This is a genomic window from Aeromonas sp. S41-2 (genome assembly GCF_027705845.1).
Lineage (GTDB): Bacteria > Pseudomonadota > Gammaproteobacteria > Enterobacterales > Aeromonadaceae > Aeromonas > Aeromonas hydrophila.
In genome coordinates this window covers 460,794-574,328 of record NZ_JAPDCG010000003.1, presented here as the reverse complement: position 1 = coordinate 574,328, position 113,535 = coordinate 460,794, and the positions used below count along the sequence as shown (strand labels likewise).

General features: G+C 59.7%; 101 protein-coding genes, 6 tRNA genes, 2 other RNA genes and 2 pseudogenes (2 of these 111 running past the window's edge). 54 read left to right on the top strand and 57 right to left on the bottom strand.

The window, feature by feature from the left end; translation table 11 throughout:
* The 6 genes from tig to ppiD form a co-directional block, all read left to right on the top strand.
* Positions 1–471 carry the 3' end of a trigger factor gene (gene tig, locus OKC44_RS10535; RefSeq protein WP_016350912.1) on the top strand. The gene continues 840 nt to the left of window position 1, outside the view, so only the last 471 of its 1,311 coding nucleotides appear in the window; its start codon lies off the left edge, out of view; it ends in the stop codon at positions 469–471.
* A gap of 86 nt (positions 472–557) precedes the next feature.
* A complete protein-coding gene (gene clpP / locus OKC44_RS10530; RefSeq protein ID WP_005301526.1) occupies positions 558–1,181 on the top strand; it encodes an ATP-dependent Clp endopeptidase proteolytic subunit ClpP in 624 nt (207 codons plus the stop codon).
* A gap of 146 nt (positions 1,182–1,327) precedes the next feature.
* The gene (gene clpX, locus OKC44_RS10525) at positions 1,328–2,602 is read left to right on the top strand and encodes an ATP-dependent protease ATP-binding subunit ClpX (protein ID WP_005301524.1); all 1,275 of its coding nucleotides are present in this window, start codon (positions 1,328–1,330) and stop codon (positions 2,600–2,602) included.
* Positions 2,603–2,743: 141 nt separating this feature from the next.
* Positions 2,744–5,098 carry an endopeptidase La gene (gene lon / locus OKC44_RS10520; RefSeq protein ID WP_011705882.1) on the top strand — a complete coding sequence of 785 codons (2,355 nt, stop codon included), beginning with the start codon at positions 2,744–2,746 and terminating at the stop codon, positions 5,096–5,098.
* A gap of 240 nt (positions 5,099–5,338) precedes the next feature.
* Complete coding sequence (gene hupB, locus OKC44_RS10515; protein ID WP_005315375.1) at positions 5,339–5,611, top strand: nucleoid-associated protein HU-beta; 273 nt, start codon at positions 5,339–5,341, stop codon at positions 5,609–5,611.
* Positions 5,612–5,762: 151 nt separating this feature from the next.
* A complete protein-coding gene (gene ppiD / locus OKC44_RS10510; protein WP_270812700.1) occupies positions 5,763–7,676 on the top strand; it encodes a peptidylprolyl isomerase in 1,914 nt (637 codons plus the stop codon).
* A gap of 227 nt (positions 7,677–7,903) precedes the next feature.
* Here the strand turns inward: ppiD and OKC44_RS10505 are convergent, their stop codons facing one another.
* The 5 genes from OKC44_RS10505 to OKC44_RS10485 all read right to left on the bottom strand — a co-directional run bounded on the left by OKC44_RS10505 (position 7,904) and on the right by OKC44_RS10485 (position 14,221).
* Complete coding sequence (locus tag OKC44_RS10505; protein ID WP_011705884.1) at positions 7,904–9,496, bottom strand: ABC-F family ATPase; 1,593 nt, start codon at positions 9,494–9,496, stop codon at positions 7,904–7,906.
* 235 nt (positions 9,497–9,731) lie between these two features.
* A complete protein-coding gene (locus OKC44_RS10500) occupies positions 9,732–11,387 on the bottom strand; it encodes a cation acetate symporter (protein WP_270812699.1) in 1,656 nt (551 codons plus the stop codon).
* Complete coding sequence (locus OKC44_RS10495; protein WP_073350521.1) at positions 11,384–11,695, bottom strand: DUF485 domain-containing protein; 312 nt, start codon at positions 11,693–11,695, stop codon at positions 11,384–11,386. Before OKC44_RS10495 ends, OKC44_RS10500 begins: the two co-directional genes overlap by 4 nt.
* Before the next feature lie 109 nt (positions 11,696–11,804).
* Positions 11,805–12,431, bottom strand: coding sequence for a 3'-5' exonuclease (locus tag OKC44_RS10490; RefSeq protein WP_270812698.1), 627 nt, complete (start codon positions 12,429–12,431; stop codon positions 11,805–11,807).
* A gap of 2 nt (positions 12,432–12,433) precedes the next feature.
* Positions 12,434–14,221: a putative nucleotidyltransferase substrate binding domain-containing protein gene (locus OKC44_RS10485; protein ID WP_270812697.1), complete on the bottom strand. Its 1,788-nt coding sequence runs from the start codon at positions 14,219–14,221 to the stop codon at positions 12,434–12,436.
* Positions 14,222–14,396: 175 nt separating this feature from the next.
* Between OKC44_RS10485 and OKC44_RS10480 the strand changes: the two genes are divergently transcribed.
* Entirely contained in the window at positions 14,397–15,203 is an 807-nt protein-coding gene (locus OKC44_RS10480; RefSeq protein WP_017779666.1) for a crotonase/enoyl-CoA hydratase family protein, read from the top strand.
* An 83-nt stretch (positions 15,204–15,286) separates the two neighbouring features.
* Here the strand turns inward: OKC44_RS10480 and OKC44_RS22155 are convergent, their stop codons facing one another.
* The gene (locus tag OKC44_RS22155) at positions 15,287–15,397 is read right to left on the bottom strand and encodes a hypothetical protein (protein ID WP_333563248.1); all 111 of its coding nucleotides are present in this window, start codon (positions 15,395–15,397) and stop codon (positions 15,287–15,289) included.
* A 220-nt stretch (positions 15,398–15,617) separates the two neighbouring features.
* Between OKC44_RS22155 and OKC44_RS10470 the strand changes: the two are divergent.
* Positions 15,618–15,868: pseudogene (locus tag OKC44_RS10470) on the top strand (ogr/Delta-like zinc finger family protein).
* A gap of 148 nt (positions 15,869–16,016) precedes the next feature.
* Here the strand turns inward: OKC44_RS10470 and OKC44_RS10465 are convergent.
* Positions 16,017–16,841, bottom strand: a complete 825-nt coding sequence (locus OKC44_RS10465) for a hypothetical protein (RefSeq protein ID WP_270812693.1) — start codon at positions 16,839–16,841, stop codon at positions 16,017–16,019.
* Between the two features lie 4 nt (positions 16,842–16,845).
* Positions 16,846–16,945, bottom strand: a tRNA-OTHER gene (locus tag OKC44_RS10460).
* Between the two features lie 661 nt (positions 16,946–17,606).
* Here OKC44_RS10460 and OKC44_RS10455 point away from each other — a divergent pair.
* Positions 17,607–18,290, top strand: a complete 684-nt coding sequence (locus OKC44_RS10455) for an HNH endonuclease signature motif containing protein (RefSeq protein WP_270812691.1) — start codon at positions 17,607–17,609, stop codon at positions 18,288–18,290.
* 516 nt (positions 18,291–18,806) lie between these two features.
* Here OKC44_RS10455 and OKC44_RS10445 read toward each other — a convergent pair.
* Positions 18,807–19,702 (bottom strand): annotated as a pseudogene (locus tag OKC44_RS10445) (replication endonuclease); the annotation flags it as partial.
* Positions 19,703–19,800: 98 nt separating this feature from the next.
* Positions 19,801–21,300 carry an alanine/glycine:cation symporter family protein gene (locus OKC44_RS10440; protein WP_011705934.1) on the bottom strand — a complete coding sequence of 500 codons (1,500 nt, stop codon included), beginning with the start codon at positions 21,298–21,300 and terminating at the stop codon, positions 19,801–19,803.
* 314 nt (positions 21,301–21,614) lie between these two features.
* On the opposite strand from OKC44_RS10440, the gene OKC44_RS10435 reads away from it, so the two are divergent.
* Together OKC44_RS10435 and OKC44_RS10430 are read left to right on the top strand one after the other, a co-directional pair.
* A complete protein-coding gene (locus tag OKC44_RS10435; RefSeq protein WP_270812688.1) occupies positions 21,615–22,052 on the top strand; it encodes a GNAT family N-acetyltransferase in 438 nt (145 codons plus the stop codon).
* 18 nt (positions 22,053–22,070) lie between these two features.
* The gene (locus OKC44_RS10430; RefSeq protein ID WP_270812686.1) at positions 22,071–22,880 is read left to right on the top strand and encodes a zinc-dependent peptidase; all 810 of its coding nucleotides are present in this window, start codon (positions 22,071–22,073) and stop codon (positions 22,878–22,880) included.
* An 82-nt stretch (positions 22,881–22,962) separates the two neighbouring features.
* On the opposite strand, the gene OKC44_RS10425 is transcribed toward OKC44_RS10430, so the two are convergent.
* The 9 genes from OKC44_RS10425 to OKC44_RS10385 all read right to left on the bottom strand — a co-directional run bounded on the left by OKC44_RS10425 (position 22,963) and on the right by OKC44_RS10385 (position 35,052).
* Positions 22,963–23,559 carry an acetate uptake transporter gene (locus tag OKC44_RS10425; RefSeq protein ID WP_011705937.1) on the bottom strand — a complete coding sequence of 199 codons (597 nt, stop codon included), beginning with the start codon at positions 23,557–23,559 and terminating at the stop codon, positions 22,963–22,965.
* 688 nt (positions 23,560–24,247) lie between these two features.
* Positions 24,248–27,148, bottom strand: coding sequence for a DUF748 domain-containing protein (locus OKC44_RS10420; RefSeq protein ID WP_270812685.1), 2,901 nt, complete (start codon positions 27,146–27,148; stop codon positions 24,248–24,250).
* A gap of 48 nt (positions 27,149–27,196) precedes the next feature.
* Entirely contained in the window at positions 27,197–27,958 is a 762-nt protein-coding gene (locus tag OKC44_RS10415; protein ID WP_226031617.1) for a substrate-binding periplasmic protein, read from the bottom strand.
* Positions 27,959–27,995: 37 nt separating this feature from the next.
* Positions 27,996–28,418: a MerR family transcriptional regulator gene (locus OKC44_RS10410; protein ID WP_016350898.1), complete on the bottom strand. Its 423-nt coding sequence runs from the start codon at positions 28,416–28,418 to the stop codon at positions 27,996–27,998.
* An 11-nt stretch (positions 28,419–28,429) separates the two neighbouring features.
* A complete protein-coding gene (locus OKC44_RS10405) occupies positions 28,430–29,386 on the bottom strand; it encodes a hydroxymethylglutaryl-CoA lyase (RefSeq protein ID WP_270812684.1) in 957 nt (318 codons plus the stop codon).
* A complete protein-coding gene (locus OKC44_RS10400) occupies positions 29,383–31,347 on the bottom strand; it encodes an acetyl/propionyl/methylcrotonyl-CoA carboxylase subunit alpha (protein WP_270812682.1) in 1,965 nt (654 codons plus the stop codon). The genes OKC44_RS10405 and OKC44_RS10400 overlap by 4 nt, the downstream gene beginning before the upstream one ends.
* Positions 31,348–31,456: 109 nt before the next feature.
* On the bottom strand, positions 31,457–32,296 hold the full coding sequence (locus OKC44_RS10395; protein ID WP_270812680.1) for an enoyl-CoA hydratase-related protein: 840 nt from the start codon (positions 32,294–32,296) through the stop codon (positions 31,457–31,459).
* Positions 32,297–32,305: 9 nt separating this feature from the next.
* Positions 32,306–33,907 (bottom strand): carboxyl transferase domain-containing protein, encoded by a 1,602-nt coding sequence (locus OKC44_RS10390; protein ID WP_270812678.1) that lies wholly within the window; start codon positions 33,905–33,907, stop codon positions 32,306–32,308.
* Positions 33,904–35,052, bottom strand: a complete 1,149-nt coding sequence (locus tag OKC44_RS10385) for an isovaleryl-CoA dehydrogenase (RefSeq protein WP_270812676.1) — start codon at positions 35,050–35,052, stop codon at positions 33,904–33,906. Before OKC44_RS10385 ends, OKC44_RS10390 begins: the two co-directional genes overlap by 4 nt.
* 245 nt (positions 35,053–35,297) lie before the next feature.
* Between OKC44_RS10385 and OKC44_RS10380 the strand changes: the two genes are divergently transcribed.
* The 11 genes from OKC44_RS10380 to OKC44_RS10330 all read left to right on the top strand — a co-directional run bounded on the left by OKC44_RS10380 (position 35,298) and on the right by OKC44_RS10330 (position 46,967).
* Complete coding sequence (locus OKC44_RS10380) at positions 35,298–36,809, top strand: CoA-acylating methylmalonate-semialdehyde dehydrogenase (protein ID WP_029302904.1); 1,512 nt, start codon at positions 35,298–35,300, stop codon at positions 36,807–36,809.
* A gap of 65 nt (positions 36,810–36,874) precedes the next feature.
* Positions 36,875–38,032: an acyl-CoA dehydrogenase family protein gene (locus OKC44_RS10375; protein WP_241872302.1), complete on the top strand. Its 1,158-nt coding sequence runs from the start codon at positions 36,875–36,877 to the stop codon at positions 38,030–38,032.
* A gap of 138 nt (positions 38,033–38,170) precedes the next feature.
* Positions 38,171–38,983, top strand: coding sequence for an enoyl-CoA hydratase (locus tag OKC44_RS10370; protein ID WP_011705948.1), 813 nt, complete (start codon positions 38,171–38,173; stop codon positions 38,981–38,983).
* Between the two features lie 59 nt (positions 38,984–39,042).
* Positions 39,043–40,149, top strand: a complete 1,107-nt coding sequence (locus tag OKC44_RS10365) for an enoyl-CoA hydratase/isomerase family protein (protein WP_270812671.1) — start codon at positions 39,043–39,045, stop codon at positions 40,147–40,149.
* A gap of 27 nt (positions 40,150–40,176) precedes the next feature.
* Complete coding sequence (gene mmsB / locus OKC44_RS10360) at positions 40,177–41,097, top strand: 3-hydroxyisobutyrate dehydrogenase (RefSeq protein ID WP_270812669.1); 921 nt, start codon at positions 40,177–40,179, stop codon at positions 41,095–41,097.
* A 71-nt stretch (positions 41,098–41,168) separates the two neighbouring features.
* Complete coding sequence (locus OKC44_RS10355; protein ID WP_270812667.1) at positions 41,169–41,930, top strand: SDR family oxidoreductase; 762 nt, start codon at positions 41,169–41,171, stop codon at positions 41,928–41,930.
* A gap of 389 nt (positions 41,931–42,319) precedes the next feature.
* Complete coding sequence (arcD, locus tag OKC44_RS10350; protein ID WP_065477310.1) at positions 42,320–43,756, top strand: arginine-ornithine antiporter; 1,437 nt, start codon at positions 42,320–42,322, stop codon at positions 43,754–43,756.
* Positions 43,757–43,845: 89 nt separating this feature from the next.
* Entirely contained in the window at positions 43,846–44,634 is a 789-nt protein-coding gene (locus OKC44_RS10345; protein ID WP_043161742.1) for a sulfite exporter TauE/SafE family protein, read from the top strand.
* Positions 44,635–44,736: 102 nt separating this feature from the next.
* An RNA gene (gene ffs / locus OKC44_RS10340) (signal recognition particle sRNA small type) lies at positions 44,737–44,833 on the top strand.
* A gap of 84 nt (positions 44,834–44,917) precedes the next feature.
* A complete protein-coding gene (locus tag OKC44_RS10335; protein ID WP_139735070.1) occupies positions 44,918–46,036 on the top strand; it encodes a site-specific integrase in 1,119 nt (372 codons plus the stop codon).
* Positions 46,037–46,124: 88 nt separating this feature from the next.
* On the top strand, positions 46,125–46,967 hold the full coding sequence (locus tag OKC44_RS10330) for an OST-HTH/LOTUS domain-containing protein (protein WP_119197683.1): 843 nt from the start codon (positions 46,125–46,127) through the stop codon (positions 46,965–46,967).
* Between the two features lie 159 nt (positions 46,968–47,126).
* Here the strand turns inward: OKC44_RS10330 and OKC44_RS10325 are convergent, their stop codons facing one another.
* Positions 47,127–49,742 (bottom strand): phage/plasmid primase, P4 family, encoded by a 2,616-nt coding sequence (locus OKC44_RS10325; RefSeq protein ID WP_119197682.1) that lies wholly within the window; start codon positions 49,740–49,742, stop codon positions 47,127–47,129.
* A gap of 815 nt (positions 49,743–50,557) precedes the next feature.
* Between OKC44_RS10325 and OKC44_RS10320 the strand changes: the two genes are divergently transcribed.
* From OKC44_RS10320 to OKC44_RS10300, 5 genes are all read left to right on the top strand, one after another.
* A complete protein-coding gene (locus tag OKC44_RS10320) occupies positions 50,558–52,534 on the top strand; it encodes an HsdM family class I SAM-dependent methyltransferase (protein WP_119197681.1) in 1,977 nt (658 codons plus the stop codon).
* On the top strand, positions 52,531–53,952 hold the full coding sequence (locus OKC44_RS10315; protein WP_119197680.1) for a restriction endonuclease subunit S: 1,422 nt from the start codon (positions 52,531–52,533) through the stop codon (positions 53,950–53,952). The genes OKC44_RS10320 and OKC44_RS10315 overlap by 4 nt, the downstream gene beginning before the upstream one ends.
* Positions 53,949–55,214 (top strand): PDDEXK-like family protein, encoded by a 1,266-nt coding sequence (locus OKC44_RS10310; protein ID WP_266140819.1) that lies wholly within the window; start codon positions 53,949–53,951, stop codon positions 55,212–55,214. The genes OKC44_RS10315 and OKC44_RS10310 overlap by 4 nt, the downstream gene beginning before the upstream one ends.
* Positions 55,215–55,433: 219 nt before the next feature.
* Entirely contained in the window at positions 55,434–56,003 is a 570-nt protein-coding gene (locus tag OKC44_RS10305; RefSeq protein ID WP_141116490.1) for a hypothetical protein, read from the top strand.
* Between the two features lie 41 nt (positions 56,004–56,044).
* Positions 56,045–59,218, top strand: coding sequence for a type I restriction endonuclease subunit R (locus tag OKC44_RS10300; protein WP_119197678.1), 3,174 nt, complete (start codon positions 56,045–56,047; stop codon positions 59,216–59,218).
* Between the two features lie 256 nt (positions 59,219–59,474).
* On the opposite strand, the gene OKC44_RS10295 is transcribed toward OKC44_RS10300, so the two are convergent.
* A complete protein-coding gene (locus OKC44_RS10295) occupies positions 59,475–59,816 on the bottom strand; it encodes a hypothetical protein (RefSeq protein WP_141116491.1) in 342 nt (113 codons plus the stop codon).
* A 272-nt stretch (positions 59,817–60,088) separates the two neighbouring features.
* Here OKC44_RS10295 and radC point away from each other — a divergent pair, with 272 nt between their 5' ends.
* The 5 genes from radC to OKC44_RS10270 all read left to right on the top strand — a co-directional run bounded on the left by radC (position 60,089) and on the right by OKC44_RS10270 (position 63,156).
* A complete protein-coding gene (radC, locus tag OKC44_RS10290; protein ID WP_073350485.1) occupies positions 60,089–60,556 on the top strand; it encodes a RadC family protein in 468 nt (155 codons plus the stop codon).
* A complete protein-coding gene (locus OKC44_RS10285; RefSeq protein WP_119197676.1) occupies positions 60,553–60,921 on the top strand; it encodes a DUF2787 family protein in 369 nt (122 codons plus the stop codon). The genes radC and OKC44_RS10285 overlap by 4 nt, the downstream gene beginning before the upstream one ends.
* A gap of 5 nt (positions 60,922–60,926) precedes the next feature.
* On the top strand, positions 60,927–61,067 hold the full coding sequence (locus OKC44_RS10280) for a hypothetical protein (protein WP_164470740.1): 141 nt from the start codon (positions 60,927–60,929) through the stop codon (positions 61,065–61,067).
* Between the two features lie 716 nt (positions 61,068–61,783).
* A complete protein-coding gene (locus OKC44_RS10275) occupies positions 61,784–62,335 on the top strand; it encodes a recombinase family protein (RefSeq protein ID WP_016350879.1) in 552 nt (183 codons plus the stop codon).
* A 26-nt stretch (positions 62,336–62,361) separates the two neighbouring features.
* Positions 62,362–63,156, top strand: a complete 795-nt coding sequence (locus OKC44_RS10270; RefSeq protein WP_085735050.1) for a hypothetical protein — start codon at positions 62,362–62,364, stop codon at positions 63,154–63,156.
* Between the two features lie 278 nt (positions 63,157–63,434).
* Here OKC44_RS10270 and OKC44_RS10265 read toward each other — a convergent pair whose 3' ends face one another.
* Entirely contained in the window at positions 63,435–63,617 is a 183-nt protein-coding gene (locus OKC44_RS10265) for a hypothetical protein (protein ID WP_021230269.1), read from the bottom strand.
* Positions 63,618–63,886: 269 nt separating this feature from the next.
* On the opposite strand from OKC44_RS10265, the gene ffs (OKC44_RS10260) reads away from it, so the two are divergent.
* An RNA gene (ffs, locus tag OKC44_RS10260) (signal recognition particle sRNA small type) lies at positions 63,887–63,980 on the top strand.
* A gap of 643 nt (positions 63,981–64,623) precedes the next feature.
* On the opposite strand, the gene OKC44_RS10255 is transcribed toward ffs (OKC44_RS10260), so the two are convergent.
* On the bottom strand, positions 64,624–65,550 hold the full coding sequence (locus tag OKC44_RS10255; protein ID WP_162498726.1) for a LysR family transcriptional regulator: 927 nt from the start codon (positions 65,548–65,550) through the stop codon (positions 64,624–64,626).
* Between the two features lie 233 nt (positions 65,551–65,783).
* Here OKC44_RS10255 and OKC44_RS10250 point away from each other — a divergent pair, with 233 nt between their 5' ends.
* Both OKC44_RS10250 and OKC44_RS10245 read left to right on the top strand, forming a co-directional pair.
* A complete protein-coding gene (locus tag OKC44_RS10250) occupies positions 65,784–66,623 on the top strand; it encodes an EAL domain-containing protein (RefSeq protein ID WP_270812650.1) in 840 nt (279 codons plus the stop codon).
* A gap of 92 nt (positions 66,624–66,715) precedes the next feature.
* Positions 66,716–68,227, top strand: coding sequence for a cyclic diguanylate phosphodiesterase (locus OKC44_RS10245; RefSeq protein WP_270812648.1), 1,512 nt, complete (start codon positions 66,716–66,718; stop codon positions 68,225–68,227).
* 4 nt (positions 68,228–68,231) lie between these two features.
* Here the strand turns inward: OKC44_RS10245 and OKC44_RS10240 are convergent, their stop codons facing one another.
* Positions 68,232–69,107: a LysR family transcriptional regulator gene (locus OKC44_RS10240; RefSeq protein WP_270812646.1), complete on the bottom strand. Its 876-nt coding sequence runs from the start codon at positions 69,105–69,107 to the stop codon at positions 68,232–68,234.
* Positions 69,108–69,264: 157 nt separating this feature from the next.
* Here OKC44_RS10240 and OKC44_RS10235 point away from each other — a divergent pair, with 157 nt between their 5' ends.
* Positions 69,265–70,698, top strand: a complete 1,434-nt coding sequence (locus OKC44_RS10235; RefSeq protein ID WP_270812643.1) for a glycoside hydrolase family 1 protein — start codon at positions 69,265–69,267, stop codon at positions 70,696–70,698.
* Positions 70,699–70,811: 113 nt separating this feature from the next.
* On the opposite strand, the gene OKC44_RS10230 is transcribed toward OKC44_RS10235, so the two are convergent.
* Entirely contained in the window at positions 70,812–72,734 is a 1,923-nt protein-coding gene (locus tag OKC44_RS10230) for a putative bifunctional diguanylate cyclase/phosphodiesterase (protein ID WP_270812641.1), read from the bottom strand.
* Between the two features lie 2 nt (positions 72,735–72,736).
* Positions 72,737–73,222, bottom strand: a complete 486-nt coding sequence (locus OKC44_RS10225) for a molybdopterin-dependent oxidoreductase (protein ID WP_024945295.1) — start codon at positions 73,220–73,222, stop codon at positions 72,737–72,739.
* Positions 73,223–73,524: 302 nt separating this feature from the next.
* On the opposite strand from OKC44_RS10225, the gene OKC44_RS10220 reads away from it, so the two are divergent.
* Positions 73,525–74,814 (top strand): HD-GYP domain-containing protein, encoded by a 1,290-nt coding sequence (locus OKC44_RS10220; RefSeq protein WP_270812639.1) that lies wholly within the window; start codon positions 73,525–73,527, stop codon positions 74,812–74,814.
* A gap of 46 nt (positions 74,815–74,860) precedes the next feature.
* Here the strand turns inward: OKC44_RS10220 and OKC44_RS10215 are convergent, their stop codons facing one another.
* The gene (locus OKC44_RS10215; RefSeq protein WP_270812637.1) at positions 74,861–75,616 is read right to left on the bottom strand and encodes an SDR family NAD(P)-dependent oxidoreductase; all 756 of its coding nucleotides are present in this window, start codon (positions 75,614–75,616) and stop codon (positions 74,861–74,863) included.
* 126 nt (positions 75,617–75,742) lie between these two features.
* On the opposite strand from OKC44_RS10215, the gene OKC44_RS10210 reads away from it, so the two are divergent.
* The 3 genes from OKC44_RS10210 to OKC44_RS10200 all read left to right on the top strand — a co-directional run bounded on the left by OKC44_RS10210 (position 75,743) and on the right by OKC44_RS10200 (position 78,729).
* A complete protein-coding gene (locus OKC44_RS10210; protein WP_333563247.1) occupies positions 75,743–76,696 on the top strand; it encodes a LysR family transcriptional regulator in 954 nt (317 codons plus the stop codon).
* Between the two features lie 164 nt (positions 76,697–76,860).
* On the top strand, positions 76,861–77,706 hold the full coding sequence (gene nfo / locus OKC44_RS10205) for a deoxyribonuclease IV (protein ID WP_139390511.1): 846 nt from the start codon (positions 76,861–76,863) through the stop codon (positions 77,704–77,706).
* Between the two features lie 33 nt (positions 77,707–77,739).
* Positions 77,740–78,729: a Gfo/Idh/MocA family protein gene (locus OKC44_RS10200; RefSeq protein WP_270812632.1), complete on the top strand. Its 990-nt coding sequence runs from the start codon at positions 77,740–77,742 to the stop codon at positions 78,727–78,729.
* Between the two features lie 118 nt (positions 78,730–78,847).
* On the opposite strand, the gene OKC44_RS10195 is transcribed toward OKC44_RS10200, so the two are convergent.
* Positions 78,848–79,756 carry a LysR substrate-binding domain-containing protein gene (locus OKC44_RS10195; protein ID WP_101614901.1) on the bottom strand — a complete coding sequence of 303 codons (909 nt, stop codon included), beginning with the start codon at positions 79,754–79,756 and terminating at the stop codon, positions 78,848–78,850.
* A 99-nt stretch (positions 79,757–79,855) separates the two neighbouring features.
* Here OKC44_RS10195 and OKC44_RS10190 point away from each other — a divergent pair, with 99 nt between their 5' ends.
* The 4 genes from OKC44_RS10190 (at position 79,856) to OKC44_RS10175 (ending at position 84,266) form a co-directional block, all read left to right on the top strand.
* Positions 79,856–80,839, top strand: coding sequence for a TDT family transporter (locus tag OKC44_RS10190; RefSeq protein WP_060389245.1), 984 nt, complete (start codon positions 79,856–79,858; stop codon positions 80,837–80,839).
* A gap of 267 nt (positions 80,840–81,106) precedes the next feature.
* Positions 81,107–82,096 (top strand): lauroyl-Kdo(2)-lipid IV(A) myristoyltransferase, encoded by a 990-nt coding sequence (gene lpxM / locus OKC44_RS10185; RefSeq protein ID WP_011705968.1) that lies wholly within the window; start codon positions 81,107–81,109, stop codon positions 82,094–82,096.
* 172 nt (positions 82,097–82,268) lie between these two features.
* Positions 82,269–83,264, top strand: coding sequence for an LpxL/LpxP family acyltransferase (locus OKC44_RS10180; RefSeq protein ID WP_270812630.1), 996 nt, complete (start codon positions 82,269–82,271; stop codon positions 83,262–83,264).
* Positions 83,265–83,405: 141 nt separating this feature from the next.
* On the top strand, positions 83,406–84,266 hold the full coding sequence (locus OKC44_RS10175) for a PA4780 family RIO1-like protein kinase (protein WP_016350856.1): 861 nt from the start codon (positions 83,406–83,408) through the stop codon (positions 84,264–84,266).
* A 52-nt stretch (positions 84,267–84,318) separates the two neighbouring features.
* On the opposite strand, the gene OKC44_RS10170 is transcribed toward OKC44_RS10175, so the two are convergent.
* From OKC44_RS10170 to OKC44_RS10160, 3 genes are all read right to left on the bottom strand, one after another.
* Positions 84,319–84,852: a GNAT family N-acetyltransferase gene (locus OKC44_RS10170; protein ID WP_270812628.1), complete on the bottom strand. Its 534-nt coding sequence runs from the start codon at positions 84,850–84,852 to the stop codon at positions 84,319–84,321.
* A complete protein-coding gene (locus OKC44_RS10165) occupies positions 84,852–86,090 on the bottom strand; it encodes a GGDEF domain-containing protein (RefSeq protein ID WP_270812627.1) in 1,239 nt (412 codons plus the stop codon). Before OKC44_RS10165 ends, OKC44_RS10170 begins: the two co-directional genes overlap by 1 nt.
* Positions 86,091–86,298: 208 nt before the next feature.
* The gene (locus tag OKC44_RS10160; RefSeq protein ID WP_270812626.1) at positions 86,299–86,793 is read right to left on the bottom strand and encodes a prolyl-tRNA synthetase associated domain-containing protein; all 495 of its coding nucleotides are present in this window, start codon (positions 86,791–86,793) and stop codon (positions 86,299–86,301) included.
* A 211-nt stretch (positions 86,794–87,004) separates the two neighbouring features.
* Between OKC44_RS10160 and OKC44_RS10155 the strand changes: the two genes are divergently transcribed.
* Positions 87,005–89,434 (top strand): DNA polymerase II, encoded by a 2,430-nt coding sequence (locus OKC44_RS10155; RefSeq protein ID WP_270812625.1) that lies wholly within the window; start codon positions 87,005–87,007, stop codon positions 89,432–89,434.
* A 134-nt stretch (positions 89,435–89,568) separates the two neighbouring features.
* Here OKC44_RS10155 and OKC44_RS10150 read toward each other — a convergent pair.
* The 7 genes from OKC44_RS10150 to OKC44_RS10120 form a co-directional block, all read right to left on the bottom strand.
* Positions 89,569–89,645 (bottom strand) — tRNA-Val (locus tag OKC44_RS10150).
* 37 nt (positions 89,646–89,682) lie between these two features.
* Positions 89,683–89,759, bottom strand: a tRNA-Val gene (locus tag OKC44_RS10145).
* Between the two features lie 27 nt (positions 89,760–89,786).
* Positions 89,787–89,863: transfer RNA gene (locus OKC44_RS10140), tRNA-Val, on the bottom strand.
* Positions 89,864–89,880: 17 nt separating this feature from the next.
* A tRNA-Val gene (locus OKC44_RS10135) sits at positions 89,881–89,957 on the bottom strand.
* A 12-nt stretch (positions 89,958–89,969) separates the two neighbouring features.
* Positions 89,970–90,046, bottom strand: a tRNA-Val gene (locus OKC44_RS10130).
* 160 nt (positions 90,047–90,206) lie between these two features.
* The gene (locus OKC44_RS10125) at positions 90,207–91,586 is read right to left on the bottom strand and encodes an MATE family efflux transporter (RefSeq protein ID WP_139392196.1); all 1,380 of its coding nucleotides are present in this window, start codon (positions 91,584–91,586) and stop codon (positions 90,207–90,209) included.
* A gap of 146 nt (positions 91,587–91,732) precedes the next feature.
* Positions 91,733–91,939 carry a YaeP family protein gene (locus tag OKC44_RS10120; protein WP_005301307.1) on the bottom strand — a complete coding sequence of 69 codons (207 nt, stop codon included), beginning with the start codon at positions 91,937–91,939 and terminating at the stop codon, positions 91,733–91,735.
* Positions 91,940–92,069: 130 nt separating this feature from the next.
* On the opposite strand from OKC44_RS10120, the gene OKC44_RS10115 reads away from it, so the two are divergent.
* On the top strand, positions 92,070–92,687 hold the full coding sequence (locus OKC44_RS10115; RefSeq protein ID WP_270812621.1) for a riboflavin synthase subunit alpha: 618 nt from the start codon (positions 92,070–92,072) through the stop codon (positions 92,685–92,687).
* A gap of 89 nt (positions 92,688–92,776) precedes the next feature.
* Here OKC44_RS10115 and OKC44_RS10110 read toward each other — a convergent pair whose 3' ends face one another.
* From OKC44_RS10110 to OKC44_RS10095, 4 genes are all read right to left on the bottom strand, one after another.
* Positions 92,777–92,980: a CPXCG motif-containing cysteine-rich protein gene (locus tag OKC44_RS10110; protein ID WP_005301298.1), complete on the bottom strand. Its 204-nt coding sequence runs from the start codon at positions 92,978–92,980 to the stop codon at positions 92,777–92,779.
* A 138-nt stretch (positions 92,981–93,118) separates the two neighbouring features.
* On the bottom strand, positions 93,119–93,778 hold the full coding sequence (gene hxpB, locus OKC44_RS10105; RefSeq protein WP_270812619.1) for a hexitol phosphatase HxpB: 660 nt from the start codon (positions 93,776–93,778) through the stop codon (positions 93,119–93,121).
* A 128-nt stretch (positions 93,779–93,906) separates the two neighbouring features.
* Entirely contained in the window at positions 93,907–95,085 is a 1,179-nt protein-coding gene (gene purT / locus OKC44_RS10100; RefSeq protein ID WP_219312531.1) for a formate-dependent phosphoribosylglycinamide formyltransferase, read from the bottom strand.
* Between the two features lie 85 nt (positions 95,086–95,170).
* A complete protein-coding gene (locus OKC44_RS10095; RefSeq protein WP_270812615.1) occupies positions 95,171–96,061 on the bottom strand; it encodes a DMT family transporter in 891 nt (296 codons plus the stop codon).
* A gap of 225 nt (positions 96,062–96,286) precedes the next feature.
* On the opposite strand from OKC44_RS10095, the gene OKC44_RS10090 reads away from it, so the two are divergent.
* Positions 96,287–96,874 carry an FMN-dependent NADH-azoreductase gene (locus tag OKC44_RS10090; protein ID WP_270812614.1) on the top strand — a complete coding sequence of 196 codons (588 nt, stop codon included), beginning with the start codon at positions 96,287–96,289 and terminating at the stop codon, positions 96,872–96,874.
* A 96-nt stretch (positions 96,875–96,970) separates the two neighbouring features.
* On the opposite strand, the gene OKC44_RS10085 is transcribed toward OKC44_RS10090, so the two are convergent.
* From OKC44_RS10085 to OKC44_RS10070, 4 genes are all read right to left on the bottom strand, one after another.
* A complete protein-coding gene (locus tag OKC44_RS10085; RefSeq protein ID WP_017408281.1) occupies positions 96,971–97,150 on the bottom strand; it encodes a hypothetical protein in 180 nt (59 codons plus the stop codon).
* Between the two features lie 163 nt (positions 97,151–97,313).
* Positions 97,314–97,502 carry a DUF4250 domain-containing protein gene (locus OKC44_RS10080; RefSeq protein WP_016350843.1) on the bottom strand — a complete coding sequence of 63 codons (189 nt, stop codon included), beginning with the start codon at positions 97,500–97,502 and terminating at the stop codon, positions 97,314–97,316.
* On the bottom strand, positions 97,499–97,969 hold the full coding sequence (locus OKC44_RS10075) for a MarR family winged helix-turn-helix transcriptional regulator (RefSeq protein ID WP_016350842.1): 471 nt from the start codon (positions 97,967–97,969) through the stop codon (positions 97,499–97,501). The genes OKC44_RS10080 and OKC44_RS10075 overlap by 4 nt, the downstream gene beginning before the upstream one ends.
* 168 nt (positions 97,970–98,137) lie before the next feature.
* On the bottom strand, positions 98,138–99,352 hold the full coding sequence (locus tag OKC44_RS10070) for a UPF0149 family protein (RefSeq protein ID WP_270812612.1): 1,215 nt from the start codon (positions 99,350–99,352) through the stop codon (positions 98,138–98,140).
* A gap of 212 nt (positions 99,353–99,564) precedes the next feature.
* Between OKC44_RS10070 and OKC44_RS10065 the strand changes: the two genes are divergently transcribed.
* The gene (locus tag OKC44_RS10065; protein WP_039214397.1) at positions 99,565–100,437 is read left to right on the top strand and encodes a CvfB family protein; all 873 of its coding nucleotides are present in this window, start codon (positions 99,565–99,567) and stop codon (positions 100,435–100,437) included.
* Positions 100,438–100,749 (top strand): DUF1289 domain-containing protein, encoded by a 312-nt coding sequence (locus OKC44_RS10060; protein ID WP_270812608.1) that lies wholly within the window; start codon positions 100,438–100,440, stop codon positions 100,747–100,749.
* A 41-nt stretch (positions 100,750–100,790) separates the two neighbouring features.
* On the opposite strand, the gene OKC44_RS10055 is transcribed toward OKC44_RS10060, so the two are convergent.
* Complete coding sequence (locus OKC44_RS10055; protein ID WP_270812606.1) at positions 100,791–101,114, bottom strand: HI1450 family dsDNA-mimic protein; 324 nt, start codon at positions 101,112–101,114, stop codon at positions 100,791–100,793.
* Between the two features lie 145 nt (positions 101,115–101,259).
* Between OKC44_RS10055 and OKC44_RS10050 the strand changes: the two genes are divergently transcribed.
* Positions 101,260–101,394 (top strand): hypothetical protein, encoded by a 135-nt coding sequence (locus tag OKC44_RS10050; RefSeq protein WP_270812604.1) that lies wholly within the window; start codon positions 101,260–101,262, stop codon positions 101,392–101,394.
* Positions 101,395–101,412: 18 nt separating this feature from the next.
* Here the strand turns inward: OKC44_RS10050 and mtgA are convergent, their stop codons facing one another.
* The 5 genes from mtgA to minC all read right to left on the bottom strand — a co-directional run bounded on the left by mtgA (position 101,413) and on the right by minC (position 104,523).
* On the bottom strand, positions 101,413–102,120 hold the full coding sequence (gene mtgA / locus OKC44_RS10045) for a monofunctional biosynthetic peptidoglycan transglycosylase (protein WP_270812747.1): 708 nt from the start codon (positions 102,118–102,120) through the stop codon (positions 101,413–101,415).
* 59 nt (positions 102,121–102,179) lie between these two features.
* Positions 102,180–102,506, bottom strand: a complete 327-nt coding sequence (locus OKC44_RS10040; protein WP_016350836.1) for an HI1450 family dsDNA-mimic protein — start codon at positions 102,504–102,506, stop codon at positions 102,180–102,182.
* Between the two features lie 188 nt (positions 102,507–102,694).
* Positions 102,695–102,961 carry a cell division topological specificity factor MinE gene (minE, locus tag OKC44_RS10035; protein ID WP_011705991.1) on the bottom strand — a complete coding sequence of 89 codons (267 nt, stop codon included), beginning with the start codon at positions 102,959–102,961 and terminating at the stop codon, positions 102,695–102,697.
* Positions 102,962–102,963: 2 nt separating this feature from the next.
* Complete coding sequence (gene minD / locus OKC44_RS10030) at positions 102,964–103,776, bottom strand: septum site-determining protein MinD (RefSeq protein WP_011705992.1); 813 nt, start codon at positions 103,774–103,776, stop codon at positions 102,964–102,966.
* Positions 103,777–103,794: 18 nt separating this feature from the next.
* Positions 103,795–104,523: a septum site-determining protein MinC gene (gene minC, locus OKC44_RS10025; RefSeq protein WP_139705392.1), complete on the bottom strand. Its 729-nt coding sequence runs from the start codon at positions 104,521–104,523 to the stop codon at positions 103,795–103,797.
* 107 nt (positions 104,524–104,630) lie between these two features.
* Between minC and OKC44_RS10020 the strand changes: the two genes are divergently transcribed.
* Positions 104,631–104,912 (top strand): YcgL domain-containing protein, encoded by a 282-nt coding sequence (locus OKC44_RS10020; RefSeq protein WP_045789686.1) that lies wholly within the window; start codon positions 104,631–104,633, stop codon positions 104,910–104,912.
* Positions 104,909–105,868, top strand: coding sequence for a lytic murein transglycosylase (locus tag OKC44_RS10015; protein WP_045789687.1), 960 nt, complete (start codon positions 104,909–104,911; stop codon positions 105,866–105,868). The genes OKC44_RS10020 and OKC44_RS10015 overlap by 4 nt, the downstream gene beginning before the upstream one ends.
* A gap of 161 nt (positions 105,869–106,029) precedes the next feature.
* Here the strand turns inward: OKC44_RS10015 and OKC44_RS10010 are convergent, their stop codons facing one another.
* From OKC44_RS10010 to ppnP, 3 genes are all read right to left on the bottom strand, one after another.
* Positions 106,030–107,400, bottom strand: coding sequence for an L-serine ammonia-lyase (locus OKC44_RS10010; RefSeq protein ID WP_011705996.1), 1,371 nt, complete (start codon positions 107,398–107,400; stop codon positions 106,030–106,032).
* 276 nt (positions 107,401–107,676) lie between these two features.
* Positions 107,677–109,059 (bottom strand): L-serine ammonia-lyase, encoded by a 1,383-nt coding sequence (locus OKC44_RS10005; protein WP_244089825.1) that lies wholly within the window; start codon positions 109,057–109,059, stop codon positions 107,677–107,679.
* A gap of 203 nt (positions 109,060–109,262) precedes the next feature.
* A complete protein-coding gene (ppnP, locus tag OKC44_RS10000) occupies positions 109,263–109,547 on the bottom strand; it encodes a pyrimidine/purine nucleoside phosphorylase (RefSeq protein WP_010633884.1) in 285 nt (94 codons plus the stop codon).
* A 269-nt stretch (positions 109,548–109,816) separates the two neighbouring features.
* Between ppnP and OKC44_RS09995 the strand changes: the two genes are divergently transcribed.
* Entirely contained in the window at positions 109,817–111,055 is a 1,239-nt protein-coding gene (locus OKC44_RS09995) for a dicarboxylate/amino acid:cation symporter (protein ID WP_270812591.1), read from the top strand.
* A 60-nt stretch (positions 111,056–111,115) separates the two neighbouring features.
* On the opposite strand, the gene OKC44_RS09990 is transcribed toward OKC44_RS09995, so the two are convergent.
* Positions 111,116–111,511 (bottom strand): MerR family transcriptional regulator, encoded by a 396-nt coding sequence (locus tag OKC44_RS09990; protein ID WP_016350830.1) that lies wholly within the window; start codon positions 111,509–111,511, stop codon positions 111,116–111,118.
* Between the two features lie 121 nt (positions 111,512–111,632).
* Between OKC44_RS09990 and OKC44_RS09985 the strand changes: the two genes are divergently transcribed.
* Positions 111,633–112,796: a thiolase family protein gene (locus OKC44_RS09985; RefSeq protein WP_168754745.1), complete on the top strand. Its 1,164-nt coding sequence runs from the start codon at positions 111,633–111,635 to the stop codon at positions 112,794–112,796.
* On the opposite strand, the gene OKC44_RS09980 is transcribed toward OKC44_RS09985, so the two are convergent.
* Positions 112,793–113,535 carry the 3' portion of an EAL and HDOD domain-containing protein gene (locus tag OKC44_RS09980; protein WP_024945326.1) on the bottom strand. Its footprint extends 481 nt past the window's final position, so the window shows 743 of its 1,224 coding nt (coding positions 482–1,224); its start codon lies beyond the right edge, outside the window — the gene reads right to left on this strand; the stop codon is at positions 112,793–112,795. The genes OKC44_RS09985 and OKC44_RS09980 overlap by 4 nt on opposite strands.

Below are 113,535 nucleotides of genomic sequence, written 5' to 3'. Positions count from 1 at the left end.
GCCCTGAAAAACAGCGTGAAAGAGCAGGTGCTGAACGGTCTGGTTGAAGCCAACCAGATCGATCTGCCGAAGGCTGCCGTTGCTCAGGAAATCGATGCCCTGCGTCAGCAGGCTCTGCAGCGTTTCGGCGGCTTCCAGGGCGGCAACGCTCCTGAACTGCCGGCCGAGCTGTTCCAGGGTCAGGCCGAGCGTCGCGTACGCGTAGGTCTGCTGCTGGGCGACGTGATCCGTACCAACGAGATCAAGGCTGATGAAGCGCGCGTCAACAGCATCATCGAATCCATGGCCACTGCCTACGAAGATCCGAAGGAAGTGATCGAGTACTACCAGAAGAACGAACAGATGCTGAACGGCGTTCGCAACCTGGCAGTTGAAGATCAAGCCATCGACCTGATCCTGTCCAAGGCCCAGGTGACCGAGAAGGAAGTTGCATTTGACGAAGTGATCAACAAGTCCGGTGCCGCTGCCTAAGAACATTTGACTTAAGGTCAAGACTGTTAAGTATAATGGCTCGTGTGATCTCCACTCGGGCCATTTTATTTTAGGGACAATGCCTTATGTACAAGAACTATAACGATGTGACTGAATCCCCACGCAATGCGCTCATCCCGATGGTGGTAGAGCAAACCGCGAAAGGGGAGCGTTCCTACGACATCTATTCTCGTCTGCTGAAGGAGCGGGTGATCTTCCTGACCGGTCAGGTTGAAGATCACATGGCGAATCTGGTGGTGGCTCAGCTGCTGTTCCTGGAATCTGAAAATCCGGATCAGGACATCAGCATCTACATCAACTCTCCGGGTGGGGCCGTCACGGCCGGTATGTCCATTTATGACACCATGCAGTTCATCAAGCCGGACGTCAGCACGGTGTGCATGGGGCAGGCCTGCTCCATGGGTGCCTTCCTGCTGGCCGGTGGTGCCAAGGGCAAGCGTTTCTGCCTGCCCAATGCCCGCGTGATGATCCACCAGCCGCTGGGCGGTTTCCAGGGCCAGGCATCTGATATCCAGATCCATGCCCAGGAGATCCTGAAGATCAAGAATACCCTGAACGAGCGTCTGGCCTTCCATACTGGTCAGGACATGGCCACCATCGAGCGTGACACCGACCGTGACAACTTCATGTCGGCCGAGCAGGCCGTGGCCTATGGTCTGGTTGACGGTGTCCTGAGCCGCCGCGGCTGAGCCACGAGCTAGCCCGAACCATCGTCGAGGGCATCATCTGGTTTGATGATGCCCTCAATCGGCAGATCAGGCATGGGCAGGGTGTTCCGGACTGTTGTAAACTCAACAGGACAATCCATCCTCTATTGATAAAACGAGGTTGCTGAATGACAGAAAAACGCAAGGGTGAGGGTGATAAGCTGCTCTACTGCTCTTTTTGCGGCAAAAGCCAGCATGAAGTGCGCAAGCTGATCGCTGGCCCTTCCGTCTACATATGTGATGAGTGTGTCGAGCTGTGCAACGACATCATCCGCGAAGAGATCCGCGAGATCTCGCCCAAGCGCGATGGTAGCGAGCTGCCGACCCCTCATGAAATCCGCGCTCATCTGGATGACTATGTGATCGGGCAGGAGTACGCCAAGAAGGTGCTGGCGGTAGCCGTCTACAACCACTACAAGCGGCTGCGCAGCGGCAGCGAGTCCGGTGGTGTGGAGCTGGGCAAATCCAACATCCTGCTGATCGGTCCGACCGGCAGCGGCAAGACCCTGCTGGCTGAAACCCTGGCGCGCCTGCTGGACGTTCCCTTCACCATGGCCGACGCCACCACCCTGACCGAAGCCGGTTATGTGGGCGAGGACGTGGAGAACATCATCCAGAAGCTGCTGCAAAAGTGCGACTACGACGTAGAGAAGGCCCAGCGTGGCATCGTCTACATCGACGAGATCGACAAGATCTCCCGCAAGTCGGACAACCCCTCCATCACCCGCGACGTGTCCGGGGAAGGGGTGCAGCAGGCCCTGCTCAAGCTGATCGAAGGAACCATCGCTTCCGTGCCGCCGCAAGGTGGTCGCAAGCACCCGCAGCAGGAGTTCTTGCAGGTTGATACCTCCAAGATCCTGTTCATCTGCGGTGGCGCCTTTGCCGGTCTGGACAAGGTGATCGAGCAGCGCTCCGTCAAGGGCACCGGCATCGGCTTTGGTGCCGAGGTCAAGTCCAAGAGCGCCAAGGCGACCTTGAGCGAGAGCTTTGCCAAGGTGGAGCCGGAAGATCTGATCAAGTACGGTTTGATCCCCGAGTTCATCGGCCGTCTGCCGGTGGTGGCGACCCTGACCGAACTGGACGAGGCTGCCCTCATCCAGATCCTGAAAGAGCCGAAGAACGCGCTGACCAAGCAGTATGCCGCGCTGTTCGATCTGGAAGGGGTGGAGCTGGAGTTCCGTGACGACGCGTTGAACGCCATCGCCCGCAAGGCGATGGAGCGTAAAACCGGCGCCCGCGGCCTGCGTTCCATCGTGGAAGCCGTGTTGCTCGATACCATGTATGACCTGCCGTCGCTGGACGGTGTCAGCAAGGTGGTGATCGACGAAACCGTGATCAAGGGGGACTCCGCTCCCTTGATGATCTACGAAAATCCCGAGACCCAGGCCGCCGCATCAGAGTAAATGTCTGATTTTTAATCAAATGAAAGGGGCTTTTTGCCCCTTTCATGCTTTTTGCGGTTTCGGCGATTGAATCTCATCTAAGCGCCCCCATATACTCAGCCAAGCGCTTTGCCAACGGTATAACAAGCCGAGAGGACATATATGAACCTAGAGCGTTCAGAACGCATCGAGATTCCCGTCCTGCCTCTTCGTGACGTGGTGGTTTACCCCCACATGGTCATTCCACTCTTTGTGGGGCGGGAAAAATCCATTCGCTGTCTGGAAGCGGCCATGGAGCAGGACAAGAAAGTTCTGCTGGTGGCCCAGAAGGATGCGTCAACCGATGAGCCGACGGTGGAAGAGATCTTCTCCGTCGGGACAGTGGCCAATATTCTACAGATGCTCAAGCTGCCCGATGGCACCGTCAAGGTGCTGGTGGAAGGGGGCCAGCGTGCCCGTCTTGAGCGGATGATCGACGACCGGGACTTCTTCGTTGGCGAGGCGCAGTACATCGCCTCCAAGGCGATTGAAGAGAAGGACCAGGATGTGCTGGTGCGCTCCGCCATCGGTCAGTTCGAAGGCTATATCAAGCTCAACAAGAAGATCCCACCCGAGGTGCTCACCTCGATTTCGGCGATCGACGATGCGGCGCGCCTGGCCGATACCATGGCCGCTCACATGCCGCTCAAGCTCGAAGACAAGCAGAAGGTGCTGGAAATCGCCTCCGTGTCCGAGCGCATCGAGTTTCTGATGGCCATGATGGAGTCGGAGATTGACCTGCTGCAGGTCGAGAAACGCATCCGCTCCCGGGTCAAGAAGCAGATGGAGAAGAGCCAGCGCGAGTACTATCTCAACGAGCAGATGAAGGCCATCCAGAAAGAGCTGGGTGAGCTGGAAGACAGTCCGGATGAGTTCGAAGCCCTCAATCGCAAGATTGAAGAGGCCGGCATGCCGGAAGATGCCCGTGAGAAGGCGCAGGCCGAGCTCGCCAAGCTGAAGATGATGTCGCCCATGTCGGCCGAGGCCACCGTGGTGCGCAGCTACGTCGACTGGATGGTGCAGGTGCCGTGGAAGGCGCGCTCCAAGGTCAAGAAAGACCTGGGCAAGGCGCAAGAGGTGCTGGATGCCGATCATTATGGCCTGGAGAAGGTCAAAGATCGCATTCTCGAGTATCTGGCGGTGCAGGCGCGCGTCAACAAGCTCAAGGGTCCGATCCTCTGTCTGGTAGGGCCTCCCGGGGTGGGCAAGACCTCGCTAGGTCAGTCCATCGCCAAGGCCACCGGTCGCAAATATGTGCGCATGGCGCTCGGTGGGGTGCGTGACGAAGCGGAGATCCGCGGTCACCGCCGTACCTATATCGGTTCCATGCCTGGCAAGCTCATCCAGAAGATGGCAAAAGTCGGGGTGAAGAACCCGCTGTTCCTGCTCGATGAAATCGACAAGATGAGCTCGGACATGCGTGGTGATCCCGCCTCAGCCCTGCTGGAAGTGCTGGATCCCGAACAGAACAACAGCTTCAACGATCACTATCTGGAAGTGGATTATGACCTGTCGGACGTAATGTTCGTGGCCACCTCCAACTCCATGAACATCCCGGGTCCGCTGCTGGACCGGATGGAAGTGATCCGCCTCTCCGGTTACACCGAAGATGAGAAGCTCAACATCGCCAAGCAGCATCTGGTCTCCAAGCAGATCCAGCGCAACGGCCTGAAAGAGTCCGAGATCACCATCGAGGATTCCGCTCTGGTCGGGGTGATCCGCTACTACACCCGCGAGGCGGGGGTACGTAGCCTGGAGCGCGAGATCTCCAAGATTTGTCGCAAGGCGGTCAAGCGTATCCTGCTGGACAAGAGCATCAAGCATGTTCAGGTCAATCAGGCCAACCTCAAGGAGTTCCTCGGGGTGCAGCGCTTTGACTACGGCAAGGCCACCGACCAGAACCAGGTGGGTCAGGTGTGTGGTCTGGCGTGGACCGAAGTGGGGGGCGATCTGCTCACCATCGAGACCACCAACATGCCGGGCAAGGGCAAGCTCACCTACACAGGTTCCCTGGGTGACGTGATGCAGGAGTCCATCCAGGCTGCCATGACGGTAGTTCGGGCCCGTGCCGAGAAGCTGCGCATCAATGCCGACTTCTACGAGAAGCGCGATATCCACGTGCACGTACCGGAAGGGGCGACCCCGAAAGACGGTCCGAGCGCCGGTATCGCCATGTGTACCGCCCTGGTCTCCAGCTTGACCGGTAATCCGGTTCGTGCTGATGTGGCCATGACGGGGGAGATCACCCTGCGCGGCGAAGTGCTGCCGATTGGCGGCCTCAAAGAGAAGCTGCTGGCCGCCCATCGCGGTGGCATCAAGCGGGTGCTGATCCCGAAAGAGAACGAGCGTGACCTCGAGGAGATCCCGGACAACGTCAAACAAGACCTTGAAATCTATCCGGTTCGCTGGATTGACGAGGTGCTGGAACTGGCGTTGCAGGACAATCCGCAAGGGTTTGAGCGCGTTTCTGTCGTATAAATGTTGATGCGCCGCAAATTTGGCGCATTCGGGGGGTGGTTAAGGCTTGCATGCGCCGGATAACGGAAGTAGCCTTGACCACCGATCGGGTACTCATGATGAGTCGCAATGCGTGATGTGGCGCGGGTTTGCGCTAGATTGTCACTTGCAACTGATCAGGAGGCTTGCTATAAAACCTCCACTTGTTGTGGCCAGGGAAATCGGCGCCGCAGCGATGTTCGATAAAAGGGGAATATAAGAGTGAATAAATCTCAACTGATTGACAAGATTGCAGACGGTGCTGATATCTCCAAAGCCGCTGCTGGCCGTGCGCTGGATGCTTTCATTGACGCCGTGGGTGAAGCCCTGAAAGAGGGTGACCAGGTTGCTCTGGTAGGTTTCGGTACTTTCGCCGTGCGCGAGCGTGCTGCCCGTTCTGGCCGTAACCCGCAAACTGGCGCGACCATCGAAATCGCCGCTGGTAAAGTTCCTGCCTTCAAAGCCGGTAAGGCCCTGAAAGACGCTGTCAACTAAGCCGGGCGCTGATATCACATCGGCCACCGTCCTTGGTCACAGACCAGACAAGTGAGAGGGCTCTCCCTCATACTGATTGACCAAGGCGCATCGCAATCGGTGCGCCTTTTCATTATTTACGCCCATCGAGTTCGGGAGCATAAGTACAAACATGATGTTGGATAAACTACGCGAAGGGGCGCAGGGCAAGGTAGCCAAGGTTATCTTGGGCCTGATCATCCTCTCCTTTGCCTTGGCCGGTGTAGGTAGCTACCTCAACGGCCCGGCTCGTACCGCCCCCGCCACCGTCAACGGCAATGACATCAGCTCCGCTGCGCTGGAAAATGCCTATCGCAACGAGCGGGCCCGCATGGAATCCCAAATGGGGGAGTCTTTCAGCCAGTTGGCCGCCAATCCTGACTACATGAAGCAGTTCCGCCGTGGCGTGCTGGACCGTCTGATCGATCAGGCCCTGTTCGACAGCAAGGCCCGTGAACTGGGTCTGCGCGTCAGCGATGAGCAGATCAAGCAGGCCATCGTCGCCATGCCCGAGTTTGCCGAAGATGGCAAGTTCAACAACGATCGCTATCTGCAGCTGATCCGCCGTGCCGGCATGACCCCGGAGATGTTCCGTGACTCCTTGCGCCAGGACATGGTTCGCCAGCAACTGATGGGCGCCCTGCTGGGCACCGAATTTGCACTCAAGGGTGAAGCCGAGCAACTGGATAAGCTCTACAACCAGACTCGCGATCTGCGTCTGGTGCGCCTGGCCGCATCTGCCTACCTAGGGGACGTGAAAGTCTCCGATGAAGAGGTGGAGCAGTACTACAAGGCCAACAGCAGCCACTTCATGAATGACGAGCAGGTCAAGGTTGACTACCTGCTGCTGGACGCTGCCACCCTTGGCAAAGACGTCAAGGTGAGCGAGCAGGATGCCCAGGATTACTACGATCAGCACCAGGATCTGTTCCAGCGTGCCGAGCGTCGTCATGTGGCTCATATCCTGATCCCGTTCGGCAAGGACGAGAAAGCCGCCGAGCAGAAGGCCGAGGCCGTGCTGGCCAAAGCCAAGGCCGGTGACGATTTCGCCGCGCTGGCCAAGGCCGACTCTTCCGATACCTTCTCCGCCAAAAAAGGCGGTGAGCTGGATTGGTTCGAGAAAGGGGTGATGGATCCGGCGTTTGAGAAGGCCGCGTTTGCACTGACCAAGGCCGGCGATCTCTCCACCGTGGTGAAGAGCCCGTTCGGTTTCCACGTCATCAAGCTGCTGGGGGTTGAACCGGCCCAGACCAAGCCGTTTGCCGATGTGAAAGCAGAGACCATCAGCCGTCTGCAGGCAGACAAGGCCAAGGAGCTGTTCTTTGCCGAGCAGCAGAAGATGGCCGACAGCAGCTTCGAGAACCCGGATTCACTGGACTTGACCGCCGACACCATGGGTCTGAAGGTGCAGTCCACCGGTTACTTCAGCCAGGCTGATGCACCGGCACCGCTCAACGATCCCAAGGCACTCTCCGCCGCCTTCTCCGAGCAGCTGCGCGATGACAACACCAACTCCGACGTGATCGAGCTGGCGGATGGCAAGGCGCTGGTCATGCACATCACCGGTCACCAGCCGAAAGCGGCCAAACCGCTGGCGGAGATCAAGGAGCAGGTGATTGCAGCCATCAAGCACGACAAGGCCAGTGAAGTGGCCCGTGGCAAGGCGCAGGGTCTGCTGGACAAGCTCAAGGCTGGCGAGAATATCCAGGCCGAGCTGACCGCGCTGGGTCTGAAGGTGGAGAATCATGACGGGGTAGCCCGCTTCGCTCAGGATCTGGATCAGAACCTGGTGGCGCAAGCCTTCCGCATGCCTCATCCGATCGACGGCAAGCCTAGCGTCGAGCTGGTGACCGAAGCCAATGGCGACCGCGTGGTGGTGGCCCTGGACAAGGTGACTGTCGCCAAGGAGCCGTCTGGCATGGCCAAGCTGCTGCAAGGCCAGCTGGGTCAGGGCAAGGCTCAGGTGAGCTACAAGTCTCTCATCGACGAGCTGCGCAAGTCTGCCAAGATCGAGTACTTCACCGACGTGGAAGCCACGGTCGAATAAATCGAACCGACTTCAATCGATGTGAAAACGGCCCCTTGATGGGGCCGTTTCTTTTTCTGCAAGGCGCTGTTCGGTCTCCTTTCTGGCGGGATGACAATCCAGTCCTGGCAGGGGGAAGGGGATATGACGCACGGGATGATCCGCATCGTTCGGCAGATATCACTGGCATAAAAAAACCGGCACTCAGGTGCCGGTTTTCATTGACGGGATGTGCGGGCAGGAGGGGGTTACACCACACCCTGGGTGCGCAGGTAATCCTCGTAGGTGCCACCGAAGTCGCGGATGCCATCTTCAGTCAGCTCCAGGATGCGGGTCGCCAGGGAGGAGACGAACTCACGGTCGTGGGAGACGAAGATCAGGGTGCCCTTGTACATCTCCAGCGCCAGGTTCAAGGATTCGATGGATTCCATGTCCAGGTGGTTGGTCGGCTCATCCATGATCAGGATGTTGGGGCGCTGCATCATCAGCTTGCCGAACAGCATGCGGCCCTGCTCACCACCGGACAGCACCTTGACCGGCTTCTTGATGTCGTCCTGGGAGAACAGCAGACGGCCCAGTACGGAGCGTACCGCCTGTTCGTCTTCGTTCTCCTGTTTCCACTGGGCCATCCAGTCGAACACGTTGAGATCGGTGTCGAAGTCTTCGGCGTGATCCTGGGCGTAGTAACCGATCTGGGCGTTTTCGGACCACTTGATGGTACCGGTGTCCGGTGCCAGCGCGCCCACCAGGGTTTTGATCAGGGTGGATTTACCGATACCGTTGGTACCCAGAATGGCGACCTTCTCGCCCACTTCCAGCATCATGTTGAGGCCCTTGAACAGCGGAGCCTCGCCATAGCCTTTGGATACGCCTTCGATCTCCAGGATGTTGCGGTAGAGCTTCTTCTCCTGCTCGAAGCGGATGAAGGGGTTTTGCCGGCTGGAGACCTTCACTTCCTCAATCTTGATCTTGTCGATCTGTTTGAGGCGGGAGGTGGCCTGGCTGGACTTGGAGGCGTTGGCGCTGAAACGCGAGACGAAGGATTGCAGATCGGCGATCTGGGCCTTCTTCTTGGCGTTGTCGGCCAGCAGGCGCTCACGGGCCTGGGTGGCGGCCGTCATGTACTCGTCGTAGTTGCCCGGGTAGACGCGCAGCTCGCCGTAGTCCAGATCCGCCATGTGGGTGCAGACGGAGTTCAGGAAGTGACGGTCGTGAGAGATGATGATCATGGTGCTCTCGCGATCGTTGAGCACCTGTTCCAGCCAGCGAATGGTGTTGATGTCCAGGTTGTTGGTCGGTTCGTCCAAGAGCAGGATGTCGGGGTTGGAGAACAGCGCCTGTGCCAGCAGCACCCGCAGTTTCCAGCCCGGGGCCACTTCGCTCATCGGGCCGTTGTGCTGCTCGATGGGAATGCCGGCACCCAGCAGCAGCTCGCCTGCGCGGGATTCGGCGGTATAGCCGTCATACTCGGCGACCAGGCCTTCCAGCTCGGCGGCCTTCATGTAGTCGTCGTCGGTCGCTTCCAGGTTGGCGTAGATGGCATCGCGCTCGGCGATGGCGGCCCACAGCTCGGTGTGACCCATCATGACCACGTCCAGTACGCGCATCTCTTCGTAGGCGAACTGATCTTGACGCAGCTTACCGATACGTTCGTTGACGTCCAGGCTCACATTACCGCCAGTGGGCTCCAGATCGCCGCCGAGGATCTTCATAAAGGTGGACTTGCCACAGCCGTTGGCACCGATAAGGCCGTAGCGGTTGCCGCCGCCAAACTTGACGCTGATGTTCTCAAACAGCGGCTTGGCGCCGAACTGCATGGTGATGTTATTGCTTGAAAGCACTGGAATGTCCCGGTTGATCTGTCAAATGGCGCGCATTATGGCACAGATCCCCCGAAAGTTTTAGCAAGAACTGTGATCCGGGCCTATTGCAGGGGGGATACAGAGGGTGGTGCTGTGTGCTCGCGTACCCTGGCGGCCATGGACGCGTTGATCGGATTGCAACGGGCGCTGACCACTGCCTGTCGGCATGAAAAAAGCCGGCCCGGGGGCCGGCTTGCAACCGTCAATCGAAGGTTCAGTGGGCGCTGGCGCTGGCTGCCCCCAGTCCGGTCTGGGAGCGAACGAACTGCGGGAAGAACTTGGCGTGCTCGTCGAGCGCATTTTGTGACTTGTCGGTGACCGAGAACAGCCAGATCCCGACGAAGGCCACCGCCATGGAGAAGAGGGCAGGGTACTCGTAGGGGAAGATGGCCTGGGCATGGCCCAGCACCTTCACCCACACGGTCGGGCCCAGGATCATCAGGCTGACCGCGCTCACCAGCCCCAGCCAGCCGCCGTAGACGGCGCCGCGGGTGGTCAGGCGAGACCAGAACATGGAGAGGAACAGCACCGGGAAGTTACAGCTGGCGGCGATGGAGAAGGCGAGCCCCACCATGAAGGCGATGTTCTGCTTCTCGAACAGGATGCCGAGACCAATGGCGACCACTCCCAGCACCACAGTGGTGTACTTGGAGACGCGCAGCTCGTCGGCTTCGTTGGCCTTGCCCTTCTTGATGACGCTGGCATAGAGATCGTGGGACACCGCCGAGGCACCGGCCAGGGTCAGCCCGGCCACCACCGCCAGGATGGTGGCAAACGCCACGGCGGAGATGAAGCCGAGGAACAGGCTGCCGCCCACCGCATCGGCCAGGTGGATGGCGGCCATGTTGGTGCCGCCCAGCAGGGCGCCGGTGGCGTCCTTGAAGTCCGGGTTGGTGCTGACCAGCAGGATGGCGCCAAAGCCGATGATGAAGGTCAGGATGTAGAAGTAACCGATAAAGCCGGTGGCATAGAACACGCTCTTGCGCGCTTCCTTGGCGTCACTCACGGTGAAGAAGCGCATCAGGATGTGGGGCAGGCCGGCAGTACCGAACATCAGGGCCAGACCCAGCGAGATGGCGGAGATGGGATCGGCGACCAGACCGCCCGGGCTCATGATGGCGATGCCCTTCTCGTGCACTTTGACCGCTTCACTGAACAGGGTGCCGATGTCGAAGTTGACCGACTTCATCACCATGATGGCCATGAAGCTGGCACCGGAGAGCAGCATCACCGCCTTGATGATCTGCACCCAGGTGGTGGCCAGCATGCCGCCGAACAGCACGTAGAGCACCATCAGAATGCCGACCAGCACCACGGCCACATGGTATTGCAGGCCGAACAGCAGCTCGATCAGCTTGCCGGCGCCCACCATCTGGGCGATCAGGTAGAGGGCGACCACCACCAGCGAGCCGCTGGCGGAGAGGGTGCGCACCTCGGTCTGCTTGAGGCGGTAGGAGGCCACGTCGGCAAAGGTGTACTTGCCGAGGTTGCGCAGCCGCTCCGCGATCAGGAACAGGATGATGGGCCAGCCCACCAGAAAGCCGATGGAGTAGATGAGGCCATCGTAGCCGGAGGTGTAGACCAGGGCGGAGATGCCGAGGAAAGAGGCGGCGGACATGTAGTCACCGGCGATGGCCAGACCGTTCTGGAAGCCGGTGATGCGCCCGCCGGCCGCATAGTAGTCGGAGGCCGAACGGTTGCGCTTGGAGGCCCAGTAGGTGATGAACAGGGTGGCCGCCACGAAGATCACGAACATCACGATGGCCGAGATATTGAGCGGTTGGCGATGCACCTCGCCGGTCAGCGCATCGGCTGCCAACAGGGGGAAGGAGGCCAGCGTGGCCAGCAACAGCAGAGACTTGCCTTTCATGATTGGGCTCCCTTGAGGATCTTCTGGTTCAGTTCGTCAAACTCGCCGTTGGCCCGAAACACATAGATGCCGGTCAACACGAAGGAGGAAACTATGAGGCCGACTCCGACCGGGATGCCGCGGGTAATGGTGGACCCTTCGCTCAAGGGGGTGCCCAGCCAGCCGGGAGCGAAGGCGATGAGCATGATGAAGGCCAGATAGAGCCCCAGCATCAGGATGGAGAGGGACCAGGCAAAGCGCTGGCGCTTGGCGACCAGCTCCTGGAAGTTGGGATCTTGCTGGATCCGAAGATACGGTTGCTGTTCCATTGCAGTGCTCCATGACATTGAGTGTCGGCGGTGAATGAAGGGAGGTCCCTACCGAGCAGCAGGGCTGCTCATGTAAGCAAAATGTGAATCAAATGTTATTTGTGGACAATTAGACTTTGGGATAAGCCAGTGACCCGCCCCGGGTGAGGCGCAAGAAGATGAGGGCGGCAGTGATGGCGTCACTCAGGGCGTCGTGGGCGGGCAGGGCCGGCAGGCCCAGGTGGCTGCTGATGGTGGCCAGATGCAGATCGATGGCGGCATCGGGATAGCGGCGATAGAGGTGATCGTGGTAGAGCCGGCTCACCTCTATCCCGCGCTGCGCCAGGGTCAGCCCCCAGCATCGCTGGCAGGCGAGATTGAGGATCCGCAGGTCGTAGGAGATGTGATACCCCACCAGTTCGCGCGGGCCGATAAAGGTGAGCAGCAGGCGCAGCGCGGCCTCCAGCGTCATGCCCTGTTGCAGATCCTGATGGCGTAGACCGTGGATCACCACCGAATGTTCGCTCAGGCTGGCCGGCGCTTGCACCCGGATGGACAGTGCCTCGCCGGTCAGCACCCGGTTGCCCTGGATGCGCACCGCGCCGATGGCGACGATCTCGGCCTGGGCGGGATCCAGGCTGGTGGTCTCGAAGTCGAGGGCCACCCACTCGTCGGCGGGTGGATCGGCATAGAGCGGGGTAAACGCCGGATCTTGAACGCGGCGACCATGCCAATGGCGGCGCAGGCGGCTCAACATGGCTACTGCCTCAGACGAAAGTGCAAGGTGAGCCACTGCTGGAACTTCTTCACCTGATGCAGCGCCTGGCGCAGCAGATCCCGCTCGCCGTGGCTGAGGTCATTGACTTGTACCCGGCTCTCCCCCTCCTTGAGCTGGCTGCGCAGCCGCAAGCGGACGAACAACCGGAACGCCTCTGCCAGATTGTCGCCAAAACCGGTACTGAGCCGCCCAGCCGTCACCAGCGCTTCGATCCGTGCCAGGGTAGAGGTCTCCAGAATGGCGGCTTCCAGCGCCAGCATGCGAATGCCGTGTACCAGCGGGAAGAGGCCGCCACGTTTCAGATCCAGCCCCTCCGGTGCCCGCTCCAGACGGCCAAACAGGGTGAGCGGCGCATGAAACGCCACCGCCGGTCGCACCATCTCCGCCAGCAGATCTCGCCGCTCGGCCAGCTGCTCGCGCAACTTGCGGGCGAGAGGGGGAAGCAGGGCACGATCGCCAGCGATGGGGTGGGCGTCGGCCAGGGTGGCGAGCCAGAGCAAGTCTGCTTCACTGGCCTCGACGCAGGCCCGCTCGATCTCCTGCTGCCAGAGCGCCAGGGGCTTGACCCAGGCCGGATTGTTGACCATCACCCGGCCGGGGCAGGGCGGGTAACCGAGCCGGGCCAGCAGATCGCTGAAGGCGGCCAGGTCGGCCTGCTGGGTCGGCCAGTGCAGGTCGGCGGGCAGGATCAGGGCATTGTCCTGATCGGTTTTGAGGATCTGCTCGCCGCGCCCCTCCGAGCCCAGCATCAGCAGGCAGACCTTCTCCTGCACTGCGGGCGGGATCACCAGTGCAAAGGCCTTGGCGATCAGCTGCTCGTTGATGGTGGCGATGAGCTTCATCAAAAAGGCGGTATGGATCCCCTGGCCGAACAGGGAGCGGGTCAGCTGTTGCTGTTCCCGGGCCACTGCCTCCAGCGCCGGCAGGGTGTCGGCGCGGGCGATGCGCAGGGTCAGCACATGGGAGTGGGTGGAGAAGAGGCCGAGCACCTGGGTCAGGTGCAGGATCCCCGCGACGGCCTGCCCCTGCCAGACCACCAGCCGCTTGATGCGATGACGGGTCATCAGCAGCAGGGCGTCGAACAGATAGCTGTCCAGTGGCAGGCCGATGAGCGGGGTCGGATCCAGCACCGCCAGCGGCGTCGTCAGCGGCAGTCCCTTGAGCGTCAGGGCGTGCAGCAGGGTCTTGCGGGTCGCCAGACTCAGGCTGCCATCCGTGGCCGGGTAGAGCAGGCAGTCGGTGCCCTTGGCCACCATGGCTTCGGTGGCGGCCAAGAGCGACAGGCGGCTGTCGACGATGAGTGCCGGCTGCAGATGGCCGGGCTCGATGCGGGTCAGGATGAACTCCGCCAGATTCTTCTGCCCCAGCTGGGCGCGCTGCTCCTGCTGCTGTTGCCGCTGTGCCAGGCTGGCGGTGAAGTAGCGGGCGAAGGCGGGGTTGCCCTCGCACAGCTCGATGAAGGTGGCTCTGGGGATCAGCTGGCAGAGCAGATCTTCCAGCGCACTGAACTGGTGGCGGCAGTGGCCGTCGAACTGGGCGCGCACATCGAACAGGTCCCCCTCGCCATAGTCGCCAAACTGATGATGGGGGCTCGACTCCTCCACCGCCCCCTTAAGGACGAGATAGAGGCCAGGGGGGGCATCGCCTGCCTTGAGCACTGGCTGGCCGGCGCGAAAGTAGCAGATGGAGAGGTGCTGCTCGAGCCGTTGACGTTCCTCTTCGGTCAGGCAGTCAAACGGCGGGCGGGCAAAGTTGAACAGACTGGTCATGGCAATCCTTGGCCGGTGGGTCAAGCCAGTCTGACAAAGCAGCGCCTGGCCAGCCAGCCGACTTTAGTCGCACGCGCCGCAGCAGTGGGAAACCGGGCTCCTCGCTGTACCTGGCGATAACACTCTGATAACGTGGTGGTATGACCAGTACGAACTCAGGAGAGGACAGGGGAAAATGGAAAAACCAAGGGTCAAATGCGAGATCCGGGACGGCATCGCCGAGGTGATGCTGGCGCGGGGCGACAAGCTCAATGCGCTGGACAGGGCCATGTTCAGCGCCATCGACGGGGTACTCGAGCAGCTGCGCCAGCACAAGGGGTTGCGGGCGGTGATCCTGCACGGGGAGGGGCGGGCCTTTTGTGCCGGGCTGGATGTGAAATCCATGCTCAAGCAGCCGGTGGCGGCGCTCGAGATTTTAAAACGCGAGGCCGATGAAGCCACCAACCTGGCCCAGCGGGTGGCTTATGGCTGGCATCAGTTGCCGGTGCCGGTGATCGCCGTGACCCAGGGGGTCTGCTTTGGCGGCGGGTTGCAGATTGCGCTCGGCGCCGACTTTCGGTTCAGCACCCCCGATTGCCGCTTCTCGGTGATGGAGATCAAGTGGGGCATCATCCCCGACATGAGTGGCAGCGTCACCATGCGCAACCTGATGGGAGTGGATACCGCCATGGAGCTGGCCATGAGCGGACGCGAGCTGCCGGCGCCGGAGGCCAAGTCCCTCGGGCTGGTGAGCCGGGTCTGCGACGATCCGCTGGCCCAGGCGCGGGAGTTCGCGAGAACCCTCATCACCAAGTCGCCGGACGCGCTGGCGGGGATCAAGCAGCTCTACAACCAGGCCTGGGCCCGCAGCGACGAGGCGATGCTCAAAGAAGAGACCCGGCTGCAAAAGCAGATCCTGGGACGCCCCAACCAGTGGCGCGCCACCCTCAACAGCCTGTTTCGCTGGCGTCTGCCGTTCGGGCCGCGCCGCAATGCGCTCTGACAGGCAGGGATAAACAAGAAATGGTATCGATCTGGTGCCAAGGCCATTGAGGGCCCCCAGCATCTGGTCGAACCGTTCTGGTTTCATTTCCTTATCCTCGGGTTGGGCTCATCGGTGACGCCGAGGCCCAGCAGGTAGGTGCGCTCCAGATCGGCGAATTGCTCGATCGGCTCGATGGAGCAGAACTGATACAGGCCGCTCTGGTTGTAGTAAATGAGATCCCGATTCGGGCAGAGGATGGCGAACAGCTTCTACTTGCCACCGGCCTCTTCGGTCTTGAGCGCTTGCACGGGATGCCGTCGCAGGACCAGCGATTGTGATTGGGCCAGATGACGGCGGTGTAATCGGTCGTATCGCAGGCCTCAGTGTTTGCTGTGGCAAGACAGGCTGTTGATTTGGATAGCAAAGGGGGCTATGCGGGTTTATTGCAAAGTGTGTGGCCAGCGGGCCGCATTACCAAGACCAACCGACTGAGCGATGATGTCTCGGATCTCTACTGTCAGTGCACCGACGCCGAGTGTGGCCACAGCTGGGTGGCCACCTTGTCGTTCGCCCACACCCTAAGCCCCTCGGCCAAGACTACGAACCAGCTGGTGCTGAGCTTGATGGGGTCGCTCACGCCAGAGGGGCGGCAGTTGGTTCTGAAAGGACTGGGGGCGCAATAGCGCCCCCAGTCCTTTTTCTTATCTCGAATGATAGAAAACAGCTAAACTAGCCTACAGATTGCCCGACGGCACCCACTTCCATCATTTTTTCGCCTTCTACGTGTGCTGAGCTACTTGGCTGAATGTTTTCAGCACCCAAACAGGTGATTTATCGTTTTAGATTCGAGCAGCGCTCAATTAATGCTTCATCTATGTCAACGATTCCATAATTGTTTGCGAGCCAAATTCTTACAAATCTTTGGCGTTTTTCAGGAGTTAAAGAATTATATTTTATGTAAAAAGAATTACTTTTTTCTTTGTTATCTATTTCGTCTTGTACTAAACGTAGACAAAGAACATCTATATCTATGGCTTTTATAACGGCAGAATCAACTTGCTCTACAAAATGGTGAGCCGCATTAATCAGTGATGCGGCTTCTTTGAAGGTTAAGCCATCACCTTTTTCTGCTTTGTCAGCAAGGTTGTCAATGATTAAACCTCTGTAGCATTCAGCTATTTTATCTTTGTTATCTATTAATGTTTTTCTCGTCTCTACACGAAGAGTATTCTCTGCTAACACATGAATGACATTATTTCGCCAAGTAATTAGAATATCTAGGAGGGCGAATAAGCATGGTTCTACCTGATAATGTGAAGCAACGGCTATGACTTTCTTTTGAACAGACCTGTTGGCTGCATCTAATTCTGACTCTAGTCGTGTATTACTAAGATAATTAGGTTTGCGATATAGAAGCGAAATATACATGTCTATCGCATCTACGGCTGAACCAAGAATTGATTGAAGGGCAAATATTTTAGTTCGTTGTATAGATGATTTTTTGTTTTTTGGATTCCATGCAGCGTGTAGTTCTGGTGGGGCAGAAGTGATGTTACTGGAGTCGAGATGATGCAATCCAACTAACGCCGTGACTAAGTAGTGATTTGCTTGACCAAAATAAGATTTAAAACGGGTTCGTGCGGGAGTTTGTTTCATTTTTTGGAGCACCAGGCAAGACTCGAACTTGCGTCTTTCCATTTAAAGAGGATCAATAAAAGACCCTTGTGAAGTGGAACATCTTTCCATAAGACGACAGGCGCTAGTATTTCTGTCAAAACTTATCTTTCTTGGAGAATATACTAAAAAGCACAACATTGTCGATAGGTTCTGTGGATATTTTTTTGAATGAAAAATAACCTGCCTGTTGTGGTTAAACTAAGGCTTTGATTTAAAAAATAATCTTATATCATGGTTTGGCGTTTGGTTCAAGTTTATGGGGGCTGCATACGTTTGCATAAAAAATATGGCAGGGCCGAGCGGTCACAAGGCTATCGTTTCAGTACGGTTAATAGTTTAGATAAGAGGTGCCGTACATGTCGAAAAAGGGGTCGTGTCACATTATACGTAGCCGTAGTTGCTCCCATCATCATCTCGGATGAGCGCAATCAACTAGTTAACTCAACCAGAAATTTACTTGGTAGATAAATTTTGGCTGACTGAGATGAATGTTGTTTGATACAATGCCAGCTCCAAAAGAGGCTCTTCTCGCAGCTTATTTAATGGTTGTTCTCTCTTACTCTTGGTTTTAAGGAGCTACGTTGGAACTAAAACGTCATGCGGTATCCATCTGGTTTAGATTAAATGTAGGGTAGGTAGGAAATTGTATTTTAATAATTTTATTTAGATGGAAACATAATAAAAAGTTATGTTGTTGTGCGTACTGAAATATTATAACTATTTTGAAGTTGTTATGAGGTTAAAATGGTTGATAAACGTTATTCCTCTGAACGTCCTCGCATCAATGCTGAACTAGAGCGGGAAGTGAAGACTCGAGCTGGCCATCGTTGTGAGGTAAGAAATTGCAATGAGCATACATATTTAGAAATGCATCATATAGATCAAAATCGTGAAAATAATAAAATAGAGAATTTAATTTTGTTGTGCCGGAAGCATCATGCTATGGCACATGCCGACAAAATTGATAGGAAGTCACTGAAAATATATATTTCAGGCTCTACATCTTTTTCTGTGCCAGTGAACACTCTTGACATGCGTGCATATGAAATAATTTCTCAAGAATTCTTGAAGAGAAATCTTTTTAATAATTTGCGTAGCAATGAATTTACAGGGCTGCTGTCAAATGAGTTTATTGATTCAATCCATGATGTTATACACATATGGAATGACCCATTCTCAAGTTTCAATGATCTTACACTAAATGAAATTAGTCTTCGACTAAAGGATGCGTGCTGGAATTTGTCAAGAGCTATTTCGAAGGAGACGTACCGCGGTAGGTATGGTGGTGATCACTTTGAAATCCCAAAAGAATATGATGAAGACCGTTATTATAACGTTGTCTCGGTACTCACAGCAGCAGCAAAAAGCGTGTGCGATGAATATACGCGATTGCTTAGAGCTGCTGCGGTTGCAGGAATTGATTGCTAATATTTTGGTGTTTATAAATTCACTCCCTCCTCAACTTGCTGCAGGTAAGACATCATCTGGTTAAGTGCAGGTTTGTTTGGTGGCGCCCGAGTTGGCACGTTCGGTTGGGCTATCCGGCTCTACACAGAAGGGCTGCAGGCTGCAGGTGACGACATTGCGAATTGTGCCACTCTGTTCGATAACCACTGGGTGAGTCCTTCCGCAACACGGTGCTAACCCACTGGTCGGCCATCAACGGAATGCACCTATACCGTGGGGCGGTTGGTTTTGGTCTGATACGGAGTCGGCTCCTCGGGCGCGATGGCCGGCAGGGTCAGTTGCGTGGGGCGAGGTGGTGCGGCGCAGGATGGTGCAGGCCACGTGCTGCTGTTTGCCCTTAAGCAGCTCCAACCATTGGTTGATTTCTTTGGCTGGCCAGCGCTGCTGCAGGATGCAGGTTATTATCCAGGCTGCGGTATTCCTCGCAGCTTACGCTTTGTTTGTTGTTCATACCCACCCCTCGCTGCAGTCGCTCTGTTATTGCATCCACTCTGGGGTGTCCAGTACCTCCAGCACCCGCCACATTTCTGACTGATAGGGCTCCGGCAGCATCTCGATCCAGTGGTGCGCCCCAGCGTGGCCTTGCGCCTGGTAAACCTTGCCGCACAGTTCAACCAGCATCGGCCAGTCCTGATCCTCTTCAGGTACCGCGTATTCATCTGGCTGGTCCTGCTCGGCAGGCTGATCGGCCCTTTCCTGTTGCCACTCCTGCATCAGCCTTGCCTCGTCATCGCTAGGGCGACCGTGGCGGCTGGATTGCAGTTGGTCATTCTCTAGCCAGAGGGTGAAACCGTCCGCCGTGACGCTGGCGCCTGAGTGCAGACGCCCGATAGAGAAGGGCGATAACCCCCACTGCTCTGCCATCAACTGATCCGCGAAAGCCGCTGGATTCGGCCGCGTACAGTTATTGTCAGAGCTCCAAGGTGCCGGGCGGTCGCCCGTCTGAACCCCAACCCCCCTCGCTGCAGCCTCGGCGGCTTTCCTGGCTTCATGGGTGCCGGCGGGCACAATTTCCCACCCTTGCAGGCGGGTCTTGATGCCCAGGCGAGCGGAGGTAATGCCCATCAGGCGCTTGATATCTTCGCCATGGCTGTTGGCCTGCTCCTCGATGAGGTGGGCCAGCTTGATGGGGTGTTTGGCACGGGGCGCCAGTGCGCCGCCCATGGCGTGCAGGTAGCAGCGAAAAATGCCGTTATCAGCGGCAAAGCGGGCCGCCTCAAAGCGCGGGTCTTGCAGCACTGGCTTGGGCGGGCCAACCAGATCGGCATGCTTTTGGCGTTGCTGATGCGGCGCAGCCGCGCCATACCCCGACTGAGGCCCCCGAACTGTTGGAAGGTGCGAATGCCCCACCAACTGGCCCAAGCCACGGCATGGGTTGAGCATAATATATTGATTTAAATTATTTTTATTTATTTTGAAAAAATAAAAATGGCAGCCGAGGCTGCCATTTTTGTTGGGGAGTGGTGCGCGATCAGGAGATCTTGCGATCCTGGTCCGGTTCGAAGGGGTGACCGGATTTCTCCTGCTCCAGGTTGTCTTCGGAGCGGTGGCCGGCCCAGTAGTCGGCGTTCTTGATGCCGAGTTTCTCCGGGTGGAACACCGGATCCAGCCCCTTGGCTTGTTGCGCTTCATAGTCGCGCAGGCAGGCAAAGGCGGTCTTTTGCAGCAGCAGGATGGCGATGATGTTGAGCCAGGCCATCAGCCCGACGCCGATGTCACCCATGCCCCAGGCGAGCTCGGCGGTTTTCACTGTGCCATAGACGGTGGAGGCCATCAGGGTCAATTTCAGTACGAAGGTCAGCCAGGGACGGTTCACCTTGCGGTTGATGTAGGCGATGTTGGTCTCGGCGATGTAGTAGTAGGCGACGATGGTGGTGAACGCGAAGAAGAACAGCGCGATGGCCACGAACATGCTGCCAAAGCCAGGCATCATGCTCTCCATGGCGGTCTGCACGTAGCCCGGGCCCGCTGCCACGCCAGCAATGCCGGTGTAGAGGGCGGCACCATCCGGACCCTGCACGTTGTAGAGGCCGGTGATGAGCAGCATAAAGCCGGTGGCGGAGCAGACGAACAGGGTGTCGATGTAGACCGAGAACGCTTGCACCAGGCCCTGTTTGGCCGGGTGACTTACTGCGGCGGCGGAGGAGGCGTGCGGCCCGGTACCCTGACCCGCTTCGTTGGAGTAGACCCCGCGCTTGACCCCCCACATGATGGCCAGACCCAGAATGGCGCCGAAGCCGGCATCAAAGCCGAAGGCACTCTTCCAGATCAGCAGGATCACGCCGGGCAGGGCGTGGATGTTGAGGGCGATGATGACGCAGGCGACGATGATGTAACCGAGCGCCATGAAGGGCACCACGGTACTGGCGAAGTTGGCGATGCGCTTGACGCCGCCGAAGATGATGAAGCCGAGCAGCAGCGCCAGACCGGCGGCAGTGACGTTCGGATCGATATCAAACGCGGTTTGCAGGCTGGCGCCGATGGAGTTGGCCTGCACCCCCGGCAGCAATACGCCGCAGGCAAAGATGGTGGCGATGGCGAACGTCCAGGCGTACCACTTCATGCCGAGCCCTTTCTCAATGTAGAAGGCCGGGCCGCCGCGGTATTCGCCGTTGATCTTCTCCTTGTAGACCTGGCCCAGGGTGGACTCCACGAAGGCGGAGCTGGAGCCGAGGAAGGCCACCATCCACATCCAGAACATGGCACCCGGGCCGCCAAAGGTGATGGCGGTGGCGACCCCGGCGATGTTGCCGGTACCCACCCGGCCGGCCAGGGTCATGGCCAGCGCCTGGAAGGAGGAGACCCCCGCATCCGTGCTCTTGCCATCAAACATCAGCCGGATCATCTCCTTGATGTGACGCAGTTGCAGGAAGCGGCTGCGCAGGGAGAAGTAGAGGCCTACCCCCAGACACAGATAGATGAGCGCCGGGCTCCAAATAACACCATTGATGGCATTGACGATCTCATTCATGTACAACAACTCCTTTGTTGTGCTGTCTTGTTGGCGGGGTCTGTGCCCCGCTCCCTCAAATAGGTGGTGACCCTGGGGTCACTCGTTATGGTGTGGGACGGGTCGGTGGATGTTTCCACTGGCCAGTCCGCGGGTTTTAACATATCGATTTGTGTTGGGGCTTCCCAGCGAAATATGTTGTTATCTTGTTAATTTGTGAATTGACATTAACAAATGGCCGGTGCAACTGGACAGAATGCGGTGCCGGCCCGGTATCATCTCCTCTTTCGTCGGTGCTCTGCGGCGGGAGAGGGAGAGCAAAATCAAGGCCAAGGATGAAGATGGAGCAAGAAATCGCGATGATCCGCCCGGCGTGTGCCGAGGATACGGCCGCCATGGCCGACCTGTTTGGCCAGCTGGGTTACCCGGTCAGCTCGCAGATGCTGGGCGAGCGCTGGCTGGCGCAAGATCCGGCCCGCGAGGTGCTGGTGGCCTGCCTGGGGGACGCGATAGCGGGCGTGCTGGTGTGGCACTGGCTGAGCCCGCTGCACGTTGCACCAGCGTGGGGCCTGATCTCGGCGCTGGTTGTCGATGAGGGTGCAAGGGGACGCGGCGTCGGCACCGCCCTGCTGGTGGCGGCAGAGGAGCGGGCACGAGCGCAGGGTTGCTGCCAGCTGGAGCTTTCCAGCAGCCTCAAGCGGGAGGGGGCCCATCGCTTCTATCTGGCGCAGGGGTATGTCGAGCGTCCGAAACGGTTTGTGAAAACAGTCTGATCAGCAAGAGGAGTCTGCGTGTTCTGGTCCCGCTTACGAAGTGTGTTTGGTGGTGCGTCCCGGCAAGATGACAATGGGCCTGGCGCGCTGGAGTGGCAGCAGGCCCTGGCCGCGGTGCCCATTTTGCAGGGCTTTTCCCGGGAGGAGGAGCAGACCCTGATCGGGTTGGCGCAGCAGCTGCTGGCCCGCAAGACCCTGACCCAGCTCGGGGTGTCACTCACTCCCCGTCAGCAGGCGGTGCTGGCGTTGCAGGCGGCGCTGCCCATTCTGCACCTGGGGCTCGACTGGTATCGGGGCTTTCACGAGATCATCCTGATCCCCGAGCCGGTGGTGCGCCGACAACAGGTGCAGGACGAGTTCGGGCTGGTGAGCGAGGTTGAAGAGGAGAATGCCGGCGAATCCTGGCCGCAGGGGCCGCTGGTGCTGGCCTGGAGCGAGCTGCAGCAGGACGGGGACTGGGACGGCTTCAATCTGGTGATCCACGAGCTGACCCACAAGCTCGACATGCTGGGAGGGGAGGCCGACGGGGCGCCGCCGCTGCCGGCGGGCATGGAGCCACGCCAGTGGAGCGGTGCGCTGCAGGCGGCATTCGATGCCATGCAGGGGCAGCTGGAGCGTCACGAGCCTACTGCCATCGATCCTTACGCCGCCTCGCACCCGGCTGAATTTTTTGCGGTGTGCAGCGAGTGCTTTTTCACCGATCCGCTGCGCCTGCGCGACACCTATCCGGCGGTGTACCAGCAGTTCACCCGCTTCTTCGACCAGCAACCGGCCGCGCGTTTTCCGGCCACCCGGCTGCTGGCGGGGGAGCCCGAGTATCACGGCTAGCCGGGCGATCCTGGCAAATCGCGCCCAACAAAAAGGCACCCCGCGGGGTGCCTTTTTCGTGACAGCTGTGTCGGCCGGGTGCTTAGGCAGCGGCTTTGAGCTGAACGGCGGCGGCTTTCTTGTGATCGCCGATCGGCATCACGGTACGGCCGAACTGCTCGTTGATCACGGTGGCCATGGCCAGGTAGATGGCGCTGGCGCCACAGATGATGCCTTCGAAACCGGCGATGGTGCCGATCAGGGTGCTGCCGGTGAAGTCACGGGCAGCCAGCAGGAAGAACAGCACGGTCAGGGAGGCGAACACGAACTGCTTCACGCGCGGGTAGTTGACGGTCCCGATCAGCATGAACAGGGTGAACATGCCCCACATCAGCAGGTACCAGCCCATGTAGGCGTGCGGGGTGGCTTCGGCCAGACCCATGGTCGGCATCACCAGCAGGAACACCAGGCTCCACCAGAAGGTGCCGTAGGAGATGAAGGCAGTCACACCGAAGGTGTTGCCGCGCTTGTACTCCATGATACCGGCGATGATCTGGGCCAGACCGCCATAGCACAGGCCCATGGCCAGGATCATGGCGCTGATGGGGAAGAAACCTGCGTTATGGATGTTCAGCAGAATGGTGGTCATACCGAAACCCATCAGACCCAGAGGGGCAGGGTTGGCCAATTTTTCGCTCACGTGGCGTTCTCCAAAAATAGAGGTGGGGGTTGATAAAAGACGCGCGATTTTAGGCAGGCTCTTGGCGCTGGGCAAGGGGGGGAATGGTCGAAACGGTAAAAAAATAACGGGATTTTTTACCCAACTGACCATTCGTGCGATCCAGGTAGATGGCAGGTGAATGAATGGTACGGACAAGGTTGATAAATTGTATTGAGCAGCACGATTCTGAAAGTTTCATACAATTCGGGCGGATGGGCTGAGCAGTGCCGTCAACGGGATGCCCATTGCCAAGCCCGAGTACGTTTGAGGATAAAAAATGCCCTCATATGCCATCAGACAAGAGGTGTTTATTGCTTGGTTAAGGCAAACGGCCAAGCTGTCTGCTCGCAGCATCGACAAGGTTGAGCAGGGGCCTTTGTGTCGGACTTGTTAGGCGCCGGACTGGTTCGCTGAGGGGGTTGAGGAGCGAAACGACCGAAGGCTAGGGGGCTGAGTGAGAAAATCCTGGCCGATAAGTGGCTGTGTCATCGCACGCAGGCGTGGCCGTGCGGTAGTTGAATTGCTGATAGCCATTGGCTGGCTGCAGCAAGGGTAAAGCAAGGCTGCGGCGAGGAATGCATGTGGCAGCGGCTACAAGGAGGAGACGAGCGTGCCACGTGCAGGATGAGAGGGATGGCATCCCCCTCATCCTGCTGAGGTCAGCGGCTCAATCGTCCAGAGTCAGCACCACCTTGGCCTCCTTGTCGGCCTCCTTGACCTGGCTGTCCAGCACGAACAGCCGCTCCGGCGCGATCCCCTGGCGGTCCACCAGAAACTCCTTGGTGTTCTGGGCGCGGCGCATGGCCAGATTGCGCAGGGACTTGGCGGTGATGAGCTGCTGATCCCGCAGCAGAAGAACCGCCTGGGCGCGCAGGGCCGGGCTCTCTTCATCGAGCTTCAGCCGATCGGCCAGATCCCCGAGATCTTCGTTGAAACGGGCCTCATAAGCTTGTGCCAGCGCCGATTGCATGGCGGGGTCCTGATCCAGCAGCTCGAGGTCCACCGGGCCGCCGGTGATCTTGGCCAGCACTCGCTCGAGCTTCTGGCGCTGCAGGATGGGGCGCTCCTCGTTGAAGTTGACCTTGCCGCGGATATTCATGCTGAGCTTGGGCCTGTCCTTGAGGGCTTGCGCCAGTTTGGCCAGTTTCTCCTGCTGGGTGGGGGTGAGATCCGGCTCCCCGGGCAGGAAGGGCAGCTCATCGAGATCCTCGCTGCCGCCCGCCAGGGAGGCGAGCAGCGAGAAGGGGGAGGTGACCGCCTTGCGCAGGGTGTTGCCGAGCACGTCCCAGAAGATGTTGCCGAGGCTGAAGTCCGGCTGATCCAGATTGCCCTTCACCTTCAGGTTCATCTGGATGACGCCGTTGGCATCGCTCAGCAGGGCGACCGCCAGCCCCAGCGGCAGATCCTTGGCCTGTTCGCTTTTGACCTTTTCCCCCAGCTGCAGCTTCTTGATGGTGATGTCGTTGTCCCCCTCCAGCCGGTTGCCCTGTAACTGGTAGTTGAGCTTCATGGAGAGCTGGCCCTTGTCGATGGCATAGCCGGCGTAGGTGCTGGAGTAGGGGGTGAAGGTGGTGAGCTCCAGATTGTTGAAGGTGACGGCCACGTCCAGCACCGGCTGCTCGATCAGCAGGTTGGTGCCGCCGCGGATGGTCACCGGGGCGTAGCGATCCACCTTGCCGTTGAAGGCCAGCTCGGAGCGCTGGCCGGGGATGTTGCTGATGTGGCGGCTCTGGCCGCTGAGGGCCGCGATGTCCACCACAAATTCCGGGCTCAGGCTGCGATCGGCAAAGCGCAGATTGCCCTGCTCGGTGCGGACCTGGGCGATGCTGACGCGGGGGGCCGGATCGCTGCTGGCGGGTTTGGCCGTTGCGGGTTGCGGCAGCAGCAGTTGCTGCACGTTGGTGACCCTGTCCTCGTTGATCTCGATGCGGGCGAAGGGTTTGCGCAGCAGGATGTCGTCTATCTTCACCTGCTGGCTGATGCCGTCATAGTGCAGGCCGCTCAGCTGCAACTGCTCAATTTGCAGCAGGCGCTGGTTGTCGGCCCGATCCAGCACGTTGAGCCGTTCGATATCGAGCCCGCCGCTCAGCTCCAGCTTGCTCAATGTCCCCTTGGCATCGGTGGCCAGCGCCAGCTTGGTGCGACTGGCAAGCTGGCCGTCGCGCACGCTGATGCGCAGCAGATCCTGCAGATAGGGTTGGGCCCAGCTGAGCGGCAGGCCCTGTTGCTTGATCTCGCCGTTGAGGCTGAAGGGGGTGAGGGCGAGGTCGCCGTCAAAGTCCAGTTTCGCCTGGTTGTTGAGCGCCCCGCTCAAGGTGAGCGGGGCGCTCTGTCCGCTCTGGCTGCCCAGCGGACCCAGCGCCAGCGTCAGGGCGGAGAGATCGCGCAGTAGCGGTTTCCCGCTGCTCGATTCGGTCAGCTTGAGCTGGCCCTGTTCGATGCGAGTCTGCTTGAGGCTCCAGCGCCAGGGTTTGCCCGGCGCCGCCGGTTTGGCGGCTTTACTGGTGTTGACCGGCGGCTGGGGGATCAGCAGGGTCGCCAGATCCAGCTGCTGGTTGGCATCGAGCACCGCGCTGACGGCCGGTGCCTTGAGCTCCAGCCGGTCGATCTGCAGCGCCTGCTTGTTGCCGTCGAGCGCGATGCCGGTCAGCGCCAGCTGCTTGAAGCGGGCAAATTCGCCGCCCTTGCGACGCTGGAGCTGCCAGTCATTGAGGGTCAACTTGCCCTTGGATAGTTGCCAGCTCAGCCCCTGCTTGCCCTCGACTATCTGGTAGGCCAGCTCGGCGTTGGCCTCGCCCTTGGCCAGCTTGACGTCGAGATAAGGGGCCCAGAGCGGGGCGAAGGGGGCGAGCGCCAGCTTGCCGAGGCTGATCTTACCCTTGCCGGCGCCGCTCATGATGTCGAGCTCACCGCTTGCCTTGAGCGGGCTCTGCTGGTTGAGGGTGGCGGCGAGCACAAAGGGGTTGGCGCGACCAGGGGCGGTGGAGAAGGTCGGCAGTTGCAGGTCGAGCTCGCTCAGGGTCAGGCTGGGCACCCAGCCGGGGCTGCTCTGCTTGCGGCTGTCTTGATAGGCGATGTGACCCTGCTCTGCCGCCAGTTGGTTGATCTGCACCAGCAAGGGGGCGCTGCTGTCGGTGGTCGCGGCGTCACTTGGCGCGAGCAGGCTGGCTAGCGCTTCGGTCAGGTTGAAGCGGACGGTTTTGCCTTGATCCGCCAGTCGCACCAGGTTGACGGTTGGTTTGACGAGACGAGCCTCGCCGAGGATCAGGGCGCGCTGGCGCCAGCTTTCCCCTAGCAAGGGGATGAGCTGCAGGCGTTCAAAAGCGACGAGGGGCTGCTGCTGGTCATCGAACAGGGTGGTGGGGCCGATGGCGAGGGAGGGGTGGCGCAGGCCGACGTCGATCTCCCCCAGGTTCAGGTGCAGGCCGTAGTGTTTGGCCAGCCAGCTCGGCAGGTGGCGCTGGGTCAGCGTGGGGGCTTGCCATAACAGAATAAGCAGGGAGAGCAGCAGGGCGGCGCAGAGGTAGAGGGCGTAGCGCAGCAGACGGGCACGCAGAGGCTTGGGCATGAGGGTCTCCAATTGATGCGCATAGGGTAACAAACTTTCAGGGCATGATCATGGTGCCACTTGATGCTGTACGCCGTACTTTGTCCAAAGGCTTGCCAATTGCCCGCTCTCTTTCAGCCGGGCCAGCCACTGTTCCAGCTGCTGTACCGAGATCCCGGCGTCCGGGCTGAGCAGGGCTCGCAGCTCATACTGCTGATCCCACCGGTTGGAGCGCAGCAGCTGGCTTGCCTGCTCGGGGTACTCCTTGTCGAACTGGTTGAGGTAGGAGAGGTTGAGGATGGCCACCTCGCCGCGCCCCTTGAACAGCCCCTGCAGGGCGCTGATGTTGTCCTTGACCAGGGTGATATTGAAGCGCTGCTTCAGGGTGCTCGCGGTGGCGTCGAAATCGGCGATGCCGTAGTGATAGCCGCTGACCCCGATCAGCTGGCGTTGCGCCAGGTTGTCAAAGAAGGATTGATCCCGCCCCGGTGCCTTGAGGGCGACGTAGCGCTCGCCACCCAGCAGCAGCGGACGGCTGATGCGCACCTGATCGGCATTCCAGTCCCAGCGGATATCCTCGAACAACATCAGCGAGAAGCGGCCGAGGGCCAGCGCCTTGTAGCGGTGGGGGGCCGAGGTGGGCACGAACACGAAGTGCACATCCTGCTGGATGTCGTTGAGCAGGGCGATGAGATCCAGGGTCAGCCCGCGATAGTGGCCGCTGTCGTCCTTGACGACGAAGGGGGCATAGGGGTAGCCACCGACCCGGATCAGCGGGTGGCCCCATGCCGTACAGCAGAGCAGCAGCAACAACCAGCACCAGCGTTTCATGGGGTATTCCAGCAGGCAGAGTTGATCCCAGATTCGGTTAATCTGCGCTGGTTTTCAAGCTGTTAAGGGAATTAACACAGCGCTGCTCGGCCGCCTCCAGCTCGGCCATCACCATCTGGATATCCTCCAGCTGCTGGCGCAGGGAGTGACGCTTGGCCTCGATGAGCTGGATCATGGAGTTGAGCTGGGTCTTGCTGGAGCGATCGGTGTCATACATGTCGAACAGCTCGCGGATCTCCGCCAAGCTGAAGCCGAGGCGCTTGCCGCGCAGGGTCAGCTTGAGCCGGATCTTGTCCTTGTGGCTGTAGATGCGGGTCTGCCCCTCCCGGGTCGGGGTGATGAGCCCCTCGTCCTCGTAGTAGCGGATGGTGCGCGGCGTGATGTCGAACTCGTGGGCCAGCTCGGAGATGCTGTAGGTCACCTCCTTGCCGGCGAGCCCGTGGGCGAGGGTATTGGACATGGCGGGGCTCCTTATTGCGGGGATGGCTGGCACAGCCGGGTGCGCAGCCGCTCGGCATTGGCGTGCAGGGCCCGGCCGACCCGCGAGCCGTTGGGGCGGCCGAGCTGCTCGCTGACCCACTGGCCGGTGGCGGCCAACTGGTCGAGATCGACGCCGGTGCTCATGCCAAGGCCGTGCAGCAGGTAGACCACCTCCTCCGAGGCGACGTTGCCGGAGGCGCCGGGGGCATAGGGACAGCCGCCGAGCCCGGCCACCGAGCTGTCGATGGTGCGGATGCCGCGCTCCAGCGCCGGCAGCAGGTTGGCCAGCCCCTGGCCATAGGTGTCGTGAAAATGGACCGCGAGCCGGCCGGCCGGGATCTCGTGCAGCACCGCATCCAGCATGGGGGCCACCGTGCCCGGGGTGCCGACGCCGATGGTGTCGCCGAGGGATATCTCGTGGCAACCCAGATCCAGCAGCCGCTCGGCCATGGCGGCGACCCGCTTGGGCCGGGTCGGGCCATCGAACGGGCAGGCGATGACGGTGGAGAGGTAGCCGCGCACCTTGATGCCGAGGCTGCGCGCCTCCTGCACCAGCGGGGCGAAGCGCACCAGCGACTCCTCCACGCTGATGCCGATGTTGGCCCGGGTAAAGCCGTCGGAGCAGGCGGTGAAGAGGCCTATCTCGTCGGCGCAGGCGGCAATGGCGGCCTGCAGACCCTGCAGATTGGGCACCAGGGCGCCATAGCGGGTCGGCCCCCTGCGCGGCAGGGCGTTGAACAGTGCGGCGGAATCCGCCATCTGCGGCACCTTCCTGGGTGACACGAAGGCGCCCACCTCGATGCGCTGCAGCCCGCATTCGGCCAGGCGGGCGATGAGCTCCAGCCGCTGCACCAGTGAGAGGGTGGCGGCCTCATTTTGCAGGCCGTCCCGCGGCCCCATCTCCACCAGGCTGACCTTGTCGTCCCGGCTCTCCTGTGCTCGGCTCATGAGCGCTCCTCCTGCGCGGTATGCTGCTCGGCAAAGCGCACCAGCAGGGCGCCCTGACTCACCTGTTCGCCCTGGCGGCACTGCAGTGCCTCGATCACTCCATCCCGGTCGGCCTTGAGGACGTGCTCCATCTTCATCGCCTCCAGCACCAGCAGGGGCTGCCCCTTGCTGACCGGCTGGCCGGCCTCGACCTGCAACGCCACGACGATGCCGTGCATGGGGGCCAGGATGCCGGGAGCGTCGCCTGCCTCGTGATCATGGTGCAGCTGATGATGCTGATCATCAGCCGAAAAGCGGATGCGCCTGCCCGCCAGTTGCAGCAGATAGTCGCCCTCGCCGAGGGCGTGCAGCGGGTAGCGCTGCCAGCTGTCGGCCTGCTGCAGGCGGATCTGATCCGCCCCGAGCTCGAACGGGATCTGCTCGCCCTGCCAGAGCAGGCTGCCGGCCCGCTCGGCAAGGGTCAGCACTCGGGCCTCCTCGCCGATGCGCACCGCTGCGCTAAAGCTGCGGGTGGGGCCCAGCCGAAAGCCTGCGGCCTGCTGCCAGGGGGAGGCGCCGCGCTCGCGACTGGCGAGCCAGAGGGTGGCGAGCGGCCAGGCGAGCGCTGGGACGGGCAGGGTATCGGTGGGAATGGGCCACTGGGTGTGGTGGCCCATGGCCAATACTTCTGGCTCTTCGCACAGGCGCAGCAAGAGCGGGCCGTTGTGCACCAAGGGGCCGAGTTCCAGCGCCGCCAGCGCGTCGGCCAGGCTGGCAAAGGCTTCGCTGCGGCTCGGTGCGTGGGCGATCAGCTTGGCGATCATGGGGTCGTAATAGGGGCTCACCGCATCGCCGGCACTGACGCCGGTGTCGATGCGCACGCCAGCCGGCCAGTGGAGCCATTGGATGGGGCCGCTGGCGGGCAGAAAACCGGCGGCCACGTCCTCGGCGTAGAGGCGCGCCTCCACCGCGTGGCCGCGCAGCACCACTTCCTCCTGGGTGAGCGGCAGCGGCTTGCCTTCGGCCACCGCCAGCTGCCAGGCCACCAGATCCTGGCCGGTGACGGCCTCGGTGACCGGGTGCTCCACCTGCAGCCGGGTGTTCATTTCCATGAAGAAGAACTCCTCCCCGCACAGCAGAAACTCGATGGTGCCGGCTCCCCGATATGTGATGGCCCGGGCAGCGGCGACGGCGGCCTCGCCCATGGCGCGGCGCAGCGCCGGTGTAATGTCGGGGGCGGGGGCCTCCTCGATCACCTTCTGGTGACGGCGCTGCAACGAACAGTCCCGGTCCCCCAGATAGATGGCGTTGCCGAGGGTATCGGCAAACACCTGTACCTCCACGTGGCGGGCGCGGGCGAGATAGCGCTCCAGCAGCACGTGGTCGTCACCGAAGGCAGAACTTGCCTCCCGCTTGACCGCCGTCAGGGCGTCGTCAAAGTCGGCCAGCTGATCGACCCGTCGCATCCCCTTGCCACCGCCGCCACTGGCCGCCTTGATAAGGAGCGGGAAGCCCACCAGGCTTGCCTGATCGCGCAAAAAGCCGGGGTGCTGATCCGCGCCGTGATAACCGGGCAGCACCGGTACGCCGGCTGCCTGCATCAGCGCCTTGGCGCCCGACTTGTCGCCCATGGCGAGAATGGCGGCGCCGCTTGGGCCGATGAAGCGCACACCACGCTGCTCGCAGGCGGTGGCAAAGTCGCTGTTTTCGGACAGAAAACCGTAGCCCGGGTGGATGGCGTCGGCGTTGGCCTGCTGGGCGATGCGCAGCACCTTGCCGGTGTCGAGGTAGCTCTCCCGGGCGGGGGCAGGCCCCAGATGCCAGGCTTCGTCGGCTTCTCGCACATGCATGGCGCGGGCGTCAGCGTCCGAGTAGAGGGCGATGGTGTGAATGCCGAGGCGCCGGGCGGTCTTGATGATGCGTACGGCGATTTCGCCGCGATTGGCGATCAGCAGGCGCTTAATTGGAGTGTGATGGGTCATGCTGGCTCCCTGTTGTTCAAGGCGCACAAGTGCGAAGCGTGTTGATCCACACTCCCGTTATCTTGACCACAGTTGGCGATCAGCAGGCGCTTGATGGGGTGGTATTGAGTCATGCTTCGTCCTTGAAACGGGGGCGCCAGGCGGGAGGTCGTTTATCGAAGAAGGCTTGCATCCCCTCCTGGGCTTCTAGACCGACCCGTACCCGGGCGATGGTCTCGACAGTTTTCTCTTCGTGCAGGCTGGCGCTGTGGCTCTCGAGGGCGGCCAGCAGCCGCTTGGTCTCTTTCATCGCTTCCGGGCCGTTGCGGCACAGGCGCAGGGCCTGCGCGCGTCCTTCGGCCAGCAGCTGATCCGGTGGGCAGCGCCGGTGCGCCACGTTGAGGCGGCAGGCGGTCACCGCATCGAACGGTTCGGCGCAGAGCATCAGGGCACGGGCCTGGCGCATCCCCATGGCGCGCACCACGTAGGGGCTGATCACCGCGGGCACCAGCCCGAGGCTCACCTCGGAGAGGCAGAAGCGGGCGTCATCGGCGGCCAGCACCAGATCGCAGGCACAGATGAGGCCCAGTGCTCCACCGTAGGCGGCGCCCTGTACCAGCGCCACCGTGGGAAAGGGGAGCTCGTCCAGGGTTTGCATCAGCCGGGCCAGCACCCGGGCGTCTTCCCGGTTGTGCTCGAAATCGGCATGGGCCAGGTTGCGCATCCAGTTGAGGTCGGCGCCGGCGCAAAAATACTTGCCTTCGGCCCGCAGCAGCAAGGCGTGGGGGCGATCGGCGAGGGCCTGGCCGTGGGTGTGGGCCAGCTCGTCGAGGCAGTCGAGCAGCCCCAGCATCAGGTCGGCGTCAAAGGCGTTGTGGCGGGCCGGGCGGTCGAGCACCAGCTCGGCCAGCGGGCCGTGTCGCTCCAGCCGAAAACCGGGCTGGAGAGCGTGACTGAGTGGATCGGACATGTGAACTCCTTACATCCGGAAGATGCCGTACTGTTCCGGGCCGGTCTCGGCCCCCTGACAGGCCGCCAGCGCCAGCGCCAGCACGGTGCGACTCTGGGCCGGGTCGATGACGCCGTCATCCCACAGGCGAGCGCTGGCGTAGTAGGGGTGACCCTGACGCTCATACTGCTCGATCACCGGGGCGCGGATGGCGACCGCCTCCTGCTCGCTCAGGCTCTTGCCCTCGGCCGCCAGCTTGTCCCGGCGCACCTGCACCAGCACCCCGGCTGCCTGCTCGCCGCCCATGACGGAGATGCGGCTGTTGGGCCAGCTGAACAGAAAATCGGGTTCATAGGCGCGGCCGCACATGCCGTAGTTGCCGGCACCGAAGCTGCCGCCGACGATCAGGGTGATCTTGGGGACCCGGCTGCAGGCCACGGCGGTGACCAGCTTGGCGCCGTGCTTGGCGATCCCTTCGCGCTCGGCTTGGCTTCCCACCATAAAGCCGGTGATGTTCTGCAAAAAGATCAGCGGGATGGCGCGCCGGTTGCAAAGCTGGATGAAGTGGGCCCCTTTCTGGGCGCTGTCGCTGTGCAGCACGCCATTGTTGGCGAGGATCCCCACCGGCATGCCGCAGATCCGGGCAAAGCCGGTCACCAGGGTGGTGCCGAACAGCGCCTTGAATTCGTCAAAGTCCGAGCCATCCACCAGTCGGGCGATCAGCTCCCGTGCGTCATAGGGGCGCTTGAGGCTGGTGCCCACCAGGCCGTAGAGATCCTCTATGGGGTAGCAGGGGGGCTCATAGCCGGGGCTGGTCTCTACCGGCTCGTTGCCCAGGTGGGTCACCAGTGTGCGGGCGATGGCCAGTGCGTGGCCATCGTCGCGGGCCATGTGATCCGCCACCCCGGAGTGGGCGCAGTGCACCTCGGCGCCGCCCAGCGCTTCGGCGTTGATCTCCTCGCCGGTGGCGGCCTTGACCAGTGGTGGGCCGGCCAGAAAGATGGTGGCCTGCTCCCTGACCATGATCGACTCGTCCGCCATGGCGGGCACATAGGCGCCACCGGCGGTGCAGAGGCCCATCACCACCGCCAGCTGGGGGATGTTCTGGGCCGACATGCGGGACTGGTTGTAGAAGATGCGGCCAAAGTGATCCCGGTCGGGGAACACCTCGTCCTGCATCGGCAGGAAGGCACCGCCGGAATCCACCAGATAGAGGCAGGGGAGGCGCAGCCGCTCGGCGATGGCCTGGGCGCGCAGGTGCTTTTTCACCGTGAGCGGGTAGTAGGTGCCGCCCTTCACGGTGGCATCATTCACCACCAGCATGCACAGGCGCCCAGAGACCCGGCCGATGCCGGTGATGATGCCGGCGGCGGGCACCGGCTCGTCATAGACCTGCCAGCCGGCCAGCGCCGAGAGCTCGAGAAAGGGGGAACCCGGGTCCAGCAACTGGTTGATGCGCTCGCGGGGCAGCAGCTTGCCACGGGCCTGATGGCGGGCGTTGTTGGCAGCGCCGCCGCCCAAGGCTATCTCCTCCAGGCGGGCATTGAGATCGTCGACCAGGGCCTGCATGGCGGCCCGATTGGCCTCATAGTCGGGGCTGGCGGTGTCGAGGCGGGAGTGGATCCTGCTCATGCATTATCTCCCATCAGCTCGCGGCCGATGAGCCAGCGGCGGATCTCCGAGGTGCCTGCGCCGATCTCGTAGAGCTTGGCGTCCCGCAGCAGGCGGCCGGTGGGGTATTCGTTGATGTAGCCGTTGCCGCCGAGCAGCTGGATGGCATCGAGCGCCATCTGGGTGGCATTTTCGGCGGCAAACAGGATGGCGGCGGCGCAATCCTTGCGGCTGGTGCGGCCCTGATCGCAGGCGCTCGCCACCGAGTAGACCAGTGCCCGGCTGCTGGCGAGGCGGGTATACATGTCGGCGAGCTTGCCCTGCACCAGCTGGAACTCGCCGATGGCTTGTCCAAACTGCTTGCGCTCGCGCACATAGGGCAGCACCACGTCCATGCAGGCCTGCATGATGCCAAGGGGGCCCGCCGCCAGCACCACCCGCTCGTAATCCAGGCCGCTCATCAGCACCTTGACCCCGCCGTGCAAGGGGCCCAGCAGGTTCGCTTGCGGCACCCGGCAGTTGTCAAACACCAGCTCGCAGGTGCTGGAGCCGCGCATGCCGAGCTTGTCGAGCTTCTGGGCGGTGGAAAAACCAGGAGTCCCCGCCTCGACGATAAAGGCAGAAATCCCTTTGGGGCCGGCGGCGGCATCGGTCTTGGCATAGATGACGAAGGTGTCGGCATCCGGACCGTTGGTGATCCACATCTTGTTGCCATTGAGCACGAAGTGATCCCCCTCGTGCAGCGCGGTCAGGCGCATGCTCACCACGTCGGAGCCGGCGCCCGGCTCGCTCATGGCCAGCGCCCCCACATGCTCGCCGCTCACCAGCTGCGGCAGGTAGCGCGCTTTCTGCTCCGCCGTGCCGTGGCGGTGGATCTGATTGATGCAGAGGTTGGAGTGGGCGCCGTAGGAGAGGCCGACCGAGGCGCTGGCGCGGCTCACCTGCTCCATCACCAGCACGTGGGCCAGATAGCCGAGGTTCACCCCGTCATACTCCTCCGCCACCGTGATGCCGTGCAGACCCAGCTCCCCCATGCGGGGCCAGAGATCGCGGGGGAAGACATTGCTCTGATCGATGTCGCCAGCCCGCGGCGCGATCACTTTCTGGCAGAAGGCCTCGACCTGCTCGGTCAGGGCGCACAGGGTCTCGTCCATCACTGCATGCATCCTTGCTCTCCTCATATGAAGGGGATGACAGCTTGGCGGCCGAGCTGAAACAGGGGGCCAAACTGGTCAGTCCATTTGCGATTTAAGTTTACGTTAGCGTAAACGTAAATTGATTGTTAGTCTAAGGTAAATTTGTTGCGCCATGACGGCAAGGGCGATTGCCCGGTCGTGATGGCCCCCGTCACAGGAGTGCCCATGGTCCGTCCGCAAACGGCCCATGATGTGCCAGCAAGGAGAGAGTGCCCATGAACAACCATCAGACCCGGTTTGGCGACGTGCCACTGCACATCGGCGGGGAGGCGTACCCTTCCGCGAGCGAGCAGTGGATCGAGGTGACCGACCCGGCGGATCAGAGCCTGCTGGCGCGGGTGCCGAAGGCCACCTCGGCGGAAATTGAACTGGCGGTGCGCACCGCCCACGACGCCTATCTGCTGTGGCGGGAGGTGCCGGCCTCCGAGCGAGCCCGGGTGATGTTCAACTACCAGCATCTCTTGAAGACGCATCACGATGAGCTGGCGGCTTTGCTGGCTCAGGAGACCGGCAAGAATCTGGCGGATGCCAAAGGGGATGTGTGGCGCGGCATCGAGGTGGTGGAGCAGGCTTGCGCCATCGCCAGCCAAACCCTGGGGGAGACCATGGGCAACGTGGCACGGCGGGTCGACGGTCACTCTTGGGTGCAGCCGCTCGGGGTCTGCCTTGGCATCACTCCTTTCAACTTTCCGGCCATGATCCCGCTCTGGATGTTCCCGCTGGCGGTGGCTTGCGGCAACGGCTTCGTGCTCAAGCCCTCCGAGCAGGATCCGCTCACCCCCATGCGGCTGGCCGAGCTGTTTGCCGAGGCGGGTGCCCCCAAGGGCATTCTGTCGGTGGTGCACGGCGGCGCCGAGCAGGTGGATGCGCTGCTGGCCCATCCCGATATCAAGGCGGTCAGTTTCGTCGGCTCGGCCCGGGTTGGCGGTCACGTCTATCGCAGCGCCACTTCGCAGCTCAAGCGGGCCCAGTGTTTTGTCGGTGCCAAGAACCACATGGTGATCATGCCGGATGCCAACAAGGCGCAGGTGCTCAGCAACCTGGTGGGGGCCGGGGTCGGCGCTGCCGGTCAGCGCTGCATGGCCATCAGCGTGGCGGTGTTCGTGGGCAGTGCCCGGGAGTGGATCCCCGAGCTCGCCGCCGAGTTCGCCAAGGTGAAACCCGGCGTCTGGCACGATCCCGAGGCCGCCTACGGCCCCCTTATCAGCCCGGAGGCGAAAGTCAGGGTGGAGGGGCTCATCGAGGCGGGGATCGCCGAGGGGGCCGAGTGCCTGCTGGACGGCCGTTTTTGCGACGTGCCCGGCTACCCGGTGGGCAACTGGGTGGGGCCGACCCTGTTTCGCGGCGTGACGCCCGAGATGCGCATCTACCAGGAGGAGATCTTCGGGCCCGTGCTGGCCTGTCTCGAGGTGGCGAGCCTCGATGAGGCGCTCGCCCTCATCAATGACAACCCCTACGGCAACGGCACCTCCATCTTCACCGGTTGTGGCGCTGCTGCCCGCAAGTTTCGTCACGAGGTGGCGGTGGGCCAGGTGGGGATCAACGTGCCCATCCCGGTGCCGCTGCCGTTTTTCTCCTTCACCGGCTGGCGCGGCTCTTTCTACGGAGATCTGCACGCCTACGGCAAGCAGGCGGTGCGTTTTTACACCGAGACCAAGACGGTCACCGAACGCTGGTTCGACGAAGACATTCCCAGCGGCCCCAACATGACCATTCAGCTGCGCTGATGGCAGGTTGCCCGGGCGCACCCACTGACAGAAACGGATCGAACAAGTACAAGGAAGCGAACAAGATGGATTTTACGTTGACCCCGGATCAGCAGGCCTATGTGGAGGCCGCCAGCGCCTTCGCCGAGGAGGCGCTCAAGCCCCACGCCGCGCGCTGGGACAAGGAACATGAGTTTCCCATCCCTACCATCAAGCAGGCGGCGGCGCTTGGCTTCTGTGGCCTCTACACCCCGGAGCAGTACGGTGGCCTCGGCCTGCCGAGGCTCGATGCCAGCCTCATCTTCGAGCGCCTCGCCATGGGCTGCACCTCCACCACCGCCTATCTGACCATCCATAACATGGTGAGCTGGATGCTGGGCAGCTGGCTGCCTCCCGAGGTGGCCGAAGAGTGGGTGCCAAGGCTTGCCGGCGGCGAGCTGCTGGGCTCCTACTGCCTCACCGAGCCGGGCGCCGGATCCGATGCCGCGGCCCTCAAGACCCGCGCCGTGCGCGATGGCGAGGATTACGTCATCGACGGCAGCAAGGTGTTCATCTCGGGCGCCGGCAGCACCGACGTGCTGGTGGTGATGGCCCGCACCGGTGGCGAGGGGGCGAAGGGGATCTCCGCCTTCATGGTACCGGCCCAGACCCCGGGCGTGAGTTATGGCAAGGCGGAGGAGAAGATGGGCTGGAACAGCCAGCCCACCCGGGAGGTGAACTTCAGCGCCGTGCGCATCCCCGCCCGTTACCGGCTGGGGCAGGAGGGGGAAGGGTTCAAATTCGCCATGCAGGCGCTCGATGGTGGACGCATCAACATCGCCACCTGCTCGGTCGGCACTGCCCAGCAGGCCCTCGACGATGCCCTGGCCCATGTGCAGCAGCGCCAGCAATTTGGCCACCCGATCAGCGAATTTCAGAGCGTGCAGTTCCGCCTCGCCGACATGGCCACTGAACTGGCGGCTGCCCGGCTGCTGGTACGCCAGGCGGCGGCCAGGCTCGATGCCGGGGCGCCAGACAAGAGCGCCTGGTGCGCCATGGCCAAGCGTTTTGCCACCGATGTGGGTCACCGCGTCTGCGACGACGCCCTGCAACTCTTTGGCGGCTATGGTTATATCCGCGAGTACCCGCTCGAGCGCTACCTGCGCGATACCCGGGTCCACCGTATTCTGGAAGGGACGAATGAAGTGATGCGGCTCATCATCGCCCGCCGCCTGCTGGCCGAGCCCGGGCTGGCGCTGGAGTAGCGGGAGGGCCGCTGTGCCCGGCAGCCCGCCCTGACGACGGGGCTGGTGTGGCTCGACGTCAGGCTTTGTGAGCCAGCTGCAGGTCGGCTCCATTCAACTCTGTCATCATGGGGCAGGTTTTTTGACAAGGACAACGCAATGACAAGGATCAGGCTCGAATATCACGGTCACGTGGCCTACATCACCCTCGACCATCCTCCCGCCAACACCTGGACCCTCGCCAGCCTGCAGGCCTTCTTGCAGATGATGGTGGAGCTCGACAGCCGCCCTGACGTGGTGGCGCTGGTGATCCGCGGGGCCGGGGACAAATTCTTCTGTGCCGGCGCCGATCTCAACATGTTTGCCGACGGCAACCTGGAGCACGCCCGCGAAGTGGCCGAGGCCTTTGGCCGCGCCTTCGAGGCGCTGGCCCGCTTTCACGGGGTCAGCATCGCCGCCATCAATGGCTACGCCATGGGGGGGGGCCTCGAGGTGGCGCTGGCCTGTGACATCCGCATTGCCGAGCAGCAGGCCAAGCTGGGCTTGCCGGAGGCCTCGGTGGGCTTGCTGCCCTGCGCCGGCGGCACCCAGCGCCTGACCGAACTGGTGGGGCCGGGCTGGGCCAAGCGGATGATCCTCTGCGGCGAGAAGGTGAGCGCCACCCTGGCCTACGAGATGGGGCTGGTGGAAGAGGTGGTGAAGGAGGGCCACGCCTGGGAAGCTGCGCACCAGATGGCCCAGCTGGTGGAGCGCCAGAGCCCGAGCGCCCTGCGCGCCTGCAAGCAGCTCATCAATCAGGGGCGCAGCAGCCATCGAGACGCGGCACTGCCGCTCGAGCGCAGCCTGTTCCTCACCCTGTTTGACGATGCCAACCAGCGTGAAGGAGTGGCCGCCTTCCTCGAGAAGCGGGCCCCACGCTGGCATTACGACCAATCCAAGCCGGTAAAGAGTGAGGGAGTGAAGGATGAATGAGGTAATGATGGCGGTCCGCCATGTCGCAGGGGCTGATACCCTGTCTGCGGGGGCTCGCCATGAGTGAGCTTGTGCGCATCGAGACCCACCCCACGGCGGATGGCCACCACATCGGCATGCTGACCCTGGACAGCCCCGCCTCCCTCAACGCCCTGAGCCTTGAGATGATCCAGTTGTTGCAGGCGGCGCTGACCCGCTGGGAGCAAGATCCGTCCATCGTCTGCGTGCTGCTGCAGGGGGCCGGCGAGAAGGCGTTTTGCGCCGGTGGCGACATCCGCTCCTTCTACTACCGCAAACAGGAGGCGAGCGAGTCGGCACTGTTTGGCTATGCCCGCGACTTCTTCGAGCAGGAGTACCGGCTCGATCATCACATCCATCGCTACAGCAAGCCCCTAATCTGCGTGGCGGACGGCATCTGCATGGGCGGCGGCATCGGTCTCTTTGCCGGAGCTGGTTTTAGAGTGGTCACCGAAAAGAGCCTGTTCGCCATGCCGGAGGTGACCATAGGTCTCTATCCGGATGTGGGGGCCAGCTGGTTTTTGAGCCGCATGCCGGGGCGGCTCGGGCTCTGGCTCGGCCTCACCGGGGCCCGCTTCAACGGGGCGGATGCCATCGGCCTGGGTCTGGCGGATCACGCCATGGCGAGCCGCGAGCGGATGGAGCTGCCGGCGCGCCTCGCCACCCTTGACTGGTCTGACTCTGCCGATACTGGCGAGCAGATTATTGAGGGGCTGCTGGCCGGTTTGCAGCGATCCCTTGGTCAGACGCTGCCGGCCCCCGTGCTCTTGCCCCACCAGGAACGCATCGATGCGCTGTTGGCCGGCCGCTCCCTGCAAGGGGTGTTGGCACGCCTCGCGGGGGCCGAGCTGGCCGAACCGGCGCTGGCCCTGGCGCGGGAGACCTGCCAGAGTGGCAGCCCCATCAGCCGTGCCATCCTCTGGCGCCAGTTCTGGCAGGCTCGGCGCCAGTCGCTGGCCGAGGTGTTTGCCGACGAGCTGGCCCTCTCGGTCAACTGCGTGCTCAAAGGGGATTTCGTGGAAGGGGTGCGGGCGCTGCTCATCGACAAGGACAAATCACCCCGCTGGCAGGCCCCGCAGGCGGGCGAGGCCTGGCTGGATGACTTCTATCGTTGGCCCGAGGGGAACAACCCCCTGCGTCCCTGCTGACGGGCGATCACACACAAGGAACAGACCATGACAAGGATTGGATTTATCGGGCTTGGCAACATGGGGGGCCCCATGGCCGCCAACCTGGCCAGGGCGGGGCACACGGTGCAGGTGTTTGATCTGGTGGCCGAGAGCCTGACCCGCGCCATCGAGGCCGGCTGCATCGCCGCCGGCGATGCCCGCGAGGCGGTGAGCGGCTGCGAGCTGGTGATCAGCATGCTGCCGGCGGGCGAGCATGTGCGCAGCCTCTGGCTGGGTGAGAGTGCCGGTGAGCGGGGTGGGCAGGATCTGCTGGCAGCTCTGCCGCTCGGCGCCCTGGTCATCGACTGCTCCACCATCGACGTGGCCTCGGCCCGTCAGGTGGGGGCTGCGGCGCAGGCGCGCGGCATCCGTTTTCTCGATGCCCCTGTTTCGGGGGGGGTGGCCGGCGCGGCGGCGGGCACGCTCACCTTCATCGTCGGTGGCGAACAAGCGGATTTTGAAGCGGCCAAACCTGTGCTCGCTTGCATGGGGCAGAACCTGTTTCACGCCGGGGCGCTCGGCGCCGGCCAGATCGCCAAGATGTGCAACAACATGTTGCTCGCCATCCACATGGCGGGCACTGCGGAAGCGCTGGCGCTCGGGGTCAAGGAGGGGCTGGATCCGGGCGTGCTCTCCACCATCATGGGCAAGAGCTCGGGCAACAACTGGAGTCTCGAGCGCTACAACCCCTGGCCCGGGGTGATGGAAAACGTACCGGCGTCGCGCAACTATCAGGGGGGCTTCATGACCCGGTTGATGGTCAAAGACCTAGGATTGGCCATGGCGCTGGCCGAGCATGCCCACAGCGCCGTGCCGATGGGGGCCCTGGCCCGCAACCTGTTCAACCTGCACGCCACCAAGGGGCAGGGGAACAAGGATTTCTCCAGCATTCTCGAGCTCTATCGGGACAAGACAGCGCCGGATTAAGGGCCGCTATCTACCTTTTTACCCGATAGTCTTTGACTCGACAGTCACCGGCCATCTCACCAGGAGCATTTATGGATATCACACAGAAAGTCATCGCCATCACGGGGGCGGGCAGGGGGCTGGGCCGCGCCATCGCCCTGAGTCTGGCGGAGCAGGGGGCGCAACTTGCTCTCATCGACGTCAACCGCTCCGATCTGGAGGTGACCGAGGCGGAAGTGCGCAGCCGTGACGGCCAGTGCACCCTGTTCGTCTGCAACGTGGCGAGCGAGCTGGAGGTCGAGGCGACCTTCACCGCCATCAAGGGGCAGTTCGGTGCCCTGCACGGCCTCATCAACTGTGCCGGCATTCTGCGCGACGGTATGCTGATCAAGGTGAAGGAGGGGGTGCTGACGGAGAAGATGAGCCTGGCCCAGTGGCAGAGCGTCATCGACGTCAACCTCACCGGCACCTTCCTGTGCGGGCGCGAGGGGGCGGCGCTGATGGCCACCGGCGGGGAAGGGGGCGTCATCATCAACATCTCCTCCATCGCTCGCGCCGGCAACATCGGCCAGAGCAACTATGCCGCCAGCAAGGCGGGGGTGGCCTCGCTGGTGGTCACCTGGGGGAAGGAGCTGGCCCGCCACGGCATTCGGGTGATGGGTATCGCTCCCGGGGTGTTTGCCACCGACATGACGGCGGCGATGAAACCGGAGGCGATGGCCCGCATGCAGCAGGCCATCCCGGTGGGGACCCTCGGGCAGGCAGCGCAGCTGGCCCAGACGGTGCATTTTATTCTCGCCAATGACTATCTGTCGGGGCGGATGATCGAGCTGGACGGCGGCTTGCGCCTCTGAATATCGGCGCTCTGTTGCAGATGCCCCTGGCCCTCGGCGCAGGGGCATTTTTATTGAAACGTTTGTCAGCAGCCGGGTTTGCCGACCTCGGCTGCAAGCTGCATTCTCATGCAGGTCTGATCCGTAAAAACGGGGCTCAGGTCATGGAAAAATGTGAAATATCAACGGGTCTTTCTTAATTTGAACCAGCTCACAGGCCCCCGGGGTCAGTGCTGTAAAATTGCGCGCGGTCAAGACGGTGCATGATTGACGGTACGAGGGATTGCGGTCGGAATAGTCATGCAATATAGTTGCCGCCTTTTTCACGGGGTACGGATTTCTAGCCCCTCCCATATTGCGCGCAGTATGAATACGGACGCTCTGCCGCCGCCTAATTAAACAGGATTGAGATGGACAAGAAACTGGGGCTTGGTGCCCTCATCTCGCTGGTGATCGGCTCCATGGTCGGTGCCGGAGTCTTCAGTCTGCCGCAAAACATTGCCGCTCATGCCAGTGCCGGGGCCGTCGCGCTGGGATGGGCCATCACCGGTATCGGCATGATCTGCCTCGCGCTGGTGTATCAGAACCTCTCCATGCGTCGCCCGGATCTCGATGGCGGCATCTTCAGCTATGCCAAGGCCGGTTTCGGCGATTTCATCGGCTTCAACGCCGCCTGGGGCTATTGGCTTTGTCAGCTGCTGGCCAACGTCTCCTACGCCATCGTGGTGTTCAGTGCGCTGAGCTACTTCTTCGACACGCCGGACAAGGTCATCTTCGGTGACGGCAACACGCCGGTGGCCATCACCCTGGCGTCCATCCTGATCTGGTCGGTGCACGCTCTGGTGCTGCGCGGCATTCAGGTGGCGGCGCTGGTGAACATCGTCACCACCATCGCCAAGATGGTACCGCTCATCGTGTTCTGCGTGGCCATCCTGCTCGCCTTCAACATGGATACCTTCACCCTGGATATCTGGGGTCAGGGCACCCCTGAGCTGGGCTCGGTGATGGATCAGGTCAAGTCCACCATGAAGGTGACGCTCTGGGTCTTCATCGGCATCGAGGGGGCCGTGGTGGTCTCCGCCCGTGCCCGCCATCGCAAGGACGTGGGCCGTGCCACCGTGCTGGCGCTGCTGGGGGCCCTGGCGCTCTACGTGATGGTGACCCTGTTCTCGCTGGGGGTCATGAACCAGCCGCAACTGGCGGCCCTCAAGAACCCCTCCACCGCCATGATCCTGGAAGCCGTGGTCGGCCCCTGGGGCGCCTGGCTCATCAACATCGGCCTGGTGATCTCGGTGATGGGGGCCCTGCTGAGCTGGACCGTGCTGGCGGCGGAAGTGCCCTACATCGCGGGCAAGACCGGTGTGTTCCCTGGCTGGTTTGCCAAGGAGAACAAGAACGGCTCGCCGCAGGTGTCGCTCTGGTGCTCCACCTGCCTGGTGCAGACCTTCCTCATCATCATCTACTTCCAGAGCAGCACCTATCTGGCGCTGGTCAACATCGCCACCTCGGCGGCGCTGGTGCCCTACGTCTTCTCCGGTGCCTACGGGCTGAAGCTGGCGCTGAAAGGGGAGACCTACGCGGGTCAACCTCATCAGCGCAAGCGTGACCTGTTCCTGGCACTGGTGGCCACCGGCTACGGCTGCTGGCTGGTCTATGCCGCCGGGGTCGAGTACCTGCTGCTGGTGGCGCTGCTCTACAGCCCCGGCATCTTCATCTACTGGAAGGCGCGCCAGCACCACGGGCTGCGCGGCCTCAACCGGCTGGAGCAGGGGATGACGGCGGCCCTGCTCGGTTGCGCGGTGCTGGCCTTCTACAAGGTGATGGACGGTACCATTCCCTTGAGTTAACCGGCACAATAAAGAGATGGCCCAAGGGCCATCTCTTTTTTTATGTGCAGCGCGCTTTTGTTCGCTGCACCGCCTCGGAAGGAATTTTTATGCTGTTTATGGGTTATCTGCTGCTGGGGGCGTTCGCCGGCATGCTGGCGGGATTGTTCGGCATCGGCGGCGGTCTCATCATAGTGCCCGTGCTGGTGCTGAGCTTTCACGCCCAGGGCGTTGCGCCCGACATCATTACCCATCTGGCACTCGGCACCTCGCTGCCCACCATGATCTTCACTGGCTTCAGCTCGCTGCGTGCCCACCAGGAGGCCGGTGCGGTCGACTGGGTGATGATCCGCCGGCTCGGTGCCGGCATGCTGGTCGGGGCCTGGCTCGGCGGCATGACCGCCAACCTGCTCAGTGCCAGCACCCTCAACATCATCATCGGCTGCTTCGCCTGGACCATGGCGCTGCAGATGGGGCTCAACCTCAAGCCTAAGGCGGAGCGTCATCTGCCGGGGGCGCTTGGCACCAGCATCGCCGGCACTGTCATCGGCTGGATGTCAGCCCTGTTCGGTATCGGTGGCGGCTCGCTGACCGTGCCTTATCTGAGCTGGAACAGCGTGCCGATGCGCAACGCCGTGGCGGCCTCCGCCGCCTGCAGCATGCCCATCGCACTGGCGGGCAGCCTCAGCTACCTCTACGCCGGCTGGAACAATCCCGACCTGCCAGAGTGGAGCCTGGGGTTCATCTACCTGCCGGCGCTGCTCGGCATCGTGCTCACCAGTACCCAGTTTGCCCGGGTCGGGGCCAAGCTGGCGCACCGGCTCTCTCCCCAGCGGCTCAAGCAGGCGTTCGCCCTGCTGATGCTGCTGGTGGGTGCCAAATTCATGCTGTTTAGCTGAACCCTTGGCCAGATTGTTGAAAAATAAGGCGAACAGCACAAGCGAGGGCAGAAAGCCGTTGCATTGAGAGGCCAGTTTGCCTATTCTCCTCGCCGGTGGTCCTATTGGTCCTCTCGCATTGATAACCCGTCGACCTGGTCAGGACCGGAAGGTAGCAGCCAAGGCGGGGGACTCGAGTGCCGGGATGTGGCTGGTAGGGCCACCACTTGTTTCTGCAATTCAATAAGTTAGCTTCCTAAAGCCCTTGGTCATCCACTTTGTGTGGACGACGAGGAGCTCATCGATGAATCTCTGGCTCAGTCCCCACGGCATCTGGTATTACCGGAAAGTCACCACGCTCCCCTGTGGTCGTCGTAAAGAGATCAAAAAATCCCTGCATACCCGAGACAAACTTTGTGCACGTAACAAGGTGGCCAAGCTGCTTGCCTGTGTGCGTTCCAGACCGAAATCTGGCGTTGAGCCTGCTGAGGCATCAGAGACCCCACCAAATCAATCGAGCACCAAGCCGGTAGCTCGGGCGGTTAAACCGCTTGCTCCGCTCCTGTCAGTCCTGAGTGACCGCTATCAGAAGGAGAAGGCCCTATCCTGGGCTCCCAAAGAGCGAAAGAACCAGAAAAACTATCTCGGCTCCTTTATCGAGGCACTGGGGGATCGCCCTGTGACCGGCTACAGCAAGGCTGACGTGGTCATGTTCAAGGATGGGTTACTGAACTCGGGTAAGAGTCCGGCCACCATCAACAAGTACCTCCAGAAGCTCTCCCTGTTGTTTAGCTGGCTGGCTAACCATCAGGAGGGGATCGTCAACCATTTCGCAGGGCTCAAGTTGCAACGGGTCAAAGAGACCAAGGCCAGAAGTGGTTACACGATGGAGGAGAGGCAGAGGTTCGTCCAATGGGCGAAAAGGCAGGAGCCCTATCGCCGCTGGATAGCCCTGTTGGGGCTCTACACGGGGGCTCGGGCTAACGAGATCTGCCAGCTCTATGCCGATGATGTTGTGCTGGTGGATAACATCTGGTGTATCAAAGTGCAGGCTGGTAGACCCGACCAGAAGCTCAAGACAGACAACAGCAAGCGGCTCATTCCGATCCATTCGGCGGTGCTGGAGGCTGGCTTCCTGGCGTTTGTGCAAGAGAGGGTGGGGGGAAGGCTCTTCGTCGAACTGCCTCATCGCCAAGACGGCTACAGCCACCTTTGGGGGCAGTGGTTCAGCCGCAACCGGCCGGTGCCTAAAGATTTCCACAGTTTGAGACATACGGTAGCGACAATTCTGAAAGATAAAGGTATTCCTCTTCAATTTGCTGCCGCGATCTTGGGTCATACCAACGGAGCGATCAGTTATGACCGATATGGTGGTGGGGTAGCAGTTGAGAAGTTACAAGCCGCTATCGAAGCTGCACTATGAACGCGTTACATTGGTGAACATCTAGTAGGTACTTCAACTCAAATAGCCACTATTAGCTGGATGCTAATGAGCACAAGGAAGAGCTCCGTTGGAACACAATAGGCCTGATACGGCACAATCTGATTTGAATGACTTGAAAGAGCAAATTGCGTTGGAGTACGGGCGATGTCTCCTCCAGCTACAGCAGTTTGAATTGATGCTCAAAGCAGCCCTGCCCACTATGAAGGTGAGCGGATTTTCGGATGAGCTGGTTGGCAACATTGAACGCTATCGCCAGTTTTTAGTTGGAAAGACGCTGGGGCATTTGGTTGGTCAGTGGAGCCAGAGAATTACGCTGGGCGATGAGCAAGAAATTGATGATGCCCTACACAACCGAGCGTACATCAGCATCAGCGTTGGTCTGGAAGACGGGGAATGGATGAGCGAAAAGCTCAAACAATTGGTCGAGTTGCGAAATGAGCTGGTGCATCATTTCCTGTCACGCTTTACGTTGAACTCGGAGGCCAGTTGCCAAGAGGCAATCAGTTATCTGTCTACTGCAGCAAGCACCATCAAGAGCAATAGGGATACGATACAATCCCTCCTGATCGCTTTTGAAGAAAGTAAGAAGAGACTGCTTGAATTTATTAACTCACCTGTCGGAGAGAGTCTCTATTTGTACGGCATCATCCCGGGTGAACCTGTCGAGAATTGGGAAAATACCACCATTATCCAACAGCTGAAATTTGCAGAGCATTCCTTAGCCAAGAACGGCTGGGTACAGTTAAACGAAGCCATTTATAGCATTGGTCAACGGTGGCCAGACTTATCTCCCAAGCTGTACGGATGTAGTAGTTGGCGGGAGGTCATTCATTGTTCCCAGCTCTTCGAAGTAGACAAGCGGCTATCTCCCACAGGTGGAGTGACTTGGTATCGCACACGCCGAACCTAAATTGATACAGCAATGATGGTTTAGCAAGCATCATTCCATCGATACAGATTTCCACAGCTTACGTTATGACGTTGAAGGAGCACAGAGTACCGCCTCAGTATGGGGTAGTGATGTGTGCCATAACCGACAACGAAAAGGGGCCCGCAGGCCCCGAAAATGTTACTGATTTGATGCAAGACGGAGCGTGGGGGATGCACTTGGATAAGCATCAAATGCATCATCCCGTAACACAATCCCAATAATTGCAGCCTTGTTACGGTGGCGTGTTGCTTCGAACCCCTTATCCACAAGTTTTTTCTTGAGGATGATTTTACTCATGGTCCACTCTCCGTTCTGCTGAGCCCAGCGGCTAAAAGCAGCGTAGATCTCGTCCATGGTGCATTTGTAGTTACTGCTTGGCTGAGTGCACTCTTCCAAAAAGCTTCCCACTAGATCGGATTCGGCACGGTAGCTCTCGACATCGGCCTTGATGCTTGCTGGCATCGACCGTTTCAGCCCTTGTGCCAACCACATCTGGGTGCCTTGGATGGCCCAGTTCAAGATACCTGGCAGTTCATCCTGAAGCTTCTGCATCAAGTATGGGTCTAATTGCTCTCCCGTAAACGCTGCATTGAAGGGGATCATCATCATCCGTCGCCACATGCCGGGACTGGTATCCCGGATCAAAGGCTTGTGGTTCCCCACCATTGCAAGTGAGAAGCGGGGACGGAACTCCATCTCGCTCTTGGCATAAGGGGCCCGAGCGACAATTATGTCGTCACCCGTCATGGCTTTCACTAGGTTCTCATCCATGCGAGAGCCCTCTGGTAGCTCATTAGCTACTACCAGTCGGGCGTCCACCAGCTTGGTCAACGATGGGTTCGGGCCGGTACTGGCATTTCGGTTAAACAGCAAGACGTTACTGTTGATCTGCCGACTATAGTCCCCGAGCAGTTGCTGGATGACCGACATGAAGGTGCTCTTACCATTACAGCCATTACCATAGAGGAAGAACAACAATTGCTCGTCGGTACGGCCTGTTATCCAGTAGCCCACACAGCGTTGCAGGAAGGTGGCCAGTTCGGTATCTCCACAGGTGATTTCACTGATGAATTGCTCCCAGCGTGGGCAAGTGGCCCCCGAGATATAGACAGCAGGGCTGGCACTGGTCAGTAAATGGGCTCGACGAGCAGCAAGGAAACATCCAGAGTTCAGATCGATAACCCCGTTACCGACACCAAGTAGCATGGGGTTGGCGTTGAGCTCGGCGAGTTTTATCTGCAGCATCGGTTTGGCTAACTCCAGCATGTTCTGGATGCTCGCCCGACTGAGGCAACGGGTGCCATAGCTGCGAACCATCTTGCCCCATTCCATGGCCTTCTCGTCATCCTTCTCTTTGGCAGTATCGAGTAGCTGCTTTGCAATCTGGTGGAGTTCTTCTCCTACTTGTTTGGCCATGAGCAAAGGGGTTTGGTTGTCCAGTTCCCAGTAGGTCCCATTGAAACAGAGGAAACTGCCAAACTCGGGCACATACTTGAGGTCATGGCCGCATAGTTCAACAAGCCGTTCAGCGTTTCGGCTGTCGTGGAACTCGACTGCCAAGATGGACTGACGTGGGACAATTGTGACGGATTCTGGTTGCAGATCATCATCTTGTGTACCCGTGGCTTCAACTACAAGTTCTCTCAGAGTAAATGCTGCTACCAGCTCCTGCAGAGGGAGTGGATTGTCGCCGTGCAGATACTCGTCTATGTCCTTCACACTATCTGGCAGTTTGACCTGAGTCAGTTTGAGGCCGAGCCGAGCCACCTTGGTGCGGTACTTGTCGCCAGCTTCGTCAGTGTCGAAGAAGGTCATGACATCTCGGTCGGCCAGTTCACGTCCAAGCCACTCCAACTGGGCTTGTGACAGTGTCCCGATGGTTGCTAGTGCGGGACCTGGCCAACCGGCATCCACCAGCGACAGCCGGTCATTCTCTCCCTCGACCAGGGCGACAGGGCCGGGGGCATTTAGACTCTCTTCCCCGTAGAACTGAACCCCGTTAAGCCAGTTGCGGCTCGGCAGTTGGAACTGGTGCTGCTTGTTTGGGTCCTTGAAGGTGAAGCGACTGACTTGTCCGTTGCGGTCGAAGTGCGGGAACACATAGACACCGCTCGGAAAGAAGTCATGAAGTTGGTCAGGGGCATTCTTGCGGGGCTTGACCAGACCGGATGCCAGCCGTTCTTCTTGGGAAAAGCCTGCATCCCGCAACGCTTTGTTCAGGCCACCGGAGAAACCGATGTCCAGCCCTACTAGCACCTCCTCAGAATGGCCACGGAGTTCCACCAGCTCCTCAATGTCCAGACGAGTTTGATAGTGGCGGGCAGCCAGATTGAATAGCTCCTGCAGGCGAGCTGGTGGAGCTGTGTAGACCGGTTGTTCCAAAGGTACGACCTTGGGTGTAGTGGGACTAGCCTCCAGTTCTCCCAGTAGCAGCAGGCGAGCAGCATCGTAGACATTTGGGGCTTGCTTGTATTTGACGATGAGGTCGAGGACATCACCATTCTCTTCACAGCTAAAACAGTGAAAGCTATTTGTTTCAGGATATAAGGTGAAACAATCGTTATGTCCGCACAGTGGGCAACTGCGATCATCCAGTCGATAGATCTCACCAAGTTGTTCTACGTCTTGCCCTGTAAGGGCTGAAGTGACATCAAGAATAGAGAATTTAGCCTTGATATCGGCAAGTTCGAAGTTGAGCGGGTAGCCAGCTTCGGCCAAAGCGAACTCGAGATCGCAATTTGTATGTTGAGACATGATTTCTCTCCAGTTTGACAATCAATTAATAACTCATTGTTTGACTGGCTAGATCTGCCATCTCAAAGGCTGATCGGCGGTCCGTCTACGTTCGAACAAAGGGTTGCCAGATGCTGAGGTAGTGACCACCAGGAATCCATCATGGGAGCTGGCTTCATGGCCACGGGGACGTAAATTACCCAACACAAGGTCGAAATATACTCAGGGATGGATACACAACAAGAGTGAAAGCATTGCTTTTGCTGCCTTTATACTGTTTTTGAGATCAAACATCCGAAACGGAGGGTTTGCAATTTGAGGTGAGATTTGATAATCCTAGCCTTCTTCGCTCGGCTTCAAAAAAGCTGCATATACAAAAACGAGATGCAGCGTTCTAGTTAGGGTAAGGGTTTAGCCGTAGAAGCCCCTCAACTTACACCTATGAGTCCCTTCTTCTTTTTCCATGTATTCGACACTTTCACCTTGCCAAAGCGAGATGTAAGCCATCGGGTTTACGTGCCATTTTTTGAGCATATTTCATAACTTTTTCATGTGGTTAACTAAATGAAAGGTTCTCTTAATTAGCCCGAAAATTGGCAGAAAGTACGTCTTTTTAGGCTGATTTCGCTTTGTTAATAGGGATGTAAGCCAGCACAAAATCGGCGTGTCAGTATGAAAATACGGCAGGGTATTCGGTTTGGTGGCCAAAGTGGGGAAGAAAGGGTTGAGGATAACGGTTGGGATCACGCCCATAGCCAGTCCCCTGTGGTAAACTGCCCGCATTTCCGTTTGGTCCTGAATATGCCTCGGCAGTTCCCCATGTTTTGAGAATCCCAATGACCACTAATATCTCTTCCCTGGCTAGCCTGATCTGGTCGGTTGCCGACCTGCTTCGCGGTGATTTCAAACAGTCCCAGTATGGCCGCATCATCCTGCCCTTTACCGTACTGCGTCGTCTTGAGTGTGTGCTGGCACCAAGCAAGGCCCAGGTGCTTGCCATGGTGGATACCACCAAAGCCATGCCGGAGCTGGCCAAAGAGAAGCTGCTGCTCAATGCCAGCGGCCACGCCTTCTACAACAGTTCGCCGCTGGAACTGGCCAAGCTGGGTGAAACCCATGTGGGCGATAACCTGGATGCCTACGTGCGAGCATTCTCCAAGGATGCCCGTGAGATCTTCGAGCACTTCAATTTCGATGCCAGCATCAACTTGTTGGAAGATGCCGACCTGCTCTACAAGGTGGTTCGCTCCTTTGCCAACGTGGATCTCTCCCCGGAAGCGGTAGACAACTACCACATGGGTCTGGTGTTTGAAGAGCTGATCCGCCGTTTTGCGGAAAGCTCCAACGAGACAGCCGGTGAACACTTTACCCCTCGCGATATCGTGCGGCTCACCACTTCCCTGGTGTTTGCAGGTGATGACGAGGCGCTCGGCAAGCCGGGCATTGTGCGTTCCATCTATGACCCCACCGCGGGGACTGGTGGCTTTCTCTCTTGCGGCATGGAGTATCTGCACGAGCTGAATCCCGCCGCACGGCTGGCCACCTTTGGTCAGGAGCTCAACCCCGAGTCCTACGCCATTTGTAAGGCCGACATGCTGATCAAGGGGCAGGAGATAAGTAACATCAAGCTGGGCAATACCCTCTCTGATGACCAGCTGCCCTTCAAGACCTTTGATTACTGCCTCTCTAACCCGCCATTCGGGGTGGACTGGAAAAAGGTCGAAAAACAGGTGCGGGATGAAGCGACCAAGCTGGGCTTTAACGGCCGCTTTGGCCCAGGCTTGCCACGGGTATCTGACGGCTCCTTACTGTTCCTGATGCACCTTATCGCCAAGATGCAGCAACCCACGGCCGAGTGTACGGGTTCCAAGATCGGGATTATCCTCAACGGCTCACCGCTCTTTACCGGTGGGGCAGGCAGTGGCGAGAGCGAGATCCGTCGTTATATCCTCGAGCACGACCTACTGGATGCGTTGGTGGCCCTGCCCACCGATATGTTCTACAACACCGGCATTGCCACCTATATCTGGGTACTCTCCAACCACAAACCGGCCGAGCGTAAGGGCAAGGTGCTGCTGATCAACGCCAGCGATATGCACAGTCCTATGCGTAAATCGTTGGGTTCCAAGCGCAAACAGCTGAGCGATGAGGCGTTAAGCGAGATCGTCAGCCTCTATAGCCGCTACGAAGAGAGCCCGATCGCCAAGATCTTCCCCACCACTGCCTTTGGCTATCGCCGTCTGACTATCGAGCGACCGCTGAAACTGGCGTTCTATCCGCAGGATGCCGAGCGCCTTGCCAGCCTCACCGCCGATAAGGGATGGGCCAAGCTCGATGACTCCTTGCAGTCCGCCATACAGGCTGCCCTGGGCCAGTTCCCTGAGGCCAAGTTGCTCTCCCGCGACAAATTCAAAAAGCAGCTGACCAAGCTGCTGGGTGAGGTCAAGCTGCCTGCCCCGGCCTTTAAGCTGCTGGTGAGCCATCTAGCTGAGCAGGATGACGCCGCAGAAGTGTGTAAAAGCAAAGGCGAGCCTGAAGCCAACCCGGATCTGCGGGATAACGAAAATGTGCCGCTGGGGGAAGACATTTACGAATATCTGCAGCGTGAGGTGCTGCCCCATGTGCCGGATGCTTGGATCGATACCAGCAAAACCGACCCGCTCGATGGTCAGGTAGGCATCGTTGGCTACGAGATCCCCTTTAACCGCCACTTCTACCAGTACCAGCCGCCCCGCGAGCTGGCAGCTATCGACGCTGATCTGGACGCGGTAGCCAAGGAGATTATGCAACTGCTGGCGGAGGTGCATTCATGAGCGAAGTCGTTGCTACTGCTCAGCAAGGGCTGGCAGGTAAATATCACCCCTATCCGGAATATAAGGATTCGGGAGTGGAGTGGTTGGGGGATATGCCAAGTCATTGGCTAACGAGCAAATTGCGCTATATGTTCACGTTTGGTAAAGGGCTGACTATTACCAAAGAGAATCTTCGTGATGAAGGTATTCCTTGCGTTAACTATGGCGAAGTACATTCGAAATACGGTTTCGAAGTGGACCCAACAAAGCATCCTTTGAGGTGTGTTGAAGAAGATTATTTAAAAACATCATCCAGCTCAGTGCTGAATGTCGGTGACTTTGTCTTTGCCGATACATCCGAAGATATCGATGGGTCTGGTAATTTCACTCAGCTAACAGGCGACGTTGTAACATTCGCTGGCTATCACACCATTATCGTTCGTCCAATTGATAAAGGTAGTCATCGTTTTTTTGCATATCTTTTTGACTCAAAAGAATTTCGCACAGCTATTCGTCATGCAGTGAAAGGCGTCAAAGTTTTCAGTATCACCCAAGCGATTCTTCGAGGGGCTGATATTTGGCTTCCATCACAAGACGAAAGACAACGGATAGCCGCTTTCCTCGACTACGAAACCGCCCGAATTGATCGGCTGATTGCCCAGCAGCAGCGGCTGATCGAACTGCTGAAAGAGAAGCGGCAGGCGGTGATTTCCCACGCCGTCACCAAGGGACTGAACCCCGATGCCCCCATGAAAGACTCCGGCATCGAGTGGCTTGGTCAAGTTCCCGAACATTGGCAGTGTGTACCATTTGGTTTGTTGGTATCACGTGCTGATTTGGGTGGAAACTATCTTGGTGGGCAAGAGGAAAACGGAATCCCATTTTTAAAAATGGGTAATTTAGGTCGAGGCTGTATTGTTCTTGATAAATTAGAGTGTTTAGAAGAAGGCTCTAGTTTTGACGACGCTCATCGACTAAGCATGGGCGATTTTTTATTTAATACTAGAAACAGTTTAGACCTTGTTGGGAAAGTAGCTGTTTGGCATGATGAGCTTGAATTTTCTCTGTATAATTCAAATTTATTGAGAGTGAGATTTAAAAAAGATTTTGTCTCTAGTCCAGATTTCATGGGGTTTGTATTTAATTCCTCAGGTGCATTAGGATGGCTTGCCCTTCTTGCAAAGGGAACAACGAGTGTAGCTGCAATATATTATAAAGACTTACGTTCGATGGTAGTCCCTATTCCTCCAGTAGATGAGCAAAATGCAATCTCGTCATTTATTTCAAAGTGTTTAAATCGACTGGATATTCTTGAGAAAAAAGCAATTCAATCAATAAATCTGATGAATGAGCGCCGTACAGCCCTGATTTCTGCCGCCGTCACCGGCAAGATCGATCTGCGTGGCTGGACACCGCCAGCAGAAGAGGCTGCAGCATGAGTTCAATGCCGCAAATCGAGGCGACTGATGCGATTGCTTCAACCTGCAATGACGCACAGTACCGCTGGCTAACTGAGCTGATCTTCGATAGCAAGGAGCTCGATAAGCTGGGGGGGATGGTCTCCGAGTTCAACCTGTTTGAAGCGATGGGGATGGTGCGTCAGGAGATCCGCCACTCCCATTTTCTCGGCACCCTCTTTAATCCCCGTGAGCCCCATGGTTTGGGCTCTCGCTTCTTTGAGTCGCTGCTTTCAAGGTTGCTCTATGACTTGCCGGATCGGCGTAGTGGCGAAGTCTCTCTGCTCGATATCGATCTCTGCGATTACGACGACCTGCAGGTATTTCGTGAGCAAGATCGTATCGATCTGCTGCTGGTGAGCGAGCAAAACCGCCAGGTCTTTGTTATCGAGAACAAGATTGATGCCGGTGAGCACGGCAATCAGCTGGAACGGTATGAGCAGGCCGTAAATCGCCGCTACCCCGAGCACCGCAAGGTCTTTGTCTTCTTGACCCTCGATGGCAGCGAGGCCAGTCGCGATGGCTGGTTAAACCTGAGCTATGCCCAGGTAATTGAATGCCTGAGCGAACTGGTCACCGATTATGGCCACCAGATCCCGCCATCAGCCCGTATCGGCATTGAGCACTACATCACCCTATTCAAGCGATATTTTATGGAAGATACCGAGATTGCGGAGCTCTGCCGCCGCATTTACAAGAAGCACCAGAAAGCCCTGGATCTGATTTTTGAGCACAGACCTGCTGATGGCGATGGCCGGACCGAGCGCCGGGATTGGGCGAAGGATGTTATCGCTCTTGTCGCAGAGCAGCACGGTTGGGAGATCGATAGTGAGACAAGAACAATGGTTCGCTACGCCCATTTACCGTGGGATGACGGGAAGGGGATGCGTTCTTCAAACTGGACCAAAAGTGGCCGCGTTGTACTGTTTGAAATCCAAAGCAATACCGACAAGCTGGAGCTGAAACTGCTGATTGGCCCTAGCAGCGATGCTTCATTGCGTGACCATCTGTTTAGCCGTGTGGAGCAAAGTGGTGTTGCAGCGCTGTCGACACGAAAACTGCGGCAAAGCCCACAATGGAGCCAAGTCTACTCATTGCGTTTGCTCGATAAAAAACACACTGTCGATGAGCCTGACGAAGAGGCGTGCAAAAAACAGATCGACAAGAAGCTACAGCATTTCTGGTCACACGACTGGCCCTTGCTGAAAGTGACCATGGACAAGGCGATTGAGACGTTGCCGTGATGGACATACGAGTTGATTAGTTGAGTAGAGAGGGATGCAATGATACGGGAGCTGGTTTGCAATCAATGCCAACAGGTAGTTCGTGAGGATGAGCTGTTTGTCCACTTGGTGACCAAACACAATTGGAAAGCCGCTCGTCGAGAGCTTTCTCCCAGTCATAACGAACCAATACCACTCACCACTCGTGAGCCGCGGACGTTTGCCCCCCGATTAGGGCCGATGAAACCCAGCATTAGCTCTGCTGCGTTTGTTCCGAAAAAGTGTAAGTTTTGCCAAAGACCGGTAGATCCCGCCCAGTTAGTGCAGCATCTAGTGGAGTGCGAAAAGAACCAAAAGGCGAAAGCAGCAGCGAGAAAAAGCAAGAGTTTGGCACCTATTGCGAATGACCGAATGCTTTGCCCGCACTGCAAAACTGAGGTCGGCAAAAAGAACCTCAACAAACATATCAAAAAGATGCATCCCTCTATCGCAACCCAAAGTCAGAAAGAGGTGGCAGCCCCTTCGTTGTCCCAGGCTGCACCGGGCCAATGTATCTGTCCTTACTGCAAAGTCAGCGTTGGTAAAAAGAAATACAAACAGCATCTGGAACAACGCTGCCCGAAAAGGCCTGTGGGTGCATCAGGTGTGAAGCTGCCAAATACCTGTCACGATCCCGATATTGCCGCTTATTTGGCACGTACCGCTGCACCTGAAGAGATCGGCCGATTTGGTAAACCACAAGCCAAAATTCGGCACGGCACTTATGGTTTGTCAAACATGGAATACGACGCTTGGGGAAGGAACGATTAAGCGATATTGGTTGACCATCTTTATTTATGACTGGAATAACAATGGATAACAAAGCACGGGAAAAGGCGTTTCAAGACCATATTATCGAGCAGCTGGCTGCTTCGGGCTGGCTGGTGGGTGAGTCGTCTCACTACGACAAAGAGCGAGCACTCTATCCGGAAGACTTGATCGCCTTTGTGCAAGAGAGCCAGCCGGAGGGGTGGCAGAAGTTCAGCAAGTTCTATGACGAACAGCCGGAACGCCACCTGCTGGATGGTGCGGTACGTCAGTTGAAACGCAGTGAAGGGGGAACCCTGTGGTTGCTGCGTAACCAGATTGAAGATCGCGGCCATCGACTCAAGGTCGCCAGCTTCAAGCCTGATCATGACTTGAATCCAGAACTGCTGGCTCGCTATCAAGCCAACCGGCTGCGGGTGGTGCCCGAGTTGGTTTATAGCCCCCATGGCTATGATGGCCGTATCGATCTGACCCTCTTTTTGAACGGCATCCCGGTAGCGACACTGGAGCTCAAATCTTGCTTCAAGCAGTCGCTGGAGAATGCCAAGAAACAGTATCGGGAAGATCGTCTGCCCAAGACCAATGGGCGTGATGAGCCACTACTGAGTTTTCGCCGCGGGGCGCTGGTGCACTTTGCAGTGAATCAGTTCGAGGTGGCGATGACCACTAAACTGGCGGGCGACTCGACTTTCTTCCTGCCATTCAACCAGGGCACCCGTGAGGGTGGGGCGGGCAATGATCAGCCCTTGCCAGTGAATGGTGAGGAGGGCATTGCTACCGGTTATCTGTGGCAAGAGATCCTGCAACCGGATAACTTCCTGCGGATACTGAGTCGCTATCTGCACCTTGAGGTCAAGGTGGAAGAGGATGAGCTGGGGCGGCAGAAGAAGAAAGAGACGATGATCTTCCCTCGCTATCACCAGTGGAAAGTGGTTCAGAATTTGTTGGCCACGGTGGGACAGGAGGGGGCTGGTCAGAAGTACCTTATCCAGCACTCGGCAGGGTCTGGCAAATCCAACTCGATTGCCTGGCTGACCCATCAGCTGGCCTCGCTCTACCTGGATAAAGGGAAGAAGTTGTTCAATTCGGTGATTGTGATTACCGATAGAACGGTGCTCGACAGCCAGTTGCAAGAGACTATTGCCCAGTTTGACCATGCTGATGGGGTGGTGAGTCGCATCAACCGGGAAGAGGGAGATGGCTCCAAGTCGGCACAACTGACCGAGGCACTGGCCAGTGGCACGCCCATCATCATCGTCACCATTCAAACCTTCCCGCACGTACTCAAGGCCATTCAGGAATCAACCACACTGAAAGGCTCTCGCTTTGCGGTGGTTGCCGATGAGGCGCATTCAAGCCAGACCGGCAGCACGGCTCGTCAGTTGCGTGAAGTCTTGATGGCCGAGCAGCTGGATGGGGAAGAGGAACTCAGCGGAGAAGATGTGATGAACATGACGCTGGCCGCTCGTGGCGGCAGCCAGAACATCAGCTATTTCGCCTTTACGGCAACCCCGAAGGGTAAAACGCTGGAGCTGTTTGGCCGCCCAGTGAACCCGGCGATGCCGCTTGGCCCGGATAACAAGCCCAAGCCATTTCATGTTTACTCCATGCGTCAAGCTATCGAGGAGGGTTTTATCCTCGATGTGCTAAAGAACTACACCAACTATTCGCTTGCCTACAAACTTGCCATGAAGGCAGAGGAGGCGGATAAGGAAGTGGATGCCAAGAAGGCTCGCATCCGGCTATCCAAGTGGGTGCGGCTACACCCGCACAATATCGGCCAGAAAGTGGCGATCATCGTTGAGCATTTCCGCACCAACGTGGCCAATCTCCTTGGAGGGCAGGCCAAGGCGATGGTTGTGACGTCGAGTCGGCTGGAGGCGGTTCGCTACAAGCTGGCGTTCGACAAGTATGTAACAGAGCAAGGCTATGGTGCTATTCGTGCCATGGTGGCGTTCTCTGGCGACATCGAAGAGGAAGGGCAGAGCTTTAACGAGCGGAACATGAACCCCGAGCTTAATGGGCGGGACATGCGTAAGGCATTCGATACCCAGGACTATCAGGTGATGCTGGTGGCCAACAAGTTTCAGACCGGTTTCGATCAGCCCAAGCTGTGTGCCATGTATGTGGACAAGAAGCTGACAGGAGTGGATTGCATCCAGACCCTTTCTCGCCTCAACCGCACCTATCCCGGCAAGGAGAGCACCTTTGTGCTCGATTTTGTGAATGATCCGCAGGATGTGCTGGAGGAGTTCCAAAAATATTTTGAGACAGCCACCCTCGATACCGTATCCGATCCCAATCTGGTCTATGACCTGTTCCACAAGCTGAAAGCGACGGGTATCTTTACCTGGAGCGAGGTGGGGGCGTTTAGTGATGCCTATTTCGATCCCAAGCGTGGGGCCGAAGCCTTGCCTGGTTATATCAAACCGGCTGTCGAACGGTTCACCAAGCGTTACAAACTGGCCAGTGAGGCTGTGCGGGAGTGTCGCCAGATGCTTAAACGCATCGAGCGGGAAGGTGGGTCTGCGACTGACAAGGTAAATGCCGAACGTCGGGTCAAAGAAGCGACCGAAGCCAGGGGTGAGCTAGACCTATTCAAGAAAGATCTCAACAGCTATGTGCGGTTCTATGAGTTTGTCTCCCAGATCACCGCCTTTGATGATGAATCATTGGAACGGCTCTGCGTGTTCGCCCGCCACCTGCTGCCGATGCTGCGTCAGGAGGTACTGGAGGAGGACGAGATTGACCTCTCCCAAGTGTTGCTGAGCCATTACAACCTCAAGGCCAAACGAACTCAGGATCTCAAGCTCAAAGCTGACGCAAGCGGCAATGGCTTGCAGGGCATCTCGGCACTCGGCAGTGCCAAAGCAAAAGAGGAGAAGAAAGACTTCCTCTCTCACATCCTGGAGCAATTGAACGATCTGTTTGGTACAGAGGTGACTGATGGGGACAAGCTGGATTGGCTACAGGGGATGGCCAGCAAGATTGCGGAAAACCAGCCCTTGATGGATCAGGTGCGAAATAACCCCCGCGACGCCATCATGCTGGGTGACTATCCCAAGGCGGTTGATGCGGCCGTGATCGAGCGGATGGATATCCAAAACGGCATGTCGCTGGACTACCTCTCTCGACCCGAGGCGGCCAACCGTATCCAGAGCCTACTCCTGGATATCTTGCTCAAAGGCTTGCAGGGGGGATTGAGCCATCAGAATTAAGTTGGGTTAATTGGCACCATTGTTCCCCAGCCTAATAACAGGAGGGGGAAGAGGTGATTATGGTCAACTGCCGATTTTGAGGCATATCTATGAACTTTTCTTATCATCGGTAGCATAGAAAAGATCGTATTAATGCATAGAAATCGGCAGATTAATTACCTCGCTTGGTGTTGTAATCGGTTGGGTAATCTTAACTGTTGAATGAACAAGGGGTCCCGAAGGACCCCTTGGGGTTATAGCAAGCAGCTCAAGTAATTTAGCGCGATCTGACGCAATGAAAGATAGTATCTGCAACGCATCTCAATACCGGTAATGGAGCCATATCGGTAGCCATCGTATTCTGGGCAACACCGCCATCAACACCATAAAAGTCCATGATTTCATGGATTTTGGCAATCTGCTGCGGTGTTACGTTTAATTCACCGAATAGACGGCCCTGAATCGGATTTTCATCACAAGGTACAATCCACAATGCTTGTGTGCCAGCATGGTCACAATCTGAAAAAAGAATATTCAGCTTGTGTTGGCCGGGCAAACTTTGCGCCAGTGTGCGACTCATTAACAAATAGCTGCTGTGTGCTTCGTGTTGATAACGCATAGGTGTTTCCTCATGGTTGGTTTCGTTTGGCTTATATCGATTGCCGTAAGTCGAATGTGTTGCCAAACACCATGTGGATTAAACAGATCCCTGTTTTACCTGGAATTATCAACCCAAGTAATTAATAACATTGCTTGAGGTATATTGACAAGAGGGTGCTGGGTGAGTCATCACTGGGCTTATACCTGAATGTCCAGTATTTAATTTATCAATAATGCGGAGTGTTCTTGGCATAAGTAACTCGTGTATCCAAACGACGCGAGGTTACTGTTATGACACACCACTATGATGATCACCCCGGACAGGGCGATCACATCATTAATCAAGCTTTGGCCATTCTGGAGAGCCGACAGCGGCATCTGGGCCATGCCTTCACTCAGCCCAAAGCGGCAGCAGACTTCCTTCGGCTCAAGATGGGTGAATACGAGCGGGAAGTGTTCGCCGTCATGCTGCTCGACAATCAGCATCGGCTACTCGATTACCAAGAGCTGTTCTTCGGCACAATCAATGCTGGCACCGTTCACCCCCGTGAGGTGGTCAAGGCGGCTCTCAACAAAAACGCCGCAGCGGTCATTCTGGCCCATAACCATCCCTCTGGTATGGTCGATCCCTCGGATGCCGACAAGGCTGTCACAGCTCGTCTCAAGGAGTTGCTCGAGATGGTTGACGTGCGAGTGCTCGACCACTTTGTGGTGGGACAGCACGACATCGTCTCGTTTGCCGATAGGGGGCTGCTATGACCCCATCCAAACAGCTACAGGCTCTGTTCGACAAGATCATCGGCAGCTACCCCGATGCCACTGCCCTGACCCTCAACTTCCGAAGTCCCGATTATTCCGCCGACACTGGTGGATACCGTCCGGTCGAAATTCGTCTGGAGAAACGGGCTGGGAGTTGGGGGCTCCTCTATGTGACGGAGTTCTGCTATGTCACCGATGAGCTGACTAAGTCGCTGGATTTCGACTTCGCCGCTGGGGTGTTCTACGACCCCTGGTGTGGAGAACGGCCGTTGGCCACAACCATGGACCTCTACCGGCTCTGGGAGAGGAACTTTCTCACCTATTACCGGATGGAGGTTTACCACTTGGATATTTCCCAAGAGTGACTGTTATGAACGACTTCACGAAAGCCCTGCTGCTCGATGCCTTGAAAGCGGCATTGACGGCATTTGCATCGGTCATCGTCAACGCGATGATGGCTCGCTATATGCCACCACACTTCTACAACATGAATGGAGATGAATACCAATGAAGAAGATGATCCTGAGTTCCTTGGCCCTGGCAGTATTGACCAGTGGCACTCTGTTTATTCACCAGCAACGTAAGGTCAAGAAGGCTGAATTGGCTAAGGTATTGCGGATGCCTGGTAGTACAACACATCATTAAGTCGAACCTGCAACCTACATATGTACTATTCAGATAATTATGAGTCCGTCATGCTGACAGAATGGGGTGGCGTTACCTGCATGGTACATATGTACCATTCAGATCATAACGAGTCCGTTAATTCGTCAGGATGAGGCGAGGCTACCTGCATGGTACATATGTACCATTCAGATCATAACGAGTCTGTTAATTCGTCATGATGGTGCGAGACTACCTGCATGGTACATATGTACCATTCAGGTCATAACGAGTCCGTTGATTCGTTAGGATGGGGTGACGCTACCTGCATGGTACATATGTACCATTCAGATAAAAACGAGTCCCTTTGTCATTAGGCTCCTCGGCGAGTAGCTCTAACATATGTAGTAAACAGATATCTCTGGCCCTTTATGGGCACCTAAAAACCCCTGCGGGCCCTCCATCACGGAGCGGCCCGTTTTCATTTGTATCACTGGCACAGGTCAATAGACCAAGGCCATGTAACGCGAGCGAAAGCAGGACTTTTTGCCGGTCACATGGGTTCCTTTGGACCTTTTGACAGGTCGCGTCAGTGTACCTTGCCCTATTGACCAGGAGGAGACCATGGCACTGGTGGGATATGCACGTGTCAGCACTGTGGGGCAGAGCCTGGATGCCCAGCTTCAGGCACTGGCCGAGTGCAGCAAGATTTTTCAGGAGAAGGTGAGCGGGGCCAAGGATGATCGCCCGCAGCTCTCGTTGATGCTGGATTTTGTTCGTGAGGGAGACGTGGTGATGGTGACCAAGCTGGATCGCTTGGCTCGCAACACTCGCCACCTGTTGGAGATCTCGGAGTACCTGCACGCTAAGCGGGTTGCTCTGAGGATTTTGAATCTGGGTATCGATACCTCGACACCTACCGGAAAACTGATGTTAACCATGATCGGTGCCATCGCCACGTTTGAGCGGGAACTGATGCTGGAGCGTCAGGCTGAAGGGATTGCAATGGCAAAACAGCGTGGGGTCTACAAAGGTCGCAAGCCGACCGCCATGGCTAAAGGGGAGGAGGTGCTGTCACTCGCTGAACGGGGACTAGCCAAGGCCGAAATCGCACGTCGAACGGGGATCAGTCTCTCCAGTGTGCAGCGGATCTTGCGTGGACTGTCTGGCGAATGAATAGTTTTGACAACAAGGAAAACGACATGGAACAAGAGAAGACGAAACAAGAGTCCGGCCGGTTCTTCGAGCAGCGGGAAACTGCATCGGCACAGGTCGCAGGTAAGTGGGCCCGCTATCGCGATTGGTTAAAGCAATCTGTGCGACTAGAACTTCCGTCCAATTCAAGCGAGGTCAACAACAACCCTTATCTGCGGGGCGGGATCTGCAGTTATAACGCCTATCTCTCGGGCATGCTGAGGGCTCACCTGTGGGGGTTGTGGCTGACGGCACTTCTCGTGCTCGCTTGGCAGTTTCTGCTGCCTCGCATGGGGATGAGCATTAACTACAACGCAGGGTTTGGGATCATCATGGGCACTGTTGTAGTTGGTACTCTGCACTGGGCCATTCTGGTCTTTATTGGCTACGAAAAGCGTCTCCAGGCTGCCGTACTCACAGACCCGCTGAGCCGCATGATCGGTGTGGCTACTGTTGCGATGACTGCGACAGGATTCGTGATCGGATGGTTCATCAGCATTGAACGTTCTGCACACTTTGCAAGGATTTATGGACTATCCAATGATCTTGGCCTCGGCTATGACGTTGGACTCAAAACATCAGAGTTTCTGTCGGAGCTAGGCTATGACTCCTGGATATTGGCCAGCCAAGTCATGGTCTACATTGGCTTGGCTCTGCTCTTCCTGATTCCCAGTTACCGCAACAGCGATAACCTTGCAGAAGAGGCGAAAGAGGCGCTAGGGAAGGCACAGGGCTATCCTACCCCGATCCTGTTGGTGTTCCATTTGCTTCTGCTGTTTCCGGCAGTGGCGATTCTGGCCTAGTAGACTTGAAGGAGCTCACATCAGAGCTCCTTTTCTTTAGCAGGTATGCAAGGCATCAAGCCGGTAGCGGTGCTTGGCTCGGCAACCACGGCACCATGATTGTATCCTGGTTACACCAGCCATCCGTCTGAATCCGAATTCTCCTGCCCGATAGAACACATGAACGCCAGCCTGCTCTGAACAGTTCGGGCAGCTTTTGAGTTTCTGCCCGTTTTGATGGAACACAACTGAATGGTTGAGGGGCTGGCCACAAGAACACTGGTCGGTCATCGATGAACTCACTTCCGGCGGTTGTCGGTTTCTTTGGCTACCCCTTTGAAGGGCTCCCCACCTTGTTTCTGCTCGATAAACTTGCCGCTATCCGTATCGCGTTTCGTCCAGTTCCCATTAACCGGATTCTGAACTTGGGTACGGTCGTTGACGGAACCTTGTCGATAGCCTTTGCCTGTGTTCGTAGCCATATGTCACCTCGGGTTTAAGTGAGACCCAAAGTTACCATTAGATTTCATTTTGCTCAATATTGGGTTGATTGTTGAGCTTTTGAGGGAGGGGATGGGGCCTGTAATGAGGTGCTTGCAGTGTACGGGAGAGGGCGGGTAGGATTGGCCTGTTTGTTACCAATTTAAGCATGTCCACTTGATGTGGATGACCGTACTTGCGGCGGATTCTCGCTTGTTGAGGTTTCAGAACACTGTGATGGCAATCAGTTCCATCCCCAAGTGCCTGATTTATTTGGGCTCGCATTGATAACCCGTCGACCTGGTCAGGACCGGAAGGTAGCAGCCAAGGCGGGGGACTCGAGTGCCGGGATGTGGCTGGTAGGGCCACCACTTGTTTCTGCAATTCAATAAGTTACAGCTAGTCACCCCCTTAAGACCTCTTGGTAATCCACTTTGTGTGGATGGATCAGAAGTCTTCTCTGTGAATCTCTGGCTCAGTCCCCACTGTATCTGGGCTTACCGGAAAGTCACCACGCTCCCCGGTGGTCATCGTAAAGAGATCAAAAAATCCCTGCATACCCATGACAAGCCTTGTGCTTTCCACAAGGTGACCTAGTTGTTGGCCAAATTCAGACCAACATCTGGTGCGTCGCCTGTCGCACAGCCAGAGACCGCCTGGCAGCCGTGACTGGCCAAGATGATGGCTCAGGCGGTTATGTCGCTTGTACCACTCCTCCTGGCCAAAGTCGTAGATATCCCAATAGAAGAGGGCCGCTCTTTGAGCCTGCAGCCAGAGCCATCTTCATCCAGGCACTAATGCTCGCGGCTCATCGGGTGACAGGCAATGACACCAGTGGCGTTGTGTAAATATTTACGCTGCGGCGGTTTAATCAGTGGAGTGTGCCGGGCATCACCAGAATGACAGGGTGGGGGCGCTGTTCGACCTGCCTTTGTGCTGGGATAGCAAGATATTCCGTGGCTATGTATGTTCTCTTGGATTGTGGTCAGGCAATTTAGACCGAGATAATCAACATGTGAGCGGCAGTGCATGTTGCACATAATCGGTGATGTGATCGATCACCTGATTGACGATGAAGGGTTGATTGTCTCTACGTCGATAAATGAGATATATCTTTTGATAATGATTCAACCGGTAATCGAAGAGTGGTATTAGCCTTTCTGAATCGAGATGCTCCTGTACCGTGTAGTAGGGTACATAAATAATGCCGAGACCATTTTTTGACATTTCGATAGCGGTTGACATGTTGTTGCAACTGATCTTGCCTGCGATATCAATTTTGACCTGTTGCTTGTCGATGGTAAATATCCACTGCCTCCCATCTTTTGCCGGGAGCATGTTATCTTCCCAAATGATACAGGCTGCCTTGCTAAGGAAGGAGGGATCATGAAAAGTGGTATTGAACAAGGTTGGTGAGGCAAAACAGTTATAGCCTATCTCGGCAATCTCTCTCACAATGATGTTATCATCCTTGGGTATTGTGGAAGAGACAATCAGATCCCATTCATCATTGTTATCTGGCGCATACTCTCCTAGGGTTGCAATGAGTCTGATGCTGACATCTCCCTGTATTGTCGTCAAACAAGGTGAAATCTTGCTGGCGATGAAATTCAAGGCAAGGTCATCTCCGTATATATAAACTTCACCACAGGCCGAGTTTTTATAGCCCGCGATAAAATTATCCAGTTCACCATAAGCCATCAGAATGTTATCCACTTTTTCAATGAAGTTTTTCCCCATTGTGGTGGTGGTCACACCAGCATTGTCTCTATTAAATATTTTAAAACCGAGACCTTTCTCCAGATCACTGATGATCTTGCTGACGTATGGTTGGTGAGAATTGAATTTGACTGCGGCCGCGCTCATGCTTTGCAACTCATCAACTGTTTTTGCAATGATGAGTGATTTTAATTTTATGGATGTAAGTTTTTTCATCTCTGACCACAATAATAAAGTAACGTTAGAGAGATATTATTTCATGTTTCTTGAATGGCTTGATATACAAGAATTGTTATGACGACATATATTTTTTTTGTGGTGACAGTTTTGCCATACCTGTGTAAAAAGGCAAAAAGGATAAATCATCAAGAAATACGTTATTGTAGTATGCGCCAGCTATTGGATTCAGATGGGCTTATTTATGATTGTATAAAGCACGGAGGGGAGTTATGTCTGGTTTGATTGCGGAGCTCAGAGATAAGGGTGTTGATCTGCAACCCTATCGGCTGATAGGGATTGAACAAATCGAATCATTCAATGCAAAACGCCGATCCTTGTTCAACCCAGCCATCATACATTCGCTCAAACCGCTTGTGCAGGAGTTGTTCACTGCCGATTTCATAAGAAATAATATGGATGCATCTTTAAGTGGTGCTGCTGTTGCGGATGAGCGATTATCTGAGTTGTTCTATCGACCTCATGACACCCAGTCTGCGGTTGCCTTTTACAATAGTTGTGATGCCATCTCGCTTGTCGAATTGACATTGTTGCAATTAAGCGATGCACTGTTGAATGCTTTGAGAGAAGAATCAACCGCTTTATTCTTTAAAGTAGAATCCAGAGTGTTATATGCGCTTGGGGATGCTCTGATTTACTTTTCGGAGGTATTTTTAGATCATGGTGTCAGGCTCCATATAGAAGTCAGCCAGTATCCTTTTATATCAAGTGCATTACCAGTAAGCACGTTGGTGAAACTGCATGAACATGGCGTCATTTTGGTGATGGACAACTTCGATTGGCGAGGTGGTGACTGGCGTGAGCGTTACCTGTCGAGTGGGATATTCAGTTGTGTAAAGTTTGATACGCCCCCTTTGTTGCAAAGCGAGATAAATGTTTTCAAAGATGCATTGTTGTCATTGCAGGAGACTTTCAGGATGAAAACCATTGTCAGCAAAGTGGAAACAAAGAGGCAGAGCGAGGTGGTGCTCTCCACTGGCTGTTGGGCAGTGCAGGGTTTTTATTACGCCAGACCAAGAAGTGTCAACTTGATGGACCTGCAATCATTGTGAAGTGGGTTCACTATCACCGCTTGTTCAGATTGAATGCAAGCATATGCAACGCGGTTGCCCTTGCGATGTGTATTATATTTTCTATCGTTGCCATGTACGCAGTATTCAATCATGAAAAACGAGATATTATTGCGCAGAGCAACAGAGATGCCCGTCGAGCTATATTGGGTATTAACAATATTTTTCAAGTGGTTGAAGGGGGGATGGATGACATAGTGGTGCGCAGTAAAAAAGTGGGCTGCCCCGAGCTGACAAAGATGTTGGTTGATACCGCAACCCGTAATGCTTATACCATGATTTACTCTTTTCTGGATCAATCCGGTGAAATTTGCTCATCCTACAAAGACAACAGCCTGAATATTGCTGGTATTGTCTCGAGGCTTAACGCGTCGGCACGGCAGGAAGGTGTTCATCTTGATGTCATACTCGGTCATCCTGTATTTTTGCTCTCTCGACATGGCCCAAGTGGCAGCATCATGGCCTTCATCGATGCAAGATATATAGCGGATCTGATTGCCGACAACAATAGACTGAGCAATATCGTCAATTATAAACTGACCATAGACACGATACATGACACTCAGTTGTTGCAGGGGACGGGGCTGCAGATTGAGAGAGCTCCCCCTGCTACCGTATTGAGTCACTCAGATAAATACGGTTTTGGTATTGTTCCTTATATTGAAGGTGACCTCTATATCATCATGGCCATGATGGATAGCTATGGCTGGTTGATGGTGGCCATCATGATTCTCTCGCTTGTTGCATATATGCTGATACGGCACTGGCTTGTCGGCATTGATTTCACTGAGATCGATATACGCAAGGGGATTGCCAACCATGAATTCATACCCTATCTCCAACCCGTGGTTGATAGTCGGTCACAAGCGGTAATTGGTAGCGAAGTGCTGGTGAGGTGGTGTCATCCTGTATACGGGCTGCTCAGCCCTGCTGAGTTTGTAACCCAGGCAGAACGGAGCGGATCCATCATTCCTATGACGGAATGGTTGATGGCATTTGTTGCCGAAAAAATCAGCGTGGCTGACGTCACACTGCCGCCGGGGTTCACCATCAATTTCAATGTTACCCTTTCACATTTGCTTAATCCCTCCCTGAAAACAGCCTGCGAAGCGTTTTTGAAGGCGTTCGAAAGAGGAGACAAACCCAGACTATGTCTTGAGCTGGTGGAGCGAGAATCACAATTGCATCACTCGGAGTCGGTACTGATGGGGGCATTCAGATCTCTGCAAGCTTCCGGTGTCTGCTTTGCCGTGGACGATTACGGCACTGGCTACTCGTCCCTAAAGCACATCCATTCGTCTTTTATCGGTGCCATCAAGATAGACAGATTGTTCGTGCAGGACATTGAACGGAGCACGATGGCCTATCAGATCGTGATGAATATCATGGACCTGGCAGATCGCATTGGTGCCAGCGTCATTGCCGAAGGCATTGAGACGCCGGCGCAGGTAGCACTGTTAAGAAAGGCAGGGGTCGATCGCTTTCAGGGGTATCTCTACGGCAAGCCGATGCCGCTAGATACCTTCATCGCTCACTGTCTGCCTGCGCAGCACGACATGCATCTATCGGGCGGCAGCCGGGGTTAGCCTGCTATGACGCAGGGCCCGGTTGACTCAGATCGGCGACAATCTGCCAGAAGGCGTCGATGAGTGGGCCCTTGCTGTGGGGCGGGCGGATGAGGCCAATAATCCAGCTCGCCTCGGTATCACGCAGCGGCAGGGTCAGCACATCCGGGTGCTCTATGGTGGTGGAGGAGGGCACCAGGGTCCAGGCGATGTCGGCGGCGGCGGTGGCGATGCCGGCGGCGAAGTCGTTGACGTACTGGATATCGCGAAAGCGCAGCCCGCTCTGGGCCAGATAGTTCATCAGGTGATCATAAAACGAAGGGGCCTTGTCCCGGCGCAAGATAGCCAGCGGCTTGTCCACCAGATCCGCCAGTTCGCGCACGCCGGCGTAGCTGGCCGGCAGCACGGCGACAAAGTGTGCCCGCACCACCGGCAGACAGTGCCACCCCTTGGGGGCGGGCAGGCGGCAAAAACCGAGGTCCAGCTTGCCCTCGCTCAGAGCCAGCAACTGGTGGTGAGTAGAGAGATCGTTGAGCTCTATGGTGACCTGCGGGCGTTCGGTGCGAAAACGGGCGATGGCGGCGGGCACTAGGATCTTGGTAGCGACTCCGAAACCGATGCGCAGGGTGCCGCTGTTGCCCGCCAGCACGTCACGGGCGGTGCGGCCGAGTTGCTCGCTGGCCGCCACCAAGGTGCTGGCATCCTGGTAAAGGGCCCGCCCCAGCACGGTGAGGCGGGTACTGCTGGCATTGCGCTCGAACAGCTCGCCGCCCAGCGCCTCTTCTAGCCGCCGTATTTGCTTGCTCAGGGCCGACTGGGTGACGTGCTGGCGCACCGCAGCCTGACCGAAGTGCAGCACTTCTCCCAGAGTGACGAAGGCTTTCAGATCCCGTAACTCCATTCCGGCCCCTATGATTCCTGTTTGGAATGTTGAATGGTTTGATTTGTCATTGGACGGAATTTTATAACTGTTCGATGCTTATGCCAATTCCATTGGGCGCCGCTAGTCGGCGCGATATAGGTGGCAGGTGCCACCGCCGCAGAAGGAGCAACCCCAGATGCATCACCACAAGTTCAACGACTTCCCGAGCGATTTTCTATGGGGCGCCGCCTCCGCCGCCTACCAGGTGGAAGGGGCCTGGAACGCCGATGGCAAGGGCCCCTCGGTGTGGGATCTGTTCACCAAGTTGCCGGGCAAGACCTTTGAGGGCAGCAACGGCGACGTGGCGGTGGATCACTATCACCGCATGGAGGAGGACGTGGCGCTGATGGCGGAAATGGGGCTCAAGGCCTACCGCTTCTCGGTGAGCTGGCCGCGCATCTACCCCACCGGCCGCGGCGAGGTAAACGAGGCGGGGCTGGCCTTTTACGAGAAACTCATCGATACCCTGCTGGCGCATCAGATAGAGCCGGTGCTCACCCTTTATCACTGGGACTTGCCCCAGGCGCTGCAGGATGAATACGGCGGCTGGGAAGACCGACGCATCATCGAGGATTTCGAGCGCTACTGCGTGACCCTGTATCAGCGTTTTGCCGGCAAGGTGAAGTACTGGGTGTCGCTCAACGAGCAGAACTACAACCTGACCAACGCCTATCAGCTCGGCACTCACCCGCCCGCAGTGCAGGATCGCAAGCGCTTCTTTGCCGCCAACCACATCGCGTTTCTGGCCAACGCCCGGGTCATCAAGGCGTTCCGCCAGCATGTGCCGGGGGGGCTGATCGGCCCAAGCTTTGCCTACTCGCCCGCCTATCCGGCGTCGTGCGATCCCAAAGACATGCTGGCGTTTGAAAACGCCGAGGAGTTCACCAACCTCTGGTGGCTGGATGCCTACTGCTTTGGCCGCTATCCGCAGGCGGCGCTTGCCTACCTGCGGGAGACCGGCGAGGCGCCGGATATCCTGCCCGGCGATCTCGAGCTGCTGCGGGAAGGGACGCCCGACTACATCGGTGTCAACTACTACTACACCCTGACCTTCACCGACAACCCGCTCGGCGGCCAGACCCTGCAGCGCATCAACACCACAGGGCAAAAGGGCACCACCCCCTCGAGCGGCATTCCCGGCCTCTACAAGACGGCCCCCAACCCGCACCTTGAGACCAGCAACTGGGACTGGGCCATCGACCCGACCGGGATGCGCATTGCCCTGCGCCGGCTCTCCTCCCGCTACGGTCTGCCGCTGATGATCACCGAGAACGGCCTCGGCGAGTTCGACAAGCTGGCAGAGGGAGATCGGGTGCACGACGACTACCGCATCGACTATCTGCGCAGCCACGTCAAGGCGTGCCAGGAGGCGCTGCAGGACGGAGTGGAACTACTCGGCTATTGCGCCTGGTCGTTCATCGACATCCTGAGCTGGCTCAACGGCTACCAGAAGCGCTACGGCTTTGTCTTTGTGGAGCGTGACGAGCAGGGCGGCTCCCTGCGCCGGCTTAAAAAAGACAGCTTCTACTGGTACCAGACGGTGATAAGCTCGGGCGGCAAAACGCTCTAAGCAAATCGAGCAGCAGTACTTTGACAGGCTCCGCCCACCGGTGGGGCCTGTTGTTTTTGGTGGGAACGAGACGGTGAGGTGAAAGAGGGAGTGGCCCGCAATGGGATGTGAGGTCAGTGATAGCTGGCGTCCACGCTCTCTTCCGTGTTGTGGGCAAGATGGGTCATGGCATAGATGAAAAATTCGGCAGGGGAGAGCGGCTTGGAATAGTAGTAGCCCTGGATCTCGTCCACCCCGATATGGGCCAGTTGCTGCAGTTCATGCAGGCTCTCTACCCCCTCGGCCACCACTACCAGCCCCAGCTGATGGGATAGCTTGGTGATGGACTCGACGAACATGAATTGCCGCGGGTCGGTCTCGATGTTGCTGACGAAGGACTTGTCAATCTTGAGCTTGTCAAAGCTCAGGGACATCAGATAGGAGAAGGAGGACCAGCCGGTGCCGAAATCATCCAGTGCGATGCGTACGTGGATGTGTTTGAGCTCCTTGAAGATGCGCTGGCTGAGCGGCAGATCGTCGAGTGCGATGGTTTCTGTCAGCTCCAGAATGAGTTGTTCGGCGCGCAGCGGGCTCTGTTGCAGCATCTCGTTGACCTGGTGGAACAGGGCCGGGGTGAACATGGAGTTGGAGAGGTTGATGGCCAGCTCCAGCTTGTCCACGAAGCTGGCCGGCAGCTGCGACATGTCGTGGTTGACCCGGCTGAAGATCCATTTGCCGAGCAGCTCGCCGAGGCCGTTCTCCTCCGCCATGGCGATGATGTCCAGCGGGTTGATGAAGCCGTATTCGGGGTGGTGCCAGCGGATCAGCACCTCGGCCCCCATGTTGTAGGCATTGCCGGGTTTTATCACCGGCTGATAGTGCAGATAGAGGGTGCTGTTGGAGATGATATTCAGATGTTCACGCAGTTCGGCGGCTAGGTTCCGGTTGCTGCTGTAGTGTTCGAACATCCGGTGGTTGAACACCTGCAGGTGGTTCTCCTTGAGCTTTTTGGCATTGGCGAGGGCAATGTCGGCGAACAGGATCAGCTCCTCGATCTTGTGGGCCGTGATGGGGTGCTGGCTTATTCCCATGCTGACGCGCACCCGATGTGCCGGATCAGCCTGAAAGACGGTGGGCCTCAATTCATCCAGCAGCCGGACAAGATAGGGAACACGGTGCTCGATGGGCATGGCGCCATAGATGAAGAGGGCAAATTCATCGCCGCCCATGCGGGCGATGAAGGCCTGGTCATGGGCATACTCTCTGATCTGGTTGGCCACCATGGTGAGCAGTTCATCCCCGGCGGCATAGCCCAGGCTGTCGTTGACCTCCTTGAAGTTGTTCAACTCGACCAGGCAGATGGTCAGGGTACAGTCGGCAGGCTGTTTGCCCTTAGCCAGCCGCTCCAGCCGGGTCATGAAGGCGGCCCGGTTGGGCAGCAGGGTCAGCGGGTCGTTCCAGGCCAGGAAGTATTGCAGCTTCATCTCCCGGGAGACCACGAACAGGATGAGCAGGCCGATGGCCAGCAGAGCGACCAGTACCAGTACGTGCCCTTCCTTGGACTGCTGCAGCTCCTGACGCTGCTTGATGGCGGAGGGGCCGGTGAAGTTCATCACCATCAGATCCCGGATGGAAGGCAGCAGCTTGTTCATTCTGCCTTCCATCTCGGCCAGCCGGGCTGAATCGGGGGTGGGGTTGACCACGTCCTGCTCATACTCCTTGAGCACCTCAAAGAAGGCGCTGACTCTCTCGCTGGCCTGGTAGCGGGAACGAATAAGCGCGGTCTCTTGTCCGGTCAAGAAGATGTCCAGCCGGTTCCAGGCGATGTCATAGGCCTTGTTCAACTGCCCGGCATCGGTCTGGCCGCTGCGATACAGCGACAGCTGCTCGTCAAAACCGTGCAGCTCCAGTTCCAGCTGGGCCAGAGACCAAGCGGAGAGCTGGTTGTATTTGACCATGTCATTGAAGGTGCGATCGTAATTGAAGAGTGACCAGATGGTCACCCCCAGAAAGGAGACCATGATAAAGGCAAGGGAGAGGAACTTGCCCTTGATCATCGTTACATCCCTTCAAGCTTGAGCACTTGCCACACCATCAGGCTGTGATATTGCTCTATATTGAGCTCGGGGTGGTCCGACAGGGGGTAGATGACCCAGACTGGGCCCTTGTTGCGCAGGGTCAGTGCCTTGCCATCTTCCTCGATGGCCAGCAGCACGGGGTATTTCTCGACATCTTGCCGCGGGATCACCGCAAAGTAGTCGTTCTGGGCCATCACTTTTATCTTGTCGGCAGTGACGCCGAGGGTATCGAGCACCGTCTTGAGCAAGACGCCGCGATAGACATGGGAGCCCTTGGTCCAGGGAGTGGTAGTGGTGACGCTGGCTTGCGGCAGCGCCTGCAGCTGGGCGCGGCTGTACTCCATCTTGCCGGCGTTGTTGCAGCAACCCTTGGCGGCGACGCTGAGGATGACCTCATCGGCACTGTAGGCCTGACCGCAGAAGAGTAAAGACAAGAGGTAAAACAGGGGTAAGGTTAGCGCTTTCATGGTTGGTTCCTTATGGGCAACTTATTGATATCCAGCCTGTTGAGGCCGTTTCGCTCTAACCATAGACCATTTCCGAATGACTATTGATGATGGTTTCAGGTAACCACAAGGCCTCATTTTCTTCACATCCATTACACAACCGGCACGTGCCTTGCCAAATTGATCCAACTCATCTTTTTATCAATTAGATGAGGGGTATCTGGGTGAGGCTACCACCAGAGTTCATATTCTGATTTAAATTCAATGTGTTTACCCGGCCCCAGACACGGGATGTTTCACGTTGGCAGATGTGGACACGCATCATGAACAGCAACACCCCATACACCCGCAGCGGTGAGCACGTTTCCCAGCAGGTTGATTTGCGCCAGGTGGTATACGCCTTGTCGGCGTCGCTGGATCTGGTCGGCATCGGTGATGTGGCGCACGGCAAGCGGGTCGGCATCATGGCCGCCGAGTGCGGCAAGGCGCTGGGAGCAAATGCCAGCGAGCGAGCCTGCCTGTTCGAACTGGGGGTGCTGCACGATATCGGCGTCTCCTCCACCTTCATCCACTGCCATCTGGTCAGCGAGTTTGACTGGGAGTCCTCCCAGTTCCACTGCGAGGTCGGTTATGACCTGCTCAAGGACTTTCCGCCGCTGACGCCGCTGGCGGAACCCATCCGTTATCACCACACCCACTGGCACCGGTTGGTACAAACCCCTGGCCTGGCGGCGGGCGTGATGCGCCAAGCCAATCTTATTTTTCTGGTGGATCGGGTGGATGCCCTGGCGGCACCTCACTACGGTGACGGCTCCCTGTTGATGCACACCCACGAGATCAGGCAACGGATCGAGGCGTGCGCCGGCGAGTTTTTCGATCCCGAGCTGGTGGCGGCCTTCCTCTTGGCATCCCGCTCGGAGGCGTTCTGGCTGCAACTGGAGGGGCGTGCCATCAGCGACTACATGCACGACATGTTGAGCGAGCGGGAACCCTGTCTCACCAGCAACGGCGAGCTCAAGCAGCTGGCGCGGATCTTCTCGGCCATCGTCGATGCCAAGAGTCCCTTCACCGTGGCCCACTCCCTTGGCGTGGCCAGACTGGCCCGGCTGCTGGCCGAGCTGATGGGCATTGAAGAGGGGCACTGCGAGCAGCTGGAGATTGCCGGGCTGCTGCACGATCTCGGCAAGCTGCGGGTGCCTGACGAAATCCTCGACAAGGCGGGGTCACTCGATGAGCGGGAGCGGGCCATCATCAATACCCACAGTTTCGAGACCTACCAGATCCTGCGCCACATCGACGGCTTCGAGGCCATCGCCCTGTGGGCCTCCTATCACCATGAAGAGCCCAATGGCTGCGGTTACCCTTTCCACCTGACCGCCGAGGCGATGCCGCTGGAGGCGAGGATCCTGCGGGTGGCCGACATCTTCCAGGCCATGGTGCAGAACAGACCTTACCGGGAGGGGTTGAGCGCCGGGCAGGCGCTCGGCTTTTTGCAGCAACTGGCCAGCCAGAGCCGGGTCGATGTGGAAGTGGTTGCGACCCTGGCCGCCCATCTGCCGCAGGCGCTGTGTGCTGCCTGCGGGCAGGCGCCTGACGTCAGCTCAAGTCACTGACGGGCTGCCGCTGTTGGCAGCGCCGTATCCTCTGCGGGGGGCAGACCTAGAGGAACATGCCGCCCGAGGCTTCGATGCGCTGGGCATTGATCCAGCGGCTGTCAGGGGAGAGCAGGGCGGCAATCACGCCACCGATGTCCTCCGGCTGGCCCACCCGTCCCAGGGCGGTCTGACTGGCGATGAAGTCGTTGACGGCCTGGTTGTCTCGCACCACACCCCCGCCAAAGTCGGTCTCGATGGCCCCCGGCGCCACCACGTTGACGGCGATACCGCGCGGCCCCAGCTCCTTGGCCAGATAGCGGGTCAGCACTTCGACACCCCCCTTCATGGCCGCATAGGCGGCATAACCGGGCAGCGCAAAGCGGGTGAGCCCGCTCGACAGGTTGAGGATGCGCCCGCCATCGCGGATCAACGGCAACAGCTGTTGCGTCAGAAAGAAGACCCCCTTCAGGTGAATGTTGAACAGGGTATCGAACTGCTGTTCGGTGGTCTGTTCTAGGGGGGCGTGAATGCCGATGCCGGCGTTGTTGACCAGAAAATCGATCTGCTGGCTCTGCCATGCACTCAGCTGCTCGCGCACCTGGTGGGAGAAGGTGGCAAAGCTGCTGCTGTCGGCCACATCGAGGGGCAGGGCATGGGCCTTGACGCCGAGTGCGGTCGCCTCGGCCACCACGGCCGCCGCTTCATCGGCCTGACTGCGATAGGTGATGATGAGATCGATGCCGCGGGCGGCGAGGGCCAGCGCCGCCTGTTTGCCAAGGCCGCGGCTGGCGCCGGTGATGAGTGCGATGGGGTGTGCCATGTGAGGACTCCTGTCTGTGGGTAATGCGCTCGGGATGAGCCGGTGTGATCACTCTATTGTCCGTTGTTGATTGGATAAATAAGGTGATAATGAATGCACTGTTCCAATTGGCGAGACAATGGCGGCATGGATCAACTGGATGCGATGAGGATGTTTGTACGGGTGGCGGAGCTGGAGAGCTTTACCCGCAGTGCCGAACAGTTGAGTGTTCCCAAGGCGACGCTCTCGGCGACCATTCGGCGGCTGGAGGAGCAGATGGGCACCCGCTTGCTGCAACGCACCACCCGGCGGGTGCAGCTGACCCCGGATGGCAAGCTCTGCTACGCCCGCTGCCAGGATCTGCTGGCGGACATGGAGGAGTTCAACGCGCTGTTTCGCCAGCAAGGGCTGCTGAGCGGCCAGCTGAGGGTGGACATGCCGAGCCGGATGGCCCGCCATCTGGTGATCCCGGCGCTGCCCGCCTGGCTTGCGGCCCACCCCGACCTGCAACTGCTGCTGAGCAGCACGGACCGGCGGGTTGATCTGGTGCGGGAGGGCTTTGACTGCGTGATCCGGGTCGGTGCACTCGAGTCCTCCAGCCTGGTGGCGCGCCCCCTTGGCCACTACCGTCAGATCAACTGTGCCAGTGCTGCCTACCTGGCCCGCCATGGAACACCGCGCAACCTGAGCGAGCTGACTGATCATCGGCTGGTGCACTACGGCGGCGGCAGCGGGCCCAGGGAGAGCGGTTTCGAGTACCTGCAGGCGGATGGCTCTCGCGCCGTGCTGGCGATGAGCGGGGCGCTCACGGTGAACGACAGCGAATCCTATCTGGCGGCGGCGCTGGCCGGGCTTGGCATCATCCAGCTGCCGCGAGTCGGGGTGGAGCCACTGCTGGCCAGGGGCGAGCTGGTGGCCATCCTGCCAAAGTGGCAGGCTCCCCCGCTGCCCATTCACGCCCTCTATGCCCATCGCCGTCAGCTGGCTCCCCGGGTGCAGGCGTTCATCCAGTGGCTGAGCGGCATTCTGGCATCAGCCCTGGAGCCTGACAAACTGCGCGATGGCGGGCAGCAAAGCGTCGGGAGCGACGCGGCCGATTGACTCGTTGACGTTACTCTCATCGGCGGCCGGCACTGCGGGCCTCTCTATGGTTGCCATCGACAATCCCGGTTTGGCGCCGGCCGGGCAGCTTGGCATAATGGCGCCCCATGTTGGCCGCCCCTTTACTGTGCGGCCAGAGCCAGCAACAGTGCAGAGGAGATGAGATGAAATTTATCGGAGCCCACGTCAGTGCGGCCGGCGGGGTGGAGAATACCATCGCCCGCGCCCAGGCCATCGGCGCCAATGCCTTCGCCCTGTTTACCAAGAACCAGCGCCAGTGGCAGGCGGCGCCGCTCTCCGAGACCAGCATCCGCGCCTTCAAGCTGGCCTGCGAGAAGGGGGGCTTTCGCCCCGAGCAGATCCTGCCCCACGACAGCTACCTCATCAATCTGGGTCATCCCGACCCCGATGGCCTCGCCAAGTCCCGCGACGCCTTTCTGGACGAAATGAAGCGCTGCGAACAGCTGGGGCTTTGCTATCTCAATTTTCATCCGGGCAGCCACCTGAAGCAGATCCCGGAGGCGGCCAGCCTCAAGCTGGTGAGCGAATCCATCAACTGGGCGCTGGAGCGCAGCCAGGGGGTGACGGCGGTGATCGAAAATACCGCCGGCCAGGGCACCAACCTCGGCTGGTCGTTCGAGCATCTGGCCACCATCATCGACGGGGTGGAAGACAAGAGCCGGGTCGGCATCTGCTTTGACACCTGCCACGCCTTTGCCGCCGGTTACGACCTGCGCACCGCAGACGCTTGCGCCGCCGTCTTTGCCGAGTTCGAACAGACGGTGGGCTTCAGCTATCTGAAGGGGATGCACATCAACGGCGCCAAGTGCACCTTCGGCAGCCGGGTCGATCGCCACCACAGCCTGCGCGAGGGGAACCTGGGGGAGGCGGTGTTCCATCACATCATGAATGACCATCGCTTCGACGGTATTCCGCTGATCCTGGAGACCATCGACGAGTCCATCTGGGGCGACGAGATCCGCTGGTTGCGCAGCCTGGCGAAGGCATGATGACCGACCGGCGGACAGCATAAGGAAACAGGGATGCAACAGAGATCAAGCGACCAGCCGCTGCGCTGGGGGATTGCCGGGGCGGGGGCCATTGCCCGCCGTTTTTGTCAGGATGTGAACGGGCACGCCAGTGGCAGCCAGGTGGTGGCGATCGCCGCCCGTGATCAAGCGCGGGCGCAGGCCTTTGCCAACGAGCAGGGGCTGCCCCACGCCTATGGCAGCTATCAGGCGCTGGCGGCCAGCCCCCAGGTGGAGGCTGTCTATGTGGCGGTGATCCACCCGGAGCACGCCGCCCTGATCGAACTCATGCTGCTGGCGGGCAAGCACGTGCTGGTGGAAAAACCGGCGGTGACCCGGGTGGTGGACTGGGATCGGCTGGTGCGGCTCGCCGCCGAGCGGGGCCTGCTGCTGATGGAGGCGATGAAGGTGATGTGCTTCCCCGCCATGCGCGAATTGCTGGGGCGACTTGCGGCCCTGCCTGCCCCCGACAGGCTGCGGGCCGCCTTTGGTTCGGTGCAGGCGCGGGACGGCAAGCTGTTCGACCCGGCGCTGGCCGGCGGCGCCGCCTGGGATGTGGGGGTCTACCTGCTCTGGCTCTATGCCGCCCTGTGTCACCAGCTCGGGCTGGCGGCGGGTGAGCCCGAGGTCACGCTGTCTCGCCAGGCGGGCGAGGTGGACGAAGCTGCCCGCTTTGATTTTTCCGGCCCGCTCAAGGCCGCACTGGCCGCCTCCATCGTCGCGGATCTCGACAAGTCGGCCTGGTTGTCCGGGCCTGACTGGGAGCTGGAGCTGGTGGGCAAGTGGTGGAATCCCCAGCAGATAGCGTGGCGGGGCGGCGACCCCCTGCCAGCCTGGCCCGACGACATCGCGCAGCCGGTCGGGGGCGGCGGCATGCAGCACGAGGCGGATCACTTTGCCGCCTGCGTCAGAGAAGGATTGAGCGACTCGCCCTGGGTGCCGCAGGCGCTGAGCAGACAAGTGCTGGGCTGGGTCGAGCGGGGATTGCAGCCCGCGAAACGCTGAGTCACAACAAGGCAGAATGGCAAAGAGGGAGAGCCTGGGCTCTCCCTCTTCTATTGCTGCCGATACTTTGGTGGCAAGTGCAATGCGGGGCAATAGGCTGCCCGATCATCCCATTGGCTCAGGTGCTGCTGGCCTCGCTGGAGAGTACATCCTCCTGGGCGCGGCAAAATTGCAGAAAGCGGCGCAGGGTGGCGGAGTGATACTTCTGCCGGTGCCAGATGAGGGAGAGCTGACGGGGGAAGCGGCGGGTCAGGGGCAGGGCCACCAGGCGGCCGGCCTGCAACCGATCCGACACCGCCAGGTGGGAGATGAAGGAGATGCCGAGCCCCTTCTCGACCGCCAGCATCACCGCCTCCAGGGTATTGAGTTCGAGCCCCGCCTGCCAGCGCGGCAGTTCGGGCTGGATCTGCTGCTCGAACTGCTCGCGGCTGCCGGACTGGGGCTCGCGCAGCACCCAGGTCTCATCGCTCAGCTGGGCGAGGGAGAGACGGCTGCGACCGGCGAGGGGGTGAGCGGGCTGAGCCACGATCAGCATCTCGTCGTGGAGCCAGGGCTCGCTGACCAGATCTGGGTGGTGGTTCTCCCCCTCGATCAGCGCCAGATCCAGCTCGAAGTTGGCCAGCAGGTGGCAGAGCTGGTGGGTATTGGTGATGGTGACGCGGGGCGGCTGCCCCAGCTCCTGCTTGCTGGTGGCGAGCAGGGCCGGCAGCAGGTAGTTGCCGATGGTCTGGCTGGCGCCCAGACGCAGCTGGCCGCTCGGTTCGGCATCCGGGCTGAACAGGGTTTCGATGTCTTGCATCCGGGTCAGCAGCTCCTCGGCCGCCGGTTGCAGCAGGCGTCCCTCGTTGTTGAGCTGCAATCTGGGATGAATGCGATCGAACAGCGGGGTGGCGAGCTGGCGCTCCAGCTCCTGCAACGACTGGGAGACGGCGCCCTTGCTCAGGCACAGTTCATTGGCGGCCAGCCCCAGATTGCCGTAACGGGCGATGGTGGCAAAGACCTTGAGTTGTTGCAGGGTCAGCTTCATGTTTGGATATCCTGAACGATTGATTTAATTCATTTAGATATCGTAAACGATACGGGGCCATTATCCTATGCCCATCGTCTCTCATCAGAGGTTTCAGACATGATCGCAAGAACCCGTCAATCCTTAGGCAAAGCCCCGACTCCCATGGCAGGGCTGGCGCTCGGGATCGCCAGTCTCGGTTGGTGCTGGGAAAATGCCGGTCACTTCGATGGCCGCCTGCAGTTGCTGGGGGCTGCCATTGCCGCCGTGCTGCTGGTGATCCTGACCTTCAAGTTTCTGCTGCACCCGCGCCTGCTGTGGCAGGATCTGGCCCACCCCGTGGTCGGCAGCGTGGTGCCCACCTACGCCATGGGCACCATGGTGGTCTCCAAGGCGGTCGGCATGCTCGACGCCGGTCTGGGCGAGGGGCTCTGGCTGTTTGCCGTGCTGCTGCACCTGGCGTTCCTGGCCACTTTCGTCTGGCATCGGGCCAAACAGTTTGAAATCCACCACATGGTGCCGAGCTGGTTCGTGCCGCCGGTGGGGATCATCGTTGCTGACGTCGCCTTCCCGGGTGGCCAGTTTGCGGCGCTGGCCAACGGCCTGCTCTGGTTCGGCATGCTCTGCTACGGCCTGATGCTGCCGCTGATGCTCTATCGCCTCATCTTCAGCCATGAAGTGCCGGATGCCGCCAAGCCGACCATCGCCATCCTGGCGGCCCCCGCCAGCCTGTCACTGGCCGGTTACCTGACCGTGAGCGAGGAACCCTCCTTGCTGCTGGTGGCCGTGCTGCTGGGGATTGCGGTGCTGATGACCGGCATCATCTATCTGGCCTTCATCAAGCTGCTGCGTCTGCCGTTCTCACCGGGCTACGCCGCCTTCACCTTCCCGCTGGTGATCGGCGCCACCGCCCTGTTCAAGGTGAGCCACCTGGTCGAGCAGTGGCCCCAGGCAGCCGAGTATGTCGAGCAGATCCGGCTGCTGGCCCACTTCGAACTGGGCGCCGCCACCTTGATCGTCGGCTATGTGGCCCTGCGCTACCTGATGTTCTTCCTGCCGCTCGGCGGCAGCGACGAGATGGCGCACGGCATGGTTCGTCGCTAAGAAAAAGACGGCGAGAGCCGGGATACGGGGCGTTGATGAGCAACCTTGCGACAGACAGGGGCCATCAAACGGATAATGACCAAGCGCTTCACCCTCGGGTGAAGCGCTTTTTGTACCGGTTCTGGCAGCGAAAGGTGCCATTCATGCCCGTTGGTGCCCCGTTTTTTGCGCCAGCGCCCAGCTTGGGGGGACAATGATGAATTTCACTGGTATTACCTGTCAGGACGAATACAATGCAGCTCCATTTTCTTAGTTTGATCCCCATCCATGTCTTCCCATGATCCCGTGTTTGACACCCGCTTCGAGGCCAGATTCCTGCATCCACGCTATTGGCTGAGCTGGCTGGCGCTTGGCGTACTGATGCTGCTGGCCTTCGTGCCGGTCCGTCTGCGCGACCGTCTCGCCGCCGCCCTGGCACCGCTGGTGTTCCGTATCTCGAAAAAGCAGATCTATATCGCCAGAACCAACCTGGCACTCTGTTTTCCGCAAAAGAGCGAGGCCGAACGCGACGCCATCCTGATGACCTCGATCCGGGTCGGTCTCAAGAGTCTGCTCGGCTTTGGCGAATTCTCCGTGCGCAGCCCCGCCTATCTGATGAGCCGGATGCAGGTCAGCGGCTGGGAACATATCGAGGCGGAGCAGGCCGCCGGCCGACCGGTGATCCTGGTGGTGCCTCACAGCTGGCCGGTGGATGCGGCCGGTTACTACTTCACCCGGCGCGGGGTGCCCATGTGCACCATGATGAAACGGGCACGCAACCCGGTCTTTGACTGGCACCTCAATCGGGCCCGCGCCCGCAACGGTTGCCGGGTCTATGAGCGCAGTGCCGGCATCAAGGCGGTGATCCGTACCATCAAGGGTGGTCGCAGCTTCTTCTATCTGCCGGATCAGGATCATGGCCGCGAGAAGAGCATCTTTGCCCCCTTCTTCGGGCACCCCAAGGCGACGCTGCCGGCGTTGCCACGGTTGGTGCAGGTGAGCGGGGCCAAAGCGGTGCCGCTGCTGGCTTGCTATGACGAGGCCAAGCACTGCTACCGGCTGGAGATCGACGCGCCGTTTGACAACTATCCCACCGAGGACGTGATGGCCGACACCTGCCGGATGAACGACATGGTGCAGCAGCAGCTCTGCCGCGACCCCGGTCAGTACATGTGGTTCCTCAAGATCTTCGATACCCGCGAAGATCAGGTCGGCCTGGATGGCCGCTACGAGGCGGGGATCCAGCGCATCCGCAGTGGCTTGCAGCCGCTGCCCTGAGGCGGCACGCCTTCATGTCATATGGCCCTGCGGGGCCATTTTTATTGGCGATGGTGACCCGTCATGGAAGGAGGGCTTCCTTGCCTGCCAGCCCGGTGGCCGGGGGGCGTGGCCGCCAAAGTGGAAAAATCTGTCAGGATAATTAAAATAACCGTTTATTTTCTATGACTTGATGGCGGCCATGTCCTCACACGATCCGGTTTTTGACACCTCATTTCATCCTCGTCTGCTGCATCCGCGCTGGTGGGGTAGCTGGCTGGCGCTCGGTCTGCTCTGTCTGCTGGCGCTGGTGCCCCATGGTCTGCGCGACCGGCTCGCCAACTGTTTGGCGCCCACCCTGCTGCGGATGTCAAAGAAGCAGGCCTACATTGCCGAGACCAACCTCAAGATCTGTTTTCCCGAGCTGGACGAGGCTGGCCGTCAGGCCCTGCTGCTCAAATCGATCCGGGTCGGTCTCAAGACCTTCATGGGCTTTGCCGAGCTGACCCTGCGCAGCGCCGCTCATCTGGCCAGCCGCGTCAAGGTGCGTGGCTGGGAGCATATCGAGGCAGAACGGGCCGCCGGCCGGCCGGTGATCCTGGTGGTGCCCCACACCTGGGCGGTGGACATGATCGGCCGCTACTTCGCCATTCGGGGGATGACCATGTGCACCATGATGAAGAGCCCGAAGGATCAGGTGTTTGACTGGTACATCAACCGCGAGCGGGCCAAGGGCGGCAAGATCTATGAGCGCAGCGTCGGCATCAAGCCGGCCATCAAGGCGATCCGCAGCGGCGCCAGCTTCTTCTACCTGCCGGATCAGGATCACGGCCGTGAGGCCAGCATCTTCGTGCCTTTCTTCGGCCATCCCAAGGCGACCCTGCCGGCCCTGCCCAAACTGGTGAAACTGACCGGCGCCAGGGCGGTGCCCATTCTCGCCTGTTATGACGAGGAGGAGGGCTGCTACCGGCTGGAGATCGAGCCGCCTTTCGACCCCTATCCCGGTGCGGATCTGGTGGCCGATGTCTGTGCCATGAACGACATGGTGGAGCAGCAGCTGCGCCAGCATCCCGAGCAGTACATGTGGTTTCTCAAGATCTTCGAGACCATGGAGCACCAGCAAGGGTCAGATGGGTTCTACGAAGAGGGCATTAAACGGATCCGTGGCGATCTCCCTCCCGGGGAGTGAGGCCGGCCGACCCGGCGGCGCGGGTTATCGCACCGGGATCACCGCGGTTGCCGGCATGCCGGGCGCCGTCAGGAAACAGGGATAGGCAAGTGGCCCGGGAGGGGCTATCTTCTGATGCGCAAATAGGGTAAAAGGGCGGCCATGAAAATTCCAAATCGAATCCAACCTCTGGTTGATGACGGCCTGGTAGATGACGTCATCAGCCGGCTGATGAGCGGCAAAGAAGCCGACGTCTATGTGGTGCGCTGCGGCGACGAGATCCGCTGCGCCAAAGTCTATAAAGAGGCGTCCAAGCGCAGCTTCAAGCAGGCCGTGGTCTATCAGGAAGGGCGCAAGGTGCGCGGCAGTCGCGATGCCCGCGCCATGGAGAAAGGCTCCAAATACGGTCGCAAGCAGCACGAAGAGGTGTGGCAGAACACCGAAGTCGATGCCCTGTTCAAGCTGGCGGCGGCCGGGGTGCGGGTGCCCAGGCCCTATGTCTGCCTCGATGGCGTGCTGCTGATGGAGCTCATCACTGACGAAGAGGGCAATGTCGCCCCCCGTCTCAACGACGTGGCGCTCTCTGCCGAGCAGGCGGTCATCGACCATGGCAAGGTGATCCGTTACGTGGTGCGCATGCTCTGCGCCGGCCTCATCCACGGCGATCTCTCCGAGTTCAACGTGCTGGTGGATGAACAGGGCCCGGTCATCATCGACCTGCCCCAGGTGGTGGATGCCGCCGCCAACAACCAGGCCAAGGCCATGCTGGAGCGCGACGTCAACAACATGCGCAACTACTACGGCATGTATGCCCCCGAGCTGCTCAAGACCCGTTACGCCCGGGAGATGTGGGCCCTGTATGAAGATGGCAAGCTGACCCCTGACAGCGAGCTGACCGGCTTGTTCGAGGAGAGCCGCGAGCAGGTGGATCTCGACTCCGTACTGCACGAGATCGAGAGCGCCCAGGAGGAGGCGTTGGCCCGTCAGGCCAGGATGAAGGCCGAAGAGGAAGACAGCTACTGATCTTGCTAGTGGCCGTGGTCAGTGAACAAAGAGCGCCTTGTGGCGCTCTTTTTTATTGTCTGCCGCTCAGTCCTGGCCCCTTGGCCGGGGCCAGCCGGTAAAACCGGAGCCAGCAGCGATCGCCGGCATGGTAGCGGCGATCCAGCCATTGCCCGCCGACGGCATCAATGACCTTGAGCGAGGCGGCATTTGCCTCGTCACAGCTGATGAGCACGGGCTCGCTCAGCACATGGCGCTGCAGCCAGCCGAGCAGGGTGCGGGCGACGCCTTCACCCCGGCGGGTGGGACGGGTCTCGTAACCGATGTGGCCGAGCCACTGGCGGGTGGCGGAGTTGTCGCCGTGACGCAGGCGCAAGGTGGCGAGGATCTCTTCCCCCTCGAGGGCAAAATAGGTGGTGGTGGGTGGGTAGCCCGGTGGCAGATGCAACCCATCGGCATGGGCGAGCAACTCCTGCAGCCACTGATCCGGGTCGAATTGCGCCACCTGATAGAGCGGCAATCCGGCGGCGCCACATTCGGCCACGTAGCGGCGGTAGGCGAGGGCGTCGGTCAGCCGAGCGGCCCGGCACTCGATGGGGGGGGGCATCAGGTCTGGGTGGCCAGGGGCCACAGCGGCCTGGGCTCGCTGTGGTGCGGCTCCTGGATGCAGGCGCGCTGGCGGCCGGCCTGTTTGGCGGCATAGAGTGCCCGATCCGCGCGCGGATAGGCCTGCTCGAAGCGCTCGCCCTGCTGCAGCGAAGTCAACCCGATGCTGAGGCTGATGGGGCCGCCGGCCAGCAGCCGGGTGGCGTCTGCGACCCGTTGCTGCAGGGTCTGACAGCAGGCCGGCAGCGTCTGTGGAGTCTCCATCACCAGCAGCGCCAGCTCGTCGCCGCCAAGGCGGCCGGCCAGTCCCGCCGGTGGCAGGCTCCCCCGGATCACCCGGCCCACCGCCCGCAACATGGCATCGCCGGCGGGGTGACCGTGGCGGTCGTTGATCTGCTTGAAGTTGTCCAGGTCGATCAGCAGCAGCTGCCAGGGGCGGGCACTGCGACAGGCGCGCGCCGCCAGCTGCTGTTCGAAATGGTGGCGGCTGTCCAGCCCGGTCAGGGCATCCAGGTTGGCGCGCCGCTCCAGCTCGCGCTGGGTGGCGAGCAGCGCCTGCTGCTGGCGAGTGTGCACCAGGCTCAGCAAAATGAAGCTGCGGGCGATGGTAAAGAGCAGGCTGAGCAGGATCACCGGGCCGAGCAGGGGATCGGTCAGGCTGGAGGCGGCCGACTCTGGCCACCACTGATGCTTGGCCATCCTGACCAGCTGCAAGGCCAGTTGCAGGGCGAGCAGCAGGATGGCGAAGCGCAACACCCGGTAGGCGGGGGCCAGCCGCTGATAGCGCCAGAGCTGCCACAGCAGCAGGCATATCTGCAGCGAGATGGCCCCGGAGAGCACCACGATCCGGCTGTGTATGTCATCGGGTGGCAGCTGCGCGGCGGTAACGGCAAACAGCAGGAAGCCGGCGAGGGCGAGGAGCGGGCAGAGCCAGCCAAAACGGTCGGCCTCGCGCCGAAAGAAGTGGCGCAGCCCCCGCTCATAGAGCAGCGGGGTGGCGATGATCAGCAGGTTGGTGAGCAGGATATTGGCAAGGGAGCTATCCCCTGTGAGGGTTCGCAGCAGCAGGCAGCCAAAGGCGGCGGCGATGGCCAGTTCGCTGGCCGACCAGTAGAGCAGGGAGCGCAGCGGTCGCTGGGTATGCCACAGGTAGGCGAAAATGGCCGCGACCCCGATGTGCGACAGGCTGACGAACAGCACCAGACTCAGCAACTGGGCCGAGGAAAACAGACTCTGCATCAAGGGTGTGGGCTCTTCCTGCCGGGAACGGCGCAGCGACCTCAGGGCCGGGTGACTGGGCCGGATCACAGCATGAATTGCGCCGCTGAGCAATGGTTTAAGTGATCCGGGCACGATCGCGGCAACAACCGCCACAAGAGGGCTGCTGACTCGATTAATCAGGGGCGGGGCATGACGCCGGGGCGTTTATGCTTTCCTCACGCTGAGGTCAGTCGCTCACGACCGGCAGCCGCATGACGGTGGCCTCCCGGCCGAGGTGGGCCAGCAGGCGGCGCACGTCGTCGAGGCGGATAAGCAGGGTAGCGGTATTGACCAGCGGGTGGCACTGCACCCGCTCGGCCTGCCAGATGGTCTCGTCCACCACCAGTTCCACCGCTTTTTCCCTGTCGCACACCATGGCGAGCAGGGTGACCGAGCCCGGGGTGAGGCCAAGCACGGCCTCCAGCCGCTCCGGCGAGCCAAAGCTCAGCCGTTTGACGCCAAGGGTGGCTGCCAGCGCCTTGAGATCGACCCGGCTCTCTTCAGGGGTCACCACCAGAAAGAGTCGCTCGCTCTTCGGGTCGCGCAGGAAGAGGTTCTTGGTCTTGGCGGCGGGCAGCTTGGGCAGCAGCCGGCTGGCCTCCTCGCAGGTGAAGACGGGGGCGTGATCGATGCGCTGATAGGGAATGGCCAGCTGATCCAGCAGAGAGTAGAGCGCCACCATGACCTCCTGATGTCGGGTGAAGAGTGAGTGTTGGATGAATGGCGCGGCGAATAAAGCCGCCACCGGCATTAGCTGCCACTTTGGCCGAGCTTACCAGTTTGCGGCTCCTCTCGCAGCTTGGTTAGGCCATGGCGGCTGGGCATGCCGATTGCAGCAAAGCACTGTATGAACGTACAATGGTTCCATCCCAGCGTTGACCCCAGTAGCCTGCATGACCGAGATCCAGCCTGTTCCTCCCGTTACTCTGCCACTCGATGGCTTCATCCTGACCCGTCACGGACGGGATGTGCGTGGTCGCAACGGGCATGGCGAACGCACCGAGATCGTGATGTGGCTCTGGAGCGCGCAGGGGCCGGTGCGACTGGTGGTGCCGGGGCAGGAGCCGGTCTTCTTCCTGCCCCAGAGCCATATGGAAGAAGCCGCCGAGCTGTTCAAGGGGGCGGGGGTGAGCGGGCGGTTTCGCCGCCTGCCGATGCACACCTTCGACGGCCGCGCCGTGGTGGGCTGCTACTTTGCCACCTTGAGCGCCTTTCACCGCGCCATCGAGTTGCTGCTCATTCGCGGGCTGGAGCACTTCGAGGCGGATATCCGGCTGCCGGAGCGCTACCTGATGGAGCGTTTCATCACCGCCGGCGTGCGCTTCGAGGGGCGCACCCTCAAGAAAGGGGGCAAGCACGGCTACTGGGAAGTAAACGAGGCACGCTGCGCACCGCAGGCGGTGACGCCGACCCTCTCCTGGGTGTCGCTGGACGTGGAGTGCGCCATGGACGGGGCGCTCTTCTCGGTGGGGCTCTACAGCGAACAGGATGCGCGGGTCATCATGATCGGTACGCCGGAGGCGGATGCCGACAGCTGGAGTACCCAGGTCGAGTGGGTGGCGGACGAGAGCGCCCTGCTGAGTGCGCTGGAGCGCTGGTTTGTGCGGCACGACCCGGATCTGGTCATCGGCTGGAACGTGGTCAACTTCGACTTTCGCCTGCTGTTGCGCCGCGCTGAGCTCAACAAGCGGCGGCTGCGGCTGGGGCGCGGCCACGAGCTCTGCTTCTGGCGCTCATCGCGCAATGATCCCCAGAGCGGCAGCGTCATCATTCCCGGACGCATGGTGCTCGATGGCATTGATACCCTGAAGAGCGCCACCTGGCAGTTCCCGAGCTACAGCCTGGATGCGGTGGCGAGCGAATTGCTCGGTCGCGGCAAGGATATCGAGGACGTGGCCAACCGGGGGGAGAAGATCACCGAGTTGTTCCACTCCGACAAGGAAGCGCTGGCCCGCTACAACCTGGAAGATTGCAGGCTGGTGTGGGAGATCTTCGATTTCTGCCACCTCATCCCCTTTGCCATCGAGCGTGCCTCCCTCACCGGCCTTGAGCTGGACCGGGTAGGGGGCTCGGTGGCGGCATTTACCAACCTCTATCTGCCGCGGCTCCATCGCGGCGGTTACGTGGCCCCCAATCTGCCGGCTGATGGCGGGCTGGCAAGCCCTGGCGGCTATGTGATGGACTCCAAACCCGGCCTCTATCGCCACGTGCTGGTGCTCGATTTCAAGAGCCTCTATCCCAGCATCATCCGCACCTTCTGCATCGATCCCATGGGGCTCATCGAGGGGCTGCAGCATCCCGAGCACGCCATTGCGGGCTTTCGCGGCGCCATGTTCTCCCGTGAGCGCCACTTCCTGCCGGATCTCATCGCCACCTTGTGGGCGGCGCGGGATCGGGCCAAGGCCGCCAGCAACAAGGCGCTCTCCCAGGCCATCAAGATCATCATGAACTCCTTCTACGGGGTGCTGGGCTCGGGGGGCTGTCGCTTCTATGACCCGCGGCTTGCCTCCTCCATCACCTTGCGCGGTCACGGCATCATGCAGCAGACCCGGGAGTGGATCGAAGGGGAGGGCTTCGAGGTGATCTATGGCGACACCGACTCCACCTTCGTGCACCTGGGGCGGGATGCCAGCCCCGAGCAGGCGGACGAGATTGGTCGGCGGCTGGCGAAGATGATCAACGACAACTGGGCTGCACTGATCAAGCGCGAGTTCAACCTGCCGAGCTATCTGGAGATCCAGTACGAGACTCACTATCGCCGTTTCTTGATGCCCACCATTCGCGGGCTGGAGAAGGGGAGCAAGAAGCGCTATGCCGGGCTGGTGGCAGGCCATCAAGCAGGTGAAGAGGAGCAGCTGGTGTTCAAGGGGCTCGAGTCGGTGCGCACCGACTGGACGCCTCTTGCCAAGGCGTTTCAGACCCGCCTCTACGAAATGGTGTTTCACGACCAGGATCCCAGCGGCTATGTGCGCACCATGGTGGACGAGACCCGGGCCGGCCAGCACGACGAGCTGTTGGTCTATCGCAAGCGGCTGCGCCAGAAACTCGAGGAGTATCAGAAGAACGTGCCACCCCATGTGCGGGCGGCACGCCTGGCGGACGAGGAGAACCTGCGCCGCGGCCTGCCCCAGCGCTACCAGCACAGGGGCTCTATCGCCTACCTGATGACCCTCAATGGCCCCGAGCCGCTGGAATACCGGCGCAGCGCCATCGACTACGAGCACTACATCGACAAGCAGTTAAGGCCCATTGCCGATGCGATCCTCCCCTTTATCGGCGAGTCGTTCGAGCGGATCTGCGGCCAGCAGCTCGATCTCTTCTGAGCGGTGTGGAGCTGGCGGGGAGGTTGGCCTGCCGGGCATGGTTGAGCATCTGGCGGGTGCAGCCGTGCGGATGCCGGGAGAAGCTGGAAAGGGGAGATGCAAAAAGCCCGCTCGAGGAGCGGGCTTTTCTTATCTGGTGCGTCCTAGTGGATTCGAACCACCGACCCCCACCATGTCAAGGTGATGCTCTAACCAGCTGAGCTAAGGACGCAGGGTGCGCAAGGCGACTTTATGTGATTGCAGGGGAGTGGTGGGTTTAATTGGATTCGAACCAACGACCCCTACCATGTCAAGGTAGTGCTCTAACCAACTGAGCTATAAACCCACATCTGCATTTCTATCAATGCTGTTATGGTGCGTCCTAGTGGATTCGAACCACCGACCCCCACCATGTCAAGGTGATGCTCTAACCAGCTGAGCTAAGGACGCATAACAGGTTTCCATGATGGTGCGTCCTAGTGGATTCGAACCACCGACCCCCACCATGTCAAGGTGGTGCTCTAACCAGCTGAGCTAAGGACGCATCACGGAAAAGTGGTGGGTTTAATTGGATTCGAACCAACGACCCCTACCATGTCAAGGTAGTGCTCTAACCAACTGAGCTATAAACCCACTTTGCAAACCGGGTCAGAAACCCGTTTCACCATACCAGCACTGCTGGCGTGGTCGGCATACTACCCATGCCCCCCAAGGCTGTCAACAGGCCGCACGCACAAAGCAGACTGTTTGCCCAGTTCTTGCGCAGCCTGTTGATTTTGCAGGCGAGTTTGCCCTATTGCGCCTTGGAGAGGGCGCTGCAGGCCTCCGGGCTGGCAAAGCGGCCATAGATATGACGCAACCGGGCACCCAGCATCAGGGCGGCGCCGGTCAGGCCGACGATGAAACCGATCCAGAAGCCCTGCGGCCCCATGCGCGGCACCAGCCAGTCGGTCAGCCCCAGGATCATGCCGGTGGGCAGCCCCAGTCCCCAGTAGGCGACGATGGTGACGTAGAAGATCGCCTTGGTGTCCTTGTAACCGCGCAGAGCGGCGGCGGCCACCACCTGCACCGAGTCGGAGATCTGATAGATGGCGGCGAAGAACAGCAGTATGGCCGCGAGGGTGATCACCTGCAGGTCGTCGGTGTAGATACTGGCGATATGCTCGCGCAGCAGCACGGTGAGGGCGGCGGTACCGGCAGCCACCGCCATGCCCAGCATCAGGCCGGTGCGGGCGGCGACACGGGCGTGCTCGGGCTGACCCTCGCCGATGCTGTGGCCGACCCGGATGGTGACACCCACCCCAATCGACAAGGGCAGCATAAACACCAGGCTGGAGAAGTTGAGGGCTATCTGGTGGCTCGCCACCGTCTCTGCACCGAACGGTGCCAGCATCAGGGCCACCACGGTAAACAGGGTCACCTCGCAGAAGATGGCCATGGCGATGGGAAAGCCTAAGCGGAACAGGCGCCAGATCCGGCTGCCGTTGGGGCGGGCGAGCCGAGAGAAGAGGTTGATCTCCTTGAAGTGGGAGGAAAGCTTCACATAGACGATCATTGCCAGCAGCATGGCCCACAGCACGATGGCGGTGGCCACGCCGCAGCCCACGCCACCGAGCTTGGGCATGCCGAAGTGACCGTGGATGAAGACATAGTTGGCGGGGATGTTGACCGCCAGCCCCACGAAGCCGATCACCATGGTCGGCATGGTGTGGGAGAGCCCCTCGCTGAAGTTGCGCAGCACCTGGAACAGCACGAAGGCGGGCAGGCCCCACATGATGGCGTGCAAAAAGCCGGTGGTCTTGGCGGCCATGACGGGATCCACCTTCATCAGGTGCAGCGCCAACGGGCTGAAATAGAGCGCCAGCATGGCGATCGGGATCACCATCAGCGCCAGCCAGAAGCCCTGATGCACGGCGGGACGTACCTCGTCCCGCTTGCGGGCCCCGTTGAGCTGGGAGACGATGGGGGTGAGCGCCATGATGATGCCCTGGGTCAGCAAGATGATCGGCAGCCAGAAACTGGAGGCCACCGACACCGCGGCCAGATCCACGGCGCTGACCTGGCCCGCCATCACGGTATCGACGAAGCTCATGGCGACCTGGGCCACCTGGGCCACCAGAATGGGACTGGCTAGACGAACGAGTTGCCTCGCCTCGGACCAATAACGTTGCACTGACACCTCCGAGTGGATCAGATAAAGCGTAAAAAGAGCGGGTAGCGGGAAGAGCCTTTGCACTCCCGAAACGGGAATGCAAAGTGCGGGGGGGTCATTCTAGCCTGAAATTCATCCGGGACGAAACGTTTGGCGCAAGGGCCGGATCAGGCGTCTTCGTGATCGCTGATCAGCAGGTTGGCGGCGGCGTAGGCGGCCTGTTCGCGCAGATCCGCCGGTACCCGCTCGTCCGATGCCACGGCGTTGAGCGCCCTGATGGTGGCGGCAATGGCCTGCGGCACATAGCCCTGCTCCCCGGAGCCAATCTGGTTGTAGGCGATGCGAATGGCCTCACAGCATTGATATACCTGCATTTTTGTTTCCTTGTCAGCGCTGGTTTGAATGCCGTCACTATAGCGATCGGCCGCCCGCTTGTCAGCCAGCGTGCTTGTCTGGGGCCCGGGGCGAGGTTACCCTGCCTTTTTTCGTAGCAGGAGACGAGACATGTTCACTGGCATAGTACAGGGGACCGCCGAACTGGTGGCCATCGACGAGCTGCCCAACTTTCGTACCCACGTGATTCGTATGCCGATCCTGGCCTGGGGCGAGGGGCTGGCGCTGGGCGCCTCCGTGGCCCACAACGGCTGCTGCCTGACCGTCACCCGGATCGAGGGGGATCTGGTCAGCTTCGATCTGATGCAGGAGACCCTGCGCCTCACCAACCTCGGCCAGCTGCAGCTCGGGGACAAGGTCAACGTGGAGCGGGCTGCCCGCTTTGGCGACGAGATTGGCGGCCACGCCATGTCCGGCCACATCATGGGCACCGCGCAGGTCGTCTCGGTCATCGACACCCCCAACAACCGGCAGGTATGGTATCGCCTCGCCCCAACTCTGATGAAATACGTGCTGACCAAGGGTTACATCGGCATCGACGGCATCAGCCTGACGGTGGGTGAGGTGCGCGGCAACGAGTTCTGCGTCAATCTCATTCCCGAGACGCTGGCTCGCACCAACCTGGGTTGGGTCAAAGCCGGCTGGCACACCAACATCGAGATTGACCCCCAGACCCAGACCATCGTTGACACGGTGGAGCGGGTACTGGCGGCCCGTCAGCCGGGGTAAGCTGACCCACGCGCCCTCAGGGATTTGCCATTGAAAAGGGCCTGCATCATGCAGGCCCTTGGCGATCTTGTGGGTGGGTTCACTGGCAGTCAGAACATCTGTTCATCGTCTGCGTCCACAAACAGTTGCAGACAGTCGCGCGCCTCATCCCGGTGCAGTCGCAGGTGGATGGGGTTGCAGCAGGCCATGCAATCCTCGTAGAACTCCTGATCCCCCTGGCTGGCATCCAGCTCGACCCGGGTATGATGGCCACAGTGGGGGCAGACGATGCGCTTGCTGGTGTACTCGATCATGATGACCTCCTCGGGCCCGTGGGCCGCCTCTCTCCCCTGATTCTAGTTGGTTCGCACTGTCCTGACCGCGAGCAAGCGCACGTTTATGACCGGGATCAAGGGAGGCAGGAGGTCAGTCCGGCAGCGCCTGCCTGTTGTTTACTTGACCCAGTTGGCCAGCATCTCGGCATCCAGCTCGCTCAGGGAGAAGAGCTGGTGATCGGCAATGGCCAGACGGGGATCGCCCACCAGCGCGGGGTCGGGTACGATCAGCGCCTTCATGGAGGCCGCCTTGGCCGCCAACAGGCCGGTGAAGCTGTCCTCGATGGCCAGACAATGCACCGGCTCCACTCCCAGCTTCTCGGCGGCGTGGATATAGACATCCGGGTGCGGCTTGCCGAAACGCTCCACCTCGGCGGAGTGGACCGCCAGGAAGCGATCGCGAATGCCGAGCTTGCCGAGCACCGCTTCCACCATGGCAAAGGGGGAGGAGGTCGCCAGACCGATTTTAAGGCCTTGCGCTTCGATGAGATCGAGTGCCTCCAGCACGCCGGCCTTGGCCTGACCTTCGGAGAGGATCAGCGAGTTGACCCGATCCAGAATTCGCTGCACCACCTCTTCCTGGCTGGGGCCGCTCCAGGGGCGCAGTCGATACCAGTGGGCCACCAGCTGATCGATGCGCACGCCGATGGTCGATTCGCAATCTTCCACCGTGTGGGGGTGACCCAGCTCGGAGAACACGGCCATCTGGGCCCGTTGCCAAAAGGGTTCCGAGTCGATCAGAACACCATCCATATCGAAGATCACGGCAGTTAACATCTTGTACTCCTGACATAGGTGAGGGGGGGATTATAAGCGAGGCGCCTCAATGCAAAAGGGGCATTGCCATGCCCCTTGCGCCGGATCACGCAGGCAAACGTTTGTTTGTGCGAGACAAAAAACAGCGGTCAGAAAATCACGTCCACCCTGGCGGCCACGGCTTTGGCCTGCTCGACGGCGGTGGGGCAATCTTCAGCCCGGGCCAGTGCCACGCCGAGCCGGCGGCGACCGGCGATCTCCGGCTTGCCAAACAGCCGCAACTGGGCGCCCGGCACCAGGGCCAGCGCTTCGCCAATCCCCTGATAGCGGATGTCCTGGCTGTGGCCTTCGCGCAGCACCACGGCGGAGGCGCTCGGCCCGTACTGGGTGATGGTGCCGACCGGCAGCCCCAGAATGGCGCGCACGTGCAGGGCAAACTCGGAGAGGTCCTGAGAAATCAGGGTCACCATGCCGGTGTCGTGGGGGCGCGGTGAGACCTCGCTGAACCACACCTCATCACCCTTGATGAAGAGCTCGACCCCGAACAGGCCGTAACCACCGAGGGCCTCGACCACCTTGGCGGCGACCTCTTTGGAGCGGGCCAGCGCCAGTTCACTCATCGCTTGTGGCTGCCAGGATTCGCGGTAGTCGCCATCTTCCTGCCGATGGCCGATGGGCTGGCAGAAGTGGATGCCGTCGACGGCGCGCACCGTGAGCAGGGTGATCTCGTACTCGAAGGGGACGAAGCCCTCGACGATCACCTTGCCGCGGCCGGCGCGACCGCCCTCCTGGGCATGGGTCCAGCTCTCGTCGAGCTTGGCGAGATCGCGCAGCACGCTCTGGCCCTTGCCGGACGAGCTCATCACCGGCTTCACCACGCAGGGCAGGCCGATGGTGTCAACGGCGGCGACGAACTCCTCCTTGCTCTGGGCAAAGCGGTAGGGGGAGGTGGGCAAGCCCAGCGTCTCGGCGGCGAGGCGGCGGATCCCCTCCCGGTTCATGGTGAGCTGGGTGGCGCGGGCGTTGGGCACCACCTTGACGCCTTCCTGCTCCAGGGCCGCCAGGGTATCGGTGGCGATGGCTTCCAGCTCGGGAATGATCAGATCCGGTTTGACCTCGTTGACCAGGGCGCGCAGGGCGGCGCCATCCAGCATGTCCAGCACATGGGCTCTGTGCGCCACCTGCATGGCGGGGGCATCGGCATAGCGGTCGGCGGCGATCACCTCGATGCCGAAGCGTTGCAGCTCGATGGCGACCTCCTTGCCAAGTTCGCCGGAGCCCAGCAGCAGGGCGCGGGTGGCGCCGGGGCGGGTAGCGGTTCCAAACATGTGATCTCTCCTGATGTCGTGAGTGATGGTTGATGGCCGCTATTGCGCGAATAGCGGGCAAAAAAAGAGGCACGCATGGCGTACCTCAGGAAACGGATTTGTGGGCGCGCTGCTCCAGATGGGTGAGCAGGGTGATGGCGCCGATGATGATGGCGGCCCCGAGCCACAATCGACCGGGCGGCGCCCAGCCAAACACCAGCCAGCCGGCCAGCACGTTCATCGGCAGCTTGGCAAAATCAAAGGGTTGCACGAACGAGGCCTCGGCCACGCTGTAGGCGCGGGCGATGGACATCTGGGCCAGTGCCGACAGTACGCCGGAGGCAGCTACCAGCAGCCACTGGGTTTCGCTCGGCCACTGCCACTCCGGCAGCGCCAGCATGGCGTTGAACGGGGTACTGAAGATGAGCAGGTAGACGACGATGGTGTGGGACGACTCGCTCGCCGCTTGATAGCGCACCAGCAAGGAGTAGCCGGCCCAGAACAGGGCTGCCGCCACCGGTAGCAGCGAAGCCCAGCTGAACTCGTCTGTCCAGGGGGCCAGGAGCAGCATGGCGCCGACAAAGCCGGCCAGGGTCGCCAGAATGCGGGCCCGGCTCACCTGCTCTTTGAGAAAGAGGGCAGAGCCCAGGGTGGCAAACAGTGGCGACGTCATCAGCAGCGCGATGCCCTGCCAGATGGGCACGGGCACCGCCAGCGCCCACAGCCAGAACTGGATGCCGACCACCGCCAGGGCGACCCGCAGCAGGTGCAGCCGCAGCTGGTTGGTCATCAGCGATTGGCGCAGACCGTGCCGAATGAGCCAGGGCAGCAGGCAGACCAGGGCAATCAGATATTGATGGAAGGCGACCTGAGGCGAAGGAAGGCCGAGTTTGAAGCTGACATACTGGCTCAGGCTGTTGACGGCGGCGAAGCAGAGGCCCGCTACCATCATCCAGACTGCACCGGCAAAGGGAGAGTGCCTGCGCGAGGGTGTCATGGGATCCGGAACGCTGAAAAAAGTGCGGCGGATCATAACGGCAATCGTTTGTTCTGCCAAGCCTTGGCGGGGTGGGGGAGCTGTGGCTGGCGAGATAGTGAGCTAACATCAAATATTTTGAATAAGTTGAGCATCTATTTTCGCTATCTGTATAGAAGCCCAATGTTTAGAGTGACCTCCATCGACAGCACCGCTGTTCAACCGACAACCAAATGGAGTTTCACCATGGCCAATATCCTCGTACTCAAGTCCAGCATCCTGGGCCAATATTCCCAATCCAACGCTCTGATCGACGGCTTCCTGGCCGACCATCCGTCCGACACCGTCACCGTGCGTGATCTGGCGTCCCTGAACCTGCCGGTACTGGATGGCGAGCTGGCCATGGGCCTGCGCGGTGGTGAGAACCTCAATGAGCGTCAACTGGCCGTGCTGGCCCAGTCCGACGATCTGGTTGCCGAATTGAAGGCAAGCGACCTGGTGGTGATTGCCGCCCCCATGTACAACTTCAACATCCCGACCCAGCTGAAGAACTGGATCGATCTGGTGGCCCGCGCCGGCGTTACCTTCCGTTACACCGAAACCGGTCCGGTCGGCCTGGTGGAAAACACCCGCGCCCTGGTGATCAGCCCCCGCGGCGGCATGCACGTCGGCAGCGCCACCGATCTGGTGACTCCCTACATGCGTACCGTGCTGGGCTTCATTGGCATCAAGGACGTGGACTTCATCTACGCCGAAGGCATGGGCATGGGCCCGGATGCCCAGGCCAAGGGCATTGAGCAGGCCAAAGGCCAGCTGGAAACCCTGGCCCTCTGATCAAGACGGCACTTTGCCAGACGTCAGAAAGCGACAACGCAGCCCTCGGGCTGCGTTGTCTGTTTTGGGGCCTTGTGGCGAATGGGGCTAGGCAGGTCAATCCCGCAGAAAGCGGCGACAGCCGCTGCCGACCATCAGGCAGACCGCCACCAGGGAGCCCAGCAGCAGGGTGGTGAGCCACTGCTCGGCGCTGTCGGGCAGGCGCGGTGAGAAGAGGCTGATCATCAGCAGGGCACAGAGGGTGATCAGGCTGGTCGGGCGGGTCAGGAACATCATGGGTCATCCTTGGCTGCGGCTGGTGAGTAGAAGGCTAACCGCGGTCTGTGACAGCAAGATGTATCCATACCTCTTGCCGCAGGTCAGTTGACCGGGGTAGCCATCACCATAGCAGCTTTTGCCGCCGGAGCCAGCGGCATGGGCCGGGTTGTGATCCGGATCCCTATCTGAACTGCTTCTGATCTTCCTGATAGTGGAAATCGCCGCTGGCCAGCCTGGCGACCAGCGCCGCCTTGTCGAGATCCTGCGCCTTGCAGAGATCATCGAGATCATCGAAGCGATCACGCAGCTGCATGTTGACCAGGCTCAGCAGCATGTTGACGTCCATGGTGGCAAAGTTGTTCAGGTTCATGAGGGTCGCTCGCTATCCAGCAGGTGAAGTTGTTCGATGGCGTCGCTGACGCTTTGCAGGTGCAGACGAATGGATTGACGCGCCTCGGCCGGCAGGTAGTCGGTGAGGGTGTGCTGCCAGCTGCCCGCTTCGGTCTTGAGCTGCTGGAACAGGGTGAGCCCCGCCTGGGTGAAAGAGACCAGGCTGACCCGCTTGTCGTGTTCGCTGCTCTCGGTGAACAGGATCCCTTTCTCCACCAGCCGGTGAATTTCACGGGAGATCCGCACCTTGTCCATCCCGCTCGCCTCGACCAGCTCTTTCTGGCTGATGGGGTAGTTGGGGCCGAGCACCATCATCAGGCGCCATTGGGGCACCGTCAGCTGATAGCGCTGCTGGTAAAACTGCTCAAAGGTGTCGCGCACCATCTCGGCGGCGTGAACCAGCTGATAGGGGGGATAGTGGGCAAGCAGCTCTATGATCTTTGACATATGACATCCTGCTGTGACGGCTGCATCGGGTGCAGTTTCTCTTGATACTTTGGCCTTGATGATACGTAACACAAGGCCGTTTGTCTGAACATGCACCAGAGAAATGTGCGGTTGCGCACGTCATCCGCCGCAACCGGGTCTGTTCGAGGCTGGTTTTGTGGCTGCGGCTCAGCCTTTGCGCAGCCAGATCAAGGCGTTGTGCTTGAGCCAGGCCTCGCGGCTTTGCAAGGTGTAGAGCGCCGCTTCGTCGCGACTGCCCGCCTGCCAGCTGTGGGGCTCCTGTTTGGGCAGCTTGCGCTGGCCCAGCAGACAGGCCGGTACATGGGCGTTGGCCTTGATGGCGGCGCTCAGCAGCGGCTGCGCGGCCTCGGCACCCGCGCAGACAAATGTCATCAGCGCCTTGTTGTAGAGCAGCCAGCTGGAGGCTTCATCAAAGCGCACCAGCAATGCCTGCAGCGCCTGCCACTCCCCTTGCAGGACATAGAGGCTGGAGAGGGGATAGCGGCAACCCAGCTCGTCGGCCACGCACAGTTCGAGCAGCGCCAGATATTCGCTGCGCGCCTGTTCCAGCTGGCCGAGGCGCAGCAGGCAATCGGCCCGTCCGGCCCGGGCGGCCAGCAGCGGGCGCGCTTCGTGGGCACTCCAGCCATGGCCGGCAATCTGCTGCCAGAAGGCGGCGTCGAACAGCGGCTCGGCGTCGGCGATCACCTTGTCGAACCAGCCGATACGGTTCTGTGGATCGCGACTGGCATCGGCCAGTTCGAACCACTGTTGCCACTGCTCGGCCTGCTTGCTGTCCAGGGTCTGCTCCGTGCTTGGCACGACCTGATACTCGTCCAGTTGCAGCAGCTGGTTGAGAGCGGTCTTCATGTTCTGGCGCTGGCGCTTGCAAAACTCCATGAAGGGGAGGTCACTGCCGGCGGCCGAGTGCAGCATCTGCGCCATGGGCTTGTCGCGAAACAGGCTCAGCTCGGCGGCCAGGCTGAAACGGTACTGGGTGGTCGGGTCGTTCAGATCCTTGGGCTTGGGCCAGGTGGCAAAGCCCTGGCTGAAGCCGTAGCACCACTGACCGAGCGGGTGACTCTGCTCGAAGACCTGCTCCGGGCTCTCGGTGGAGAGGCGGCACTGGCTCGGCAGGGCGAGCTGGGCCTCATCGGCCTGGGCTTCCAGCTCGGCGATCAGATGGTGCAGCGCGTCGCTGCTCTTCTCATCCAGCTCGGCGTCATGGGGCAACAGACCGGCCAGCGGGGCCTGCCAGTCAGGGGCATCCGGCCCGACCAGGCGGGCGCACAAAAAGCCGTGCAGCGCCGGGTAGGTCATGTCCTGCCCACTGTGGGTCTGGATCCATTGATTGAGATGACGGGTACGAGTGGATGGATTCATCGACAGTTCCTCTGGATTTTGACAGCGGCGAAGTCTACCCAAAAGTGGGGTTATTTGCAGCTAAAGGGCGGCTGACTGGCGATTATATCGCCGTGACGCTGCCAAAAGGCCCTGAAAATAACCCGCGAACAGGGCAAGGGACTAGGCCCTGTTACCGCTCTTGGGGTAACATGCGCGCCCATACGGACAATGAAAAATTGGCCATCCGGACAATGAAAGAAGAGAACACCATGCTACAGATTGGCAAGATGAACACCCTTACCGTAGTCGAACTCGAAGAGCGCGGCGCCTGGCTTGCGGCCGACGAATATGGCGAGCTGCTGCTGCCCAAACGCCAACTGCCGGAAGGGGTGGCCGAAGGCAGTGAGGTCAAGGTCTTCCTCTATCTGGATGCCGACTGCGAGCCGGTGATCACCACCGACAAGCCGTTTGCCATGGTGGACGACATCGTCGGCCTCAAGGTGGTCAATGCCAACAAGATCGGGGCCTTCCTCGACTGGGGCATGAAGAAGGATCTGTTCGTGCCGACCCGTGAGCAGAACAAGCCGATGCAGGTGGGCCACGTCTATCTGGTGCGGCTGATGCTCGATCACGAAGGCCGCATGGTAGGCACCAGCCGCCTCGAGCGCTTCCTGCGCACCGACAAGCCCCCCTTCAAGGCGGGTGACGAAGTGACTGCCCTGCCCGGCGAGCGCACGCCGCTCGGCATCAAGGCCATCGTCAACGGCGAATACGCCGGCATGCTGTTCAAGAACGAGGTGTTCGGCCGGGTCACCACGGGCCGGCCGCTGACCGCCTGGGTCAAGCAGGTGCGTGATGACGGCAAGCTGGACCTGACCCTGCAAAAGCCGGGCATGGCGCGGATGGACGATGCCGGCGAGCTGATCCTGGCCCGCCTCAAGAAGCAGGGCGGCAGCCTGGCGGTGGGTGACAAGAGCGAACCCGAGCTCATCTACAAGCTGCTCGGCATGAGCAAGGGCACCTTCAAGAAGGCCATCGGCGGCCTCTACAAGCAGGGCAAGATTGTGCTCGAGGACAACTGCATCACGCTCGTGGCTGCGGATAACGCGCCGGATGGCGAATAAGTGCCGAGCCCCTGCATTGGCCATTGCCAGGCGAAGGACGGCCTCTGTCTCGGCTGTGGCCGTACCCTGACCGAGATAGGTCGCTGGTCCGCCATGGACAGTGATGCCCAGCTGGCGGTGATGGCGCAGCTGGACGGTTCAACCAGCACCCATCGCTGCCCCGGCTGCGGTGAACCGGCCTTTTGCGCCGTGTCAGCCGGCGCGCCCATCGCCGAGTGCTGGTGCAGCCAGTTGCCGGCCCTGCCCATGGGGGAGGCCAGCGCCTGCTGGTGCCGCCGCTGTCTGGTCAAGGCCATGGCGGCCCGCCCCTGAGGGGCTTTGCAGAAAAGAGAAAGGCGCCGAGGGCGCCTTTTTCATGCCTGTTGCTGGCGGTGCCAGCGCACGTGGACATCGTGCTCATTGAGATGGCGGGGCAGCAGGAAGGTGGCGAAAATCACCTCAAACTCCTCCTGATGATCCAGCAAGCCGACCCACACCTCGACCCAGCGCTCCATGTCGACCGGCACACCGAGTTCGGCTGACCAGTCGGCGTTGGGCAGGGTCGCCTCGACGGCGCCACGCAGCTCAAACTCCAGGGTGATGTCGACGATTTGTTCGGGGGCCAGCATGTCTGCGGCCTGCTCAAGAAACTGATCATAGGCCCATTCGACCAGTTGATCCGGGGTACGCTGTTCCATGAAATCACTCCAGATACATCGAGGTTCGCTACTGTAGCAATTATTGGCGGTGGCGGCCAGACCAGTGGCCATGGTGTGCCGGGTCTGGGCAAGGGCGCCGGCAAAGGGGTATGGTTGAAGGGGGGATGGCCAAGGGAGAGGTGCCATGAAACGACGGACAAGGCGACAGCAGATCAAACGGCGGCGAGAGGCCTGGTGGTGGCACTATCTGCCGCTGCATCGGGGCACCGTCGGCGGCCATCTGGGCCCGCCGGCAGACGATCCGGCCACCGGCAGTTAAGCCTTGGCGGCCGGCTGGTCAATCGGCCTGATGCACCTTGTTGAGGGTGATCTGACCCAGCTGGCCCATCTGACGGCGGATCCAGGCCGAGCGCTGCTGGACGTAGGGTGAAGGAGGCTTGACCCGGTAGCGCCAGGGATTGGGCAGGGCGGCGGCCAGCAGGGAGGCCTCGTAGCGGGTCAAACGGGCGGCCGGTTTGCCGAAGTAGTGCCTGGCCGCGGCCTCGGCGCCGTAGATGCCGGGCCCGAACTCCACGATATTCAGGTACACCTCGAGGATGCGGGACTTGTCCCAGCCCAGCTCCATCAGCAGGGTGAACCAGGCCTCGATCCCCTTGCGCAGGAAGCTGCGATCGCTCCACATGAAGAGGTTCTTGGCGGTCTGCTGGCTGAGGGTGCTGGCGCCGCGCACCCGCTCGCTGTGCTGATTGTGCTTGAGGGCCGAGCTGATGGCATCCATGTCGAAGCCATTATGCTCGGCAAAGCGTTGATCTTCGGCGGCGACCACCGCCAGTTGCAGCTCGCGGGAGATCTGCTCGAGCGGCACCCAGTCGTGCTTCACCTCGGCTACCTTGGCCGGTGGAAACAGCGCCCGCTCGAGGCGCCAGGTCCACATGGGCGGATCGATGAAGCGCAACAAGGCCACCGAGACGATGGTGCTGAGCAGCGCCGCCAGCAGCAGTTTGCCAAGCCCGCTCAGCAGGCGTCTGGCGAGGGCGGGACGCACGGGGTCGGGCTCCGGTTCTGGCTCCCAGACGTAGTGGCTGGGATCATCGGGATCCGGAATTATTGGGGCAGCCATTCGATGTGGCAGAACTTCTCGTCAACACGGCGGGAGAGCAGCATGCGGGCGAACAGGTGCTCGTACTCTTCCTGTTCGTTGCCAAGCCCGATCCAGACTTCGGCATAGTCGGCGTCGCTGACTTCGAATCCCACGTCCGCTTCCCAGTCATCGGCCGGATCGGTTTCCGCCAGCAGGCCGCGATCGTTGAACTCCTGATTGAAGCGGGCAATCTCCTGCTCCGGCAGGTTGTCGGAGGCCAGCTCCATGAAGAGTTCCAGAGCGGTGTCGAGCAGTTCCTCGACGCTGTGCATTTCGTCGTTCAAAGACATAAGCGGTCTGTTCCAGCTGAAAATAAAAGAAAAACCCCGTCGGCAAGGCCGGCCGGTGGCGCGCGGTATTCTAGCTGGCCCCTGCTTGCTTGGCGAGTACGGCTGGCGGCACCGTGGCAATAAAAAACCGGATCCTGGCACAGGATCCGGTCTTCATTGGGGGAAGGGGTCACGCATAGGGCGTCAGCTCATCCCTTCTTGTCATCGGCGAAGGTGATGTTGAGCTCCAACACGGACAACTCATCACTCTTCTTGTCCAGCTGGACCGTGATCTTGTCAGGGTCGATCTGCACATATTTACGGATCACGTCGAGGATATCCTGCTTGAGCTGGGGCAGGTAATCCGGCCCCCCTCTGGATGAACGCTCGTGAGCCACGATGATCTGCAACCGCTCTTTGGCCAGTTGTGCGGTGCTCTGTTTCTTGTTGGAACGAAAATAATCCAATAATGACATGCTTAACTCCCGAACAGTCGGCTAAAGAAGCCCTTCTTTTCTTCTTCCAGAAAACGAAAATCCTTGGTGTCGCCCAGCAGGCGGGCAACGGCATCCTCATAGGCCTGACCGGCATCGGACTCCTTGTCCAGGATGACGGGTTCCCCCGAGTTGGAGGCACGCAGCACCGCCTGGGACTCCGGGATCACCCCGAGCAGTTTGATGGCCAGGATCTCCTGTACGTCCTGCACGCTCAGCATGTCGCCACGGTTGACGCGAGTAGGGCAGTAGCGGGTGAGCAGCAGGTGTTCCTTGATCGGATCTTCGCCACGCTCGGCGCGGCGGGACTTGGAGGCCAGGATGCCGAGGATGCGGTCCGAGTCGCGCACCGACGAGACTTCCGGGTTGGTGGTGACGATGGCCTCGTCGGCGAAGTAGAGCGCCATCAGGGCCCCCGCTTCGATCCCCGCCGGGGAGTCGCAGACGATGTAGTCGAACTTCATCTCGGTCAGCTGATCCAGGATCTTCTCGACCCCTTCACGGGTGAGGGCGTCCTTGTCCCGGGTCTGGGAGGCGGGCAGGATGAACAGGTTTTCGCAGCGCTTGTCCTTGATGAGGGCCTGGTTGAGGTTGGCCTCGCCATTGATGACGTTGACGAAGTCATACACCACGCGCCGTTCGCAGCCCATGATGAGGTCCAGATTTCTCAGACCAATGTCAAAATCGATGACCACGGTCTTGTGGCCACGCTGAGCTAAACCGGTACTCAGGGCCGCGCTGGTTGTGGTCTTGCCAACGCCACCTTTACCCGATGTAACGACTATGATTCGCGCCATTCTCGCTTCCTTGTAACTCTATTTGATACGGTCTATACGGAGTTGTTCGTTATCCAGCCGGACATGAACCGGCTGCTGGATGAGGCCGGCCGGCAGTGCATCGCTCAGCTGGAATGTGCCTGCGATGGAGAGCAGCTCGGCCTGCAATTGCTGGCAATAGATCCGTGCCTGGGGGTTTCCCTTGGCACCGGCAATGGCCCTGCCGCGCAGAGTGCCATAAATATGAATACTGTCGTCGGCGATCACTTCGGCGCCCGGACTGACCGAACCCAGCACCACCAGCGAGGTGCCGGCGGCATAGAGCTGCTGGCCGGATCGCACCGGGCCCACATGCACCTTGCTCGCTACCAGCGGAGCCGGCACGGCTTTCACCTCGACGATGGGTGCTGGTGCTGGTGCTGGTGCCGGTTCTGGCTGGGGTTGCGGCTCGGCTTTGCGGCTTTTGCCGGAGGCCATCACCGCCAGTCCGGCCGCCTTGGCGGCCGTCTTCATCGCCTCGCTCTGGGCCCCCGTGATCCCGACCAGCACGAAGTCTTCCGATTCCACCAGCTCCTTGAGCTGTTCGAAGTCGGGGATATCGGTGAGCCGTTCCACATTGATGACGAGGGGGGCACAATTAAAAAACTGGGGCGCCTGAGCCACTTTGGCCGCCAGCAACTGGCGGATCCGCTCAGGTTTGCCATCGCTGATATGCAACACAGAAATAGTGAAGGTGGTCCCTTTCAATTCGTTATCGCGCTCAACCATGAATCTTCCCCGAGACAGAGACGGTAATCCGTTATTGTTATTCAATTCCTGATGTTATAGTTTGCCATCCTCAGAGGCAATAAACCGGTTGGATTATATCAATTTCCATGTTGTGTGCAGTCTATAAAAGTCGCAAAAAAGCCGAGACCTATCTTTTTGTTGAAAGAAGAGAGGATTTTTCCCGCGTACCCGAGGTGCTGATGAGTGCATTCGGCCGTCCCGAACTGGTATTGATGACCAAACTGGACCCAGCCAAGCCCTTGGGGATCGCCTCCACCAGCCGGGTGATGGAGGCGCTGCAGAGCCAGGGTTTCTATCTGCAGGTGCCACCGCCACCGGAAAACCTGCTGGAACAACACAAGGCCCAATTAAAGGCCGAACGGAAATGAAGGGTCGGCTGGCTCTGTTATTGATAAGCGGGATCATCAGTTACCCGCTGCAGGCCAGCCCCGATTTTGAACATTATGTGACGGGTCTCAAACAAGAGGCCCTGGCCGCCGGGATCTCGCCGGTGACGGTCGCCACCGCCTTCGCCGATATTCACCTGATCGAGGTCGCCATCCGGCACGATAAAAATCAGCCGGAATTTAAACAGACCCTCGCCACTTATATTCCTCGCGCCGTGCCGCAATGGAAAGTCAATCAAGCCAAACGGCTATATCGTCAGTATTTGCCGCTGCTCACAAAAATAGGGGCGGAATATGATGTGCAACCGCGTTTTATTGTCGCCCTGTGGGGCATTGAAACCAATTTCGGCAAATTGACCGGCAAATATCCGCTGGTGTCGTCGCTGGCGACCCTGGCCTGGGAGGGGCGCCGTGAAGCCTTCTTCAAGGGGCAGTTGTTTGACGCCCTGCGCATTCTGGAGCAGCAGAAAATGGCGCCAGCCGATCTCAAGGGATCCTGGGCCGGTGCCATGGGGCAGGTGCAGTTCATGCCCTCGTCCTATCTCAAATATGCGGTCGATCAGGACGGGGACGGCAAGCAGGATCTGTGGGGCAATCTGGCGGATGTATTTGGTTCGGCAGCCAATTATCTTCATCAGAACGGCTGGCACGGGGATGAAACCTGGGGTCGTCGGGTGAGGGTGCCGGCAGGGCTGGATCCTGCGCTGGTCGGACTGGAGGAGACTCGGGCGCTGTCGGCATGGCAGGCCCTCGGAGTGCGCAAAGCGGATGGGGCAGACTTGCCGCGGGCATCGCTGCAGGCCTCGCTGGTGCAGCCTGATGGGGAGGGCGGGACAGCCTATCTTGCCTATCCCAATTATCGGGTGCTGCGCGACTGGAATCGCTCCCACTATTTCGTGGTGGCGGTGGGCACCCTGGCCGATCGTATCGTGGAATAATCGATCTCAGCAGCGCCAGATTTGCCGTGGTGGGCAAGCCATCAGCGTGGGAATAACGATCGGATGCGGCGAACTCGCCGGGTGAGGCGGGGCGGAATATCCAAACGACAGGCAATAAAAACGGCGGGAATTCCCGCCGCTTTTATTGTTGCCACGCCGACTTATTCGCAGGCGACTTGCATCACCTTGATGGCCAGGCCACCGCGGGAGGTTTCACGGTACTTGGAGTCCATGTCCTTGCCGGTGATGTACATGGTCTCGATGACCTTGTCCAGCGAGACACGCGGCTTGGAGGTGCGACGCAGCGCCATGCGGGAGGCGTTGACCGCCTTCATGGCGGCGATGGCGTTGCGCTCGATGCAGGGCACCTGCACCTGACCGGCGACCGGGTCACAGGTCAGACCCAGGTTGTGTTCCATGCCGATCTCGGCGGCTTCACAGACGTGCTCCGGGCTGCCGCCCATCAGCTCGGTCAGACCGGCGGCGGCCATGGAGCAGGAGACGCCCACTTCACCCTGACAGCCCACTTCGGCGCCGGAGATGGAGGCGTTCATCTTGTAGAGCATGCCGACGGCGGCGGCGGCCAGGTAGAAACGGGTGTAGTCGTCGCGGCCAACCGGCTGGATGAATTTGTCGTAGTAGGCCAGCACGGCCGGGATGATGCCGGCGGCACCGTTGGTCGGCGCGGTCACCACACGGCCACCGGCCGCGTTCTCTTCACTCACCGCCAGGGCGAACATGTTGACCCAGTCCACGATGTTCATCGGATCGTTGGAGAGGTTCTCGTTGGTGGTCAGCTGACGATAGAGCGGTGCGGCGCGGCGCGGTACGCGCAGCGGGCCGGCGAGAACGCCTTCGGTGCGGCAGCCACGCTCGATCCCTTCACGCATGGTGGTCCAGATCTTGCCAAGCTTCTTGTAGATCTCTTCCGGGGTATTGAAGCACTTCTCGTTCTCCATCATCAGGGCGGAGATGGAGAGGCCGGTCTGGCTGCAGTGGGCGATAAGCTCGGCCGCGCTCTTGAACGGGTAGCTGACGGACATGTCGCCGCTGTCGGCCTTGCCGAAGTTCTCTTCGTCAACGATGAAGCCACCGCCGATGGAGTAGTAGGTCTTGCTGTAGACGGCAGCATCTTCGATGAAGGCGGTCAGCTTCATGCCGTTTTCATGCAGCGGCAGGGCTTCGTCATGGAACACCATGGCATCGCGCGGGAAGCTGACGGTATGGCAGTGCAGGCCGATGGGCAGACGACCGGTCTGCTCGACGCGGGAGATGAACTCGGGGATGCCGTCGATGTCGACATTTTCCGGCAGGTTGCCTGCCAGACCCATGATGATAGCGGTATCGGTGTGGTGACCTTTGCCGGTCCAGGAGAGTGAGCCGTAGACATCGACCTGGATCCGGGTGATGTCACGGATCTTGCCGCCTGCACGCAGTTCATCCACGAACTGTTTGGCTGCTTTCATCGGGCCGACAGTGTGGGAAGAGGAGGGGCCAACACCGATTTTGAAGATATCAAAAACGCTGATCATGTAACAATTACCTCAGGATAGAAGGGGGCGCCATGCCCACTCGCAGAAACGGGGTGATCCATGGGACGAGGGCGTCGTCGCCGAGGTCAATGAACCAGATAACCACAGTGTAACGGCTCAAAGCCCAAAAAAAGTTGAAATAGATCTATTTTTGTTGAATCAGAGCGGCGAGTATAAAATTTATTTTGATGCTTATCCATTTTGTTAAGCGTTTGCCCATAAAAATACCCGACAATGCCGGGTATTTAGGAACCAAATGGAGCAAGTTACCGATTTTTAACACTCGGTAATGTTAACCGCCAGGCCGCCGCGGGCAGTTTCCTTGTATTTGGTCTTCATGTCGTTGCCGGTTTCCCACATGGTCTTGATCACCTTATCCAGCGACACCTTGTGCTCGCCGGTACCGCGCAGGGCCAGGCGCGCGGCGTTGATCGCCTTGACCGCGCCCATGGCGTTGCGCTCGATGCAGGGCACCTGCACCTGGCCACCCACTGGATCACAGGTAAGCCCCAGGTTGTGTTCCATGCCGATCTCGGCGGCGTTTTCGACAATCGCCGGACTGCCGCCCAGGATTTCGGTCAGCGCCCCCGCCGCCATGGAGCAGGCGACGCCCACCTCGCCCTGGCAGCCTACCTCGGCGCCGGAGAGCGATGCGTTCTTCTTGTAGAGGATGCCGATGGCGGCGGCGGCGAGGAAGTAGCTCAGCAGCAGCTCATCATCCACCTTGCGTACGAAGCGATCGTAATAGTGCAGCACGGCGGGGATGATGCCGGCGGCGCCGTTGGTGGGGGCGGTCACCACCCGGCCGCCGGCGGCGTTCTCCTCGTTGACGGCCAGCGCAAACAGATCCACCCACTCCATCACCATCAGCGGATCCTTGTTGAAATTGGTCTCGCAGCTGAGCTGGCGATAGAGCGCCGGGGCCCGCCGTTTCACCTTGAGGCCGCCGGGCAGCACCCCCTCGCTGCGGCAACCACGCTCGACGCAGCCCTGCATGGCCTGCCAGATCTTGCGCAGGCCCGCCTTGATCTCGGCTTCGGTGCGAAACACCTTCTCGTTGGCCAGCATCACCCCGGAGATGGAGAGGCCGCTCTCCTGGCAGTGGGCCAGCAACTGGGCGCCGCTCTCGAACGGGTAGGGGATGGGGTGGGCTGCATCGAAGCGGGCGGCCTCCTCCTTGGCATTGGCGAAGTGGCTCTCCTCGATGATGAAACCGCCGCCGATGGAGTAGTAGGTCTGGCTAAACAGCAGCTGTTCCCCGGCAAAGGCGCGCAGGGTCATGCCGTTGGAGTGGGCGGGCAGGGTCTTGCGCCGGTTGAAGATGATGGCGCCGCTGCGGGCAAACTGGCTCGGCTGTTCACCCGCCAGCAGCAGCGACTGGCTGCGCTCTACCTCGGTCAAAAAGGCGGGGATGGCTTCGATGTCCACCGACTCGGGTTCGAAACCGGCCAGTCCCAGGATGATGGCCTTGCCGGTGCCGTGGCCCTTGCCGGTCTGGCCGAGCGAGCCGTAGCACTCCACTTCTACCCGTTGGGTGCTGGACAGCACTCCCTGCTGCTTGAGCGCGTTGACAAAGGCGTAGGAGGCGCGCATCGGCCCCACGGTATGAGAAGAAGAGGGACCGATCCCGATGGAAAACAGGTCGAAGACACTGATCATGACACCACTCCGATTATGGGTTTCGTCTAAATATTGTAAATTTTTTGTAGTCGATGGAAAGCGGGAAAACCGAGGGGTGTGATGGCGGCACGCAAATGAAAGCAAGGATGGGCTGCAAAGAGGAGGGCGGTTTGCGCCAAAAAAAGAAGGAGCAGCCCGAGGGCGGCTCCTTTGTGCGTGTTCAGGCAAGGGTTGCCGGCGGTTTAATCGAGAAACTCGCACAGATAGGCGGTGGGGGTCTTCACTTCCAGCTTGAAGGAGGAGTGGCCGGCCACGTCGAAGGATTGACCCTGCTCATAGGTGTGCCATTCGTCTTCGTCGGCCAGCTGGATGGTGAGCGCACCCTTGACCACCGTCATCCGCTCGGGGGCGGCGGTATTGAACTGGTAGTGACCGGCTTCCATCACACCCACGGTGGCTTTGTCGCCTTTTTGCTCGAAACCGATGGATTTTACATTTCCATCAAAATACTCGTTAACTTTCAGCATGTTTTCATCCCTGTATGCACGTTTGCCCAGCCAAAGTAGCACAATCTTTTGCCAGTTGTCATGAATAAAGCGGGAAAAATCGCCGTGAGCCTTTTGAATCTTTACTTTGTTGCAAACTTATCAATAACTCCCGTTAACGATTTGACGATTTAAAACAGCGAATAAATATGAGATAAAGCGCGCGCTCAGGGGAATGGACAGCTGTTCATCCCCTGTTTGGTTGATTGCACTGGGAAAGTGCGAATATTTGCTACTTAAAGGAACATTCTGTGTTAACAAAAGGACTCATTAAGAACGTTGGCTTCCAGGTAGTGGTCGCCATGGTGCTGGGGGCACTGGTAGGGGCGTTCATGGGTGAACAAGCCACCGTGTTTGCGCCGCTCGGTACTCTCTTCATCCAGCTGATCAAGATGCTGGTGATCCCGCTGGTGGCGGTGGCCATCCTGTCGGGGGCGGCCAACCTCGGCGCCAGCCCGGCGGCGGGCAAGATTGGCGTCACCACGCTGGCCTTCTTCCTCGGTACTTCGGCGCTGGCGGTACTGCTGGCCCTGGTGATGGGGCAGATCTTCAAGCCCGGTGTCGGGGTCGAGTTCGGCTCCATGGCCTCCATGTTCTCCGGTGACTATGCCGACAAGGGCGCGCTGCCCGATGCGGTCGCCACCCTGCTCGGGATGATCCCGACCAACGTCTTCCAGTCGCTCAACGAAGCCAACATCCTGCAGATCCTGGTGTTCTGCATGTTCCTCGGCATCGCCCTGGCCAAGCAACCCCGCGAGCGGGCCAAGCCGCTGGTGGACGGCCTCAACACCCTGGTGGATGCCTTCGTCTGGATGATCAACAAGGTGATGCTGATCGCGCCGCTCGGCGTGTTCGGCCTGATGGCCGATGCCATCGGCACCTACGGTTTCGACGTGCTGACCCTGGTGCTCAAGCTGTTCGTGGTCTATCTGGCTGCCATCCTGATCTTCGCCTTCGTGGTCTATCCGCTGCTGATCGTGCTGTTCTCCAACACGCCAGTACGCAAGTATCTGTCTGCCATGAAGAAGCCGCAGATCGTTGCCTTCTCCACCGCCTCTTCCATGGCAACCCTGCCGGTCAACATGGAGACCTGCGAGGAAGAGCTGAAGGTAACCAATGCCACGGCCTCTTTCGTGCTGCCGCTGGGCGCCACCATCAACATGAGCGGCAACGCCATCTATTACGGTCTGGTTGCCATCTTCTTCGCCCAGGTCTACCAGATCGATCTCTCCATGGGGGCCTGGGTCGCCATCATAGTGACCGCCACCCTGGGGGCCATCGGCCAGGCCGGTGTGCCGGGCCCGAGCTTCCTGGTGGTCGCCGTGCTGCTGGCCGCCGGGATCCCCATCGAGGGGCTGCCGTTGTTGTTTGCGCTGGATCGCCTGTTCGACATGATCCGTACCGCCCTCAACATTACCGGTGATGCGGCCTGCGCCGTCATCGTCGACCGCTACAGCCCGGATTACGATCCGGACCGCTGGAACAAATAATCCAGCAGCAATGAACAAGGGGCCCGTGGGCCCCTTTCTTTATGTTTGTTGCTGTGACCGTCAGCCGAGCTGAGCGAGTGCCTGCTGGCAGCGCTGCTCGGCGGCGTCCAGCTCCAGCAGCACCATCTTGATGTCTTCCAGTTGCTGCTGGAGGGTCTCCCGCTTGTCGGCCACCAGCCCCAGCATGGTCTGCAGCTGGGTACGGCTGCTCTTGTCCGCATCGTAGAGATCGAACAGATCGCGGATATCCGCCAGGCTGAAGCCCAGTCGCTTGCCGCGCAGGGTCAGCTTGAGCCGCACTCTGTCCTGCCGACTGTAGATCCGGGTCTGTCCCTGACGGGCAGGATTCAAAAGTCCCTGATCTTCATAAAAACGAATACTTCGGGTCGTAACATCAAATTCACGGGCCAGTTCGCTGATGCTGTAGGTCCGCGTGTCATCCTTGGTTCGGTTCATGGCGCTATCTTGGCTGTCAATCCTGGCTGGCACCTTACCCAAACGTCAACTGCCCCGCAAGTCTTGTTCCCGCAGCGGCGGCAGCATATGTTATTCCAATGTAACAAGGAGAGTGCAATTGATGGATATCGTGATTGTTGCGGCCAAACGTACCCCCATGGGGGCCTTCCAGGGAGCCCTGGCCAACCTGACGGCTCCCGAGCTAGGCGCCTGTGCCATTGCTGCGGCCATGGCAGAGGTGGGGCTCCGGGGAGAGCAGATAGATGAAGCCTATCTGGGCAACGTGCTGAGTGCCGGGGTCGGCCAGGCACCCGCCCGTCAGGCGGTGCTGAAGGCGGGTCTGCCGGACAGCATCCCCTGCTCCACGGTCAACAAGGTGTGCGGCTCCGGCATGAAGGCGGTGATGCTGGCGGCCGATGGCTTGCGGCTCGGCGACACGAACGTGGTGATCGCCGGCGGGATGGAGAGCATGAGCCGTGCCCCCTATCTGCTCGACAAGGCGCGCAGCGGTTTTCGGATGGGACACCAGAGCGTGCTCGATCACATGTTCCTCGACGGGCTGCAGGATGCCTACGAAGGGCAACTGATGGGGCATTATGCCCAACTGAGTGCCGATCGCGCCGGGTTGACTCGTGCCGACATGGATGCTTTTGCCATCGCATCGCTGGAGCGGGCGCTGGCGGCCCAGCGCAGCGGTGCCTTTGCGGCGGAACTGGCGCCGGTGATGGCCGGAGATGTCCTGCTGCTGGCGGAGGATGAGCAGCCTGCCAAGGCCAGGCCCGAGAAGATCCCCCAGCTCAAGCCTGCCTTCAGCAAGACGGGCACCATCACGGCGGCCAATGCCAGCTCCATCTCGGACGGGGCGGCTGCGCTGATCCTGATGCGCTCCGACACTGCTGCGCAGCTGGGGCTGCCGGTGCTGGCACGACTGGTGGGTTATCAGAGCCACGCAGCCCTGCCCGCCGAGTTTACCAGCGCGCCGATCGGGGCCATCAAGGGCCTGCTGGCCAAGGTGGGTTGGCGGGTGGAGGAGGTGGACTTGTTCGAGGTCAACGAGGCGTTTGCCATGGTCAGCCTGCTGGCGATGGCCGGTTGCCAGCTGCCCCATGACAAGGTCAACGTGAACGGCGGTGCCTGCGCGCTCGGTCATCCGCTGGGGGCGAGTGGCGCTAGGATCCTGGTGACCCTGATCCATGCTCTGCGCGAACGCGGTCTCACACGCGGGGTGGCCAGTCTGTGTATCGGCGGCGGGGAGGCGACGGCGGTCGCCATCGAGCTGGGTTAATCTGTCTCCGCCATCGCCTGGAGTTGCTGGTTGACCCAGGCGGTGGCAGTCAGATAGAGCTGGCTGACCTTCTCTTCATTGAGCCCGAGCCGGGCCGTTCTGGCCGTGATCCGCTGCCAGTTCGCACTCTCGTAATCTTCGCAAAACGACAGATAGAACCCCAGGTTGCCCTTGCGTTCCAGCAGGGCGACCCGGATCTCCTCGATCAGCGGAATGGTGCCGAGCAGCTTGTCCATCGGCTGTTCCATCAACACATCGAGCAGGGAGAAGAGGCCGGTGATGAAGGCCTGCTGGGCTTCCTGGGTCGGCGCATGGGTGTGTGCCAGCAGTTCGCAGAAGCGGGCCCGGATCATCGACATCTGATAGAGTTCGGCACTCTTGCCGTGACCGGCGCTGGTGGCGGCCACCAGGGTCACGAAGCGTTTGAGCTGGGTGTGGCCGAGATAGACCGCCGCCTGGCGAAAGGAGGAGATGGGGTTGGCGTGGCTCTTGAGGTGGTTGACGTAACGCAGCAGCTTGAGGGACAGGGAGATGTCCTGACTCAGCAGCTGTTCAATGCGGTTGAGGTCGGGCTCGGGCTGGTTGACCACGTTGAGCAGTTGCATCACCACCACCTGGGCCGGCTCCATGGTCGCCTGTTTGACCATCTCGGGTCGACTGAAGAAGAAGCCCTGGAACAGGTCGATACCAAGGCGCTTGACCCGTTCAAACTCCGCCTTGTCTTCTACCTTCTCCGCCA

Coding starts and splice junctions, on each gene's coding strand:
- clpP (WP_005301526.1), top strand. CDS start 558: ATGTACAAGAACTATAACGATGTGACTGAATCCCCACGCAATGCGCTC.
- clpX (WP_005301524.1), top strand. CDS start 1,328: ATGACAGAAAAACGCAAGGGTGAGGGTGATAAGCTGCTCTACTGCTCT.
- lon (WP_011705882.1), top strand. CDS start 2,744: ATGAACCTAGAGCGTTCAGAACGCATCGAGATTCCCGTCCTGCCTCTT.
- ppiD (WP_270812700.1), top strand. CDS start 5,763: ATGATGTTGGATAAACTACGCGAAGGGGCGCAGGGCAAGGTAGCCAAG.
- OKC44_RS10500 (WP_270812699.1), bottom strand. CDS start 11,387: ATGAAAGGCAAGTCTCTGCTGTTGCTGGCCACGCTGGCCTCCTTCCCC.
- OKC44_RS10495 (WP_073350521.1), bottom strand. CDS start 11,695: ATGGAACAGCAACCGTATCTTCGGATCCAGCAAGATCCCAACTTCCAG.
- OKC44_RS10490 (WP_270812698.1), bottom strand. CDS start 12,431: ATGTTGAGCCGCCTGCGCCGCCATTGGCATGGTCGCCGCGTTCAAGAT.
- OKC44_RS10485 (WP_270812697.1), bottom strand. CDS start 14,221: ATGACCAGTCTGTTCAACTTTGCCCGCCCGCCGTTTGACTGCCTGACC.
- OKC44_RS10480 (WP_017779666.1), top strand. CDS start 14,397: ATGGAAAAACCAAGGGTCAAATGCGAGATCCGGGACGGCATCGCCGAG.
- OKC44_RS10465 (WP_270812693.1), bottom strand. CDS start 16,841: ATGAAACAAACTCCCGCACGAACCCGTTTTAAATCTTATTTTGGTCAA.
- OKC44_RS10455 (WP_270812691.1), top strand. CDS start 17,607: ATGGTTGATAAACGTTATTCCTCTGAACGTCCTCGCATCAATGCTGAA.
- OKC44_RS10440 (WP_011705934.1), bottom strand. CDS start 21,300: ATGAATGAGATCGTCAATGCCATCAATGGTGTTATTTGGAGCCCGGCG.
- OKC44_RS10435 (WP_270812688.1), top strand. CDS start 21,615: ATGAAGATGGAGCAAGAAATCGCGATGATCCGCCCGGCGTGTGCCGAG.
- OKC44_RS10420 (WP_270812685.1), bottom strand. CDS start 27,148: ATGCCCAAGCCTCTGCGTGCCCGTCTGCTGCGCTACGCCCTCTACCTC.
- OKC44_RS10415 (WP_226031617.1), bottom strand. CDS start 27,958: ATGAAACGCTGGTGCTGGTTGTTGCTGCTGCTCTGCTGTACGGCATGG.
- OKC44_RS10410 (WP_016350898.1), bottom strand. CDS start 28,418: ATGTCCAATACCCTCGCCCACGGGCTCGCCGGCAAGGAGGTGACCTAC.
- OKC44_RS10405 (WP_270812684.1), bottom strand. CDS start 29,386: ATGAGCCGAGCACAGGAGAGCCGGGACGACAAGGTCAGCCTGGTGGAG.
- OKC44_RS10400 (WP_270812682.1), bottom strand. CDS start 31,347: ATGACCCATCACACTCCAATTAAGCGCCTGCTGATCGCCAATCGCGGC.
- OKC44_RS10395 (WP_270812680.1), bottom strand. CDS start 32,296: ATGTCCGATCCACTCAGTCACGCTCTCCAGCCCGGTTTTCGGCTGGAG.
- OKC44_RS10390 (WP_270812678.1), bottom strand. CDS start 33,907: ATGAGCAGGATCCACTCCCGCCTCGACACCGCCAGCCCCGACTATGAG.
- OKC44_RS10385 (WP_270812676.1), bottom strand. CDS start 35,052: ATGCATGCAGTGATGGACGAGACCCTGTGCGCCCTGACCGAGCAGGTC.
- OKC44_RS10380 (WP_029302904.1), top strand. CDS start 35,298: ATGAACAACCATCAGACCCGGTTTGGCGACGTGCCACTGCACATCGGC.
- OKC44_RS10375 (WP_241872302.1), top strand. CDS start 36,875: ATGGATTTTACGTTGACCCCGGATCAGCAGGCCTATGTGGAGGCCGCC.
- OKC44_RS10370 (WP_011705948.1), top strand. CDS start 38,171: ATGACAAGGATCAGGCTCGAATATCACGGTCACGTGGCCTACATCACC.
- OKC44_RS10365 (WP_270812671.1), top strand. CDS start 39,043: ATGAGTGAGCTTGTGCGCATCGAGACCCACCCCACGGCGGATGGCCAC.
- mmsB (WP_270812669.1), top strand. CDS start 40,177: ATGACAAGGATTGGATTTATCGGGCTTGGCAACATGGGGGGCCCCATG.
- OKC44_RS10355 (WP_270812667.1), top strand. CDS start 41,169: ATGGATATCACACAGAAAGTCATCGCCATCACGGGGGCGGGCAGGGGG.
- arcD (WP_065477310.1), top strand. CDS start 42,320: ATGGACAAGAAACTGGGGCTTGGTGCCCTCATCTCGCTGGTGATCGGC.
- OKC44_RS10345 (WP_043161742.1), top strand. CDS start 43,846: ATGCTGTTTATGGGTTATCTGCTGCTGGGGGCGTTCGCCGGCATGCTG.
- OKC44_RS10335 (WP_139735070.1), top strand. CDS start 44,918: ATGAATCTCTGGCTCAGTCCCCACGGCATCTGGTATTACCGGAAAGTC.
- OKC44_RS10325 (WP_119197682.1), bottom strand. CDS start 49,742: ATGTCTCAACATACAAATTGCGATCTCGAGTTCGCTTTGGCCGAAGCT.
- OKC44_RS10320 (WP_119197681.1), top strand. CDS start 50,558: ATGACCACTAATATCTCTTCCCTGGCTAGCCTGATCTGGTCGGTTGCC.
- OKC44_RS10315 (WP_119197680.1), top strand. CDS start 52,531: ATGAGCGAAGTCGTTGCTACTGCTCAGCAAGGGCTGGCAGGTAAATAT.
- OKC44_RS10310 (WP_266140819.1), top strand. CDS start 53,949: ATGAGTTCAATGCCGCAAATCGAGGCGACTGATGCGATTGCTTCAACC.
- OKC44_RS10305 (WP_141116490.1), top strand. CDS start 55,434: ATGAAACCCAGCATTAGCTCTGCTGCGTTTGTTCCGAAAAAGTGTAAG.
- OKC44_RS10300 (WP_119197678.1), top strand. CDS start 56,045: ATGGATAACAAAGCACGGGAAAAGGCGTTTCAAGACCATATTATCGAG.
- OKC44_RS10295 (WP_141116491.1), bottom strand. CDS start 59,816: ATGCGTTATCAACACGAAGCACACAGCAGCTATTTGTTAATGAGTCGC.
- radC (WP_073350485.1), top strand. CDS start 60,089: ATGACACACCACTATGATGATCACCCCGGACAGGGCGATCACATCATT.
- OKC44_RS10285 (WP_119197676.1), top strand. CDS start 60,553: ATGACCCCATCCAAACAGCTACAGGCTCTGTTCGACAAGATCATCGGC.
- OKC44_RS10280 (WP_164470740.1), top strand. CDS start 60,927: ATGAACGACTTCACGAAAGCCCTGCTGCTCGATGCCTTGAAAGCGGCA.
- OKC44_RS10275 (WP_016350879.1), top strand. CDS start 61,784: ATGGCACTGGTGGGATATGCACGTGTCAGCACTGTGGGGCAGAGCCTG.
- OKC44_RS10270 (WP_085735050.1), top strand. CDS start 62,362: ATGGAACAAGAGAAGACGAAACAAGAGTCCGGCCGGTTCTTCGAGCAG.
- OKC44_RS10265 (WP_021230269.1), bottom strand. CDS start 63,617: ATGGCTACGAACACAGGCAAAGGCTATCGACAAGGTTCCGTCAACGAC.
- OKC44_RS10255 (WP_162498726.1), bottom strand. CDS start 65,550: ATGAAAAAACTTACATCCATAAAATTAAAATCACTCATCATTGCAAAA.
- OKC44_RS10250 (WP_270812650.1), top strand. CDS start 65,784: ATGTCTGGTTTGATTGCGGAGCTCAGAGATAAGGGTGTTGATCTGCAA.
- OKC44_RS10245 (WP_270812648.1), top strand. CDS start 66,716: ATGTACGCAGTATTCAATCATGAAAAACGAGATATTATTGCGCAGAGC.
- OKC44_RS10240 (WP_270812646.1), bottom strand. CDS start 69,107: ATGGAGTTACGGGATCTGAAAGCCTTCGTCACTCTGGGAGAAGTGCTG.
- OKC44_RS10235 (WP_270812643.1), top strand. CDS start 69,265: ATGCATCACCACAAGTTCAACGACTTCCCGAGCGATTTTCTATGGGGC.
- OKC44_RS10230 (WP_270812641.1), bottom strand. CDS start 72,734: ATGATCAAGGGCAAGTTCCTCTCCCTTGCCTTTATCATGGTCTCCTTT.
- OKC44_RS10225 (WP_024945295.1), bottom strand. CDS start 73,222: ATGAAAGCGCTAACCTTACCCCTGTTTTACCTCTTGTCTTTACTCTTC.
- OKC44_RS10220 (WP_270812639.1), top strand. CDS start 73,525: ATGAACAGCAACACCCCATACACCCGCAGCGGTGAGCACGTTTCCCAG.
- OKC44_RS10215 (WP_270812637.1), bottom strand. CDS start 75,616: ATGGCACACCCCATCGCACTCATCACCGGCGCCAGCCGCGGCCTTGGC.
- OKC44_RS10210 (WP_333563247.1), top strand. CDS start 75,743: ATGGATCAACTGGATGCGATGAGGATGTTTGTACGGGTGGCGGAGCTG.
- nfo (WP_139390511.1), top strand. CDS start 76,861: ATGAAATTTATCGGAGCCCACGTCAGTGCGGCCGGCGGGGTGGAGAAT.
- OKC44_RS10200 (WP_270812632.1), top strand. CDS start 77,740: ATGCAACAGAGATCAAGCGACCAGCCGCTGCGCTGGGGGATTGCCGGG.
- OKC44_RS10195 (WP_101614901.1), bottom strand. CDS start 79,756: ATGAAGCTGACCCTGCAACAACTCAAGGTCTTTGCCACCATCGCCCGT.
- OKC44_RS10190 (WP_060389245.1), top strand. CDS start 79,856: ATGATCGCAAGAACCCGTCAATCCTTAGGCAAAGCCCCGACTCCCATG.
- lpxM (WP_011705968.1), top strand. CDS start 81,107: ATGTCTTCCCATGATCCCGTGTTTGACACCCGCTTCGAGGCCAGATTC.
- OKC44_RS10180 (WP_270812630.1), top strand. CDS start 82,269: ATGGCGGCCATGTCCTCACACGATCCGGTTTTTGACACCTCATTTCAT.
- OKC44_RS10175 (WP_016350856.1), top strand. CDS start 83,406: ATGAAAATTCCAAATCGAATCCAACCTCTGGTTGATGACGGCCTGGTA.
- OKC44_RS10170 (WP_270812628.1), bottom strand. CDS start 84,852: ATGCCCCCCCCCATCGAGTGCCGGGCCGCTCGGCTGACCGACGCCCTC.
- OKC44_RS10165 (WP_270812627.1), bottom strand. CDS start 86,090: ATGCAGAGTCTGTTTTCCTCGGCCCAGTTGCTGAGTCTGGTGCTGTTC.
- OKC44_RS10160 (WP_270812626.1), bottom strand. CDS start 86,793: ATGGTGGCGCTCTACTCTCTGCTGGATCAGCTGGCCATTCCCTATCAG.
- OKC44_RS10155 (WP_270812625.1), top strand. CDS start 87,005: ATGACCGAGATCCAGCCTGTTCCTCCCGTTACTCTGCCACTCGATGGC.
- OKC44_RS10120 (WP_005301307.1), bottom strand. CDS start 91,939: ATGCAGGTATATCAATGCTGTGAGGCCATTCGCATCGCCTACAACCAG.
- OKC44_RS10115 (WP_270812621.1), top strand. CDS start 92,070: ATGTTCACTGGCATAGTACAGGGGACCGCCGAACTGGTGGCCATCGAC.
- OKC44_RS10110 (WP_005301298.1), bottom strand. CDS start 92,980: ATGATCGAGTACACCAGCAAGCGCATCGTCTGCCCCCACTGTGGCCAT.
- hxpB (WP_270812619.1), bottom strand. CDS start 93,778: ATGTTAACTGCCGTGATCTTCGATATGGATGGTGTTCTGATCGACTCG.
- purT (WP_219312531.1), bottom strand. CDS start 95,085: ATGTTTGGAACCGCTACCCGCCCCGGCGCCACCCGCGCCCTGCTGCTG.
- OKC44_RS10095 (WP_270812615.1), bottom strand. CDS start 96,061: ATGACACCCTCGCGCAGGCACTCTCCCTTTGCCGGTGCAGTCTGGATG.
- OKC44_RS10090 (WP_270812614.1), top strand. CDS start 96,287: ATGGCCAATATCCTCGTACTCAAGTCCAGCATCCTGGGCCAATATTCC.
- OKC44_RS10085 (WP_017408281.1), bottom strand. CDS start 97,150: ATGATGTTCCTGACCCGCCCGACCAGCCTGATCACCCTCTGTGCCCTG.
- OKC44_RS10080 (WP_016350843.1), bottom strand. CDS start 97,502: ATGAACCTGAACAACTTTGCCACCATGGACGTCAACATGCTGCTGAGC.
- OKC44_RS10075 (WP_016350842.1), bottom strand. CDS start 97,969: ATGTCAAAGATCATAGAGCTGCTTGCCCACTATCCCCCCTATCAGCTG.
- OKC44_RS10070 (WP_270812612.1), bottom strand. CDS start 99,352: ATGAATCCATCCACTCGTACCCGTCATCTCAATCAATGGATCCAGACC.
- OKC44_RS10065 (WP_039214397.1), top strand. CDS start 99,565: ATGAAAGAAGAGAACACCATGCTACAGATTGGCAAGATGAACACCCTT.
- OKC44_RS10055 (WP_270812606.1), bottom strand. CDS start 101,114: ATGGAACAGCGTACCCCGGATCAACTGGTCGAATGGGCCTATGATCAG.
- OKC44_RS10050 (WP_270812604.1), top strand. CDS start 101,260: ATGAAACGACGGACAAGGCGACAGCAGATCAAACGGCGGCGAGAGGCC.
- OKC44_RS10040 (WP_016350836.1), bottom strand. CDS start 102,506: ATGTCTTTGAACGACGAAATGCACAGCGTCGAGGAACTGCTCGACACC.
- minE (WP_011705991.1), bottom strand. CDS start 102,961: ATGTCATTATTGGATTATTTTCGTTCCAACAAGAAACAGAGCACCGCA.
- minD (WP_011705992.1), bottom strand. CDS start 103,776: ATGGCGCGAATCATAGTCGTTACATCGGGTAAAGGTGGCGTTGGCAAG.
- minC (WP_139705392.1), bottom strand. CDS start 104,523: ATGGTTGAGCGCGATAACGAATTGAAAGGGACCACCTTCACTATTTCT.
- OKC44_RS10020 (WP_045789686.1), top strand. CDS start 104,631: ATGTTGTGTGCAGTCTATAAAAGTCGCAAAAAAGCCGAGACCTATCTT.
- OKC44_RS10015 (WP_045789687.1), top strand. CDS start 104,909: ATGAAGGGTCGGCTGGCTCTGTTATTGATAAGCGGGATCATCAGTTAC.
- OKC44_RS10010 (WP_011705996.1), bottom strand. CDS start 107,400: ATGATCAGCGTTTTTGATATCTTCAAAATCGGTGTTGGCCCCTCCTCT.
- OKC44_RS10005 (WP_244089825.1), bottom strand. CDS start 109,059: ATGATCAGTGTCTTCGACCTGTTTTCCATCGGGATCGGTCCCTCTTCT.
- ppnP (WP_010633884.1), bottom strand. CDS start 109,547: ATGCTGAAAGTTAACGAGTATTTTGATGGAAATGTAAAATCCATCGGT.
- OKC44_RS09990 (WP_016350830.1), bottom strand. CDS start 111,511: ATGAACCGAACCAAGGATGACACGCGGACCTACAGCATCAGCGAACTG.
- OKC44_RS09985 (WP_168754745.1), top strand. CDS start 111,633: ATGGATATCGTGATTGTTGCGGCCAAACGTACCCCCATGGGGGCCTTC.